Genomic DNA, 115343 nt, shown 5'->3' on the forward strand with positions numbered 1-115343 from the left:
TGAAGGGACTAACACCAAATCAAAAGCATATACAGCTGAAAGTAAGTACCATGAAAAAAGAAGGATCAACCATTACAATCAACAACCAAGTCTAACTCGCCACCCCTCTAAAAATGGGAAGCGTACAAGTGGAAGTAAGAGCTGTTGGCCTTGTCGGCCGATTGCTTGCAAAAATCCTAACTGATGGATTTGAACGACAGGCTGGCAAAGTTGTGAAGAAAACGGCTCTCAATGCAACCTCATCCAGAGCAAAACGACCTAAACGGCCGGCCTTTACTTAGGTACTTGTCGAAGTATTGCCTTGATTGGTCGAAGAATTAACTGTACTTGACGAATTTATTATTCCCTTAGTAGCATTTAACGTTGATTTGTCACATCGTCATGATGATGACTGTATCAATTAGCGTAACAAAATTTGAAAGAGTTGCCAAGATTGATCGAGGAACGGTTAACACTCAATCAAAACGCAGAACAACGGGTTGAATTCAGCTCTTCTTGAGAGGGCGTACTCGACGTAAGATTAAGATATCAGTCTCTCTTAACAATCATTCATCAAGCTTACTCTCGGCGAATGCGCCCTTTACTTCAATAAAAAACTCACCCCAGATTTTGCGGTCGCAGGATGAGTTAAATGCAGTTCAAACTATTTTTCACAATTTAAACCGTAGTAAAAGTATGAAGAAATTATTGCTATTGTTATGCGGAGGTGTTTTTTTCCTGTCGTGTGACAACAAAGAAGGTAGGATCAATCCATCTACTGACGCCGAGCGATCGGCCTCGGTCATTGACGTCGAACTTGTCGACGGAGTACTGAAATTCTCTTCGCAAGCTCATCTAAAAAATGTAATCAAGGAAATTGCCGATCAAAAAGATATGACTAACTGGTATCCTAAATCCGGCTTCACATCCTTATTAAAAAAGCAGAGTGTCATAACGACAGCACAATATGACAAAATCGCTGAAACTGGCGACTTTGGTGAACTATCTGACCTTTTGGTATTCAGAGGAAGCGGGGAAAACAAAATATTGGAGAAGATCGTTGACGATCCAAGGTTAGCAGCAGTTTTGAATGATAAAGGATACATAATAGTCTCTGACATAGCCTATCACCTTGGAGTTGACAAGGCAAGTGCAATCAAAGTTGGACGGGACTACGGTATCTTAAAGGAATTCTTGGCAAATCGTAACATGCCAGGAGTGAAGCATACTAAGATTATTAACGAACAAATAGAAAATGCGCGGGTGCAAGACTATCAGAACACTGATGGAAATCGTCGCATTATTGGTGAATTCAAGCGTCATGTAGCTCCTTTTTATAGCTCTCTCGTTGTAAAAGTAAGCTACAAAAAGAAAAATGTAATTGGATGGAGCGGTACTGCAGCTGATCATCTTAGCTTAACAACCTCAGGCACTTACGAGAAAAATGAGTCGGGCTTTATTTCCAGATTTCCTTTTTCTGGATCAAGAAGCGAAAACAATGTGGAAGAGATTAGTGTGTTCGTAAGCGAAGTCTATGGAACGGCAGGGCTGTCCTGGCTGGTCGGTACAAAGGCCAACATGTATTGCCAAGTTACACCTTCAAAATTATATAATGTCAATTTCTATCCTGATTGAGCGTAGTTTCCGCTGATTTACATACCTCGGTAATCAAGTATGTGATTAGCCATTGAAACCAAACCATATACATGCTTGATGTATATGGTTTGGTTTTGAGCATATTGATCTTAATATGAATGTTAAACAATTCCTTCTTATCACACTGATTCTCTTTGTTGGTTGCAGAGAACAAGACCTGAATATGAATGTTCCGTACTCCGGCGACAAACTCGTTTTGTGGGGTAAACTTCAAGCAAACTCTCCATTCAAATTACAAGTCACAAAAACATTCAACCCGGTTGGAGATATTCCGAAAGATGTTACGGTAAATAATGCCACCGTTGTATTATATAAAAATGGAAAAGCATATCTGACACTTTCGCATTCCGGGAAAGAGCCTGGCTTTTATACATCCGACAGTGTGATTCAGGCGGGTGCCAGCTATATTGTACAGGTTTCAGCACCTTCGTTACCTACTGCGGAGTCGGCTGTTGTCACTGTCCCGGTTGAGTCAGCAGGGATGACTGCAATACGAACACAAAATGTTGTTCCTCAAATAAACCACCAAACTCCACAAGATTTGGTTAGTTTATACTTTACGAAAGAAGATGCTTTTTCGGATAAGTATTTTAGCATCAAGCTGATGAGTTACTATGCAAACGATACACTTTCCAGCTATCCTTATGCTTCAGCAGACAATATACCCGCTAATGAAGAAGATTGCCACACGTGGGGAACTGAACCGGAGAAGCCAAAATACAATGCAGTTATAGAAGCGTTTCTGTATCCACAAAGTCGTGTTTTCTTGATGTCTAATCAATGCTTGCCAGCACCTCAGATACCGCTAAAATTCTACATAGAAACCGCAACTGGCTACGACTATACCGATCGAGTTCTCAAAGTGACTGCGCGTATTGGCGTTGTTTCAAAGGAATATTTTGAATACGCGAAAATAGAAAACAAGCAACCGGAAGGTGTAGACCATCTGGTACTTCCTCCACAGCGGGCTCTTACTAATGTCAAAAATGGCTACGGTCTTATTTTTGCATCAAATGAAAAGACAATAGAATTGCTATGAATCAGCCCTTTGTATTTCTCTTCATTCTGTTAGCTATTCTAATAAAGCACGATGCTTTCTCGCAAAAAGTTACCATAAGCGGGACGGTTCGTGATGCTGCCAGTGGCGAACTGCTTATTGGCGCTTCTGTAATAGATAGCATTTCAGGAACGGGCGTTCAAACCAATTCATATGGCTATTTCAGCTTTGAAATTCCCTCCCCGGATCATCATCTTAAAGTTAGCTATGTTGGTTATTTGCCTGGATATATTAAAAATATTTCCAAGGTTGATTTCCCAGTTGAAATAAAATTAACGCAGGGTAATCATCTCGACGAAATAAGTATCAAAGAAAACAATATTCTCACTGCTCCTATCGGGAAATTGTCAATTCCTATGGAGAGAATCAGAGCACTGCCTGCATTACTTGGTGAAGTTGATGTTTTAAAAGCATTAAGCTATACACCTGGTGTTTCCACCGGTACCGAGGGAAGTGCAGGTCTGTATATTCGCGGCGGAACGCCGGATCAAAATTTGATTTTACTGGATGAAGTACCTGTTTATAACGTCATGCATTTGGGTGGGTTTTTCTCCGTTTTTAATCCAGCTTCTTTGAAATCTGTGGATCTCTACAAAGGGGCATTCCCTGCGCGGTACGGGGGCAGACTGGCCTCTGTAATTGATCTTACTATGAAAGATGGGAACAATCAGAAGTTTGGCGGAGAAATCGGGATTGGCCTGCTCAATCAAAAGCTCACACTGGAAGGGCCTATTATTAAGAACAAGGCGTCCTTTATCATTTCCGGACGAGTTTCTACATTAGGGCTCACTTCCTTACTCAGTTTACGCAAGAAGCCCAGTTCGGGCACGGGAGAGGACCGTGTCTATCGTTTTTATGACCTGAATGCAAAATTCAATTACCAGATCAATAAAACGGATCAAATTTATGTAAGTATTTACAACGGCTTTGACCGGTTTAAGTACACCGAATGGAGTGCCAGCGGTAGTGGAAAAGAGACAGAAACAGCGGTTGGGAATAATTGGGGCAACACTACGGCGACACTCAGATTCAGCAAGGTTTTCTCTCAAAAACTTTTCGCAAGATTTGCTTTGCTCTATTCGAAATATACCAGTGAATTCACGAATGATTTCCAGGATAAGAATATAGATGAACAACCTGTAAATTTTTACCGGAACACCAACGCTGGTGTAAGTGATTGGGGGGGCAAAATTCAGTTCGACTATTTTCCTGCGAATCGATTGGGCGTTAAATTCGGCATCGACGCGACAAGGCATTCATTTAGTCCGTTTGTCACGAAAAGCAACTACAATGGTTTGTTCGACAATACCAAGGAAGGCCGATATCCTGCATTCGAAACAGACTTGTATGTTGACGGAGATATTACTGTAACATCGAGGATCCGGCTCAATACCGGGTTACGTTATAGTATTTACAAAGTTAGCGGCCGTGCATTCCACAATCCGGAACCGCGACTTGGGCTAAACTGGTCACTTTTGAACAACTGGGCGATGAAAGCGGGTTACTCGGTGATGAATCAATACCTTCATCAACTAACCAACAACGGCTTTGGATTTGGTTATGATGCCTGGGTTCCCTCAACAAATCAGGTAGTGCCTTCAAGGGCCAACCAATTATCATTCGGATTATACAAGACTTTCCCCTACTCCGGCTGGGAATTATCGCTTGAAGCATACACCAAAAGAATGAAAAACCTGATTGACTATCCTGACGGCACCAACTTCACCGGACTGCTGGCGGATTCCTGGGATGCAATTATTGCTAAAAATGGGATTGGCAGGGGAAAAGGATTGGAATTTATGGTCGCCAGAAATATTGGTAAATTAACGGGATCCTTGTCGTACACCCTGTCCAAATCTGAAAGAAAATTCATAGGAATAAACAACAATAGCTGGTTTCCAATGAAATACGACAGAAGACATAACCTGTCCCTTACAGCAGGATATGCGATTGGAAAAAGTTGGAAGCTCAATAGCACATTTGTATATCAAACAGGACATTCAGTTACACTCCCTGTTGCCGCGACACTTACAGAAAATAATACGGATCCAAAGTTTATTTACGACAATCGGAATAACGGACGAATGCCTAGCTTCCATAGATTGGATATTGGCGCTGTCAAATCTTTAACCACTGCCCGGAAACGAAATACTGAGCTGAGCATCGGGATGTACAATGTTTATAACAGAAATAATCCTTTATATCTGGATTTGAAAATTCAGCGTAGTAATAGTGATTTCAAGCCAACCGGAATTTCCATTAAGCAGGTTTCCTTTTTGCCAATACTGCCTTACATAGGTTACACATTGAAATTCTAGCTGTATTGTTTACAACATGAAAGGAACTTGCTCTCTATTTATCTAAATCAACATTCCATGAAACAACTACATTACACCCTCATTGTTTGCGCTCTATTCCTTGCATCAATTAGTCATACAAACGCACAAGGCAATTCAGCAATGAGCGAACCTGCCGAAGTTTCGGACGAATCCTTTCCTGAGATGTTAAGAAAGGGTAGCTTCATCGCAACGCTAAACGCTTCTGCTTCGGCAGCTAACGATTTTCAGTCTTTCACCAGGGCCTGGTCAATTACGCCTCAAATAGGCTATCTGGTAGCTGATCGCCTGGTAGCCGGATTACAATTTTCAATGGGAAAACGTTATCAGAAGACAAAGGATGGCAAGTCAGTTACATCCGTGCTCCCCGAATATCAATTACATTCTGCCTTACCGGAAATCTATTTGCGCTATTATATTGCGAGGTTCAGGTTAAAGCCGTTTGTGCAACTTGCTTCCGGTTATAACCTTCAATGGGGCAAAGAGTTCACTGATGGTGTTCATACCACTGTCAGTTCCCAGAATCTTACGTTGTCAGGTGCGTTTGGGCTGAACTTACGGCTTAGCAGGCGCATTGGCTTGGAGGCACTTTACAATACCCGTTTCGACAACAATTCCCGAATCATTGACGCAAATGAGGGTCTTAAATACAGGCTTGGGGTTTCTGTATCTCTCAATTGATTTGCGACGTCCGGAACCCTGCCTAGGCATTTGAAATGTACGAGCGAGAGGTGGAAAAGACTATGAATATGAAGAACAAAGGCGCAGGGCCGGAAGGGTTTTTTGAGGAGGATTTGTTTGCGGCGTTGAATGGCTTAGTATTTGGATCAAGTTGCTTTAAAAAGTCGATTGCTCCCGCCAGGAAAAAGTGTTGAATTTCATAAGTTTCCATTGCTGATGATATTTAAGGTATCGTAAAGTAGATTTCAAAGTATCTAAATACAACAACTGTGTCAAGATGAAAAAAGGCCGATTTTTGAAAATCGACCTTCAGGCTAAATGGAGCAAGAAAGATTTAGAATTTTTTTTAAGTGGCATCTTGTACCTTCGAGTTCCAGAAAAGCACTCCCGATGACAACCAAGGAACTGATCGATTACTTCGCCGAAAAAGAGCTGCCCGCGGGCCCGATAAAGTTTAATAATTACACCACCGTCAGAATCCAGCCAAGTTCGTTGCAGCTGAGCTAAATATGTTAAAGGTTAGTCCAGATTACAAGGGATCTGGCTCTACCGGCTCAGACTGATTGAATTTAAGGAATGGTTGGAGAATGGACAGCCCACATTTAAGTAACGACTAAGCAGATCGTTTTTCCGGGGCTATAAAGCTATACCCGCTTTCAAGCAGGTGACATTGGCACTTGGCACAAAAGTCGAGAAGGTTTCGAATACGATATTATTACCCACCCTTGTCGGTTATTTTTATTACTTTAATGTCGAATTTTTTCGAACGCTATTAGAATGTTATTTAATGGTAAGTGCAATTAGATTGCTTAGGGTATCTTCAACTCTCATCTAATTTTTACCATCTATGAAAAATGCTTTAACTTTATCGTATGCCTGGACTCTGTTTTTCGTCCTTGCAATTACACATTGCTTGTCAGCCTCTCCCAAGATCGACCCCATTAGATTCAAGATCGAAACAAACGTCTCAAACGTCAGCTTGAATGAGGAATTCGAAATTACTATTTCTGCCGAATACTTAAACGTGTCGCCTACTACCGCGTTTGTTCTAAAAGATGCAAACAATTTTAAGCTGAAGTTGACATTACCAGAGGGTTTTGTCAAAACAGGTGGCGATTATCACGACTACATTGGAACTGAGCTCACCCCATCTCGACCTAAGGCTTCATATAAACTCAAAGGTAAGTTTGTATCCAAAAGTAGCTTAGGTGTTTTTGAGCTACTAAGGAGCCATAAAAATGCTGACAATCAATCCACATTTGTTGCAGTTGGTGCACTAACATTCAGTCCTCAGATAGATATGCGGAGTGGAATAACGGATGAAGCACTTCGAATATCGTCAGTCGGAAATGTCCTTTATCTGACAATTGCGGAGGTTCAAGCCGGTTTAGCTGGGACTACTGAGGCAATAGTAATAACAGACAATCCGAGGCAGGGTCTATTTGTATATGACGCATCCGACACCGACACACCGGATGACGGTGCACTTGTTTTAGTAGCAACGGCAAGCGGTAGACGATACAAAAGAAATTACAATGGAGTGGTAAATGCTAAGTGGTTTGGAATCACCGCTCCTGACGGAATAACGGACGAGTTCAGTGAATGGAATGATATGTTAGCTAAGAGCAATGTTAGAACTGTGTTTTTCGAGAAAACCAAGAATCCATATCGGATAACAGGGGTAATTATCCCTACCGAAAAGTCCTTAATTTTCGAGGACGGCGCCCACGTAAAAGGCACCGGCAACCTTGGCAATAACCAAACAATGTTTACGATTTCGAATGGCAAAAACGTTAAAATTGTAGGCAAAGCAACATTCGAGGACATTAAAGCAAGCTACCCATCTGGTGAAGACGGTCAATTTAACGGCTGCATCAAAGTGTTAGGGTCTGAAAATTTGCTAATAGAGGACATTACTATTAAAAATACTGGGGGCGATGGTATATATCTTGGGAGAGGAGATGGCGGTACGACGAACATCAATGCCCGGATTGTGAACGTCAATATAGACAACACAAATAGGAACGGGATTACAATTATAACGGCGAATGGCTGCTGGATAGATCGGGTGAACATTCGGAATGCTAACGGATCGGCCCCGGCAAATGGCATAGACATTGAACCAAACAGCCAATGGGAAGTGCTGAAAGGTATTAAAATTACCAATTTATATACCGCAGGTAATCACGGAGGAGTACTTATAGCGCTTGCCCACCATTCAAACTCTCGTCAAGTGGCTGACATTGTGATAGATAATCACACTGACGAAGGCAGTATAAATGGGTTTACAATCCACCAGACAGCGGGCAATTTCCAAGGCAGTATAGTGATCAAGAATCCGGTCTGGAGGAATAATCCAAAGTCGGGATTGCTGGTTTATAATTACGCTGCAAGCGGCCCACGCGTGGACATTTATAATCCGACTGTAATCAGCGCCGGTTCTGCAACGCTCGATAATTACACTTTTCGGGCTGCCTATATGTTTTACAGGCATTCAGATGCTGTTGGAGCGGCTCTTTTAGGTAACGTCCATTTACATGAACCTTCCATTGTTGATAACCGCACTCCGCTAGAAATTGACGTAATCGGATTTTTATTCGCAGATGGACAGACGCAAACATCTAACTGGACAAACTGTTCGATATTCAATCCGAAAGTAATCCAAATTTTGTCTCCATGGAAAGCGATTGTGGGTTTGAACACTGCTCTTTTCCCAAAAGTGACTGACGCGTACGGTGTGCTAATTAAGGACCTGGGTGGTAATGACATAACCATCCGAAGCCGCTATTCTGTTGCTCCCGTAGAAACGGTGGCATACTACAGGCATTTAACAAATACTACATCAACCGGACTTCAAACTGTCACACTGCATGATCAAGTAGGGACAAATGCAGACGTTACAATAGAAGTAACGGCCGCTCAGCCGATTAGAATTAACACGATTACAGGCTGGTCACTTAGGCCGCTTGCAGGCCCTAACACCCCTATCCAGAGCAATGTGATTGGCAGTAAAATAACGTTAACCAGGGTGGGCTATTCGACGACATCCTGGACCATAAAGGAAATCTCCGGCACATGGACAGATTCGAATGGTAATGTACTTTTCGGAGCTCAGCCGTCATTTAATTCCAATTCAGCAACCTCAGCTCCTACAAAAGCCAACCTTAACGCTGCTTACGGCACTTTAAGGGCAGGAACACTCGTGTCGTACCCTTCAATCACAGGTGGTGGCAGGGATTACCGGAAGCTGACCGATTCTAGTACTTCCGATTGGAAAGTAACCGTTTGGTCTACAGGCGTAGGACAGATCGTGCCTTAGGCTGAATCTCTTGCATAAGAGCTAATTTGGATAATGTATAAAAGCGCCCAAGTCTCTTCTTGGCGCTTTTACGCATTATTCGACAAAATATTACTAGCTCGGTTTAGAAACCTTCCCGTTGAAAATGCATACCGTCAACTGATGCCTTTGACCAGTCGGCCCCGCAGATCCATCCATTCTGCCGCCACGCATGCAAAAATTCTTTGGACCAGGTTACCCTTCCTCTGAATGGATTCCAGTTCGCGTTCAGATCAATTGAGATCCCCCACGCATGGGTGGATATGCCAGAGCTGCCGCGTTTGGGACGGATGTTGAAGCATCCATCATAGGTCTTGATTTCCTTGTGAAGACCATTTGCGATCAGCTCTTTCAGAGTATCTTCCAGCGGAACAATCGCATAGTAGTTGATGTAAATCTTCCTGGGAATTACGGGTATAGCTTCGATGACCTCTTTCGGAACTTCCCAATACACCATCCATTTACGTTCAAACGCTAACTTATCCTTATACGGATCTCCAAACTTGGCAATCAGTTGCGCCTGTGTTTTCATGACACTGGTGTATTTGCTTTTTCCTCTTCCTGACCGGCAAATGATAGCAAATCCTTGTAGTCACCAGTCTGGCGGAACTTGCGGAACGGAGCACTGAACCACTTCGGCAGCAGGTTGGGCAGGATCTGATCAATCAAATCACAGCTCTTTATGAAGTAGTAGGTGAACATTACACCATACCCGGCAAATATGAAGTAGAGCGCGACACCTGGAACCGGATTGGCACCGGGTACCTGCGACGTAACGATCTTGAACACCACGGAAAGAATAATTGAAGCAATATAACCCAGCAGCACGACGGAAACCATCACCACAAACTGCAATTGTCAAACCGATAGAGGCGAGCATTGACGTAAGATTAAAATGTTCGAAAAGTTTCATTTTGTTTGAAGATTAATGGACTGAGAGCCCGGTTAAAAATCCAGCGGGGAAACCGGCGCCGAATCCATGCTTGAACCCTTTCCAATATCCCTTTCTGGTCTTCTTCCTTTCTTCACTGATAGTGGCTTCAAAGCTTTGTTTTTGCAATGCAGTTTGCAGCTCTGACATACGCAAAGCGTTTCGGAGGTCGTCGATTTCTTTTCCCCTCGATTCATAAGCGGTTTTGAGATGAAAAAATGTAGGCTTTAGAAGCTCGTAGCGGTATGCGCTGTCAAGGAGAGCGTTTGCGTAGGCTGTCTGCTTTTCGGATAGCAGCGTTCCAGATTCTTGCCCCCAAACTGTCACGGCCAGCAGGATCAGGATAGAGGTAGCGGTTATAATCTTGCTCATACTGTTGTGTGTGTTTGGAGCAAGTTGCCGAATCCTGTTGGGCGAGTTTCTTGTAATGGGCCAGACTGTCCGCAGGCTTCCAGGTTGTAGTGACAATCGGTTTATGCGCGCATGAACGGGTAAGCCAGACAGCGGTAAGGATCAACACGACTGCTGCGAAAATGAAAACAACAAGGTGAATGTGCTTTCTCATAGCCGGTGCAGTACGGGGTGAACAATTGTGCTATGAACCGGCATCGAATACACCTTGTCACGGTACCTGTACTCGACCATGTGCAGGTCGGTGTCTGCATACGGGTTCAGGTAAAACACTGCGAGCAACCCATCTTTCTCCTGAGCATAGACAATCCCGCGCTTTTCACGGAAAGCATCTACCAGCTCATTCACATTGCGTTTGTCTACCTGCCTGAAATCGCCTTTCCATCTATCCTGAAATCCAGGTATTCGGGTTTGCCGTGAATTACTTTTGCGAAAGTCTGGGTATAAAGCCTTACGCCCTCTGCGATACAATACTCGAATACACCGCCGGGAAATTGCTCTTGTTCACTCCAATAGTGGAACTGATCTATTGGCGAGTAGTCGTTAGCGGCCTTTTTTAGCCAGAGGTTTCCGGATGTGTAGTGCCAATCACGAGAAAACCGGAATTGCTCATTGGTTTTCGGCCCAGCTCCAAACGGAACAATGCCGGAACCAAAGGTTTGAGCGATGAATGAGATCGTGATCACCTCAGCCGGATTGTATTCCTGCTTTGTGGTTTTGAAGAAGGTGCCGTCTGGATAGTATACGGCCTTGAAATTGTTGGGGTGGTGCTCGTGTGTGCTTTGAGGATATAAAATCAAATCTTTATCAAGCATATTGGCCACCTTTGCGGAAAACATGAACGAGTAAGGCTCGTCACGAGTAAGATCGGCAGAGCTCAGATAGTAGGCGTGACAAAGCAGATTTGTCCCGCTCAGCGTTCCGCCCGGCATTAAATCGGATTTGGGCCACTCAGATATCGGCTTGTTGAAAAGATCTTTATTCTCTTTCCCTCCGGTCAAAGTCATTCCCTCTCCATCTACTTTGGTGAAGTAGTTGTGAGCCACATACGGCTTAATTCCTTTTGGCTCCCATTCTGCCCGGAGGCGAGGCATTAGAGCATCGTAGAATCCGCGGTAAGCGGCGAAGTGACCAGAAAATGCGTGATCCTGCTCCTTATTCTCGAAAATGATTAAAGGGTAAGCGGTAGTGTACCTCACTGCGAACTCAGTGGCTTTTACACCGTCGATAGTGATCCTGCAATTGACCGGACAGAGGCCAGATTTATTAACACTAGTTTTACGAAGGACAAACAGAGTCCGCATTTTGATAATCTTTTTCAGAAGGGTGAGCATGGTGTCATAATAGTTTTACAGAAAACTGATACGACACAGAATTAGGCTGAGCAACCCTAATTCGACCACATACTTTTGCATGTAGTCGAATTTGCGACCACATACTTTTGTCACCCCATGTTCACAAAACCATTTTAAACAAGTCAGGCGAGGTTTCCGACCTCGCCTGTGGCTTAATTCTAACTACTTTGTGGAGATGGAGGGAGTCGAACCCTCGTCCAGAACAGGGAAACCCTGCGCCTTCTACATGCTTATCCTCGATTAGATTGTCAGGCCAGACAAGGTTCGCGGCGGACCCGCGTCTAAGCCTTAGATACTAGGGTCTCGTTGGCTTTACGTATCAATATACCAACCAGCGCTGCGGTTCGACACCTCTGGATCCACCCGGCAGCACGTGGGGTGGAGAGATGATGGCATTTGGTTAATCCTCCGGATTAAGCAGCCATGGCGTAAGTAGATTCGCCATTTATTGTTTGAGAACATTATTTCCGGGAGGTATTCTCAACTCCCGACATGCTTACACACAGACTTCCAACCCGCTGTCAATTCCAGTCACCCCCAATTGGCTATCGGCTTTCGGCAATTGGCCGTCGGCTTTTACCTTTTAGCTTTTAGCTTTTAGCTTTTGAACAGAAGTTCAATTGCATTGCTATTTACACATTTAGCGCATAGAAAGTTCTATGTTTGTGATTGAAGAAAGGCGCTAATCAGGAAAGCTGTTGACTATAAGTGGTTTAAATATTGAAAATTTCTTGAATGTAACATAGTGCTCTCTGGTTCGACTGCGCTCACCATGACAAAGGTTTTGCTCATTCCTCGTTCCACGGCGGCTCATTCACTCATTTCCCGTTCCACGGCGGCTCATTCTATTATTCAGTCATTCAATCATTCAGTCATTCAAAATTAAAACTCCCACCGATAACTCACCACCGGAATCAACCCCAGCTGATTTTGAGTGATTACTTTTTGCTGCCTGCTATCAAAATAACGGTAGGCTTCGTTCTTTGTTGAGGAGACATTTTGTAGATCAATGGCAAAGGTGGTACTGTATTTTTCCCGGCTCTTCTTTCTGTAAATGCGCAGGTCGGGGCGGAAATAGTCTTTTAACTTGATCGTGTAATTACTGAACTGCTCATAAGTGGTCACACCATTTTTGGCCGATTCGGCTGCGTTAATTGGCTTATCGCGAAAGCCCCCGATCCATAATATCTTCGTATTAATCCCCCACAAAGTTTCCTTTCGGGACCTCAACTCCTTGCCGCCCGTAAAACTGAATGTATGCCCGCCGTCAAAACGGCTTTTGTGACGCTCGCCCAGGCGATCTACAAAAGTGGCGTCATATAAAGAGCCTGAAATAAGCATGTAAAAATCGTTGGTTAGCAATTTTTGAAAACTTGCTTCCAAACCGTAATTTCTGCCCGTGCCCTCATTGTAAAGCCATTCGTAAGGAATTTCCTCCACCAGGTTTATACTCGAAAAGTTATCATTTATCCCGCGTCCCACGGGCACATCAAACAAATGCTGCCAGTAAGCTTCCACCTTCAGGCTGCTGCTTTTGCCAAGTGACTTCTGATAGCCCAGCGTAATTTGCTGCGAGCGTGTCGGTTTCAGTAACATGTTTCTATAGTAACTGTAATCCGCTATGCGGGTGGCATAAATACCTGCTGTCTGCATTTGACTGTGCAGACCGTAAGATGCATAAAGCTGCGCAGATTGACTGACCTGCCATTTAACGGACGCACGAGGTTCGGGCAAGGCGCTTATTCTATGGGCCCTTCCTACAACACTTAGCATCGCATGCAAGCCAAGCTCAACAGAGAGTTTCGGAGAGATCCTGAGCGACCAGTTCACGAACGGTTGAAGGCTAACACTTGCCAACTTCTCCTTCACCGACCAAGCCCAACTTGCATAATTATTCAAAGTCCCGTAAAGCCCTGCCTGAAATCTCGTCCGGGAATTATACCGATAAGTGAGCGTGGTGTTGAATGAAACTTTACTATCAGCCAACTTCTGATCCGCCAGCAACTCCCCTCTTTCAATAGTCCGGGGATCCACCAGATAGGCAATGCGGGATGTGCTGAGCCCTGAGCCTACCAGTGCAGCTCGGAATGAAACATTATCCCTCAAAGGCTGCTCGAAAGTCAGCCCGGCGGCCATCATTCTATTTTTGTATAAAATATTCTGCTCATCCTTTGCAAACTCCCAAGCTGTTGTATCCTTATCGGGCTCAAATGTATTACTGCTAACACCTCCCGTGCCAAAAACCGTGAACTTCCCTCCTTTTGCAGTTGGGAAATTCAGGTTAAATGAAAGATCCTGAAAACGGATATCTTCGCCGCCAAAACTAACCCCCATTGCGCCGAGCAAACCCGTGAAAGAATAGCGGTAGTTAACAAGATACGAAGCTTTGGAATTTTTCGAAAATGGTCCTTCGGCCGCGAAATCCAGCCCGAGCAAGCTCGCCTGCGCTGTAAATTCGGTTTTTTCATCATTCCCTTTACGCAGGTTCATGTCCAGGATCGCGCCGGTCACATTGCCGTATTGGGCAGGGAACGGACCTGCGAGAAAATTGGAAGTCCCTAGTAATTGCGTACTCAGAATGTTCACTCCGCCGCCGGTAGATGTAGGTCGGTCGCTGAATGTACCTGCATTGGAAAGGTGATTCGGGTTGACGATCTCAACACCTTCCAGCCGCCATTGCATATTATTTGGCGAGTTGCCACGTACAACCAGCCCATTTGCCTGATCATTCGCTGCCGCCACGCCCGGAAAAGAGGTCGCCACACGCGCAGGATCCATATAAGTAGCTGCGTAACGGAAAGTTTGCTCAATCGTGATCGGCTGCACACTGTTGAATGCAACCGGGCGCGAAGCCGAAACTGTCGCTTCCTGCAATTCCCTTCCAGCTGGACTTAATCTTACCTGTACGATATTCTCCTTACCTGATTCAAGCAGAATTTCGGGAACAACAATCGTTTCATAACCCACGTAAGTCACCGTAAGCTGGTACCTCCCCACTTGCAACTGATCGAACCGGAATGTACCATCCGGGGCTGTAATCGTGCCACTCTGGCCCTGGACCAGCTGCACAGTCGCGCCGATCAGCGGCTGGCCACTATCTGCATCGCGCACCGTTCCGCGGATGGTTGAAGTATGGGTTTGGGCAAAACTGGCGGTAAAAAACAGGATAAATAGAGGTAAAAGTCTGAGCATTTCTGAAAGGATCAATTGAGAATGTAAAAGTAGTGGCTGAGTGGTTACTAACTATCCTGCCCTGAATGTTTGGCGATAATTAAATAGCCTTTTTTAAATATATTCTTGTTTTAATAAAACATTAATCTACATTTGTAGAGTAAACAATCTGAATGTAGAGCAATGAGCCTGACGAAAGCAGAAGAGCAGATCATGGAACCCCTTTGGAAGTACGAAAAGCTGTTTTTAAAAGAGCTGATTGACGCGCTTCCTGAACCCAAGCCTGCGCAGACTACCGTTATTACATTACTTAAACGAATGCAGGACAAAGGCTTTGTGGCTTACAATATGTTCGGCAATTCACGACAGTACTATCCGCTAGTCGCCAAAAGCGATTACTTCTCAAACCATGTGAATGGGTTAATTAAGAATTTCTTCAATAACTCTGCTGCGCAGTTCGGATCCTTTTTTGCGCGGGATACCAACTTGTCGACCGAGGAATTGGAACAGCTCAGGGAGATCATCAATGACGAAATAAACAGGAAGAAAAATGACTAGCTATATCATCAAGTCGGTGCTCTGCTCAGGTATCCTCATTGCGGTTTACCATCTGTTTCTGGAACGTGAAAAAATGCTCCGTTTCAACAGGGGGTACCTCCTGCTCGCGCTGCTGTTTTCATTGGGAATTCCATTGGTTTCATTTGAGATCAAACCGGAGACGCCGCTAGAACCTGTCGCGGCTGCTTTCCCGGTTATCTTGAAGCAAATGCAGGATACCGCCGCGTTGAGCCCCGTGATTTCGGCAACGGAAAACAATGCAGCGCCGGATTTTATGCAGTATGTTCTTTTCGCTTTTGAGGGGATTGGCTTGTTGCTTTTAGTCCGGTTTTTGATAAATGTCATCGCTATTCTAAAACTAAAATCGCATTGCCGGCGCATTCCTTTTTCGGGCGCGAAATTGGTTTTGGTACCGCAGGATATTGTCACCTATACTTTCCTCGATAACATCTTTATTCCTAAAAAATCCTTTGAAAACAAGCAGATAAGGAGTGAAATCCTTACTCACGAACTGGCGCATGCGCGGCAAATGCACTCCGTAGATATTCTTTTCATCGAGCTAGTCCACGCGCTGATGTGGTTCAATCCATTCTTGTTATTTTATAAAAAAGCGATCCGACTAAATCACGAATTTCTGGCCGATGAGGCTGTTTTAAAAGAGTTTTCAGATGTAAAAAGCTATCAATTGCTACTCCTGGACTCCGTACTTCAAAAGCAGTTTCCCGGACTCATAAGCAGCTTCAACTATTCCATCACCAAAAAACGACTAGCTATGATGACGAAACTCAGAAATCTGAACAGGCAGTATTTGAAGCAAGCTGTCGCAGTTTTGCTTTCTATGGTACTGACAATTGTCTTTTCAGAGAAAGTCTATGCTCAGGTAAAAGCTGGCGGTGAACAAATAGCAGCCGCTTCGCCAGAAGTAAGTCTTATTGCATTTGAAGATCCTAAACATGCTGGTGACCAGCACAAAGTAGCATTCAATATTGAGATGGTACGGAAAGTGAAGAGCGGGCCGGGCGCGTCACAAAATGAGATAACAGAATTGTATTCAACCGTTGCAAAATATACAACTTACCTCAAGACTGTAAATGGGCGCATCGACCCGGTTGTGAGAATGCCTGCGAAGCTGAGAGATAGAATGTTCGCGTTGGTCAGCAAAATGAACCAGGAGCAATTGCTGACTACACAGGATTCAGGGCTTTTTATTTACCGGGCAAACATACCCATCAAAGAATCCCCGAGCCCAGAAATGTTCGAAAAATGGAAACGTGCAGACGTTTTCGGCGTTTGGATCGACGGGAGAAAAGTGCCAAACAGCGCGCTTAACAAGTACAAGCACACGGACATTGTGGAATTCTGGTCGAGCAAATTATATGGAGGCGCATTAAAAGGGCGTAGCTATAAATACCAGCTGGATTTAACAACAGATCAAGAATTTGACAGAACTTTTAAAGCACGCGTGGAACACCGCGTTTCCATTTTACGCCTCGGCTGGGTCGGCGAGCGACCGAAAACTTTCAAGAGAATCCAAAATTTTTAGGAAAAAGGAATATGGCATAGGGGGATCAAGGGGGTAAGTTGTCATCATTAAAAGCAATGTTTAACTAACGGAAAAGAATGATGAAGACGCTTTCAATTTACCTGATGCTGATCCTGGCGGCAGTTACCGGCTGCGATAACGAAAAAGTAGTGGACGAGGCCAGCTTGCCGCCGCAGGCAAATGAATACATTGAAGCCCATTTCCCCGATGCCCGCATTTCCCGAGTCGTGCGTGATCGCTACGATCTGCTGACGAGCTACGATGTGATCCTGGATAATCAGGTCGAGCTTGAGTTTGACAACAAAGGTGAATGTTACAGTGTGGACGGTACCAACGACAAGAAGATCCCCGACAGCGTTGTTCCCTTAAAGGTACTGGAATACGTGCAAGCCAATTACGCGGAGCACTATATTACAGAATGGGAAAAGAGCAAAACCACTCAGGAAGTAAAACTTTCAAACCGGAAAGAGCTGGTATTTAACCTCAGCGGCACATTCCTGCGCATTGATGATTAAGGATTTAATGATTTAATCAAAACCAGGAAAGCGGAGCTGATACTCCGCTTTCCTGGTTTTTGGAAATAATGAAATCTCTGAACTCGATCAAACTGCCTGCGCATTGCCAGGCTTGGAGGCAGTCCAGAAATGTGTTACAACGTGAGTTTTAACCTTCTCTTCCGCTTGTCGGAGGTCATAATTTTGCTGCATGTTAAGCCACAATTGCGGAGTTGTATTGAATGCCTCCGCAAGTCTCAACGCCATGTCAGGCGTAACGGACTGATGTCCATTTATTAGTTGTGAAAGCGTTTTACGCGTCACGCCCAGCCCCTTAGCAGCACTGGTGATCGTCAATTCTAATGGTTCAAGATACAAATCTCTAAGCACCGCACCGGGATGTACCGGATTTTTCATTGGGCCTTTTACACTATGTTCTTCCATATACGCGCTTTTTAATGATAGTCCAGATAATCCACATCTGTTACATCTTTCCCTTCAAATCTGAAAATAATCCGATAGTTTGCATTGATCTTAACAGCCCAGAAATCTTTTAGTTCGCCAGACAACTTGTGTAATCCTGAACCTGGAAAATCCATATCCTCAGAAATACTTGCAGCGTCAAGAAGCGTCATAACAAGGCTGATCTTACCTAATTGCGAGGCAGGTAATTTCGAGCTGTCACCTTTTTGATAAAACAATTTGAGGGGCTTGCTGACGATGCTTCTAATCATTGACAAATGTAACATGTTACGTAACGCGTGTCAACAACTCACGTGTGATAACTGCATACACTTTCACTTTTATCGTACTTTTGCAGGCCGGATAATTAAGTGAGAAATATGAGAGTTGAAGAAATAGAAGCGTTTTTTAAAGATTTACAGGATCGCATTTGCAGCGCATTGGAAAATACCGATGGTGCTGCCAGGTTTCAGGAAGACTTGTGGGAACACCATTCCGGAGGAGGCGGAAGAACGCGGCTGATCCAGAACGGGAATGTGATTCAAAAAGGCGGTGTTAATTTTTCCAGCGTCAAAGGCGAGGTACATCCAAGGCTGCGTCAGCAAATGAACCTGAACCCCGGCGACGATTTTCATTTCACTGCAACGGGCGTTTCCATTGTAATGCACCCGCATAACCCGCACGTCCCTATTATCCACATGAATGTCCGCTATTTCGAGCTCAGCAATGGAACCTGCTGGTTTGGCGGCGGCATCGACCTTACCCCGCATTATGTAGTCGAAGAAGACGCGCGTTTCTTCCATCAAACCCTCAAAACAGCCTGTGACAAACACCACGAGGCTTTTTATCCTGAGTTCAGAAACTGGGCCGACGACTACTTTTATATTCCGCACCGATCAGAAACACGCGGTGTCGGCGGCATTTTCTTTGACTACCTGAAACCAAATGAAGCTGGAAAGGGGCAAAGCTTATCGAAAGAAGCGCTCTTCGCATTCGTCAGAGAAGTAGGTGAAAGTTTCGCCCCGGTTTATACCACATTGATGGAAAAACACCGGAATGATGCATTCACCGAAAAGGAAAAACAATGGCAGTATCTCCGTCGCGGCCGTTACGTGGAGTTCAACCTGGTTTGGGACAGGGGTACCAAGTTTGGTTTGGAAACAAATGGACGCACAGAATCGATATTAATGAGCTTACCGCCACAGGCAAATTGGGAATACAACTTCACACCCGAAAGCGGCTCGCCAGAAGCAGCGACGCTGGGCTATTTGAGGAAAGGGGTTGATTGGACCCGACCCCCTGTAAGGGGGCTAATGCAGAATTAAGTCCCCCTTACAGGGGGTTAGGGGGTCAAAACGGCAAACCCCAGCCTTTCTCACTATTGTAATGCAGGTATCCCTGCCTGACTTCCAGTGGTGAGTCGAAATTATTGAGATAAAGCTGCCCCGTACCCAATCCCTGCGGAAGCGGATTGTCAAAAGCCGCGGTATATTGTGCGATAGCATTAAGTCCGATATTGGATTCGAGCGCCGATGTAATCCACCAGCCGATTTGGAGGCGGTTCGCAATTTCTATCCACTCGCTCGTGTGCCGGAAACCTCCCAGCAGTGTTGGCTTCAAGATGATGAACGGAGGAGCGAGCTTTTTAAGCAATGCGAATTTATCGCGGTAATCAAATACACCGATCAGCTCTTCGTCGAGTGCAACAGGTACCGGCGAAGACTGGCATAATGCAGCCATCAGCTCGTGCTGCCCGGCTTTGACGGGTTGTTCGATGGAATGCAGTTCAAATGCAGCAAGTGCCTTTAATTTCTGATGCACATCGCCAGGCAGGAATGCACCGTTCGCATCCACACGCAATGTGATTTGTTCCTTGCTGTACGTACCCCTCACTTTTTCCAGAATGCGGCATTCTTTATCAAAATCAATGGCGCCTACCTTCATTTTCAATGTCGTGAAGCCCTGCTCAAGCTTTTCCTCCACTTGTTCGAGCATATTTTCATAAGAGCCCATCCAGATCAGTCCGTTCATCAGCACACCTGTTTTCCCTTCCGAAAACGTATTGTTAAATGGTTTCCGCTGCCCGCCTTTCATGATATCCAACAATGCGGTTTCAACACCAAAACGAATGGAAGGTAAGTGCTGGGGAACAACCTGGTCGAGGATAATGCCGAGGTTAAACGGAAATACATCTAAATCAAGCGCATTGAACAAGTCGCACACTGCCCGAAGCTGCGTTTCAAAGTCGGGAAGATCGTCTATGGACAGACCCGGAAGCGGGCCGCATTCTCCGTAACCAGTAAGTCCCGGCTGTTCGGAATCTGTCACTTGCAGGATCCATGAAGTCTTTTGTGTAAGAACCCCGCGAGAGGTGCCAGCTTCTTTGCGAAAATGAAGCGTACAGGGTCTGTACACAATTTTTAAGGGCATGAGAACGTGGTGTCAGGTATTATAAGGGCAACAATATTAGGCAAAAAATATGTAATTATGCAGCTTATATGAAAGATCATCAGTGGTTAAAAGCAGCATTAATCCCCTTTTCCTGGGTGTACGGGTTGGTCACCCGGCTGCGTAACCTGCTGTACGATCTGGGCTGGTTCCGGTCGAACAAAGCACCACAAATGGTGATATCAATCGGTAACCTGACGGTGGGCGGAACGGGGAAAACGCCGGTAACAGAATACCTGGCTCAAATGCTCGCCGCCTCTGCCCCACCCGCAATCCTGAGCCGCGGCTACGGTAGAAAAACCCGGGGTTTTGTGCTCGCCGGGGCTGATTCAACAGCAGCTGAAATCGGCGATGAGCCAATGCAGTTTTATCGAAAATTCAATGCGAAAGAGATTATAGTTGCTGTAAGTGAAAACCGCACAGCCGGCGCCGCCAGACTTGCCGAACTTTACCCAGAGACCCGGCTGTTATTGCTCGACGATGCTTTCCAGCACCGTGCGATCCAACGAGATATTAACATCCTGCTAAATGATTTCAACCGGCCTTTTTACAAAGATCATCCATTCCCCGCCGGAAGGCTGCGTGAAAACCGGAACGGTGCCAAACGCGCCGACATTGTTATCGTTACCAAATGCCCGGCCGAGCTGAACCAGTCTGCAAAGGATGAGATCAGAAAACGGATCGCATATTATGCCGGGACCGAAAAGCCCGTATTTTTTTCCTTCACGGATTACGCAGCACCGGTCGGCTACAATGGAGCGGCCGTGCAGTTAAAGAATGTTAAAATAGCTGCAGGAATAGCAGATCCAACCCCTTTCATCCGATATATACACGGGCATTTCACCGTTTTAGATACAGTCATCTTTCCGGATCATCATAATTACACGCTGGCCGAGGTTGAAGGCCTGATTAAGTACCTAAAAAACGATACTTTTGTATTAACAACCGAAAAAGATATGGTCAAATTGAAGCCGCTGGTCGGGCAGTTGGGATGTGCTGAGCGATTTGCCTATATTCCTGTTACTGTCAATTTCGGGACTGACAGCGCCCGCTTTGTTCAATGGTTCACCACCCGCGTCGAAGCCCTGCAAACCAGGACAGCACGATAGTTTCCTCTATGAGAATTGTTTTTTATTCCACACTGTGGTTTTTGATAGGTTTTATTGTCATTCCAAATGCTAACGCGCAGGTCAGGCTGCCGGGCGGCATGCAAATGCCAGGCGGCTCAGGCGGGGGCAGCAGGGGCGGCGGCGGTGGTCAAAGTGGGGCGCAGATCCTTGATGATAGTACCAAAAACGTCTACGGTCCGCATACAACCCTGCATTTTTACGAAAACGACATTCTGAACAACCGCGATTCGGTGCGCTATCGCGTCGATACCAGCCTTACCAATTTCCACCGCTGGCTGCCAATGGACAAAGCCTGGGGTAAGCTGGTCGACCTCGGAAATGCAGTAACCGCCACCAGGAACCTCTTTTTCCAGCCAAGAGAGGATATCGGCGCACAGCTCGGGTTAAGGGCTTACGATGCGTATGCGATCAAGCAGGAGGAAGTTCAATATGTAGATACCAGATCGCAACACACCGAGCTGGACTTTCTTTCAGGCGGCCGGAAAACTTCTATGGGGACATTCGCTTATACCCAGAATGTAAATCCCCGATTCAATTTCGGTATGCGCGGGCAGCGTTTTACTTCGAATAAGCAATACGGATTTGCGCAGACGATTAATTCGCAGGCATTGCTCGGACAAAACTGGACACTGCTTTTGCACACCAGCTATTTTTCCAAAAACAAAAAATACCTCATCCTGGCGCACTACCGGCACATGAACCAGAAAGTGCGCGAGCAGGGCGGCATTATTCCTAACCTGATTGAAGGTGTTGAACAAGAGTATTCTTACGATGGGGCGGCCAAGATCAGCGACGATGCCAATTCGTGGGAACGCCGCCATGTTTTTCACATTTACCAGCAATACAGGCTCGCAAATGGGTTCCAGCTATTCCAGCAAGCCGACTTTCAAAGTACCATCAACCGGTACACCGATTTGTCGATTCAACGCGGACTCGAAAGGAATGCTTACCCGGGTTTCAGGTTTGACTCTCTAAAAACGAGACAGGATATTTATTACAAATTATTCGACAATAAGGTCGGCATCAAAGGTTTCTATTCCGGGTTTAACTACCGCGCCTATATCCGGCAGCGCTTTTACGGGCTGCGGACTACGAGTCAGCCTCCCAACGACATTGGGGATCCTTCCACTACTTACCGCACCGGTCTTCGCTTTGACAACATCATAGGCGCGTGGCTCGGATATTACCTCAAAGATTCGAGTAATTACCTTACCGCGGAAGCAGATCTGAACCTGGCAAAAAATGTAGAATACAGGCTAAAAGGCGAGCTGAATACCAAATGGGGCAAAGCGGGATTCCAAAGCATTCAAACCGCGCCCGACCTGCTGACTGAAAGATACCTCAGCAACCATTTTGAATGGAGAAATAGCTTCGATCCCACAAAAGTGCAGACGATTTATGCTTCGCTCCCCTTGAAGACCAAGAAGATAGAGTTTGTACCGGAGATCCAGATCCACCAGATCAACGATTACATTTATTACGATACCCTTGCAATGCCCAGGCAGCTGAACTCTGGCTTCCGTTTGCTGCGGCTGGGCTTCAATTCGGGAGTTCACCTGGGCCGGTGGAACTTTGCCGCGATGAGCTACCTGACATTGAATGACAATACGGATGTACTGCGCATTCCATCTTTATTCGCGAGCGGCGAGGTTACCTTTGATTTTACTTATGCCAAAGTACTGTTTATCCAGCTTGGGCTGGCGGCGCGGTATCGTTCGGCTTACCTGGCTGATGCTTATATGCCGGTAACACAGCAATTCCATTTGCAGAACCGTGACCGGCTGAATCAGAATTCCGTCATTGATGCATTTGCCAATGTACGTATCAAGCGGGTCAGGCTGTTTTTCAAAATGGCTTACCTGAACCAGGGCGGCTCGCTGGGCTTGTTCCCGGAAGGATATTTTGTAACACCTACCTATCTGGGCCTGGCGCGGGCATTTTCATTTGGGATCAACTGGCCGATGTTTGACTAATTCGTTGTTTGATTATGGCCACTTCACTCACAACCCTCGGACTTGAACTGCCAACGGACCCGCGCTGGACAAATATCGCTGCCATGCGCATCGGCGATATCCTCATTGATCACGCTTATTGCGAGCAAAAAGCGGCTTCCAGCTGCATTTCGCTGATTGTACATTATCCCGAAAAAACGAAATTGGTAGAAACACTGACGCCCATTGTAGCCGAAGAATGGGGGCATTTTCAAAGGGTTTTGAAGGAATTAAAAAAAAGAAATATCCCGCTCGGCAGGCAGCGGAAAGATGAATATGTAGGCCAGCTCATGCAGCTGGTCCGCAGCAAAGGCGATCACGAAAAATCATTGCTCGACCGCCTGCTCATTTGCGGCCTGATCGAAGCCAGAAGCTGTGAGCGGTTCAAGCTGCTTTCCGAATCACTGGAAGACGAGTCTTTACAAAAATTCTATCGTGAGCTGATGATCTCAGAAGCGGGGCATTACCGCACCTTCATCGAGCTTGCGGAAACTTACCTTCCGGCAGCCGAAGTGAGACAGCGCTGGAAGGAATTCCTCCATGCCGAAGCGGAGATCATGAAATCACTTACGCCGAGGGGAGATCGTATTCATTGACCCTCTTCATCAACTAAAAATATGCAGTCCTTTCTGAACCTCGTCGCCAAGCGAATTCTTGACAATCATTCTTCACTCGAAAGGATACAGATCGTGGTCCCCACGCGAAGAGCGGCCTTCTTTCTGATGCAGGAGCTCGCAATCGAAACTACAATGCCGATCATGAGCCCGTCGGTGATCGCAGTCGACGATTTTGTAGAAAGTATGTGCACGCTGGAAATTGAAGATCCGGTACACCTGCTTTTCGATCTGTATGAAACTTTCAGGGAGATAGATCCCAATGTGCAGTTTGACCGGTTTATGGGATGGGCTGCGGTATTGCTGAACGATCTTGACAAAATTGACCAGTACCTCGTCAAAACGGATTATTTATTCGACTACCTGTCAGAAGCACACGCAATCAGCCGATGGCAGGATAACTTGCCCGGCGGCAAAACCCTTCAAACGGAAGGCGGGCAGAAGCAATACTTTTCTTTATTCGAAAACATCAAAACCTTATATGCGCTCTTCCGGAGCAAGCTGGAACAGAAAGGAAAAGCTTACCGGGGAATGGCGTACAGGCAACTGGCAGAATCAGTTTCGGAACTGGTAGAAAACCGAACAGATTACGAGAAGGTCTACTTTGCCGGATTCAATGCATTTACGGAATCGGAACGGGTGATTGTTACGTCCCTGGTCAAGGCTGGGAAGGCGGAGGTTTTCTGGGATACCGACAGGTACTATATGTCGGAAAACAAGGCTGTGGAAGCTGGAAAGAGCTTGCGCGAATACCAGAAAAGCGGCTCGTTCGGTGAATGGAATTGGACCGGTAACCACCTATTGTCGACTGCAAAACAGATCACTGTTTACGGGGTACCCAATGCAGCATTGCAAACAAAAGTGGCAGGAAAGCTGTACGAAAGTATGAAGGCAGAAACGGATGCCGCCCGCATTCCGACAGCCATTGTGCTGGCAGACGAAAACCTCCTGCTCCCGATGCTCTATTCGCTGGACGAGGAAGTGCATGATCTGAATGTGACAATGGGGCTTTCTATGCGGAATTCACTTTTGTATACACTGGTGGACAGTATTTTTGATTTGCAGCAGAATGTAGTTGAATTCAAAAACAAAGCCGGCCGCACCATCCGCATCCCGAAATTCGGACATAAGTCGATTGATAAGGTACTGAACCATCCATTTATCCGGCATTACGAATACGTCGCATTGCAGCCGCTCAGTGACGGGCAGACGATCATTCAGCGAACTTTATTTGAAATAACCGCAAACAACCAGGTATTCCTCAGCTCGGAAGAGCTGCTTGGCCTCGGAGAAAACCATCCATTGTTCCGTGCATTGTTTACGCATTGGCAAAAGAACAACCCGAAACAGGTATTAGATACTTTTTATCAGCTGATTGAGTTGCTTCGGGAAGTTTATAAAGATTACAAAAATGCGCTCGAAACCGAGTATCTGTATCTTTTTTATACACTGCTGAAACAATTCGAGCAAACGATTGAGGAAAAAGCAGAGCTGATCACGCTGAGAACAATGCGTTCTTTCATGTTCGAGCTGATCAGACAAACGCGCATTCCATTCAGCGGCGAGCCTGTAAGTAACTTGCAGATTATGGGAATGCTCGAAACACGCGCGCTCGATTTTGAAAGGATCATCATTCTTTCGCTCAATGAAGGCATTTTACCGCAAGCCAAACGTCAGAACTCGCTTATCCCCTTCGACGCTGCCCAGGCCGTGGGGCTGCCGACGCATTTGCACCAGGAGGCGGTCATGTCGTACCATTTTTACCGTTTGCTACAACGTGCCTCCGAAGTGCACCTGCTTTATACCAGTACCAACGATGCGCCAGGTGGCGGTGAAAAGAGCCGGTTTATCCAACAGCTGGAATTTGAGCTCGCGCAGTTCAATCCGCGCATTCAGATCACCCACAAATCGGTTGTTCTCGAAGGAAAGCAGCAGCACGATCTGGAAGAAGCTGTTAAGAAGGATGAGGCAATGCTTGCTACCATTCGCAGCTATCTGGCCAATAAAGGCATTTACCCGACGCACCTCAACGAATTCATTCGCTGCCCGATGCAGTTTTACCTTAAACACATTGTGGGTGTAAAGGAGAAAGAGGAAGTAGAAGAAGAGCTGGGAATGGACAAGATCGGTACCTGGCTGCACGCGTCGCTGGAACGAATGGACATGGAATTTTTCCTTAAATCCAAAGATCCTTCCGAAGAACAGATCAAAACTGTGTTACGGGAAGAGTTTGACCGGCTTTTCAAAGGTTACGTGACCGATTTGGGACTAAACCGAATCTACTACCAGATTGGTGAGCAGCAGATCCTGGTTTTCTTACAGAATCAAATGCAGCAAAAGCCCCGCAGAAGGATACTTGCGGCCGAGCAGCCTTTGAGTACCAAAATAGACCTGATCCTGCAAGGCTCGTACACACCTGTGCGACTTGGTGGTAAGATCGACCGTATTGAACTGGACGAAGCGGAGCGAACGCTGTATGTAATGGATTACAAAACAGGCAGCGTGGAACTCGCGGGCAAGCAAAAGCTAATGGACCCGGCGCGTAGAGAAGAAGTAATCCGGACTGACCCGGACAGGAAAATGGGATATGTGCGCCAGCTATGGATGTACGAGTACCTGATGTACCGGAAAATGCTGGATGAAAAAGGGTTAAGGCTGAAAGACAACACCTTCAACTTCGGTGAGTACGCTGTTAAATCCGGGTTTTACTCCTTCCGCGATCCGCGAAATCAGATCTCAAACCCACTCGAACTGACGGACGAGCTAGCGCCTGGCGCATTCATTGAAAAATCAGAAGTGATCCTCACAGATATCCTGAATGTAATGCTTGACCCCGATATACCTTTCCGCAAAACGGACGATCTGAACACCTGCGTCTACTGTGATTTTAATGGGATTTGCGGAAGATAAAAATCAGCCGAAAAAGCGAGTGTTATTGCAACCAAACTAGCCTAGAAACAGTCTATTCAATAAAATAAGACGGAAATGATCGTAGTTGTAAAATTAACCCTCGCCGTGTTTTGGCTGATTGCTTTTGTGCTTACCTGTGCGGTGCTGAGTGTGGCTTTTCCAATAATGATTTTGGCTGAAAAGCTACGCTCATTATAACATGAAAGCACCCTATTATCGCTGATAAGGTGCCTTTAAAGGACAGCGGCTGCTACAAAATGTGACAGCCGCTGTTTTTATTACTGCTTCTTAAATTCCAGATATTCTTCAGTGGCATTCCCGGTTGAGGCATCGGTCAGTTTCAGTGTAATGTTGATCTGCTGTTTGCCGCTTCCATTTATGATCCTGGTTCCCGTTCCTTCTACCTTCTGTCGCAAAGGCTTTTGGTTGCTTTGCTCCACATCCACGCTTTCGCTCAGTTCGATCGCGTCTCTTCCGGTAGTTTTTACATTGATCAGCTTGTAAGTCTGCAAAAGTGTAAGTGTGGTACCGGCAGCTGATATTTCGACGTTTTTGGTAAATACAATCGCCAGCTGGTTCTTCGCATTATTTGTAACCACCCATTGCATGTTGCTCACCTGTCCGGGTGCTACTGTTGTGGTTACGTAGGTGCCATTAAAATCAGGAGCAAAGTCAGTTTCTGGTTCAACCTCCTCATTCTTGTCTTTGCAAGCGCCCATCAACACAACCAGACAGCAAAAAATCAGCTTTTTCATAACTTAATGTTAGGTGTAAATAATTACTGGTTTTGTAAATCTAAAATATGAATATTTCCTCTATAACGGTCTTTTTCGCCGAAGCGCATATTGTTCTTTATGAAAATTCCTTTTTTCACAAATCTAATGCCGGCTAAAAAGGCAGTTTGCCGAGGTCTACATTTCCACCTGTTAAAATGATGCCAATGCGCTTGCCGCTCACCAGCTCCCTATTTTTCAACACCGCTGCCAGTGCTACCGCACCGGAGGGTTCCACAACCAGCTTCATTCGTTCCCACAAAAACCGCATTGCGGCAATGATTTCTTCATCCGAAACCAGCCAGATATCGCTTACATGCTGCTTGATGATCGGGAATGTTTTGTCACCTAAGTAGGTAAGCAGCCCGTCGGCAATGGTTTTCACATAAGGCGCTTTTTCGATTTGATCGCTTCTGAAAGAAAGCACCGCGTCAGCCGCGCCTTCCGGCTCTCCCGCGTACACTTTTGTTCCGGGAGAAAAGTAGTGTGCTGCCAATGCAGTTCCGCTCAACAAACCTCCCCCTCCTACCGGAGCGATGATGATATCGAGCGGGTCACCTGCCTGCTCGATCAGTTCTTTGGCCGCGGTAGCTTGTCCGGCGATCACCTCATAATTGTTAAAGGGATGAATGAATGCAGCGCCAGTACGCGTGATAATTTCATCCACCGCAGCTTGCCTCGCTTCTGGTGTATTGACGCAAAACGTGATCTCCGCACCATAACCCTCCACTGCCCTGATCTTTACCAAAGGTGAATTTTCGGGCATTACAATGTAAGCCTTTGCCCCTACCCTGGCCGCCGCAAATGCAATTGCCTGCGCATGGTTTCCTGACGAATGCGTTGTAACTCCATTTCTCAGCCGCCCAGGCGACAGCGACAGCATTGCATTCAACCCGCCTCTCGCCTTGAATGCACCTATTTTTTGCAGGTTTTCGCATTTAAAAAACAGCCTGGCCCCGCAATGTTCATCAAGAAACTGCGAGGTCATTACGGGTGTATGGTGAATGTAAGGCGCTATCAGCTGGTGCGCTGCTTCAATCGTTTCCTTACCAGGTACAGCTTGGGACATCGTTCTATTTTATTTTGGCCAATATAAATAAAAAAAGCCCGCAGGATCAATCCTGCGGGCCGCTAAAAAGCTTCTCAGACCTTATTTACCTGCATTAGGTGTGTAAAGATTGAAGAACTGATCCAATTTCGGAGTAATGATAATTTCAGTCCGACGGTTCAGGCTGCGGTTAGGCGCTGAATCATTTGCCACTTTGGGTAAATATTCGCCGCGACCACCAGCGATCATACGAACCGGCTCAACACCATATTTCTTCTGCAACGTACGTGCAACGGCAGTAGCACGCAGTACGCTCAAATCCCAGTTGTCTGCAACTTTGTCAGTTGAGATAGGTACATTGTCCGTGTGACCTTCAATCAGGATCTCGATTTCTTTGTAATCGTTCAGGATCTTAGCCACTTTGCTCAACACGCTCTCAGCCTGTGAGTTGATAACCGAGCTTCCTGAGCGGAAAAGCATTTTGTCAGAAAGAGAAACGTACACAACGCCTTTCTTAACTTCAATCTGAACATCTTCATCGCTCACGTCAGCCAATGAACGTTTCAGGTTGAGTACCAACGCCATATTCAGCGAATCCTTTTTCTGGATGCTTGAATTCAGGTCACGGATCTGTGCGCCTTGTGCGTCCATCATAGCCAGTGACTTTTTGATGCTTTCTGAACCTTCCTTGCTGATTACCGACAGATCAGACATACGATCCAGCAAGTTGTTGTTGTTCTTTTTCAAGAAATCTACTTGCTCTTCCAGCTCCTTCAATTTAGCATTTTTGCTGGTAAGCTCATCATTTTTAGCCTTCAAATCATTATTCAAACCAGCAGTTCTGCTGTCACAATCATTCAAATCAGCTCTTGCTTTATCCAGTTGGATCTGGATCTCATTAGCTTGCTTCTGTGCAGTAAGCAACTTCTTTTTGCTAGCACAGGAACCGAGTACAAAAAGCATTGCAACGGCTAAAAGCGTATTTTTCATAATCATCAAGGGTTATTAAATTAAATAAACACTGTTAAGTTAAACATGATACAACTGCACTGATAGTAAAAATATCGAGCCAGTAGACCCGGGATGCGGTTTTAAGAAGCAAAATTATAAAAAAAGGGGAAACTGTAATTTACAATTTCCCCTTTTTAATCTGTACAAAGCGAATATCGCTTAATTCTAATCCTATTCTAATATCTGAACGACCAGTAAGGATTTCGCCTAGATTTGATGCTGTCACGTATATGCGTGGTGATCAATTTTTCATACTCCGCATTAGTCAGTTTTTTACCTTTCATCTTCTTTGAGATAACCAGGTTTTCAGCTACCGGCTTCTTCTCTACTTTGGTTGCAGTCAGGATCAGCTCTCCGTCGTTAACATCAACTTCCAGGATCAGTCCCGGTAATCCGTAATATCGCTCGGGGCCGCCGTTGTAAGCAAGATCATTCGCAAACCAGGCTGCAATCTTCTGACCCTTGATCGTATCCTCGGAAACCGCCATCATGCACATATAGCCATTGATTTCCTTGATCTTGTTCATAACCTTCCATTTAGGCGCAGGTAGCGAGTCTTCTATAATGTAGTTTTTACCGGCAAACTCTTCTAGCTCTGTTTTTACGCCTTTGTCAAAATCCCGAAAGATCATGTACTCGCTCTGCCGCCACCTGTAACCTCCGTCTGCCTCCGGTTCCAGGTCAACGTACTTGCTCTGGCTGCTTGTAATGAAAAGCTGACCTTTGCTTTTATCACCGTCGTCATTCGCCCCCCAGGAGGTCTTCATCCTGCTCCTTTCTTCTTCCGATAAAAAGGTAAGTTTATCATAAAGCCTCGACCAATAAAATGTCCTTTCGTAAGTAACTGCCAATCCGTCAGTCTGGGCGAAAGCGGGTAAGCAGCTCAGGACAAGGAAGCAGGCAAGTAATTTTTTCATAACTTCTGAATATTGATTGTTGATTAGTATCCATAACCTTTTCTCCTGACAGAATGCCCAACGCCGCGCATGTTATACGTAAAGCTCAGCATAAAGTACCTCGCCAATGTGCGCACTTGCTCCTGCGACACGAAATTCTGGTAAGCCGACTGTGAGATACCCCGGTTCTTGTTGAACAAGTCGAAAGCCGATAGCCTGATCTCCCCTTTTTTGCTTTTCAGCATGGTTTTGTAAACAGACACGTTAAGGATCGGCATTTTCTGATTAAACCCAAAACGATCATTCACATAGCTGCTATACGAAAAGCGACTGTTGAAGTAAATATCCTTGGGCATTTTGAAATTCATCTCAGCACCGTAGTTCGTATTGATAATCTTCTGGTTCTGTCCTGAACTGATCGAATACCGCGTATCTGTGATATTCCAGTTTGCATTGGTATAGATCGTGAAATTGTCGCCTGGGGTATAATCCAGCCTGGCGCCCCAGTTGTATCCATTGCTTGTGGTTTCGTTCAGCTCTCCATTGATGTTGGTGAGGTTCCTGCCGAGGTTGTAAGACGCATTGATGTTGAAATTGCTTTTCGTCTTCACGATTGGAAAACCGTAGTTTCCGTATGCACTCAGGTTACTTCCGCCGCTGATATTCGTCGCCATTGTGGTTGTCACTAAATTCTCGTCGACAAACTGGCTGTAAATAACCTGATTATCATAATAATTATAGTAAGCACCAAAGAACATCTGCGTAAAGGTACCCGGATTGAAATAGTTATAGCCCAGGTTGACGGAGTGGTTTACAGTCGGGACCAGGTTCGGGTTACCTACTCGGATATAAAGCGGATTGCTGTTATCAACGATCGGCTGCAAATCGCGTATGTTCGGCTCACTTACCCCTACGCTGTACCCTCCATATAAGTATCTGTTCCTTTTCAGGTCGAAATTCAGTGAAACGTTAGGTACAACGTTGAAGAACTTGCGGTCGATCCTCGTTCTGGTCGGATCGCTCTGATCTACCGCAAACTTCCCGTCAAGGTGGATCTGCTGCGCTCCTGCGCCTGCTGAGATGTTTAATCCATTGTGTGAGTACCGCAGTGAAGTCCCGAGCCTGTTGAATGTGGACCGGTTGGTATAATAGCGGCTCAGGTTATTGTTCATTACCCTGCCGCCTTCGCTAACGTCAAAAACGTCCCGGTCAACTTCGTCGCTTTTTAAACTGTAGTTGTAAAACGATTCAAGGACAAATTTCTTGGAAAGCGGCTCAATGAACAACAAGCTGCCTTTAACCTGGTTACGCAAACTCTTCGTGAAATTTTCCTGATTGATGTTGAGGAGACTGTCCGGTGCCGAAGTTCTGAAAAATCGGTTGGTTGATCGCTGGTTGATCGCTCCATCTGAATTATTCACATTGTAGGCAGCACTTACGGCGAAGTTCCGTCCTTTTTTCTTGAATTTATGACGGAAAATAGCCGTGTTCCCCAGTGCAAATGAATTAAAATCCGAATAATTGCGCTGATCGCTCATGTTCGAAATCTGCGTTGTATCCTGTACGCCGCGATAAAACTCCTGGTGGCTTAAATAATCTGCTGTTCCGCTCCCGATCCGCATGTTGGAGAGAACGATGAGTGTATTAAGCGAGTCAATTGTTTTTTCGTAGCGAAGGCTTCCCCGGTGGTTTTCATTGAAGTTCAGCCGGCTGTTGGTATCGAGCTTGGTGAATGCGGAATTGGTCAGGAAGTTGGTTTGCCTTGAAGTTGCGTCCAGGTCCTGGGTTGTCTGGTTATAATAGTAGCTCGTGTTGAATTTGGTTTTCTTAGTATCAAAATTATAGTTTGCGCCGCCCGCCCAGTTCTTGTTAAAACCGCGGTTTTGCGCTCCCCGGCCAGCCTGGATCGTCAGACTTTCGTCATCGTCGCCGCCGAAACTAATGTAACGCACCCCGCCGCCAAAGCCAAAGTCACCGTCATCTCCCCAGTTGAAAGACTGGCTTCCTTTGAAATCCTGATAGTCGTCCCACGACATACCGCCCTGATTGGTGTTATTACCGAGACCAATTATTGAAAATTGGTTTTTCTCATTGAACCTGTTGTAGTTAACCTTCCCTTCTACCCGCTTGTCGGTACCCGCTGCGAGCGTAGCTTTTCCGAACCCGCCTTTTTTGTGACTGTCTTTTAATTGCAGGTTGAGCGTTTTTTCATGTTTACCATCGTCCACTCCTGTAATACGGGATTGTTCGGTTTTCTCATTAAATACCTGAACTTTGGAAATGGCTTCTGCGGGTAAATTCTTGGTAGCCGCCTTGGTATCATCGCCGAAAAAGCGCTTACCGTCTACCGTTACACGTTTCACAGTTTCACCTTGCGCCTTAATGGTACCATCCTGGTCTACCTGCAAACCGGGAAGCCGCCTGATCAGATCCTCGACGGAAGCGCCCGGCTGCACTTTAAATGCTTTGGGATCATATTCGATCGTGTCCCCCCGAATGCTCAGCGGAGCACGGAATGCCTTGATCACCACGTCGTAAAGTACCTGGTCCATGAAAGTCATTTTAATTTTCCCCAAGTCTGTCACTTCATCGTCCTTCGGCTTGACTTCCTCCTGATAAGGCAGGTAGCCTACGTAAGTGATTTTAAGGAGATAAGGCATGCGCTTCACGTTCTTGAATTCGAACGAGCCGTCTTTGCCCGTGCGCGCAAAGTTTACGAGGGTTGAATCTTTGGGCGCAAGCAACATCACGGTGGATTCGGGGAGCGGGACACCGGAGGTATCAACCGTGACTCCCTTCAACGTAAAACGTCCCGAGGTCTGCGCGTGCGCAACCGACATCATCAGGCACAAAAAGAACAGAAGTAAGGATTTTTTCAAGGCTAGGCGCAAGGTTAAGTGAGAGTTTGTAACTGATGAACGACAATTATGCAATTATATACAAAGCGCAATAACTTTACAACTAAAAAATTAGTTTTAACATTATTTATATTGATCCTGGAAAAATTTAACTTTTGCTAAGTTTACATACGCAATATCTGAAACAAGTTTATATATAAGTTACTTTAAGTACATAAATTTTCCTGCTTTTTATCTAATGGTTATATTCATTCTCGCATCTTTGTTTTCTAATCAATATTTCCAATTGAAAAATGAGGCGAATCGGCTTGCTGTCTGACACACACGGTTATCTGGACGAGAGAATATTTGACCATTTCTCCACCTGTGATGAAGTGTGGCATGCGGGTGACATTGGTTCGATAGATATCATCAGCAGGCTTGAAGCATTTAAGCCTACCAGGATCGTTTTTGGGAATATAGACAGCAGCGAAGTGAGGTTGCGCACTGCCGAGAATCTGCATTTTGAGCTGGAAGGATTCCGCGTCTGGATTACGCACATTGGCGGGGCGCCTCCGAGGTACAATCCGGTGGTTATGCCTGAGTTGAAAAGCAGTACGCCGGATATTTTTGTGTGCGGGCATTCACATATACTGCGGGTGATCCGGGATGAGAAGCTGAATAATATGCTTTATTTCAATCCGGGTGCAGCGGGACGGGAAGGTTTTCACAAGTTCCGCACCATACTCCGCTTCAATATGCATGAAGGTTTGATCAGTCAAATGGAAGCGATTGAACTTGGTAAGCGCGGCGCAATGGTTTAATAATCAGAACGTAACCTTTACTTTCTTGACTTCATTCCCACGCAAGAACTCGGCTTCCACCACTTGTCCTTTTTCGTGCTTGCCGAGGATTTCCATATAATCATAGATCGTCCCGATCTCTTCCCCGCCTAACTTGGTGATGATATCACCCACGAGGATACCTGCTTTTTCAGCGGGCCGGGCTTTGGAAACACCATCTATTTTCAGACCTTTTCCCGTGTAGCTGTAATCGGGCATTACACCCAGCGTAACTTTAAAATTACTCGTCGTAGCACCTGAGTGCGGATTCCCTGCGGTGAGAAACTCCGGCTCAGGTTCTTTGTCGAGGTTCATTAGCAAATCGGCGATCAGGTTCAGTATTCTTACTTCTCCCTCGTAATTGATCTTATCGGCATCATCGGAAATCTTGTGATAATCGCCGTGGCCGCCGGTAAAGAATTGGACGACAGGTATGTTTTTGAGGTAAAATGAAGTGTGGTCCGACGCGCCGACACCCGAAGAGTCAACTGTATATTTCAGATTCTGCTTCTTTGCCAGCGGCGGGATCAGCTTGCCCCAAACCGGACTGGTACCCCAGCCAGAGATGATAATGCCTCTTTCGTCCGTCAACCGACCAATCATATCCATATTGATCATACCCGAAACGGTGGTTAACGGCACAGTCGGTTTCTCAGTAAAATGCTTCGAACCGATCAGTCCGAGCTCTTCGCCGGAGAATGTGATGAAAAGATAATTGTGCTTCTCGGTAACATTGTTTTCGGCCAGATACTTCGCCAGCTCCATTACGCCGGTTGTCCCTGATGCATTATCATCGGCACCATTGTGAATTTGATTTTTGCTGTCAGGAGAAAGTGAGCTGCCCTGGAAGCCTTTTCCCAGGTGATCATAATGCGCGCCGATCACGATCGTTTTCGCGGCTCCATTGTCGAGCAATGCAACCACGTTCCTGCCTGTCATTGCATGCGCCTTTCCGTCTATTGCAAAAGTTACCTCAAAGGGCTGGAAATAGCCGCTGGTCCCCGCCGGTTTCAGGCCGAGCGTTTTGAAATAATCTGCAATGTAATTGGCGGCTCTCACCTCACCCAGGCTCGCAGTACCCCGGCCTTCCAGATCGTCGGAAGCGAGGAAGGTGATGTGTTTGCGAATGGAAGCTGATTGAAAATTTTGTGAGAATGCAGCATCTGACGCAATGAACGCCAGTAAAAACAGCAGGATAGTCTTCATTCAGGCGAGGATTAAATGGGCGGGTATCATAAGTTTTCTTTCAGCTCAACAAGAAATTTGCGCACACGCGTCAGGCGCTGAATCATCAGTTCAGACTCTTCCTTACGGCGTAATTGCTCGCGGGTACCTTTGATGGTACGCCCCTGCTTATCGCGCTGATGCATGATCTTCTTGATAATTTCTATATCCCGCTCCGTATAACGCCGCCTGTTGCGGGCATCCCTCTTCGGATCGAGCTGTGGAAACTTCTTTTCCCAAAAACGCAGTGTCGAGGCTTCAATCCCGAGGTTTTCGGCTACTTCGTTGATATCGTAATAAAGTTTTGCTCTGGGCTCCATGATGTGCTGACACGTGTAGTACAAATATAATTGTCACACCTGTTAAACCCTGTTTTCAGCCAAACTTTTGATTTTCTCCAAAGCAGAGCCGGCAAATTCTTCCGAGGTCACGTAGTAACTCTCCCCATCTTCCAGCACACCAAAGTCGCCGATTTCCAAGGTAAGCCGGGTACCCCCACTCTCTTCGGTGAGCAGATAGGTATAAGCAATGTCGTAATCAGACGCAGGAAGTTCCCATTTGAAGGCGTACAGATGGAGCACGAGTTTTTCCAGCGGGTCGCAGGTGGTGACGCTCGAACGTGAAAACCCGGTCCACTCGATTGTCCGGCCGAGTTCCAGGTAGTAATCTCCAAAATCCTGCGGCAGATCGTCCCATTGACGAATATACTTCGGGGCAATCAATACTTCCCAGACTTTGGCGACAGGCGCATCAATCTGAATCTGCTTCTTCGTAATCAGTGACTTGGTCATGTATATTGGATTTAACGCCAGATACCATATCGTTGTCTAAAATTATGCCGATTAGTAATCTGCAATAAAATTTCACAGCTGTTCGCTTTGTATGATGATAAATTACTTCATTTTTGGGTAGAAATAGGAGCCACAATTTGTCGTAGCAATACGTAATTACCAAGATGCCATGTTTGAAGAGCCTGGACAGACCCGCAACAAGCCAGCAGCAAAAATCGACAGCATACAGATGCTGAGGGCGATAGCGGCTTTGATCGTGACGGTGTACCATTCCAGGGATGTAGTAGGAAAAGACGATCCGTTTAAGCAGGAGATCAGTTTCTTCTTTGAGTCCGGTCCGGCCGGTGTGCCCTTGTTTTTCGTGATCAGCGGGTTCATTATGGTATATATTACCCGCAAAACACCTTCAACAATCCGCGAGATTTACCAGTTTATGGTTAAAAGGTTTATCAGGATCTGGCCCACTTATGCCATTATAACTGCCTGGTTTTACCTCATTCACCAAGGCTTTCAGATGAACCCTGTTTATATAAAAGCCTTGATCAAAAGCTTACTGTTTATCCCGCTCACTCACACCGACGCGCCATTCTACGGCTACGCAAGCCTTTCTGTTGGATGGAGCCTCAACTACGAGATTTACTTTTACTTTCTTATTGCATTTTCGCTGCTTTTCGCGCGCCACCGCTGGCTTGTGTTCTTTGGTCTGATTGCTGTTACATTGGTGGGAATACCTTTTTTCGCAGGTTACTTCACATGGAAGCCGGATCAGTCAGCTGATTATGGGGTCGGGTACTTCAATATGATCACCAATCCCATAATCTGGAATTTCGTGCTGGGTGTCGTGATCGGACTTATTTACATTCATCCTCCGGCCAACGCATTTTTATCAGGTATTTTCTCAAAAAGGGGGGTTACTTCCGCCGTGGTGTTGCTTGTGATCTGGCAGTACTTATCCGGCTTCTTTGGAGGTTTCGGGCCACTTCAATGGGGATTTGGCGCAGCGGCTCTGTTTCTGGCGGTTATATTTCACGAAGCCGGAGCGAAAACCAATTATCCGGCCTGGCTAATCAGAACAGGTGATATGTCGTTTTCCATTTACCTGATGCACATGCCGGTGCTCGTGTCAATCCCGATCATCTTTAACAAGTTAGGATTTCCTGTATTCGGCTCAGGTACCGCAATGCTTTTTTTAGCTATTTCAACAACACTTATTCTTTCGCAGCTCTCTTACTATTTTCTGGAAGTGAAACTTTCCAACTACATCAGGGCTCTTTTTCCGATGATGCAGGCTGGCAAACCCAAGCAGAGAACAACCGCAAATGTCTGATCACTTGATCAGCACATCTTCCACTGTTTTGAAATTCTCATTAACGATCAGGCGGCGGTTATTTGCCCAAAGCCGCTTTACGAACTGCGCGTAACGACTGGTAATATACTCTTCCGTGTAGCTGAGATGGTGGCCTTTCTCGGGCTGATAGTTGAGCTCAAAAGGTACCTTGAATTTACGCAGCTGTTCCGAAGCCGGCTTTGCGCCTTCCAAAGGCAGGTAAAAGGGACACGAAAGAAAGGTTCCCCGTTGGTAAGGCAAAACATTATCGCCGGTCCGCTGAAAAAACACGGTCGGCTTTGCATTCCGCGCGGTGATAAAACCGGATTTGAAGATACCATATCCCATCGTCGAAAGCAGTGCCCGTACCTTGAACGGAGCGCCTTGCGGATCAGGATCCAGCCTGCCCAGCGTGGCGGTAATACCTGGTAGCAATGCTTCAAAATCAGCCTCTTTCATGTAAACCAATGCGGTGATCGTGATTGCGCCTGCGCTGCTTCCTGCGAGTACCATTTGCCCGGGATCAATACCCAGTTCGTCCGCTTTTCCCGCAAAATAATGCAGCGCAGCATAGGTATCCTGCACCGCGCGGTATACCGCCTGCACAACTTCCCGGTTATTGGCGCCGCAAGCATTCTGCTCACTTCCGCCATTGAAACCAAGCCTGTAATTAATAGAAGCCGCAGCATACCCTTTCCGGGCGAGCATCCTCGCCTTTCCCATTTCATTGTCGAGTGACCCGAACAAGAATGCGCCTTCGTGGACCATTAGTACAAATGGCCGGTGCTTCATGGTATCACTCGCTGGCGCAACAAATTTGTAATCGAGGGTGACAGGCCGGCCTATAAAATCATTTGCTTTATAAAATGTCCCGTTTTTTTGTTCCAGCCCGGCTTCATCGAATGTATAAACAGCGCCGAAACGCTTCGAGAATGCCAGTAAGCTGTCGGAATTTTTTGCTCGGATCGTGTCAAGTTCGGTGGAATCCGGGCGGGTGATCGTAGTGTCAGTGTCGGTAGTGTCGCTGCCTCCCGGCTCAGGCTCGGGAAATGGGCGTACAATGGACGGGTGACCGCAATTGGTACACAGCCGGATCAGAATTAACAAAGCACACAAAACGTAAAATTTTCTAAACATGCGCTCCGCCCGTTGTTTTTAGAATTTTCAGATCAGATCGAAAAATAAAATACCACCCGAAGGTGGCAAAAATACCCTTTGCTTCGTCTCAAAGGCAACTTCTTACACGTTTTTTTCTTCCAAAAGCCGGTTATCTATTTCACTGGCCAGTGAACCGGCGAAAACGAAAAGTACTACTCCACATATAATTCCGATTGCGAGGATCTTTTTCATATTGATAGGTTTGATTTAAGTAAATAAACGGCCTTAAAGCCTGCTCCTTTATTCACAAAAACAGTACCAGCCGTTTTGACGGGTTGCTTCAACTAACCCAAATATTAGTTGACAAGGCAACCGCTGGTATGATTTTAGTTCTCTGCTTACACAAACACGCTAACTGACTGAAATCATGGACGCAATCATATTTTTAAAAGCAATCGGAAATCTGCTCTTTACTGCGATACTCTTCCTGGCAGTAATGGTGACGTTCGCATTTTCGATGCTATCATACATTCTGCGCGGCTTTGGACCTGCATTAAGTAGTTTAAGGTCGATGATGCTGACCAGAGTAGATAATCGTTCCGGCTTTTTCCAGCTAGGAAAGAAGATTTTGCCTCAAAAGAAATTCTAATTGCCCATTTACATCGAGCAACTTCTCGATTAATTCCCTGTTTTCTTCCCGCAGGTGAAAAATCTCGTAGGCATTTTTGATAATAATCCGCAACTGTTGCTCGTCCCAGGGTTTGTTGAGGTAATAATAAATGTGCCCTTTGTTAACGGCATCAATCACTGCTGTAATGTCTGTGTAGCCAGTTAACAAGATCCGCACAGGATCTGAGTAATCTTTCAATACTTCAATCAGAAAATCCACTCCCGTCATTTCCGGCATCCGCTGATCGGTAATAATAACGTGTACTACATTGTGTTTCAATAACTCCAGTCCTTCCCTGCCGGACGTAGCAATCAGGATATTGAAATCTCTTCTAAAGGCAGCTTTAAATGAATTGAGGTTATTAATCTCATCATCCACGTACAGCACACTTATTTTCCCTTTGGTTTCCATTACTTAAAAAAATAGACTACGAGGTGGTATCATAAATGGGTCGAATATCGAATCAACTTTTCTGACAATGTAAAGATAATTCTATATTGCGAAAAGTGGTGACCAGGCAGTAAGAGTTGGTGACCGCTCGATCACAACATCGGATTTATTGGGTAATCTTTCCACTGTTTTGATCCAAATATTTTGAGCCTCAATGATCCAATGATAGTTTTACAAAAATAAATTCAGCAATTTGTAGGTGTTTAGGCAATAAACGCAGCCCTTCCAACTTACCCGACATGCATTCTGAGTCTACAACAAACACAATCCATAAACCGCTATTTATCCCAAATGAGCAATATGCAGATGAACAAAGTTACGGTTCATTTAGAAACGAGTACAGGAATTCGGTTGTACTCGATCTGTATGCATCTCAGGCGAAGGAACTTATAAAAATACAAAATCCCAGATCCCGACTGACCAGTGAACAGCTCGACAACAAGTACGGAGAACTCACTGCCGGCAAAAATCCGGATTTTGAAGGCTGCTGGCTTTACTACCCCTGGTCAAACCGCCTCTTACACATTGTCAGTGAAGCCGACTTCATTGCGCTTCGCACCACTCGCAACCAGCATAAGATCACTGCTCAGGAACAAGCTTCCCTATCCCAACGTAAAATCGGCATAATCGGGCTATCCGTCGGCCACGCAGTGGCCTTAACGCTCGCTACCGAGCGCCTGTTCGGAAAACTTAAACTCGCTGATTTTGATACACTTGAACTCAGCAACCTGAACAGGATCAGGACGGGTATCCACAACATCGGTTTAAACAAAAGCATTATTACCGCACGAGAAATAGCCGAAATTGATCCATTTCTCGATGTAGAATGCCAAACCGAAGGAATTACCTCTGAAAATCTTCACGATTTTTTAACAAAAGATGGAAATCTTGATTTGCTGATCGATGAATGCGACGATCTTGAAGTAAAAATCAAGTGCCGGCAGGCAGCCAGACTACTACAAATTCCGGTTGTCATGGAAACAAGCGACCGCGGAATGCTCGATGTGGAGCGATTCGACCTCGAACCAGGCCGGGAGATACTACATGGAATGCTAAGCGGTATCCCGCCTGAAAGACTTGAAAACATCCCGCCCGCTGACCGGCTCGGACTAGTAATGCGGATTATTGACGTAAAAAATGCCTCGCGCCGCGGGCGCGCGTCCTTGCTGGAAGTGGGACAGTCGATTAGTACCTGGCCTCAGCTCGCAAGCGCGGTAACGCTGGGAGGAGGTGTGGTGACGGATGTAACGAGACGAATTTTACTTGGTCAGTTTACCGGGTCAGGCAGGTTCTACGTAGATCTTGAACAGATTATAGCCAATCAGGCGGCGTTGCCGGCTGAGTCCGTTTATACTAATCCGAACACAAAATATAACCTGGCGCATGCGCTGGAAACCGCAGCCGCATTGCCGCAAATGCAACCAGCAGTAAAGCCTGGGCGCGATGAAATCAGGCAGATTGTGGAAGCGGGTACGCAGGCGCCCTCGTGGGGAAATGACCAGCCCTGGAAATGGCTTTACCGCAACGGCAGGCTGCATTTGTTCCACGATCCGCACCGGTCACATGCATTTATTAACTACAAAAATACCGCTGCCCACTTTGCACTTGGCGCAGCATTCACGAATATCAGGCTGAAAAGCTATGCTTTGGGCTACGACATTTCTCCATTGTTCTTTCCGGCTTCGGAAAAGCCTGACCTGATTGCTGTTATTGATTTTACCGCGCGAAATGGTTTATCAGAAAGTAATGCAATTAACTCTGTGCTTGCAGAGATGATCCCGGAGCGGTCGACCAGTCGGGGCGCGGGTTTGCCTTTCGAAATGAGCGTAAACGACGTTAATTATCTGCTCGAAGCAGGAACGGGAGTAGCCAATGTTAACATTGACTTTATCCAAAATTCAACTCATATTAGCGAACTTGCAGCTATTGCAGGTGCATGCGAGCTGATCAGTATCCTTCATGATGAGGGTTACAGAGACATTTTTAAACGAAATATCAGCGCTGGCTCAACAGAAAATCCATCTGATTCCGGACATGATTTATCGCAGCTTGCAGTAGACCCTGCGCACGCAGCCGCGCTTGCAATGCTACGCGACAGGAAAATCGCCGACATTTTACAAAACATCGATGGCGGGAGTATGCTAGCCGAGCGCATTGCAGCCGCCGTAAGTGCTTCGTCAGGTATCGCGGTCATTTCAATGCCCGAGACCGGCCACCCACATTTCTATTCGGGTATGATCGCACAGGAAATGTGGCTTCGCGCAATGCAGCTGGGATTGTCGGCGCAGCCGCTTTTTACGCCGGTATCCCTGTTTAGTCGACTTCGCTCGGGTGAAGGATTGAATGAAAAGGAAATTGTAAAACTCAATGTTTTGAAATCAAGGTTTGAGCTTGCAGCGCGCGTACCTGCGGGCTACAACCCCGTGGCTCTTTTAAGAATTCATAAATCTTCAACGATAGCTACTAAATCAAAACGCCTGCCATTAGATGAAGTATTGTTTATAGTTAATGACGAAATTTGATGGTCGCTAAAATCAGAGCATTCAGGTCCACTACCGACGTGGAAACTTGCCTCAGGTACATTGACGAACACCGTAAAGTGCTTGAAGCCTACGGTGTAAAACAGGTAACTTCGGCAAACCACGACTGGCTGAATGATGAGAATACGTATGTGATTATCGTTGAATCCGAAGATGGCGGGAAGATTTACGGAGGCGCAAGGATCCAGGTTCGGCAGGAAACGCGCAAACTACCGATGGAAGATGCCATCGCCAAAAAAGACGACCGCATTTACGGGTACGTTGACGGCCTGAAACACGAGAAAATCGCCGAGTTCTGCGGTGCATTCAACAGCAAAGAAGTTGCAGGTTTCGGTATTGGGAGTATTTTTATGGGCCGGGTGGGGATCGCTGTTACCACAGAGATCGGGATCAAAAAACTGCTTGCATTATGTTCGCCGCCGACGCTGCGCCAGTGCCTGCGGCTGGGCTTCGAGGTGATCAGGACGCTGGGCAACAATGGAACTTTCTATTACCCCAAGGAAGGACTGATCGCGACGGCAATCGTGGTCACAGACCTTGACCAGCTGCCTTTGGCGCATGAAGAAGAACTGAAACATATCAGGCGGCTGAGAAATGATCCTGTTCAATTTGCCGTTGAGCAGGGTCCCAAAGGTGAAATAGCTTTACATTACGATTTGGACATGAAGTTTTGAGGTATGAAGGTGCTTAGAATCCTGCTTGTATTTCTAATAACATTAACAGCCGGCAAGCTATCCGCTGAAACAGTGGACTACAAGAGCGGCTCGCTGATCATCGGAAAATATCTTGAAATATATGAAGACACCTCAGGCAAGCTGACCCTGCCGGAAATCCGACAGGTGAAAGGTTTCGTCAAAAGCACGGACGAAGTACCCAACATCGGACTTAGCGAGTCCACATTCTGGATCCGGTTTTCGATCCGCAACAGATCGGCAAAAAACATGCTGTATCTCGAACTCGCCCACCCTTGGATACATTCCTGCGAGATGTACGAGATCGTCGGAGACAAGGTGCGGACGGAAACTTACGATGACGACGATCATTTCAGCAAGCGGCGCGTCAAGCACCAGAACCTGGTATTCGCCCTGGCGCTTCGGGCGGATCAGGAGCACTCCTACTATCTTAAAGTCAAAGGAACCAACCAGGTAATCCTGCCGCTGATCCTGCGCGATCAGGAGAACTTCTTCGAAACGGCGCAATTGAGTGAAACCATTAACGGGATTTTCTGCGGGATCATCGCGGTAATGGTACTTTACAACATGTTTATCTACTTTTCGACAAGAGATAGAAGCTACCTTTTTTATGTACTTTACGTGTTGTCCATCGGGCTGGCACAAACATCGCTTTCAGGTTATGCATTCAAATACCTTTGGCCGAATGCGCCTGATTTCAACTCCGTAGCGACCATTTACTTTTCGGGTATAGCCGGTATCTCTGCTATATTTTTTGTCAAAAACTTCCTGCAGCTCAAAGAAAAATGGCCACGTGCGATTTTTATAGTTTACATTATTGTCGCGCTTTATTCTTCCTCCATTCTGCTTAATATAGTCGGTTTTGACCTACTCAGTTTCAGGCTCGTAGATATTTCAGGCGCTTTCGGGACACTCAGCTGCCTGGTGATCGGCATCAAGCTTTCGAGAGAAAATTACCGGCCCGCCAAGCTTTTCCTTGTTGGCTGGTCAATATTTTTGCTCGGACTTTTCCTCCTGATCCTGCGCAATCTGAACGTACTGCCGTATAACATCTTTACAACTTATACAATGCAGTTCGGTTCTATTGCAGAAGTAGTTCTGCTTTCCATTGCATTGGCAGATAAAATCAATATATTCAAGAAAGAGCGGGAAGAATCACAGGCAGAAGCGCTGCGCGTTTCGCTGGAAAACGAGAAAATTATTACGGAACAAAATGCATTGCTGGAAAGGAGTGTCGACGAACGGACAGCGGAACTACAAACCGCTAACCAGGAGCTTAACCTCGCATTAACGCGCCTTAAAGACGCGCAAACGCAACTTATTGACGCTGAGAAAATGGCTTCACTGGGTCAGCTTACTGCCGGTATTGCCCACGAGATCAATAACCCGATCAACTTTGTGAGCTCAAATATCAAGCCGCTCCGGAGAGATATAGATGATGTACTTGAAATTTTGGATTCTTATAAAAATATTCAGAACATTGACTCCCTTGAGCATTTGCATACTAAAATAAACGAAATTGAGGAGCTGAAAGCGGAACTGGACCTCGACTACATTAAAACCGAGCTGGACACGCTTTTAAAAGGTATGGAAGATGGTGCGCACAGAACAGTTGAGATCGTGAAAGGATTAAAGATCTTCTCACGTGTGGATGAGCTTGATCTCAACCTCGTCAACATCAATGAAGGCATCGAATCCACGCTGATCATTCTCAATTACCAGATGGGAAATGCCATCAAACTGGTGAAAGAGCTGGGAAACATTCCAAGTATTGAATGCTACGCCGGCAAGCTGAACCAGGTTTTCATGAATATCCTGACCAATTCGATCTATGCATTGCTCAAAGAAAAACAAGAAGGAAGGACACCGACGATCTGGGTTAAGACCTGGCTGAGCGATCCCGATCATATTTCCATTTCAATGCGCGATAACGGACCGGGAATGCCGCCAGAGGTACGTGCCAAAATTTTTGAGCCATTTTTTACAACCAAACAGGTAGGGGACGGAACAGGGCTCGGACTTTCAATCGTTTTCAAAATTATAGAAGTTCACAGCGGTACAATTCACGTTAATACGGAGGTTGGTGAAGGAACAGAGTTTTTGATCACACTTCCGGTAAAAAGAAAAATACGCCCTATCCCTGATTTTCAATGAATGAGAAACCAATTACCATTCTTTACATCGACGATGAGGAGCATAATCTGCAATCGTTCAAGGCGTCTTTCCGCAAACAATATGATATCACCATTACTTCATCGGTAGTTGAGGCCGAGGAAATATTAGAGAAAAGGGATTTTTGCATTATCCTGGCCGATCAGCGGATGCCAATTATGACAGGCGTCCAGTTCTTCGAAAAGATCAGGACCAAATTCCCGAAACCGATCCGTATCCTCATTACAGGCCACACCGATATTGGCGCCGCCATTGACGCGATCAATAAAGGAGAAGTGTTCCGCTTTATCGACAAACCGTGGGACTACCAGTATGTAGATACCGCCATTGCGAGCGCTTACGATATTTACAAGACCCGGGAAGACCTGAAACAGCGCAATAGCGAATTGCAGAAAGCCAATGAAGAGCTGGATAAATTCGTGTACAGCGCCTCTCACGATCTGCGCGCGCCGCTTATGTCCGTGCTTGGTATCGTAAACCTGGCGCTGCTGGAAGAGGATGTGAAGTCGCAGAACGAGTACCTTGAACTGATCCGGCAGTCGGTCAAAAAGCTGGATACCTTCATTATCAATATCATCGATTATTACAAAAACGCGAGAGGCGTACCTGTGGTAACCGATATCAGTTTTGAAGAACTGGTTACCGAAGTGCAGGCAACGATCCAGTACCTGCCCGAGTACGGTAATCTCAAAATGACTACTGATATTGAACAGACAGGTAATTTCCAGTCTGACGTGATGAAGCTTCGGATTATTTTCAACAACCTGATCAACAATGCGATCAAGTTCCAGGATAAATCCAAGCCTGATCCTTATGTACATTTAACTGTGCGCTCCACCCCGACGCACGCGACGATCACTGTGGCCGATAATGGCTCTGGAATCAGGGAGTCGGACCAGGATAAAATCTTCAAAATGTTCTACCGCGCCGGAGCTACCAACAGTGGCTCGGGTATCGGCTTGTATATAGTCCATGAAGCGATATCGAAACTGGGCGGCAACATCAGCGTGAGCTCGCAGTTGGGTAAGGGCAGCGTTTTTGAAATCAACATTCCCTCCATAAAAAAATAAATCAGGCGGTATGAAGTCACTTCTAAACTTCTTCTTAATAGACGATAGCGCCTTTGATCTTTTCATTTACGAAAAGCTGCTGATCAAAAGCGGTATCACCGATTCAGTCAAAACCTTCAACTCTGCACGTGAAGCGCTCAAATTCCTCATGAACCAGGGTAATGCAATACCGGATACAATTATCCTGCTGGACCTGCAAATGCCTGATATGAACGGATTTGAATTTATAGACGAGTTTGAGACCTTACCAGATCACCTCCGGTCAAAAATCAGGATTTTCATGCTTTCCTCTACGATCGACACCCGCGACATTGAAAAGGTAAGAGCCAATCCGCACATCATCGACCTCCTTCCCAAGCCGCTCGAAGTAACCTTCCTGAAAAAAAAGCTCGCCATATAATTCCCGTACTCAGCCGCTCAATCTGGCAAGCTCTTTGCTATTGATTTACTAACCTTGGTTTCCGATCAACAGGTTGCCAAAACGTGCGCAGGAAACTGGGTATTTTACGGGATTTACACAATTCCCGCAATTACTCACATTGTCCTAAAATGTAACAATTCGTTAATTTTCGCATTCGCCGTTAAATTAATGTTAATGACCGTTCAGATTAATTGTATGGTACTAATAGAACTCGCCATATAATTATTTAAATATTTCAAGAAATGAACAATGTTCGGGAACACGTTTGTAGCAATGGCTCTCATTGTCTATTGTAAACCTTAACATCCCAACACTTTCAATGAAAACCGATAGCAAGACCCTGTCTGAGATTTTGAAGTTGCACGCTGAATACGTAAAAGAGGTTGAGTTCAGCGGCATCAAACCATTGTCAATGGAAATTTACAAAACGAATTCCCACAATTTTGTGCGCTGGATCAAAGATGAGTTTAACCCGGGAAGCAAACTGCGCAAGGAAGTAGCTGGCTAAGAAGAATTTATACTCAACGTCTACAATAAGGTCTTGAATTGCAAGATACTAAGCTGCCGGATCTAAAACGATCCGGCAGTTTTTTTATAGCTTATTCTTTGGTAAGTTTGATCATCACTTAATAAGCTGAATAGCAAGAATCAAAATGTTTTTAGCACTTTATAATATCCTCAAAGGCCGGTTTTCAAAAGAGTCTATTGAAGAAGCAAAGTCCAACCAGAAAGGAATGTCCCGGCAGGAAGCATTACAGCAAATGCGCAAAATTGCCAGCAAAAGAATGGACAAAAAAAATTGATTATTCCTGCCCGTAATAGGCATTTTTCCCGTGTTTTCTGAAATAATGCTTGTCGATCAGGCTTTGCTTGATAGTACCTGCCAGCGGGTTGATCTGCAAAGTCAGGTACGCCATTCTCGCAATTTCTTCCAGCACTACTGAGTTATATACGGCTTTCGCTGGATCTTTTCCCCACGTGAATGGACCGTGACAAGCTACCAGCACCATTTCCACCTCTTCATAGCTGAGCCCGCTACCGGTAAAAAGATCGAGTATCTGATTGCCGGTTTCCAATTCGTAATTCCCCTGGATCATCTCGTCCGACATCACCTCTGTAACCGGTATGGAAGCAGTCAGGTGATCAGCATGTGTGGTACCCAGGTTTGGAATCGGCTTTATAGCCTGCGCCCAGGCCACCGCGTAAGTGGAATGCGTATGGCATACCCCGCCTATTCCGGGGAAACTCTTATAAAGCAAAGTATGTGTTTTGGTATCGGAAGAAGGTCGCATACTGCCTTCTATCACCACATTGTCCAGATCTACGATCACGATATCATCCACTTTCAGCCGGTGGTAAGGTACCCCGCTGGGCTTGATAGCAACCACACCTTCGGCCCTGTCGATACCACTTACATTCCCAAAGGTCACAATCGCCAGTTCTTCCCTGGGTATCTCCATATTGGCTTCGTAAACCAGCTCTTTGAGATAGGTATATTTTGACATATTGAATTATTTATAGCTGGCTTCACTCCAGCGCAACTCGTTTTTGAGCTGCCTCAGGTTTGTATTCTTATCAATCACCACCAGCTCCACGCCGGCCATTTCCGCGAATGTTTCAATGTGATCAACAGTCAGGTTCTGGCTGTATACGGTATGGTGTGCGCCGCCGGCATAAATCCAGGCTGCACAGCCGATTTGCATATCGGGCTGCGGTTTCCACAATGCCCGTGCGACGGGTAACTTAGGAAGTGCCTCGCTCACTTCAACCGCCTCTACTTCATTCACCAGAATACGGAACCGGTTGCCCAAATCGATCAGCGATACATTGAGCGCCGGACCGGCGGGAGCATTGAAAACCAGCCGCACGGGATCTTCCTTCCCTCCTATTCCGAGTGCATGGATTTCGCATGAAACCTTACCCCCTGCAATGGTGGGGCATATTTCGAGCATGTGGGAGCCTAGTACCAGTTGGTTGGCCGGATCAAAATGATAGGTGTAATCTTCCATAAAGGAATTGCCGCCGCTCAGTCCGCTTGCCATTACTTTCAAGGCGCGTACCATTGCGGCCGTTTTCCAGTCACCCTCACCCGCATAGCCGAACCCAGCCGCCATCATCCGCTGCGAGCCAATCCCCGGCAGCTGCTTCATCCCATGCAGATCTTCGAAAGTATTGGTATAACCCTTGAAATTTCCATCCTTCAAAAAGTATTGCAACCCAAGCTCAATGCGGGCGGCGTCGCGCAATGCACTGTGCCGGGCAGCATTTAATTTCAAGGCGTCGGCCAACTCGTAAGTATCCTGGTATTCAGCGACAAGCCGATTCACTTCCTGGTCCTCAACCCGGTTGATAACCGCTACCAGATCACCGACGGCATACGTATTCACAGAAAACCCGAACGTCATTTCCGCAGCTACCTTGTCCCCGTCCGTCACAGCAACCTGGCGCATATTATCGCCGAAGCGCACAAACCTGGCTCCCTGCATGTCATGCCAAGCAGCAGCTACCCTGGCCCAGTCGCCGATGTTGTTCAAAACCTCCGGCTGCTGCCAGTGACCCACTACCACTTTCCGGTTAAGCCGCATCCGCGTCATCATGAAACCGAACTCGCGGTCACCGTGCGCCGACTGGTTGAGATTCATGAAATCCATATCAATACTTGCCCAGGGAATGTCCTGGTTGTATTGTGTGTGCAAATGCAGCAATGGTTTTTGCAGGATCTGTAACCCTCTGATCCACATCTTGGCAGGTGAAAAAGTATGCATCCACGCGACCAGCCCAATGCAGGCCGCTGTGTTGTTCGCTTCCTGCATAATCTGGTAAATCTCCTCGGGAGACTTCACTACCGGCTTGAAAACTACTCTTACGGGAACCGCAGCAGATTCATCAAAGGATTTGGCCAGGATACGGGAGTGGTCGTCGACCTGGCGGAGCGTATCTTCTCCATACAAATGCTGGCTTCCCGTGACAAACCAGATTTCGAATTGTTTTAAATCAAGCATTAAGTGGCTGGTAAAATGAGTGTAAGTTGAGTCGAGTTAACCCGCAATTGCAGGTTCTTTTTGTATGAGAAACTGATTTTCCATGAATGCACCGGCCGTGAGGTATTTTTCATAAAGTACCTGATAAACCCGCGACTCCTTTTCTCTGGGTTCGTAAACCGCGTCAAAGCCGGAGCTCATTGCTTGTTGCGCCTCTTGTAATGTGGGGTAAATGCCGGATGCGACTGCCGCAAACATTGCAGCGCCCAGCGCGCAGGCTTGCTCGGAAGCGGCTACTTTGATCGGCATGTTCAATACATCGGCCAGTGTTTGCATCACAAATGCCGATTTTTTGGCGACCCCGCCGATTGCAATCACCTGATTTATCGGAACACCTTCATTTCTGAACCGCTCCACAATGCTTTTGGATCCAAATGCAGTAGCTTCCACCAGCGCTTTGAACACCCGCGCACTGTCGCTGGCAAGATTAAGACCGAGTATTCCTCCTTTGAGTGTATGTTTGGCGTCAGGTGTTCTCCGTCCATTGAGCCAATCAATTGCAACGATGTCGGTTTCCGTAACAGGCAATTCCGCGGCAAGCTTCGAAAAATGGGGAATCAGGTTTTTTGACAACTCTGCGGCAGCTTCTTCTCCGAGCAGCTCCCGGACCGGCTGCACGATCAGCTTGGCAAACCAGGCGTAAATGTCACCAAAAGCAGACTGCCCGGCTTCCATCCCCAGCATACCAGGGATAATGGACCCATCGACCTGCCCGCAAATTCCTTTGATCAGCAAATGCCCTGCTTCTTCGCTCGGCGCGATAAGCATATCACAGGTGGAAGTACCTATTACTTTACACAAAGAATAAGGCTCGATCAATGCGCCTACCGCACCCATATGCGCGTCAAATGCACCCACTCCGATAACCGTATCGGCAGAAATACCGAATCGCTGCGCCCATTTAGCGGAAATAGTACCCATTGCTTTTTCCGAAGTTTCAGTCGTGGCAAACAGCCGGTCACGGAGTCCGTCGAGCAGCGGATCGAGTTCTTTCAAAAATGCATTGGAAGGTAATCCATCAAAATCCTGGTGCCACAATGCCTTGTGTCCGGCAGCGCAGCGGGACCTTTTTAATTGCAGCGGATCGGTAACCCCTGTAAGCTCGGCCGAAATCCAGTCGCAATGCTCCACCCACGAGAATGCGTTTTCACGCACCTGTTCATCGACCCTTAGCGTACGGAGTATTTTGGCCCAAAACCATTCTGACGAATAAATACCGCCTACATACTTCGTATAATCCTCTGGCCAGCTATGCGCAAGCCTGTTAATTTCATCCGCCTCCGCATTCGCAGTATGGTCTTTCCAGAGAATGAACATTCCATTCGGATTATCTTCCATGCCCGGAAGCATCGAGAGCGGTGTTCCTGATCTGTCCACCGCAACCGGCGTAGAACCGGTGGTATCAATGGAAATACCGCGAACAGCAGCCCGCGCGTCAGCCGGAGCTTGCTCCAATGCAGCCAGCACAGCCTTTTCCATACTTTCAATATAATCGAGCGGATGCTGCCTGAACTGCGACCGCGAAGGATCGCAATACTTGCCCTGTTTCCAGCGGCTATATTCCTGCACGGCCGTGCCCACCTGCTTTCCCGAATACGCGTCCACCACAAGCGCCCGCACCGAGTCAGTTCCAAAGTCAATTCCAATTACGTAAGCTTGTTCCATATAAACGGTTTAGGATATTTCAGAGCAATAAGACAGCTTTATTTAATTTATCAGTTAACAAATATAAATAAATTTGTTTCTAGTGTATGGATGACACAATTTCAATTTTGAATGATTGAATGATTGAATGATTGAATGATTGAATGAGCAGCCGTGGAACGGGGAATGACAGAATGAGTGAATGAGCCGCCGTGGAACGGGGAATGAGTGAATTTTGAATGACTAAATTATTGGTCGGTTTGTTTTTGCACTGAATGGGCTGCATAGCTTATCCTATTTGGAATAAATATCAAACAATTGGGACTTCCCAACTCACTCACTCTGTTCAAGCACTCCCCAGTCGCTTTAACCTGCTAATTCAGATCTAGAAAGTTTATTCACTCATTCACCGTTCCACGGCGGCTCATTCACTCATTTGAAATTGACTAATTCCCCGTTCCACAGCGGCTCATGTAAAATTGATTTATTCACTCATTCACTCATTCAATCATTCAGTCATTGAATGATTGAACTTCCCTCCTTCATCGAATCAGGCATGAAGTTCCAAAACGAGTGGAATTTGGCTTTGTATTTGTCTGTATCGAGCTTGTATAGTGTTGCTTTTTTGGTGGCGCCGTTGTTGTTCTTGTCGCCGGTATCAATGAGTAATCCGGTTGAAAGCAGCTTGCGGCTGAAATTACGGCGGTCGATCGGGATGTTGTAGATAGCCTCGTAGAGCTTTTGCAGCTGCGGGATCGTGAAACGCTCGGGCAACAGCTCAAAGCCGATCGGATGCAATGCGGCTTTGTATTTCAGGTGCTCAATGGCGCGAGCTACCATTTGTTCGTGGTCAAAAATCAGCTTCGGCCGGTTTTCCAGCACAATCCACGAAGCGTTGTGTGTTCTTACCGCTTCCGAATCGTGATCATCAATCTTAATCAATGCAAAAAACACGACCGATACAGTCCGCTCGCCCGGGTCGCGGCTCGCCTTTCCAAAAGTTGCCAGCTGTTCGACGTAGATATTTTTGAGTCCGGTCAGGTTGTAGAGAATGCGTGCTGCACCGTCTGATAAGTCCTCATCGTGATTTACGAACCCTCCCATCAGGGACCATTTCCCTTTTTCAGGTTCAAAATTCCTTTTAATCAGCAGCAGCTTGATGTCTTTTCCGTCGAAACCGAAAATAATGCAGTCAATAGCCACGAGAATGCGCGCGGCCTGGGGGTAATTTTTCATGGGCTTGATTATGGAGGTAACGCTCTTCCTGAACAGTTATAAATATTAACCGTAAAAGGACCGTATGCGCCTTACTTGTGTTAATTTTTTATTAAGAAAGTAAAAAAAAGAAAGAGATTACTTAATCTGCTCAGACAGCCCTGAATTAATTTAATTCCGAATTTTGCAAACCTTCCCAACTGAGTTATTGTCAGACTTCCCAGGCGATCTTCATTATGAACCACATTTACACGAGCTGTTCCGATGAAAATATCCTTGCGCTGATCCGCGAGCAGGACGATGAACTGGCATTTGAAACGCTTTACAGCCGCTATTTCAAGCCGCTTTTCAACTATGCTTACAGCAAGGTGAATGATCAGTTTGCCGCTCAGGAAATCATCCAGGAACTGTTTGTAAACCTCTGGCAGCAGCGCACGACCCTGCATGCAAACTGTTGTCGCTCTCTCCTTTTTACCATCGCGAAAAGGCAGGTTATTTCCTTTTACAGGAAAGAATATACCCGGCTCCACCACTACGATCAATGGAAAGCAGAACGCATTGAAGTGGATGATGCAACTGACCAGCCAGTGCTGGTCGCCGATTTGCAACACAGGTACGAAGAGGGACTGCACCTGCTTCCGGCCAAATGCCAGGAAGTATTCGTGCTCAGCCGGCAGGGCTTTGCCAACAAGCAGATCGGCGAGCAGCTCGCAATCTCTGAGAAAACCGTCGAGGCACATATCACCCGGGCGCTGCGGGTTTTAAGGTCGCATTTGAAAGAACATATAATCTCCGCTTTTCTCTTTTCTGTTTTTTTCTGAAAATTTTCACGGGCTGACTAAGGGTTGCGTCTCCGGCGCGCGACTTCCTGTTATAAACCATCAGTCCAGCAATGAAGCCAGCCGGTATCCCCCCTTCCCTACTCCAGAAATATCTGACAGACGAATGTACAGAAGCAGAAAAGGCGCAGGTGGAAGCCTGGTACGAATCGCTGCGCGGTGAAAGCGGATATCTGGACAGGCTGCCGCAGGATGACCAGCAGACATTACAGGATGCGACATTCAGCGAAATTAAAAACCGTCTGCAGCCGGAAGAGGAAGAAGCGCCCCGCAGATTCAAGCTGGGCTGGCTGATCGGAATTGCTGCGTCCATATTGCTCGCAGTGGGCATTTACTTCCAATATCCTGACAAGAAACAGGAAACACAGCCTGAGATATCAGCGGAATTTCAAGAGAAGTCGCTTCAACTGACCACCTTCACAAACGAAGAAAAACGCATTGTAATCCACCGGCTGCCCGACAACAGCTCGGTAGCCATGCACCCGGGCGCTGTCATTACCTACCCGCAGCAGTTTGAAGAAAAGCGGCGCGCGGTTACCTTCTCGGGAGAAGGTTTTTTTGACATTCAGAAAAATCCCGCCAAACCATTCTATATAGAAAGCGGCAAGCTGGTGATCCGCGTGCTGGGTACCAGCTTCAATGTCAAAGCACCTGTTTCCAGGAAGGTATTTCAGGTTGATGTAGTTACTGGTAGCGTGTCTGTTTTGGCTAAAAATACGGCTGGAACTGCTCAGCAAGTGATCCTGAAACCGCAGGAGCAGGCACTTTTTGAGCTCTCATCCGGGAAACTGACAGCCCGCCCGATTGCTATCCCATTGCGAAAACCAATTTACGAACCAGTCACAATTGTCTTTGAAGAAACCCCGATGAACCAGGTGATAGACCAGCTTGAAAAGCGCTTTAAGGTCAACATCAGTCTCACCAATCCGGGAGTTGCCCGATGCAGCGTCACTGCGAACTTTGAGTCGCAGCCGCTGAGCAGCATCCTTGAAATGCTTTGTACCACCCTGGATGCCAACTATGTACTTTCCGGAGAAAACATCACCATCAATGCAATCCCATGTGAATAGCCTGTAACAAAGACCAGCTCAAATCCACAAAAAAACCGAAGGTGTACCACCACCTCCGGTTCAAGATTCCATCCTTTTTCCTCGTACCACCGATCAAAAGGATGCATTTATCCAACAGTGCCTAACCATCAGACAATCAAAATTATGCAAAAAACAGTACGTAACAAGCCGCTCAATTGGCAAAAGATCATGCGCATTGGACTGCTTCAATGGATCCTTGTCACCATTCTTGCTGGTGGCAGCTACGCGAAAGAGACTACCGCTCAATCGCTGCTAAGTAAAGACGTGACACTGAGCCTCAAAAACGTCTCATTGAAGGAGGCGCTGAACAAGATTCAGGAAAAGGCAAATACACAATTTGTTTACAGCAGCCGCGTATCAGTGCGGGAGCACGTTACGATCGATGTGAAAAATCAGAAATTATCCCGTGTACTCCACCAGCTTTTCACCCCGCTAGGGATTGAATACAAAGTAATCAATGAGCAGATTGTTCTGGCAAAAACCCGGACATCAAAAGAAGAAGCCCACATCATTGAACTGGAAGAAAAATTGCAGGAATACGCCAAACCGCTGGATATCAATGTCAAAGGTACCGTCACAGCGTCCGACGCACAGGGTACGCTGCCGGGTGTGAGCGTGGTTTTGAAAGGCAGTACACAAGGTACCACCACCGACAATGACGGAAATTTCTCGCTGACAGTACCCAATCCCGAATCAGTGCTGGTGTTCAGTTTCGTCGGCTATATTTCGCAGGAAGTGGTGGTAGGAAACCGCTCGCAGGTGAATGTAATCTTGAAATCAGACGATAAAGCATTATCGGAAGTGGTGGTGGTAGGTTATGGTACCCAGAAACGGGTAAACCTGACCGGCGCTGTGAGCCAGGTTACTTCGAAAGACCTGGAAAACAGACCATTGAACAATATGTCCCAGATTCTGCAGGGAATGGTGCCCAACCTGAACATTACATTCAGCACGGGCCAGCCGGGATCGGGCGGTAACCTCAATGTACGCGGCGAAACTTCCATTAACGGGGGCGGGCCGCTCGTGCTGATCGACGGTATCCCGGGCGATATCAACCGGATCAACCCCGGTGATGTGGAGTCTGTTTCGGTTTTGAAAGATGCGGCAGCTTCCGCGATCTACGGGGCGCGGGGTGCATTCGGGGTAATCCTGGTGACTACCAAAACCGCCAAAAGCGGCAAAACAAGTGTGTCTTACAGCAACAACTTTGGCTGGGGGAAACCAACGGTAAGTACTGATTTCCTTACAAACGGATACGAGCACACGATGCTCAACGACGAGGCTTTCAAACGCGCGACAGGCAATACTTACACGCGCTACTCGGAAGAAGATTATGCCGAACTGGAAAAGAGGCGGTATGATAAAACCGAAAATCCCGACCGTCCGTGGACTGTAGTGAAGAATGTGAATGGAAAAGACATTTACAACTACTACGGTAACTACGACTGGTGGAATACGATCTTCGACATGCGGGAGCCTTCCATGCAGCACAACCTCAATCTTTCGGGAGGAACGGAGAAGGTCAATTATTTCCTGTCGGGTTCGGCTTTTCAAAAAGATGGAATTATGCGGATCAATACCGACCGTTTCAATTCCTATACGCTGCGTACAAAAGTCAATGCGCAGCTGACGCCCTGGCTGAAAGTGAGCAACAATACCCAGTATTTTGATTCAAGATATAAATACCCGGGACTGGAAGGCGGCGCCAATTCTAATTTCGTGGCGATTACGGTACACGCCATGCCGGCGTATGCACCACGGAATCCGGACGGAACTGCTACCTATAATACATTAAAAAACAACTACTCCATTGGTGACGGGTTGTTTGCCAATTTGTTAAAAGGCGCTGCCGGCGGTGAAAAGAAAGTACACGAGCTGACGACGATCAACACGGTGACAATGGATTTTACCAAAACATGGAACCTGGTTGCCAATCACTCCTACTCATTCTACATCGCCGACGACTGGTACCGTGCTGCGGTCGCACAATATTCCATTCAGCCAGGTGTTCTGACGAACGTTCCGAACTACAATACAGACCAGATGAAAAAGACTTTCTGGTTTGATCCGATGAATGTAACCAACGTGTATACCTCTTATAATCAGACATTCGGGAAACATTACCTGGCCGGCACGCTGGGAATGAACTATGAAAGCAAAAAGCACCAGCGACTTTATGGCGCGCGTAAAAACCTGCTTTCAGAAAGCCTGAATGACCTTAGCCTCGGGACCGGCGAGCAGCTGACGGAAGGCGGATCTTACCAGTATTCATTATTCGGTGCATTCTTCCGGGTGAATTACGATTATATGGGCAAGTACCTTTTGGAAGTAAATGGGCGCTATGATGGAACTTCGCGTTTCGGAGAAGGTCGTCGCTATGGTTTCTTTCCATCCGTTTCGGCAGGATGGCGGATCAGCGAGGAAAAGTTTTTTGAGCCAGCACGCGATTTGGTCAACAACTTGAAGATCAGAGCGTCTTACGGAACATTGGGTAACCAGCTTCCTCCTAAATTCAATGATAATCCGAGTTCGGCAAGCTTTTATCCATACATATCGGCTATGCCAACCTCATTGTCGACTTGGATGACAAATGGCCAGAAGTTGAATTACGTTAATAATCCGAACCCTATCTCACCAAATTTAACTTGGGAGACTGCTACTACTTCCAACATTGGTATCGACACAGACTTGTTCAAAAGCAAGCTGAACTTGTCTTTTGACGCATATATCCGGAAAACGAGGGATATGCTGATACCTGGAAAAGTACTGCCTTCGGTTTACGGCGCAACTGTACCTACGCAGAATGCGGGCGATCTGGAAACGCGCGGTTTTGAGCTCGCGATCAATTGGCGCGATCAGTTTAAGCTCGCAGGAAAATCGTTTTCTTATAATGCGTCATTCATTTTGTCTGACTCAAAATCCAAGATTACCAAATTCGATAACCCGAACCAGATCCTTTCCAACCGCTATGAAGGTCAGACGATCGGCGAGATGTGGGGCTATTCGATTGATGGTTTTTTCAAAACAAATGAGGAAGCACAAGCTTATACCGTCGATCAGACAATCGTGAATAAGCAGCGTCTGAGCGCGCCGGGCGAATGGAGCAAGCTGCAAGCGGGCGATCTGAAATTCATTGATGTAAATGGTGATGGTAAAATTTCAGAAGGCGCGAATACATTGGCCGATCACGGCGATTTGAAAATCATCGGTAACACCAGCGCGAGATTTCGCTACGGGATTAATTTAGGCGCTTCCTGGGGCGGGTTCGACTTCTCTGCATTGGCGCAGGGCATTCTTCGGAAGCACTGGTACCCGGGTGCAAATGCCGACAAATTCTGGGGACCTTACTCGCGTCCATACTATTCTTTCATTCCAAGAGAATTTGAAAAAGACGTTTGGACACCCGAAAACCAGGATGCTTACTTCCCTATCCTTCGTGGCTACACCGCATTAAACGGCGGCGGTGACCTGAATGCAAGAAACGACCGGTACGTGCAGAATGTAGGTTACCTGAGGTTGAAAAACGTCGTGATCGGGTATACCATTCCTGCCAGCATTACCAAAAGAGTGCGCATTCCGAATGCGCGGATTTATGTCAGCGGTGAGAACCTGCTGACTTACACGCCACTCAGAACAAAATACATCGACCCGGAACAATTTGACGGAGACAGTGTCAACGGGCGTACTTACCCGCTTGCGAAAACCTATTCTGCTGGTCTGAGTATCAATTTCTAATCCGGTCTCAAAAAATTTAAAATACTGATATGAAAAAGTTAATCGCCATTATAGTCCTCAGTATCGGGCTGGCTTCGTGTGACCTGAACGAGCTCCCTATGGATGCTATTTCTCCCGAAACTTTCTTTAAAACCGAGAACGATCTTTTGCTTTACACCAACTCATTTTACAATATGCTCCCGGGCGCAGAAGATGTGTATAATGAGGATGTGGATAATGTGGTAAAAAACAACCTGCGAGACGAGTTGCAGGGAACGCGCATTGTGCCAACGAACGGCGGCGGGTGGACCTGGACTAATTTAAGAAATATCAATTACTTCCTGGCGAATTCGGGTAAATGTCAGGACAAGAATGCAGTGATCAAATACAACGGAATCGCACGTTTCTTCCGGGCCTATTTCTATTTCAATATGGTAAAAAGGTTTGGCGATGTACCCTGGTATTCCAGCACAATTGAGGTGGAAGATCAGGAAATGCTGACCAAAGCACGCGATCCGCGAACATTGGTTATGGACTCAGTGATGGCCGACCTGGAATATGCGACACTTGCACTTGGCGCCACTACTACCCGCCAGGTAAATACGATCACCAAATGGACAGTACTTGCATTGAAATCGCGCGTTGGGCTTTATGAAGGTACTTTCAGAAAGTATCATACTGAGTTCAACCTGCCGGATGCAGAAAAATTCCTGGACGCAAGTATCGCAGCTTCACAGGACCTGATGACCAACAGCGGCTATTCCATCTACAAGGCAACTCCCGAAACAGCTTACCTGAAACTGTTTTCTGCCGACAATGCAATTGCAGACGAGATTATACTCGCCCGCGATTTCAGCGACGAGTTGCAGGTTTACCACAACCTGAATTATTACACAATGACAGCTTCCTATGGTAAGCCGGGTTTGGAGAAAAAGCTGGTCAACAGTTACCTGATGAAAGACGGATCGCGGTTTACCGATATCAAAGGTTACGAAACGATGCAGTTTTTTGAGGAAACACAAAATCGCGACCCGCGACTTTCACAGACGATCCGCACGCCGGGCTACACGCGCATTGGCGAAACTACCCAGCTTGTTCCCGAATTCGGCGCGACGGTTACGGGTTATCAATTGATCAAATTCGTTTCGGAACCCAAATGGGATACTTTCAACAAGGATATTACGGATATGCCTATTTTCAGGTACGCCGAAGTGCTGCTGAACTATGCCGAAGCGAAAGCAGAGAAAGGTACGCTGACGCAGGAGGATTTGGAGATTTCAACCAAACTCATCCGCGAACGTGTAGGAATGCCGAACATTAATATGGTCAATGCAAATGCAAAACCTGATCCTTATCAGGCGCAGATGTATACCAAGTTGAGCGGGAAGAATGCGGGCGTGATCCTGGAAATACGCCGCGAGAGAAGAGTGGAACTGGTGATGGAAAATTTCCTTAGGTGGGATGATATCATCCGCTGGAAAGAGGGACAGCTTTTGACCAAACAATTCAAAGGAATGTATTTCCCTGGTCCGGGTAACTACGATCTGGATAAAAACGGGAAAGTGGATCTTGTGATTTATGAAGGCACAAAACCGACTGTTCCCGGCGCACAACTGCTGAAACTGGGCAGCGAAATCCTGCTCGAAAACGGAAATAAAGGTGGTAACATCGTTGTGAACGGACATATCAACAAGAAGTTCGACGAGAACAGGGATTACCTCTACCCGATCCCGAAACAGGAGCGGCTGCTGAATACCAACCTGACGCAAAACCCGAACTGGGAGTAAAGTACGAAACCGACTATTCCTAAATCCTTATCTATTATGCTTTCAGACAGAAGGTCTTTTCTTGAAAAAATGTCTCAGATCGGCGCATTGAGCTTACTTCCGCTCAGTGCGTCACAAGCCGCGGCTGCATTGGATAACAATCAGGCAGCTGAGGAAAAAAAACATTTCGTAGCAGGTCCGTACCTCCAAAATATGGGTACCGATGAAGTAACAATCATGTGGATCACGCACAAGAACTGTTTCAGCTGGGTGGAGTACGGCGCGGGCACTTACACCAGCATGCGTGAATTTGGTTACACAAATGGTTTGATCGAAGCCAATAACCGCATTAACAAGATCACGCTCAGAAACCTGAAACCCGGTACTGACCACAAGTACAAGATTGTTTCGACTGAAATAGCAGGCTATAAAGGTTCAAGGGTTGAATTTGGGGAGACGATTTCTAGTGCGCTTTTGAGCTTCAAAACACCGGCCGAAAATGAAGAAGAATTCAAAATGGTCATTTTTAACGACATTCACGACAGGCCGCAGATTATCCCGCAGCTGCTGTACCGCCACGGGTACACCGGCAACACGCGCGACTATGATTTTGTGGTTTTCAACGGTGATTGCTTTGACTGGGTGAGTGAAGAACAGCAAATGATCGACCACCTCATTAAACCTTGCGTGGACATTTTCGCGACTGAACTTCCATTCATTCTGACGCAGGGTAACCACGAATGCCGCGGCAGCTTCTCGCGTCACATTCCTGACTATTATGCTTATCCTGAAAACAAATACTATTATGCATTCACGCGCGGGCCGGTGCGGTTTGTGGTACTGGATTCAGGTGAAGATAAGGCTGACGATGCGGTGGATTACGGCGGGCTGATCGCATTTGACCGCTACCGCGAAACGCAGAAGAAATGGCTCGAAAAAGAAGTGGAATCTACGGAGTTCAAAAAGGCCGATTTCAGGGTAGTACTGATCCACATTTCGCCTTACCATTCCGGTGAGTGGCATGGTACACTGCATTGCCGCCATCTTTTCGGTCCGGTGCTGAACAAAGCCAAAATTGATTTACAGATATCCGGTCACACGCACCGGTACATGACGCACGAACCAGACGCCGACCACAATTTCCCGATCGTAATTGGCGGCGGCCCATTGGAAGGGAAGCGGACATTGATCAAGCTGCACGCCACGAAAAAGCAGTTGGATTTGAAAATGATCCGTGACGATGGTGAGGTTGTAGGAAAGTTTTTAATTGCGAGAAAAGGGAAAAGTTAACACCTTTGTCGCCTCGCTAAAGCTTTGTCACCCTGAGCTCAGGGTGACAAAGGTGAGCTCAAAATGCATAGTATATAGTCATTATAAAATCCACATCATGAAACGACTAATCTTTCCTTTATTATTGTTCTTCGCTTTATCAAATGTCACCTTTGCCCAAAAAGGCACCATCAACATTGCGAGCTACAATCTCCGGTACAACACGGCCAACGATGGCGTCAATGCCTGGCCTAATAGAAAAGAAAATGTAAAAGCCCTGATCCGCTTTCATGAATTCGACATTTTTGGTGTGCAGGAAGCGTTGATCGGGCAGTTGAAAGACGTAGCTGAACTTCCTGAATTTGCATTCTATGGAAAAGGCCGCGATGATGGGAAGGAAGGCGGAGAGCATTCAGCTATTTTTTACAAAAAAGACCGTTTTAAACTTTTAAAATCAGGTGATTTCTGGTTGAGTGAAACACCGGACAAACCTGGGAAAGGCTGGGACGCTACCTGCTGCAACCGGATTTGCTCCTGGGGCAAGTTCCAGGATCTCGAAACGAAAAAGGAGTTCTTCTTTTTCAATGTGCATTTTGATCACCAGGGCGTGGAAGCGCGGAAACAGTCGGGCCAATTGATGGTGAAAAAAATCAATGAAATTGCAGGCAAATCGACCGTGATCCTGACAGGCGATTTTAACTCAACACCTGACACAGAGCAGATCAAAGCAATTCAGGGAATTCTGGGCGATGCACATGAGGTAACCAAACAGCCTCCTTACGGACCTGAAGGCACCTTCAACAGCTTCAAGTTCGACGCCAAAATGGAAAATCGCATTGACTATATTTTTGTAAGCAAGAATGTGGATGTACTGAAATACGGCGTTCTGACAGATGCCAAAGAACAACGTTACCCTTCTGATCACCAGCCCGTGGTCATTAAGGCGCTTATCAAATAGTTGATTGAAGCATGTATGAAAGTTGGGCGTGGTGACAAACTGCGCCCAACTTTTTTTCGTTAAATTGAGGACGAACGTCAGTCCACATCCATGCACAAAACTTTACTGTCTTTTCTCTTCATTCTCGCCGCTCAGATTGCTTGCTTTTCCCAGAGTGTAAAGATCAGTATCGTCTCCCCCCGCATTTTAAATGACCGCCGTGCTATCCTGCTGACGCGTGAGAAAGGATTTGCAGCCATCGTGCATTCCATTCAGCTTGGGTTCGACACGACGCACCTGAAAATGGACAAAAGTCTCCTGCCCGACTTGTACCAGCTGCAAGTCTCACAGCTGAAAGGCGCGCTCACCTTCTTCTTCGAACCGGGTACGGTCATTCGGCTGGATACCGGCAATGTTTCGAGGTCCCCGGTTACCAACTCACGCAGCAACCGGGAGTGGCAGCTTTTTAACGACAGCATCCAAAAACCTTCTGATCTGCGGGCCAATCAATGGGTTTTGGAAGAAGCCCGTGCACGGAAGAAAAATCAGCCGGATAGTGTACAGTACTGGCTTGAAAAACAACGTATCGAAAGAGCGGAATTACTTGCGGAAACTGCTGCGTTTATTCGCAGCCATCCACAGTCTTATGTAAGTCTTTACCTCCTGAAAATCAACTGGTATGCCTTCAAAAACCTGGGCTTGCTAGAACTGCTGGACAAGTCACTTTCCACACACCGCAACTACGCTTTTCTGAGGGCCAAAAAGCAGGAATATTCCGGTTCCAGGTAGCGGGTCCATTTATTAAATTTTTCGCGCTCGTTTTCACAAGACTCCTTCTGGTATGTTTTTAGTAATAGTTCGGTTACTAATATTCTGTTTTGTAAAACTAATTCTAGTATGCTATGAAACTTGAAACCGACAGGAAGCCAGTAATTACACTGAGTAATGAAAGCTTCAAACATTATCTTCTACAAAGGTACGGTGCCAATTCTGACGAGTCCTGGCGGAAGCTTTTCCACGTCTCTCAGGAGCTTATTTCACCAGATACCTGGATCAAACTATATAACCGCGCAAAAGCAGACCTTGAAAGTTCCGGCGGCTGCATTACCGGCTACGAAGTAGTTGACGATGAGCTCGTCAGCCACGAGGCAATAGGCGCTTACTGGCCCGGAAACTGTATGTGGGTAATGCAGTTCGAGCACGAACAATCGAACTAGCATGGTTTGCGCGACCAGTTTACATTTAGATTAACGGGCTGCTGTGGTTACAGCGGCCCGTTTTGTTTGATCAGCTTACAGGCACCGCCGCTTTGAGGTACTTGCTTGTAATGGATCCCTCTGCATTCAGCAGTTGCAGCGGGGTACCTTCAAACACCACTTTCCCTCCTTTCGTACCGCCGTCAGGTCCCAAGTCGATGATCCAGTCTGCATTTTTGATTACATCGAGGTTATGTTCAATTACTACCATCGTATTCCCGCCATCGACCAATCTATTCATGATCGAGAGCAAATGCGTGATGTCCGACATATGCAAGCCGGTGGTCGGTTCGTCGAGCACATATACGCCGCTGCTCTTGTGAAGCTCACTGGCAAGCTTGATCCGCTGGCATTCACCGCCGGACAATGTACTCAGCGGCTGTCCCAGAGTGAGATATCCAAGCCCTACATCGCGCATTGCGTGCAGTTTATTCAGGATCTCTTTCTGTTCAAAATAATCCAGAGACTGCTGAACGGTCAATTCCAGTACATCTGAAATCGATTTCCCGTTGAGCTTATAAGCGAGTACTTCTTCTTTGAAGCGTTTTCCTTCGCAGATCTCGCAAGGGGTCTTGATACCGTCGAGAAAGGCCAGATCAGTGTAGATCACCCCTAGTCCCTGGCAATTTTCGCAGGCGCCCTGTGAGTTGAAGCTAAACAGCGACGCACTCACCCCATTTGCTTTCGCGAATGCTTTTCTGACATCGTCCATTACGCCGGTGTAAGTGGCAGGATTCGACCGTGTGGAAGTACCTACCGCCGACTGATCGATCACGATTGCCTTGGGATGTTGTTTTAAAAAAACATGGTTGATAAGCGAACTCTTGCCCGACCCGGCTACCCCCGTGACCACAGTCAGCACACCCACCGGAATATTGACATTCACGTGGTGCAGGTTATTTACATTGGCATTAATAATCGGCAGCTGGCCCGAGGGTTTGCGGGTATTTTGTTTTAATGGCAAAGATTGTTTGATGTGGCGGCCTGTGAGCGTATCTGCCTGGGTGAGCTCGCTGAAAGTTCCTTCAAAAACAATCTCACCTCCGGCAGTACCCGCGCGCGGGCCCACGTCTACAATATGATCTGCAACTTTGATCACGTCTGGATCGTGCTCTACAACGATCACCGTATTCCCCTTATCACGGAGCTTGCCGAGGAGCTCGGTAAGCCTGTGTACGTCGCGCGGATGCAGGCCCACGCTCGGCTCGTCGAAGATGTACATCACATCAATGAGGCTGCTGCTCAGGTGCTTCACCATCTTGACACGCTGCGATTCGCCGCCGGAGAGTGTGGTTGTTTCCCGGTCGAGGCTCAGGTATTCGAGACCAATATCGACCAAGTGCCCCAGCCGCTCCGTCAATGTGGCGACCATAGAGGCGGCAAGCGGATCATTGATGGAACGGATCAATTCCAGAAGCTCAGAAACTTCCATGGACGACATTTCCGCAATATTCTTCCCTGCAATTCGGCAGCTTAGCGCCGCCTGGCTGAGACGCGCGCCTTTACAGGCCGGGCACGGGCCGAGCGCAATGTAGGGCGCCACCATCTTCTGCGTGCGTTCCGACAGGGTTTTAATATCCCTTTTGATATATGATTTCTCAAATTTCTCAATAACCCCCATGTAAGTGGCATTCATCGTGCTGCCGCCCACCTGCAACTTGTACTTCATGTTTTTCCCATAAAGCAGCAGATCCATTTCCTCCTTTGTGAAATCGGAGAGCTTCTTGTCATTATCGAAAAAGCCGGAGCTTGCATAGCTGCTTTTTTCCCAGGTAGCAAAAACAGGCACCTGCACTGCACCTTCATTCAGCGACTTATTCATGTCCAGGAAGGAGTCAGCCACCACGCCCATCTTTTTTCCCAAACCATTACACTCCGGGCACATTCCCTGCGGGTCGTTGAAAGAGAATGCATTGGAGTTGCCAATATGGGGTTCGCCGATCCTGGAAAACAGCAGGCGCAAAACGGGAGAGATATCGGTGATAGTACCCATTGTTGAATGCGAATTACCTCCCAGCCTGCGCTGGTCCACGACAATTGCCATACTCAGGTTTTCAATTGCATCGGCATGGGGCTGCGCACACTTCGGAAGGAAATTCCGGATAAACATGCTGAAATTCTCATTCAGCTGGCGCTGGGCCTCCGTGGCGATCGTATCAAAAACAATGGAGGATTTGCCTGAACCCGACACGCCTGTAAAAATGGTGATCTTCCGTTTGGGAACACGCAGCGATACATTTTTCAGATTGTTCTCACGCGCACCGCGGATCTCGATGTACTCCTGATTTCTGCTCATAGGAATGGACTGGCTGTTGATTATTCAAAATTATTTGAACCCGCGAATTTGAAGTACAACCTTTCCGATATTTTATCGCCTCTTTGATTTGGATGTGTGATCACTCCCTACACCGGACCACAACCATTCAATCTTTCAATCCGAAACAATGAGAAAGTCACTTGCCTTCCTGGCGTTTTTGTTTGCACACCTTTCGGTAAATGGCCAGGATAATATCCGTACAGAAATCTATCAGGAAGCCGATACATTGCGAAAGCAGCTTTTCATTGACCGCTATCAAAACGTTTTCATGACCAAAGTACCAACACGGCACATGTTGAAAGCTGCTGCTGTGAGTTCGGATATACAGGGTACCGGGATCAACATCGGGTATGAATACAAGCTGCTTCCCTCTTTGTCGCTCGAAGCATCTGTTTATTCCCAGCTGAGTTACGAAAATGCAAGTCTTGCTGAAAGGCTCGTGCATTTAAATCAAAACAATGTAAACATCTACGGAAATGTAAAAGCCCGCTGGTTTCACAACATGAACAAAAGGATTGCAAACGGGCTTCATGCAAACAATTTCAGCGGGACTTACTTTGGGTTCAGCTATGAACAATCCATTTACAAAACCTCTCCAAACAGCCAAAGTGTAAGCAGACTGGGGTTACTGTATGGATTTCAAAGCCGTTTTTTCAACAACGGGTACATAGACTTTGCCCTCGGGCTCTTTCAAAAGTCTCATGTCCAGTTCACGTCCTATGAATATCAAAATCAGTTTGATGTCAGAAACTTTGTATTAGGTACTCAGGCTAACATCGGCATTGCATTAGGTGATTGGAAAAGAACCTCCGCGGGTCCGATCTGCGACGTGATACTGTGCGACGAATCCGTACAAGACCAGTGGAAAGTCGAAATGCCCAACTTGTCTGTCGGCTGGTTACAGCAATCCCTCCGCGGCGGCATCGCTTATGAAAGAAGGATCGGTATTGCGCCGCTTTCGGTACAAGGCAACCTCAATGCGTACTTCTTCAATTTGCGATCACCCAACATCCATCAGGAACGCCACTCAGTTATCAGCACCAGTCTTGAAGTGCGTTATTATTTCCTGCAAAGAATGATGATGAGAAAAGGAAAAGCAGGTAACAACCTTTCTGGTCTTTACACCGCATTAAAAGGTGGATACGAAATCTTCAATGCAAAATCCAGCAATACGTTTGCCTCGCAAAGCCAATTTACAAGCCATGACCTGAGCGCCGGGCTTGCCTTGGGCTATCAGCAGCGCCTGTTCAAAAGGATTTATTTCGATGCTTCCGTTTTCTACGTAAAACCCTTTCAAACAACCCACCGCATTCCAGGCGGTCACCGACCGTACCTTGGGTCGAAAATAGCGGTTGGGTTTACCTTTTGATTCAACAGGTATCTGATATTCTTCTCCCCTACTCTGCACCTCGCTACCTTACGCAACACGAAGACTTCACCAGTCCATTCCGGGCTGGTAAGGTCTTTGCATAGACATACGCAATCCAAATTATACAACCGGCGAAAATCGTGGAAGTGTAAGTCTGTTGGTTCGGTATGTTGTGTTTAAATCGTTTCAAATGAAGAAAGTCAAGTATACCATTTCGCTCCTGAAAGAGACCTTTTCAGAGTTTTCGAATGATAATGTACTCAAACTGAGCGCCGCGTTATCTTATTACACTGTCTTTTCGCTGGCGCCGATGTTGTTGCTGATCATCTCCATTGTCAGCTTCTTCTTTGGCAGGGAGGCTTTTGAAGGTGAGCTTTATGGACAAATTCAAGGTTTGTTGGGGAAAGAAGCCGCCGTTCAGATCCAGCAACTGATCAAAAATGCCGCGATCACTGACAAGTCAACCACAGCGGCGATCATCGGTGGTGTAACCCTGTTGATAGGTGCGACCGGGGTATTCGCTGAAATACAGGATTCCATCAATTACATCTGGGCGATCAAGTCCAAGCCGAAGAAAGGCTGGCTGCAATATTTGAAAAACAGGCTTTTATCATTCTCGCTGATTGTAACCCTCGGCTTTCTGCTGGTCGTAACCCTCGGTGTAAACACCGCGGTAGATTTGTTGAGCGCACGACTGGAACGCTACTTTTCAGACGTTTCCGTTGTGTTTTTTTCAATCCTGAACGTAGGGTTGGTGCTGATGATCATTACGGCGCTTTTCTCGGTTGTGTTCAAAGTTTTACCTGACGGGCACGTGCGTTGGAAAGAGTGCCTGATCGGCGCCGCATTTACATCCGTACTTTTTGCAATCGGTAAGTTCGGGATCAGTTTTTACCTGGGCAGCTCAGATCTGGGCGCGACTTACGGCGCATCTGCATCCATTGTTATTCTGCTATCCTGGATCTATTATTCTTCGATTATCCTCTACTTTGGCGCTGAGTTCACAAAGGTTTTTGCTAGGTCCGACGGTCACGAAATCCGGCCGAACGAACATGCCGTGCTGCTGGTGCGACAGGAGATCCAGCAGCCTGTACCCGGCCAACCGGTTGAGTCGGGAGTAGCACAAAAAGAAAGTTCAGGCATTCACCTGGACCCGGTTGCCGCCAAAAACAAGCTTTTTGACACGGTTTCGAACTTTATCGATGAAAAGCTGAACGCAATACGGGCCGAAGTTTATGGCCGCGTTTCAAACATGGCATCCCCGGCTGTGTACTACCTGCTTGCCGCAGTGATCGGTCTTTGTATCACGATCACGATCCTGCTGGTAGTGGGCCAGCTGCTGAACCGCTGGCTGGATAGTGATTACTTGGGTTATTTGATTTTGCTTGGCTTTGTAATCCTGCTCCTTGCGCTGCATCTTGCATTGAAAAACAAGATCCGCGACCTGATCAGCAAGGTACTTTTCAAGCTTAGCAAGGAAAGCTGAAACGCACAGCTACGCAGCAACTATACTCCTGCACATTGAATCTCACGGGAAGCTCGACTTTAAATGCAACCGCCCGGCCATTCTGCATTGCAGGTGTCCGGGCGGGCATATTTAATAGCGCGAACAGCTTTCGCGTTTAGCTGTGTCTGATGCTGGCGCACAATGCTATCTCATCGTCAGACCACTAGCAAACCTCTTAGTAACAATCCAAACTAGTACCCAGCCGGATTCACGCTGCTAGTGTTTGTAAGTAAATTCAAGAATAGCGCCCTGCTCCGCCGACTCTTCGGGGTTCTCGCCGGAAGGACCTGATGTCACCTGAGATTTGTCCGTCACCACGTAGATTTTCGTTCCGTCGGCAGATACTGCCACATCGCGGTACCGTACCTTATTCATAAAATAATCTTTTTCTTCCTCCACTACGGTACCTGCTGCATTCAGTTTCAAACGCACGATTTTACCTTTTTTAAGCGAAGTAATCAGGAGTGAATTCTTCCATCCCGGAATGGCGTCCGAAGTGTACGCCGCAATCCCCGAAGGTGCGAGTGCAGGCCATTCCGGGCTCTTCTTTCCCGCCCGGATCGTGTCGGCGAATGCAAGAAGCTGCTTGTTATCTGTTGCGTAAAAACTTTTGATCGGCGGCTCAAAGTTTTTCAGCTTCGCGGCATTTGCCTGCTCGTTTTCGATGTATGGATAGGTGGTGTTCCATTTGCCAGGCAGCTTGTCTTTGTCGGTCACGCCGGCAGAAAGTCCGTTGTAATTTCCATCTGGCAAACCGATGATAAGCGGATGACCATAGTTTTTGCCGCCTTTGATGATATTGATCTCATCATCGGAAAACGGCCCGTGCTCTGAAGAGTAAATCACAGGCTGGCCATTGATCTCCATCGTAGCCAAACCTTGTGGATTGCGGTGGCCAAGTGACCAAACCGCATTTTGTTTGCTCTTGCGGTTGAATGGATTGTCGTTGGGGATCCAGGCTTCATCCTTTTCACTATCCTGGTCAGGTTCTGTGTTAAAGCGCAGCATTTTACCTTCGTAAATATCCTGCTCCTGTGCGTGATTGGCGCGCTCTGCATTTTTAAACTGTCCAGCCCCCATATCTCCCACAGAATAGAAAAGATACTCTTTTCCATTCACAGCCGAGATCAGCAGCCGGCCGCCATTGTGATCATTACTGCCGGGAATGACATCGCAAATTGTTTCAGGATTTTGTAGCTTCTGCCCCTGCGGGTCGTAGGTGCATCTGACGATTTTGGTCTTGTAATGATAACCGTGGTCTTTGGGATCCTGTCCGTCCCCGGGCCGGTCTTTACCCTCAAAATCATAAACAAACGCGAGGTAAACGAATGGTTTTCCTTTCAGCAGCATCGGGTGCAGCGCCATTCCCATTAAGCCACCCTGCGGCAGCGGTTTTCCGCCGTCGATGGAATCGTTCACCTTATCGTAGTTGGGGAAAGTCTTCGCGGTGCTGAGGTTAATAAGTACCTCCTTGTTCCCGCTCGCCGGATCAATCCGGAGCAAGCGGTACTCTTTGGATTCGGTTACCCAAAGATGCTGGTCGGGACCAAAAACAATCTCCCAGGGATCGGAAGTGCCTTTGGCGATAATCTTTTTCTCAAATTGCTCTTGTCCTGCTTCCTGCGCGATACTGAGCGCAGCAGGAATAAAACAGCAGGATACCAGCACATATAATCGTAAACTCTTTGAAAATAACATAGGTCAATAGCTGAAAATACAGATTGGAACAACCGATCCGTCAGCTAAGTAAAACTATGCCAAAGTTGACCTGCTATTCGGTTTTTAGAGATTTGACCGGATCTGACAGTGCGGCGCGGATTGCCTGGTAGCTCACGGTAAGCAGCGTAATCACCAATGCGCCTAATGTAGAAACTGCAAAAATCCACCAGGAGATTTCCGTCCGGTACTGATAAGAAAGCAGCCAGTTGTTCAGAAAATACCAGGCAAGCGGAATCGAGATCAGGCAGGAGACAATCACCAGCAACACGAAATCCTTTGATAAAAGAGCCCAAAGATTCGGTACAGTCGCCCCTAATACTTTCCGGATGCCAATTTCCTTGGTACGCTGCTCGGCAGTAAAGGAGGCGAGTCCAAATAATCCAAGGCAACTGATCAGTATCGCCAGTCCGGCAAATACAGATGCCAGTTTGGCAATGCGTTCTTCCGCGGAAAACTTCGCTGCGAATTGCTGGTCTGCAAACTTGAAATCGAACGGACTTCCCGGACTCAGTTTCCTGAAAACACTTTCAATTTTGTCCAGCGACTCACGTGCTGACATTGTCGGATTCAGCTTGATGTTAATCACATTTGCCCAGCCATAATTGACCATGAAAAGCGCTGGCCTGACTGGCTCGAAAGGAGAATCCATCAGCATATCTTTAATCACGCCGACGATGGTATACGTGACTCCATTCCATTTTATGTACTTTCCGACCATATCCGCAGGCTTCTTATAGCCCATATATTTCAATGCGGCTTCATTCATTACCATTCCCGTCGAATCCGTTGAAAATGATCTTGAAAAATCCCTTCCTCCGACAAACTGCCAGCCGACCGTCTTACCAAAGTCGTGCGTCACCCCGATCGTGCAGAAATTGTCCTTGAAATTCGGGTCTTTACCCTCCCATTCAAACCCACCATTATTAGAGCTGTTTTGTGTTGGTGGCGTAGATGATGTGGACATTTCCACAGCTGCGCCCGTTTCCAGCAAACTCCCTCTTAATACATTGTATTGATTGTAAAGTTCTGGTGTGTTGATATTGACAGTGATCAGCCCATTGCGGTCATAGCCGATCGGACGGTTCTTAGCATGCTGTATTTGCCGGTAAACAATGATCGTTCCGATAATCAGGGTTACTGATACCGTGAATTGCAGAACGACAAGCACCTTACGCGGAACAGCGGCAAAACGACCAAGCGAAAAGGTTCCTTTCAATACTTTGACAGGCTGAAAAGAAGAAAGGTAAAGCGCCGGGTAACTTCCGGAGATTACACCTGTGATAACACAAAAGGCGACACCGGCAAACCAGAACAATGGATTTGTCCATAAGAAAACGATCTTTTTGTCGGACAGTACATTAAATGCAGGGAGCAGCAAGACAACGAGGGCGATAGCAAGCACAAATGCACAAGCGACCACCAGCAAAGACTCGCTCAAAAACTGACCGATAAGCTGGCCGCGCAGCGAACCGATCGCCTTTCGGATACCCACTTCCTTCGCCCGCTTTTCCGACCTGGCTGTACTCAAATTCATAAAATTGATGGAAGCCAGCAGCAATACAAATGCCCCGATAATGGCAAATAACCAGACATATTGAATGCGTGCATTGATATTGCCCGATGCATCCCATCCTGAATAAAGGTGCCATCTTGCCATCGGATGCAGGAACAGCTCCGGTTTCAGGTAAGCTGTCTGCGGTGAGTGTTTGAGCTTAATATGCCTGATCTTTTTAGATACATTATCAACAGTTGATTTGGGGCTGAGCTGCGCCAATATCTGCCACGAATTATTGTCCCATTCCACATTGTCCAGTGCCGACTTCACCCAGCTTTGCGTCGCCACGTACAAGTCCCAGGGAGCAATGAAGGTCAGGTCGCGAAACTCTGTGTTATAGGGAAGATCTTCATAAACACCCGTGACTTTCAGGTTCATCGCATTGTCGAGCCTGACGATTTTACCGACCGGATTTACGCTCCCGAAAAGAACCTTCGCAACACTTTCCGACAACATGATCGAGTACGGTTCTTGCAAACCTGCCCGCGTTCCGGCGAGCATTTTCAGTGAGAATAGCTCAGGCGCTTCTTCGCTCATGTAGGTACCTTTTCTGGTAAATTTCCTTTCACCGTTCGCGACGATGTGCTCCCCGGAAAAAGAGGACATGACAATGTATTTGAAATCGGACCCATAGTGCGTACGAAGCTCATTCCCGAGTGGAGCAGGCATGTATTCGCCGTGGTATTTAGTACCGTCAGCCACCACGGTCTGCATGACCTTGGCTATCTTATCGTAATTCCGGTGGTACTTGTTAAATGAAAATTCATCGTGGATCCAGAGTCCAATCAGCATGGCGACGGCCATTCCGGCAGCAAGCCCGCCGATGTTGATAAAAGAATACCCCTTGTTTTTAGTGAGGTTTCTTAATGCGACTTTGAAGTAGTTCTGGATCATGGCTGGACTGGCTAAATAGGTTCTTGGATATTGCTGCGACTTTTTGTCCCTGGCGAAAGGCCGCAGTAGCTTAAATACATTCAGAATGTAGCGTTGCCGGGCGCGGGCTGCACCCACGGTTCGCACCCAATGCGCATACATTTCTAGTAAATCACCTTGTAGTTCCTCCGATGTGTTCGGATCAGCGAAGCGGGCCAGGAGCTTGCTGGCCCATTGCGGGGGTGTTATCTTTTTCATTTACCCTTTTGTTAATTGGAATCCGGATTGCGGAAGTGCATTCCACAAATCGTCGCGAACCTGTTTCACTTCCAACAGCACTTTTTGCCCGAGTGCCGTAACGACAAAAAAGCGCTTGCGCCGTCCGCCGCGCTCAGCCGTGGCCCCGCCCATGACAGAAGTCAGGTAACCCTTTTGCTCCATTCGCTGCAAGGTTGTATGCACGGAACTGAATCCGACCAGTCGACCCGTTTTACGTTCAAGCTCCTGCGTCACGGTAACCGCATAGGCGTTCTCGCCAAGTACTGCGACTGTCAGCAAAACTACCTCCTCAAACTCTCCCAAAAACACACGCTTCATAAATGCATTTTGATTTATTCCGATAATGTCGATTAAATAACTGTACCGGCGCAAATTTTTCCACCAACCTCCTGTATTACAGCATTGTGTGGGTTAACTCACAAACAGACGCCTGTTCGATTTCGAACGAAATTAACAAAGTGCCCGGGTAGAATACATTCAAATTCTGCTATACTGATATGAATGCAACAGCCAAAACCAACTATGAAATTAAAGGCACTTCTTCTGCTTACGCTACTATCCATGGGGATTGTACAGGGCCAAATTAAACCCGATACCCGGCAATTTGACCAGAAAGGTGAAGCCACAATCGCCACCCGTAAAGATCTGGTAGAGATCACCTGGCCTGCCGGTGAGGGGAAGTTTGGACAAGTACAGTTCGATCTCTCCGCCTCGCGGCCGCTGTTCAAACGCATTGCGCTTGGAAGCAAAGCTGCGCCTGTCACGATTTCGGAAGACCTGGATGCGGCATTTCTGCTGACTGTCGGCAAGCGCGATTTGATGTCACAGAATGGATGGAATATTTTCTTCGACAAAGTACCCTCGCGCCCTTTCGAGACTTTCCCAATTGTGCTTAAAAAATCAGGTATCTCGGTCAAAAGTATTGGAAGCCGCACGGTTGTAAGCATCGGCAGCCTGTCCGCTGACCGATTTTCAGGCGCATTGGAAGTGACATTTTACAATGGAAGCCCGCTGTTCAATATCGCAGCCGTGATGTCGACGACCGGGAAAGCGGCGGCTATTGTTTACGATGCCGGGCTCGTCAGCAAAACGGACGAATGGAAAAAGCTTTCCTGGACAAACACCGCTGATGAGATCGAAACTGCGGCGGTTCAGTTCAGTGATTCTGCGAGGAATCTTGCCGTTAAATACCGCACCATCACCGCGCAAGCCGAAAATGGATCGCTGGCTATTTTCCCGGCGCCGCACCAATACTTTTACCCGCTCGACGAAGCTTTCAATCTAAAATTCATCTGGCACGGGAAAGGTTACCGGAAAATGCTGGACGGGTACGGGATCGGAATCCGGCAGGAACTGGAAGGCGACCGCCGCTTTGTACCGTGGTTCAATGCGCCCCCCGGAACCGCGCAGCGCCTGAATTTCTTCTGCCTGCTCAGTGACGCGGGCGGCAGTGATGCGATCGGGGCTGTCAAGAAATTTACCAATGCAGACAGGTACCCTCAACTGCCGGGCTTCAAAACCATGTCCAGCCATTTTCACAATGAGTTTATCATGAATGTGGTACTCGCTGGCAAGCCCGTTCCTGAGAAGCCCGAGTTTGTGGAAGTGTTCAAAAGCCTTGGTGTGGATATGGTCCATTTGGGGGAGTTCCATTATACTGCGCACCCGAAAGGCCCGGATTCGTTACGGTTGCGGGAACTGAAAGCGCTTTTCGAGCAATGCAAAAGACTTTCAGACAACGAGTTCCTGCTGATGCCGGGTGAAGAGCCTAATGAATTCTTCGGCGGGCACTGGATGCAGCTTTTTCCTAAACCTGTGTACTGGATCATGTCACGGAAAAAGGATCAGCCTTTTGTCGAGAACAAGCCAGGATTCGGGAAAGTGTATCGCATTGGCGACAAAGAAGATATGCTGAAATTATTGCAGGAAGAGCGGGGATTAGCCTGGACTGCGCATGCGAGAACAAAAGGTTCGGTGAATACGCCCGACATTTACAACCACGAAGCATTCTTCAAATCCGACCGGTTTATGGGGGCCGCCTGGAAGGCAATGCCCGCGGACCTTTCTCAGCCAAGACTCGGAAATCGCGTGCTCGACTTACTTGATGATATGAACAACTGGGGCGAGAAAAAGACCGTGATTGCTGAGGCTGACCTTTTTACCATTACCCGGGAAAACGAAATGTACGCCCACATGAATGTCAATTACCTGATGCTCGATCAGCTGCCGAAGTATGATGAAGGCTGGCAACCTGTAACGGAGGCAATGCAAAGCGGCAAGTTTTTCAGCTCGACCGGCGAGGTATTAATGCACGAATTGAAAGTGAATGGTAAGCTGTCAGGAGAAACACTCGCGCTGAATGCCGATGGTACCGCAAATGTGAACTTGAAGCTAAGCTGGACTTTCCCGATGAACTTCGTGGAGATTATCTCGGGTGATGGCGAAAACGTGTTCCGCGAAAAAATAGATCTGTCTAAAACCAAAGCCTTCGGCGAGCAGCAGTTTCAGTTCCGGCCCAATCTGAAAGGAAGAAAGTGGATGCGGGTGGAAGCCTGGGATAGCGCCGTAAATGGTGCTTTCAGCCAAACCTTTTACCTGATCCCCAACAAGTAGCCCGATTTTACCCAACATAAAAAGGCCGGAAGACATGAATCTCCCGGCCTTTTTACACCGATACCTCTTTTTCAACAAAAATCAGAAGTTGTAAGTAATGTTCGCTAACAATGCACGCGGCATTTGCGGCGCAATCGTAGACCATCCCTTATAATATTCTTTGTTGAATGCATTGTTCAGCTTCAATCCGATGCGGTAGTTTTCCGCCTGATAAAAGAGCGATGCATTTGCTACGGTATATGCAGGGAGCATAAAGTCTCCGGTCGAAACATAGTTGATTGCAAAACGCTCGCTCGCGCCATTGATCCCCGCTCCTATTCCGAATCCAGCCAGTTTTCCGCCTGGTACCTCGTAGTTCGCCCACGCGTTATAGGTGTGTTTCGAGCCTGCGTCAAGTGGCCTTTTGTTCAGGATATCGCTATTGTCGGATTTAGTGGTTTTGCTGTCGTTATTGCTGTAACCCGCCCTGATATTCAGTCCATTCACAGGATTTGCATTCAGTTCAATCTCAAAACCTTTGCTGTATCTTTCGCCTCCCTGAATTTTGTTGAAAGGCGACGCAGGATCTGTGATCACCATGTTCTTTACCTGGATATCGTAATAGCTGATCGTCGCATTCAGCTTGTTTTTGATAATGTTGGTTTTAATACCAAACTCAATCTGGTTAGCCTGCTCCGGTCTGAATGTCTTGATCGTCTGCGGTCCGTCTTCGGGGTTCCCAACCAATGCAGGCGCCACATTGGTGAAGCCGTTTTGGTAATTAGCAAAAACAGAGACTTTATCTGCCACCGGCTGGTACAGGATACCGAACTTCGGCGAGAGTGTAGTCTGGTTGTAATCATCGTCAGAAGTTGATACACTTCCCACATTGTCAAAATGATCCACGCGCAAACCAACCATGACCGATAGCGTATTGGTAAGGTTCAGTACATCCGACGCGTAGGCGCTGTAAATGTTGTAACGCGATTTCGCATTTGAAACCGGCTGGCTCGCCAGAACAGCATCCACGGCAGCGGTAGAAAGCGGGTAGGTAGTCGTTTCCAGCGAATCCGTGAATGGATTATCCCCGTTAGCACGACCGTCAGGAGTTACATTCCCGTAGAATGCATAACCTGTTCCATTGCTTGTTGAAATCGCAGAGAAATAGTCCAGACCTACCACAACGCGGTTCCGCATGGAGCCAAGACGGAAGTCACCGATGAAGTTTTGCTGGATATCAGATGTTCCGGTATACTCATTTTGTTTGTTCAAAAACCTTGAATACGTATTGTCTCCAAGTACACCGAAGTCAAAAAGGTAAGAGTAGTATCCTCTTGTTGAAGTGGCGCTTTTGGAGATCAGCGTTTGTGATTCCCATTGATCCGACAATTTGTAGTCCATTTCCACGCGATAATTCTGCGTCGGGTTTTCCAGTGTAAGGTCATTGCTTGTGAATGAAAGCTTGTTGTTGTAGCCAAGCTCTTTCATGTTTCTGGCTGTGGTAGGCGCACTTCTGTTCAGGAACAAGAACATCGGGTTAGTTTGCTCAGCCTGCGTGATCTCTCCGTAGAACGAGAAAGACAGGTTGTTATTTACCTTATAAGAAAGGGAAGGCGCTACAAAAAATGATTTTCTGAAACCTGCATCCTGAAAGCTGCGCTCGGTTGCGTAAGAAGTATTCAGCCTGAAATACAGATTTTTTTCCTTGCTCAATGCGGTATTGAAATCGCCCGTGATCTGATTGAGGCCGTAAGAGCCCGTTGTAAATGACAGCTCGCCGCCTGTTCCCACAAATGGTTTTTTAGTAACCACATTGATGAGTCCGCCGTAAGAGCTCACCGCATTTCCAAACAAGGTAGCAGAAGGTCCTTTCAGCACTTCAATACGTTCGATGTTGGCAGGATTGATCGTACCGTTTGTAAGTCCGGGCAGACCGTTAACCAGCTTCGGCTGCACAGAAAAGCCACGCAGCGAAAAGTAACCTGCTCCATCACCGCCACGGCCGGTAGAGGTCCACAAATTTTCAACGCCAGTCGCATTCTTCAAAGCATCGTCAAAGTTAGTCACGATCTGGGATTTCAGCAGGTAGTTGGTAATGGTACTGTAAACCTGGGTATTCTCGAAATCGCGTAACGGTAACTTGGAAACGTAAGCCGTTTTGCTCCGCGAGAACTTATTTTCCCGCTCGCCTTCCACAACTACTTCGCGCAAAATCTCGTCGCCTGCATACAATGTCACAGTTTCAAGATCCACTTCATTCTGCGAAATGGTAAAGCGGATTTCCCTGGTTTTAAATCCTACTGAGGAAACGGAAAGCACATAGCTGCCGTCGTTGATGTTGGCTATCTCAAAATAACCCGATTCATTCGTCTGCGCTCCGATGCCGGTATTTTTGATAACCACGTTAACACCAGGCAGCCCGTTTTTAGAGTTGTCCATCACCGTACCTTTCAGTTTACCTGACTGGGCAAAACAGTGGAATGATAGAAGAAAGCAAATTGAGAGTGATAGAAGAGATTTCATTAACCTTATTTAGACAAATTACAAATCACAAATGTATTTTGCCAAATGCGCACTTCCAAGCTATTTCTGATAATTATCAGAGCTTGGCGCGGAGGTATACTTCATCAATGTCCTTGTAAAAGTGAGTCTCGGGCGGGACCTGGTATTAAGAAGACTAAGTCTGCTTCGTAACGCGTTCGTAAACGGAAGTGATTTTCACCTGCTTCACGCCATCTTTTGTATACAAATACCGCTTGTTTATAAAATGTAATCTGTCCAATTCGTCAATCTTCACGGATTCGGGTGCAACCCAGCGAAAGGGACGTTCATTCTCCGACGGCTCAACGATGATCTCTTTCAAATCGTCGGAAAACCTGAAACTGCGCACGCTACCCTGATGCACATAATTTACAGCCAGATTTGCATTGTACTCCAGGCCAGGCCCCCCATCCCATTGCTTGTTTCCTATCGAGATATATTGTTCCGGCCAGCCCTGGGATATAATAAGCGATGAGTTGGCCAGCATATTTGATTTCCCGTAAATGCGTACCTCTACAATATGTGGATGGTTTTCGAACTGAAATGCCGGGATTTCTTTCAGCAAATCAGTTGAAGTGAGTCCATCCATGTTTATATCCAGTTCCTGATCGGCGATTGAGCTGACAATCCTGTATTTTCCATGAAATTGCTCGTGCAACTTTACCAACCTTTGCGCCTCCTGAGTTTCGGCGTCAACTACGGGATCATTGCTTTTTTTGCAGCCCGAAATCGTCGCAATTAGCACAGTACATATGAGTAGTAAATTTTTCATCGTCAATTGTCGGCTAGTAGTTACACTAAACTAAATGTTGGCCAGCACTTTACAATGCTGGCCAACATAAATTTTTCTGACGCTCTTCTCAGATGTCCATAAACCTGGTATCCGTCAATTCTTCTGATAACTGCCACAACCGTTTCGCGGCTTGTTCGTCCAGTGAATAAGGCTTTACACCGGTTGAGAATTCTTGCCCGTGCGCCAGCTCGGCAATATCCACGTCTTCGCAGTACACGCCACCGAGGTTTCCCAGCAACGAACTGGTCGCACACCAGATCGTAGTGGCCGCCCCCTGAGGAATGCTTTTGAGCGAGGCGATTGCCTCCGGTACAGGATTGCCCTGATCATCATAAAACCCTAACTGCTGCAATGTCGCAAGCGGCGCTTCCCTGGTCAGTTCTGTTCCCCAGATATTGCCCGGGTGCACAGCATAAGCTCTGATCCAGAGAGATTTTGCGCGGTTATCCAGTTCCATTGAAAACAGGTTCAGCGCGGTTTTGGAATGACCATAAGCCTGTAAGCTATCATATTCACGTTTTTCAAAATTCGGATCTTCGAAATTGAATGGGGCAAACTGGTGTCCCAGTGAAGAGATATTTACAATCCTTGCGCCGCCGGCTTCTTTCAATGCACTCCAAAGCTTTGCAGTGAGCCGGAATGGCGCCAGATAGTTGGTCGCGAGCTGCGATTCTATCCCGAGGCTGTTCCTGCGCAACGGTACGAACATAATGCCCGCATTGTTGACCAGCAGATGCAATGGTCTGCCCGAGGCCAGAAATTTCTCCGCAAAAGCATCAATGGAACCAGGCTCCATCAGATCCATCTCTTCGATTTCTACACGCGCGATTCCTTCCAGATTCGCCTTCGCCTTTTGAATGCTCCTCGCCGGCACGATCACCGTTGCCCCGGCTGCTGCGAGGTTCTTCGTTGTTTCCAAGCCGATACCGGTATAACCTCCTGTTACAACCGCGATTTTTCCAGTCAGGTCAATTCCCGCTATAACTTCCGTGGAAGTCGAAGTGGCGCTGAAACCAGAGCCGAGCGGCCTCTGCAATGCGCCGTTATAATTGTTCAATTCCATTGTGTTGCTATTAAATACTATTACTTCATCAGACTGATGTTAGTCATTCCGCCATCTGAAAGGATCTCGGTGCCGACGATGAAAGCTGAATCGTCAGAAGCCAAAAACACGGCTGCCTTCCCGATGTCCGACGGAAGTCCCTGCCTGCCGACTGGTATGATGTCTATCCAGATTTGCTTTACTTGCTCCATTTGTTCTTCCGGCACCAGTTTACCAAACACAGGTGTGTCAATGGAGCCCGGCGAAAGTGCGTTGACCCGGATGTTCCTGGAAAGCAGATCCAGCGACAAACCCTTGGCCAGCGAAATAATGGCCGCTTTCGCCGCACTGTAGATAGCCATTCCCGGCGCAGCCCGGTGCGCAGCGCTCGACCCGATCAGAATAACCGACGCGCCGTCATTCAGGTACGGCAGCGATTTTTGCACACTGAAATATGCACTTTTGAGATTCAGGTCCATATAGCGATCGTACCCTTCCTCCGTAACATCGCTTATCGTCCCCATAGGGATCCCGTCCACAACGCCACCTGCATTGACAACAAGTATGTCAATGTTTCCAAATGTCTCAGCAGTCCGTTTGAAGATATTTTCCAGATCGTTCCCGCTGGTAACATCACCTTTGATACCGATGAAACCCGCGCCCAATGCTTCGACAGAGCTGTCGAGCGTTGACTGGTTCCTACCCGTGATCGCCCCTACTGCACCCTCACTTCTAAAAGCTTCGGCAATTCCATATCCAATTCCACTGTTTCCGCCTGTGATAACGGCGACTTTGTTTTTGAGCTTGTTCATCTTTGTTAGATCAATCCGTTGAAAACTGTACGTAAATCCCGTCAATGCCGCCGGAAGCCGAGTTTTTCTCTTCCGCAATACCGGAAATTTCGCCAAACACGGAACATCGCGGCTTGATTAAGTTTACGGATGCAAAACTAGGAACTGACTGTTTACATTGGTAACTTTGTAACAAAAAGTAACAGTAACATCGAGGTAACAAAGTAACCTATGCAGTGTGAACCGCGTCAGAACGACAGGCATAAAAAGGAAATGATGGCAGTCCAGGATTCAATGGACGTGCTGAATGGAAAATGGAAGATTGCGATCCTATCGTCCATTTGTTACTACAACAAAAGGAGATTCTCGGACATTCTGAACGATGTGGAGGGGATTTCCAACAAAATGCTGAGCAAGGAATTGAAAGAGCTGGAACTGAACCAGCTGGTAAAACGGACTGTGCTGGATACGCAGCCAATAACAGTCCAGTACGAGCTTACTGATCATGGTTTAACCCTGAGAACCATCATCAATAACCTCACCGAATGGGGAATCGCCCACCGGAAGAGGATTATAGGCGAGTAATATTCATCAATGGCGCTGCTTCTTATTTTCTGCCAAAGAATTTCGCATTGGAAGTATTCTTCCTGATCAGATCGCTGACCACCTCCGCAGCTTCAATGGGTAAGTCCGATTCCAGGATAGACGCTCCGTCCTTGACGATGGACAAGTAGGCCGTTTTCCTTTCCTCGGCAGTTTTAAGCTTGTCGTAAGATGACGCTGCTGAGATCATGCACATCGTGCCTTTTTTGTTCAGCAGACTGTACAGCTCCTGGTTTTCTGTTTTTACATGCGGGCCGATATAGGCGATCAGCTGGGTAAATGGGATGCCTGCTTTTTCGTACTCATCATACTCTTTTTTGTTTCTGATGAATGCGGAGAACATCCTGTCCTTATTGTCTTCCAGGTAGAACTTTGCTTCCGCGGCGCTGTGAACGGTCAGCATCACAAAAGCGTCTGCCTTGTGTTTGCGGATCAGATCAGCAGTCATTTTTAATGGAACATCCTTGTAATCAAGGTTCAAAATCGTTTTCCCGCGCGCCCAGTCGATTACTTCGGATAAGGTAGGAATTGGATAGTCGGTGACATTACCTTCCGCATCTTTCAGCCTGAACTGCCTCAGTTCTTCGAAAGTATAGTCTTTCAAATTCCCTTTGCCGGTGGTAGTGCGGTCGAGGGTTGCGTCGTGCATCAGTACAATCACGCTGTCTTTGGTAAGTCTCGGATCGATCTCAAAGATTGCGGGGGTATGTTTTAATGTATTTTCAAAAGTAGCAATCGAGTTTTCAGGAAAACCTTTCACCATTCCGCCCCGGTGCCCGGCTATGATCGGCCTGTCGTTTCCGGTGTACCTGAAAAACGAATGCATTTCTTTGGCACTCCCGATTTTCAGCACGTGCAGCTTATCTTGTGCATGTACCGAAATGCAGCAGGCAAGCGTGAGCATACCTGCCGCGATTAAACTGTAAATAGATGGCTTTTTCATTTTTTGGATAACAGAGTATTAGTCAAATGCAGCGTAATGTTTTCATTGAACAATGAAGTTCGCCTGCAAATAACCACCAACTATCAGTTTTTAACAAACCCGACGCGATGGTTTCTGCTTTTTGATCACACCGGCCCGGCCAATGACCATTTAATCAGTCCTTGCAGATCACACCGCAAAAGGACTAGTCACGGCGGTTTGACTGCTGTACAACTCCGGCAGAAAAAATTCAAAGTTGCCTACTTCCTCCACATTATGCTTCATCCATGCAAATCCCATTTCCCTGGTAAAAATCCAGGGGCGGATCAACCTGTTAAAGAACAGTCTTCCGAACCAACCTTCGTCGCCAACGCTCATTAACGAACGATACGAGCAGTCGGTGTCCCCTACCGGCTCAAACCAATGTTCAAGGCTGAATATCTCGATACCTAAAATCCGCTTCACCAGGCGAATGCCAGTGTGGTCAAGCTTGGTTACGAGCTCTGCACTATCAATGGTCCAGTCGGGGTTTCTCCCGAAAGCCTCCACAATGCGGAAATAGCTGCCGACGCCGACGCTTCCATCTTTGCGACCGTTTCGGTGCAGTTCCCAGCGAATGTGATCACGCGGATGCCAGACCCTGTATTTTGTACAAACGCGTCCCTGGTAGGTCATTTCGCCGCCAATGTTCTTAAACCACCATTCGAGCATCTGCGGTGTAATGCCTTTCAAAGTCTCGTGCCCGATGCTGAGATAATAAACGCCATTCGGGCTGGTGACGTACTCAGTTTCTGCTGATTTGACCGTTTTCATGTTCCAGCCAAAATCCAGCGGTTCTTCCAGTTTCATGTCGGTAAGTCTGTTTGTAAGCAAAACGCCAGTGTATATACGCCAATGCGCCCGCTAATGCCTGATAGTCCTCGCAACAATCGCTCGAACTCTGTTTTCCAGCTCTTCGAGATCGTGCAGCAGCCACTGGCCCTCATGCTTGGCCAGCTGTCCATTCAGCACAATGGAATCCGGGTGCTCATCAGACAAATAATAAAATGCAGGATTGGACATAAATGCTTCGTTCCCGAGTTGGTCGGATTTGAAAAGCGAAAAGCAAGCGCTTTTCCCTACTTCAATGCGCACGGAAGTGTTAAACCCGCTGTACGAATTGGCACTCTCCATGGAGTCGAAGAAGAAGTCGTTTGCCTTGTAAGGTATCGTCATCGGGAATTCCATTTCGTCAATCAGTCTGCCGTTTACAATTGAACGATAGTTTTGGAGCAAAAGCCGCTGCTGGAAGATCAGACTGTCGGTAGACGCCGTCGGGATATCAATGCCAACCGACCATTTCGACGCTGGAAAATCCAGGATAAATCTGGCCGCAGGATCTCCCAGTCCCATTTGCATTTCGGCCTCAGGCGTAATGGTCACCAAAGATCCAGCCTGTGCGATCATCTCAAATTCGTCTTTCGAAAGCGTGCAGCAGTGTACCAGGTTCAGTTTTTCGTTTAAAAGCCCGTGCGCTTCCAGCTGCATTACCGGCTTGCAGATCTTGCCGAGGATTGAGCTTCCAATATGCATGGACGCGGGAATACCCAGCGACCCCGCCAGCTCGATGTCCGAACGGTTGACCTCAATGGATGCAAATTCCGGCCCCCGGATGCCCATGCCGAGCTTTACCTGCGGGGAATAGCTGGTGTATTTCGCGGCGAGCCGCTCAATGTCGCGGTCGTGCGGACAGGTACTATGGTTCCAGTATTTGTCGCGCTGGGTAGCTGGCGTGGAGTGAAAAAATAGTACGTTCAATCCCGAATCGGCAGCAGCTTGCAGCGCCGCGTCGGCATGCTCGGGAGAGTTCATGATATGCGACCAGTCGAAAACCTGGCTGATACCTGCCTGGGCACACTGAATATGACCGTACAAATTGAGGTAATACAATTCCTGTGCTGTGATCCGCGCACCGATACCACCGACGACCTTTTCCAGATATTCCATCAGCATCATATCAGAGGCTAATCCCTTGAATGGCGCCTGCCAGACGTGGCGATGCGCATCTACCAGCCCCGGCACGGCGATCATACCCGTGCCGTCGATCATATTATTACCGCTCAGAGTGCCGGTGTGTTCAGTGATTTCCTGAACAATGCCCTCGTTGGAAATAAGAATGTCGGAGGTGCTTGTAAGCGGGCCTCCATTGAAAATGTGAATGTTCCTGATGATCATAGATATTGTTTTTTGGGCAAAAATCCGCTGCGGGACCTGCGCGGCCAATCGCATTCCGACTGATTGCTATTTAACTGCCCTCAACTGGAATAAACCGCGATGAATTTGGGGTAGGTGTCCCGGCTGTGACATGCAACCCGGATTTGAGCAAATAAGACACTCCTGCTCCACGGCTAACAACCGGTCCTGGAATATGCCAGCTCGTTGATGGAATATCCCATTCCGTCCGAATATGTTCTTCCTGGATGTAAGCCGACTGCAAATTTGTCTTTAAACAAAATAAACGGTATCTTACTTATCACTCGCACTTACAGCTACGCCGGCGACAGGATCACGCAGATCCACCAGACGAACAATCGTAAAAAACTGGAAATGCAGTTCCGTTTCTACTACAACCAGAACGGAAATCTGACTGAAAAACGCGAGTATGTCAAAAACCAGCTTTTTTGATACTTATTCCGGCATGAAACTCGCGAACTACGACAACAAGCGGAATGTAGAAAACCTCTGGACAATCTATCCGTTTTTGCAGGGATATCAATTTTCAAAAAACAATCCCGGCTCGATCCGGTTTTATCGATTCGACGGAAATGTAGAGAAAGAAGTGCCTGGCCGCAAGACAATCCGCTACGAATACCTGGCAAACGGGTGCCCCGCCAGACGGACAGAACAGAGCGATAATGGAAGCCTCTTAACAACTTACAACTACACAGATTAACAACAGAGAAGGTGAAACTTGATCCAGAACAGCCTGTCCGCTGGAATCCCAATTCATTCACATCTTTACCCAAGTCATCGACAAGTCTTTTTACATTATATGAAAAGATGGCATCTTTATAGCGGGAGATAAAAGCGGGTTTTGGCATAAATTGATTAAAGCAGTCTGTTGAGAGAACGTAAATGATGAAGTTGCCGAAATACATTACAAGCGAATATCCGCTGATGCTGGGCATCCTGGTCCCCTATTCGCTGCTGCTGAACTTCCTCATTTTCTCAAAAGCCCTTTTTTCGAATGCAACGTTGTTTGTGGCAACCGCCCTGATCACCTTAACCGTGAAGGTAATTGCCTGGCAGCTGCACACATGGATCGCGATGGTTATGGCGAAACGATATCACAAGGATAGCCAGACCATGCACCGGATCGGTATCTCGCTGGTGCTGTTCCTGCCGCTGACTGCGCTGGTAAACACATTCATTTTCTGGATGTATCATCAGGCAGGTCTCTACCAGTTTGACCTGATAAACTTCGGCATTGCATTGCTTTCAGGAATCGGCCTGAACCTGCTTGCGACATTTTTGCATGAAGGTGTAGCCAATTTCGAGAAATGGAAACTGGCATTGACTGAAACCGAGCAGTTGAAAACGGAATATGCCAAAAGCAGGCTCGAAGGATTGAGAACGCAGGTCAACCCCCATTTTTTGTTCAATAGTATCAATACACTTTCCAGCCTGATCAGCGAGGACCCCGAGAAGGCGGAAGTGTTCCTGGACGAAATGTGCAAAGTTTACAGGTATCTGCTCAACAGCGACAGGGGCGAATTTGTGAGCCTGCAAAAGGAACTGCAGTTTATTAAATCCTGGTCCTACATCCTCAAAGTAAGATATGGTTCCGCAATCCGGTTTGACCTGGAAGTGGCAGACAGTTCACTGCAAAAGCGCATTCCGCCGCTCACGTTGCAACTGTTGATCGAGCACATTATCAGTCGGAATATGATCAGCAAATCGCAGCCTTTGCAGATACGCATTGCCACCTCTGCTGATAACTGGCTGGAACTTTACCATACCAATGCGTTGAAGATTGATGCGCAGGAGGAGGACGATCACACCAATATGCATAGCGTGCTCAACAAGTTCCGGCTGCTTGATCTGGCCCCGGTGCGCATTACCAGGCAGCAGGAGTTTCAGCTGATAGAAATACCGCTGACCTGATTTGTTAACTATTATACCCATTCCATTATTTTAATGTGCCAATTCATCTGATAGCATTTGTTTGTAGCAAGACCGAAATTGAAATTTGCAAAACCGAAAGCAACCCCGAAATGAACCGTTACAAACCTTCCACCCTTGAATGGCTGACATTGTTTGTAATGTTCCCTGTCCTGATCACCACCGCGGGCTATCAGCTGTTTGGCAGGCGGTACTTTGACGACGCCGAGGTATATCTCGTCACAACGCTGATTATCGGTACCGTGTCGGTTTCGTTCTGGTACATTCACTTCGGACTGATCCGCAGGCTTTCAGTGATCTTTGTAACATTGCCCGAGATGTGGAAACGGGTAGTTGCTCTGATACTTCTGGATATCTGGGTGGTCAAGATCAATATGGCCGTGATATTTTACGGGTTCGACTGGCTTCATATTTTCGGGTACTCGTTTGTACAGGACGATTTTATGTTCAGCTCAATCATCGGGATCATTGTTACCGTGATCGGGATTACTATATGCGAGGCGGAGTATATTTTTCGTAAATGGAAGGAAAGTCTGGCTTTAAAAGAACGCGCTGAAATGCAGTTTCATGAACAGGAATTTGAAAACCTGATCAGGCAGATCAACCCGCATTTTCTATTCAATAACCTGAATGCATTGTCGTCGCTGATCACAAGCAACCCAGCTAAGGCCGAGTACTTTCTGGATGAGCTCAGCAAGGTTTACCGGTATCTGATGCGCAATAACCAGGAGGCACTGTCCACGCTGGGCAGCGAGGTACTCTTCATCCGGTCGTACATGGCGCTACTTCAAATCAGGTACCAGGACGCGGTGTTCTTACAGGTGGATGGCGTAAGCGAATTTGAAGACCGGCTGCTGCCCTCTTTATCCCTGCAGCTGCTGGTCGAAAATGCGGTGAAGCACAATGTGGCCCGCAGAAATCAGCCGCTTACGATCAGCATTTCAGTTGATGAGCAGCAAAGGCTCGTTGTTGAGAATAATATACAGAAGAAATCAGGGAGTGTCTCTTCCAATGGCGTGGGGTTATCCAACATTTCTGTTAAATACAAACTGCTCAACCAGCCCGAAGCTGTCATAGAAAAAGACGAACATCACTTTCGGGTGCGGCTTGCCTTGCTGGAAAAGCCACATCTCACAGCACATAGTTATCCATAATTGCATGACCGGTCTGAATTGCAAACAAAATCTAAACACCACATGAAAGTTCTTATCATTGAAGATGAAGATCTGGCAGTTGCCAAATTAAAGCGTTCACTTCGGAGCATTGAAAAAGACATTGACATAGTCGGCATTACCGACAGTATCGAATCTTCCGTCGCCTGGCTCAGCAGCAATCCGGCACCGGACATTATCCTGGCGGACATTGAGCTGGTGGACGGTCAGAGCTTTGAGATATTCAACCGCGTGCAGGTGACCAGCACTGTCATTTTCACAACCTCCTACGATGAGTACGCCCTGAAAGCATTTAAGGTAAACAGCGTCGATTACCTGTTGAAGCCGGTGCAAAAAGAGGAGCTGGAAAACGCATTGAACAAATTTTCCAGCTGGATCGACAAACCGAAAACGGCCGAGGCAGCGGAGCCGGTGGTCGTGAATGTCGAAAACCTGGCCTTACAACTGCATCAGCGGCTCAACACGCAGAATTATAGAAAGCGTTTTCTGGTAAAAAGTATCCAGAAGCTCGTGTCCGTGAACGTGGAGGATATTGCTTACTTCTATTCTGACGAGAAGCTCAACTTTTTTCGGACGTATAGTAATAAACGGTACGTGGTAGACTATACCATGGACGAGCTGGAAACGATGCTCAAACCCGAGGATTTCTACCGCATCAGCCGCTCGTTTTTCGTTGCGCCCGAATCGTTGGAGCAGATCAGCGATTATTTCGGACACCGTTTGGTGTTAAAACTGCGTCCCGACCACGAAAAAGAGGTGATCGTAAGCCGCGAAAAAGTGACTGAATTCAAGAATTGGCTGGGCAAATAACCTTCATCGGCGATTTCCCCAATTCGTCAGCAAGTATGCCCGTCCCGTCGGTTTGCGGTTGCCGCATTGCACGCTAAGCCGCAATTTTGTCTGGAAACAAGGGAGTTGAGGGTGCTGACACAATCCGAGCGTGCCGCCCCCAGCAACCATCATATCTTGATTTTTACCAAAACAAAAAAAGTGAAAGCATTGAAAATTGCCGGCAAAATCCTTGCTGGCCTGATCGCCCTGATAGCGACTGTGATGATCTATGTTAAAACAGCGCTTCCTAACACAAGCCCCGCGCCGGATATCAAAATCGAAAGAACAGCGAAACGCATTGAGCGGGGTAAATACCTGGCAAACCATGTCACTGTTTGTATGGACTGCCACAGTACACGCGACTGGTCAAAATACGCGGGTCCGATGACGAGCGAAGGATTTGGCGCTGGCGGCGAGGCGTTTACAACGGAAATGGGCTTCCCCGGGAAATTTTTCGCACCAAATATCACACCTTATGCACTGGCGGGATGGACAGACGGTGAAATTCTCCGGGCCATTACGACCGGCGTAAATAAGAATGGAAAAGCATTGTTTCCCGTAATGGCGTACCACCGTTTCGGGCGGCTGGACCAGGAGGATGTATACTCCATTATTGCTTATATCAGGGAATTGCCGGCTGTCAAAAAGGACGTTCCGCCATCAGAGCCTGACTTTCCTGTCAATTTCATTATCAACACAATGCCTCAAAAAGCGGAGTTTTCCAGAATTCCCTCTGAGCGGGACCAGGTTGCCTATGGTAAATACCTGGTGACTGCGACTGGCTGCGTGGATTGCCATAGTAAAACCAGCAAGGGCAGTGTCATACCTGGAACGGAATTCGGCGGGGGAATGGAGTTCAGCAGTCCGGGCGGTATTTTGCGCTCGCCGAATATTACCATGCATGCGCAGACCGGCATTGGAAAATGGACAAAAGAAATGTTTGTACGGCGCTTCAAAGCTTATGCCGACAGCGGCTACATTTCACCAAATCTTTCACCGGGCGAGCTCAACACACCAATGCCCTGGACGATGTATGCAGGCATGAAAGAAAAAGATCTCGAAGCCATTTTCGCCTATCTGGGATCAGTGAAGCCCATTGAACACCAGGTGGTCAGAGTTGAAAAGAAAACCAAATAGTCATTATAAAACCAGATTAGCCATGAGATACAACATTTTTAACTCAATCCATAAAGCGCTGAAAGCGATATGCTACGAGAATGCATTGGAAATTCAGCGCACAGACTTCCCTGACTTGGAGGAAGCTGAGAAAACGATCGAAAACCTTGAAAAAACCTTAGCACTGCTCGACATGCATTTCAAACACGAAAGCGATTTCATCCATCCGCTGTTAGAGAAAGTCGACATGGATATTGACCGCCGTTTTCGTGAAAAGCACATCGAAAGCAGGTTTTTGGCAGAAAAAGCAAGAATTGCCGCAAAGGACTTCGCGTTTTGTCATTCAGAAAATGACAGGATACAGAAAGGAAAGCTGATCTCCGATTGCTTCGAAGCACTACTCGCCTTTAATCTGACACTGTTTATCAAGGAGGAACAGGTGCTGAACCAAATGCTTTGGGGCAGCTACTCTGACGAAGAGATAATGGCCGTTGAACAACAGATCATTGCGAGCGTGCCTGAGGATATTCTTGAACTAGAAACCGTGTGGATGATGCGCTCGCTCAATAATTCAGAGATTAGCAAGTGGTTGCTCGGCATCAGGGAAACGGCTCCCGGACCTGTATTTGAATCGCTGCTTTCACTGGCCCGGAAAGAATTGCCTGGTGCCCGATTTGAAAAGCTGCTTACGGTTTTTTCAATGGATATACCAAATGAATACGCTCATTTTGACGAGCACACGGTCCTGAATATATTCTGAAATCTAGGCGACAACCATGAATATCACCATCGTCGGGGCCGGTATCGCAGGCCTCACAGCGTCCATTGCCTTTAAGAAGGCCGGCTATGAAACAACGATTTTCGAAGCAGCGCCGCAAATCACAGCAGCGGGTGCCGGTCTGGGGTTGGCTCCCAATGCCATCAGGGCGCTCTCTACCCTCGGAATAATGGAAGACATTGTCCCTCTGGGAAGAAAATTGCCATACTTCCGCATTTTAGATCGCTCGGGGAAGATCATTTCGGAAAACAACAGTAACGCGATCAGTGACAAATTTGGGCTGGACAATTTCACGATCCACCGTCACAAACTGCATACAGCTTTACTGAAACATGTTGATCCGGCTTCAATTTTCACGAATAAGAAAGTGACCGGTCTGGAAAAAGGAGGAAAAAAGGCGAAGCTCTACTTTGCCGACGGCTCATGCGAAAAGACGGATTACCTGGTTGTGGCAGATGGGATTAATTCTCTGTTAAGAACAAAGCTCGTCCCCGCCGCTGTGCGGCGCTATGCAGGCTACACCTGCTGGCGCGGCGTGATAGACGCCCCTGACCTGCGGATCAATGGCGCATCTGAAACCTGGGGCCAAACGGGACGTTTCGGAATAGTACCGCTTGCGGATGGGAAAGTGTACTGGTTCGCCTGTATCAAAGCCGCCGAAAATGACGCTAAATACAAGGCTTTTACAGCCGAGGATCTTTATCAGCATTTCAGCCGGTTCCATGATCCTGTTCCTCAGATTTTGCAAACAGCATACGGCAGCCCATTGATCCACAATGATATTTACGACCTTGCTCCGCTCGACCATTATGCTTTCGATAATATCCTCCTCATCGGTGATGCAGCGCACGGGGCCACTCCGAACATGGGACAAGGTGCATGCCAGGCTATCGAGGACGCGGCAACCCTATTGGTGGAGCTCAACAAGGATCAAACGCTCGAAAAAGCATTCACTGCATTTGAGGAAAAGCGGTTGAAACGGACACAGTACATCATCAACCAGTCCAGAAAAGTAGGTGAGCTTGCGCAGATCGGACATCCGTTATTTGCCGGGCTGCGGAATGCAGCCATGCGGTTTGCGCCTGCGTGGGTTACAGAAAAGCAGTTTGAGAAGCTGTATAACATCACTTTTGAAGCGCAGTGAAACCCTCCACAGCAGAACAGATCGCCGCCATTTGCTTCGGCTGCCTGATCGTCCTTTTTATAGGACTCGCCATATACAGCGAACCATTTTTCAACTGGGCTTATGCCCGGCACCAGAATCAGCTGAGCTGGTATATCCGGCCACTGTTCCTGATTCCGTACTGCTACTTTTCCTTCCGGCGCAGCCTGGCCGGCGTTTTGGGTACGGTATTCCTGCTACTGACCAGTATGTTCTGGTTTCCCAGTCCGGAGAAAGTACCTGAAAACGTAAGATTGTTCCTTGAATTTGAAAAAGAATGGCTGCGGGGAACATGGACATTCCAGAAAGCACTACTGGCAGCATTGGCGCCGGTATCGATGCTGCTATTATCCATAGCGTGCTGGCAAAGGAGCCTGGTAAGCGGAATGGCCGTACTGGTTTTAATCGCCTGCGGAAAGATCCTCTGGGCGGTCAGCGAATCCGGCGCAGCGGGCGGATCGATTATCATTCCCGCCATCACAGGGCTGCTGCTCTGTTGCCTGCTGGTCTACCTGGCTTTAAGAAGTTCGGGAGGCATTAATCTTAAACATTAGTCATGAAAAAAATATCACAACTCATCATGCTCTTAGTGAGCATGCACACGATGCTATGCGCCCAGGCGCCGACAACACCTACCCGGTCTGTGAAAACCTCCGGCATCACAGGCAACTCAATCAGGATTGACATCGAGCCAGGCAATGGTGAAAAGCGGCTGGTTTTTGTCAAAAAAGCCAGCGCAGTTGATGCATTTCCCGAAAACAACAAGAACTACCTGGCGAGAGCTGAATTTGGAACAGGTCAGGTGCTCAAAGGTTCTAACTATGTCGTGTACAATGGAACCGGTCAGAGTGTTACGGTCAGCAACTTAGAACCAAATACGACTTACCATTTTGCCTGTTTTGAATACAATCAGCCTTCCTCGCCCATTTACACACAAACCGCTGCGACAGCCAGCGCGCAGACGTTGGCAGGACCTATAGTGCCGACACAAAGCGCTATTTCCGCAGATGTGGAAGGCAACAGCCTAAAAATTATCTCTACCAGAGGGAATGGCAGCCGCCGTCTGATTATCCTCAAAAAAGGAAGTGCTCCGGTCGCAGTGCCTGAGAATGGAACGCGATACCCGGCGAACCCGGCTTTCGGTTCCGGCTTTCAGATCGCACCCGAAGAGTATATCGTGCATGATTCGGATGAGAACACCGCATCGCTGACCAATTTGCAGCCCGGGACTACTTACTATTTCCGCATTTATGAATTTGACATGGATCTGGCCGGTTATACGTATTATCTCAAAGACAAGTACCTGTCCGGGCAAACGAGTACCAGCGCGGAACCTTCGAACAATTCACAAGTAACATTAGCAGAGGTAACCGGCTCCTCGGCAACCCTTCTGTTTAGCAGTATCGCAGGTAAATACCGGCTGATCCTGATGCGCCAGGGAAGCCCGGTTTCCTCCGAACCTGTTGACCTTGTCCGCTATACCGGCGGAAGCAAGGATTACGGAGTAGGTGCGCAACTTGGTTCGGGTAATTACCTCATCGCGGGATCCACCAACGGGAACAGCTTCACGATAGGCAACCTGAAAGGCGGGCGTACCTATTATGCGGAGGTATTCGATTTCAATGGCTACTACGCCCCGGTTTACCGGACGCCGGGTACGGTTATCAAGATAGAAATCCCGAACGAGCCTACTCTTCCGCCTACTGCATTAGGCATGCAGCAGGTAGAAGGCAACAGCCTGCGCGCAGTGTGGACCAAAGGCAATGGAGCGAGAAGGCTGGTTGTGGCCAGGAAAAACCAGGCTGTTACCGCCAGGCCGGAAGATGGACTGAGTTATACTGCCAATGCGATTTACGGGCAAGGAAGTGCGCTGGCAGAGGACGAGTTTGTGGTTTACGACGGCGTAGAGGCGGGTTTTAGCTTGAAAGGTCTGGAACCACTTTCCGTTTACCATCTGGCTGTTTTTGAATACAACGTACCCGATAAGCCCGACTACCTGACCTCCTCATTTCTGTCCGGGTTCGTTTCAACTATTCCCTATCCCACGGTTCAAACTGGCCAGATTACCTTGAAGAGTGCTGAACCGACCCGCGCGACGATCGGCTTCCTGAAAGGAAATGGTGAAAGAAGAATGTTTGTTATGCGGCAGGATGGCGTGCCTGCGATAGATCCGCAGGATTTCAAAAGGCCGGATGTGAGCTCCAATTATGGCAGCGCTGAAATCGGCCCGGGCAATTTTGCCGTTTTCTCCACGACTTCCGCCACTGAATTCACCGTGAACAACTTGCGCCCGGCGACAACCTATCACGTCAATGCGTACGAGTTCAATGGCGCTCTGCAGCCTGCCTACCTCAGGCCCGCATCGACTTACAGCTTTACCACTCCTCAGCAGCAAGACCGGCCTGCTACTGATCCCGTCATTTCGGAAAGGGACGGCGACAGGTTGAGACTAAGCTGGACCAACGGCAGTGGCGATGGCCGAATGGTAATAGCCAGGGAAGGCTCGGCTCCGGATTTCCGCCCGCAAAATGGCAAAACATACATTGCAAACAGCCGTTTTGGAGAAAGTGAGGATCTGGGAAACGGTCAGTTTGCGGTTTTTACCTCCAATAGCCACTCTGTATTAGTAACTAATCTGCTGCCAGAATCCGGATACTACTTTGCAGTATATGAGTTCAAAGGATCCGGGGCGGGAACGATTTATCAAAGTGAAGATTTTCTCATCGCGACAGGCAATACTGCTCAAAAGCCAACCCACAGCAGTACAGAAATGATCGCCACATCCAGTGCAAACGCCATTAAACTGCGGTGGACCAGTGGTAATGGAGACGGGCGGATTGCGATATTAAAGGAAGGCAGCGCCGTTACAGCAATCCCGCAGAACCTGGTATCATATAATGCCAACTCCGTTTTTAAGTCAGGATCCCAGATCAGCAGCGGAGAATTTGTTGTGTATGCAGGCACGGGAAGTGAGGTAACTGTCACGGGGCTTGATGCCGACAAAGTATATTTTTATGCAGTTTTTGAAAGGAATGGACTCCATGCGCCGGTATATCAGGAAGCTGCGAGCTTGTCTGGCTCCGTAAAGACCAGCAGCCCATTGCCTGTCCGCCTGCTGTATTTCAGAGCACAGCGCACCCATGAAGGAGCTTCGCTCGAATGGGCAACTACCGAAGAGACAAACTCAGCATACTTTGTGATCGAGAGCGCATTTAATCCCTCGTCGGGCTTTGAAGCTATCGACACCGTGCGCTCTGCCGGAAACAGTAAAGAATTGCTCCGCTACCGATACGCTGCCAATGCAGGCAGCCCGCGAATGTGTTTCAGGCTTAAACAGGTTGACCTGGACGGGCAGTATGAATACAGCCGGATTGTAGCCATTTCAGAACAAAATGCATTCACCGGGCTATATCCGAATCCAGTCACAGATAAGCTTTATTTCGGGCGCGACGGTGATGCCAGCTTTGTCAGGATGAGTATTTATAACCTCTCTGGAACGCTGGTAAAAACGGCAGAGATCAGGGACAATGAACCGGCAGATGTAGCGGCCTTGCCCGCCGGCGTTTACGTGGTGGTCGCTGCGCGAGGTAACGCACAATACAGACAGCAAATAATCAAGCGATAATTTTTCATTGTAGTTTCAGTAAAGGAAGGAGCAGCTTTGCACCTTCCTTTCTTTTTTGACCGGGTACTGCTCTTAATTGACTACCCCCTGTCCCCCTGGCACTGGAATTGTAGGGCTGAATCAAATCAAACCAGCCACAATCACATTCCGACACTATGGACACCTATGTTCTTATTCTTTTAATTATCGGTGCCGCAGTTCTGGGAATGGCATGGATGCCGTCTTTTACAGCAAAAACCGGTATCTCCGACTCAGTGGTTTATGTGCTGCTGGGCGTGCTGGTTTTCAGCACGCTGGATATGCTTCCGAGCGCGGATCCATTGCTGCATCAGGATCATACGGTCCACATCACAGAGCTGGTTGTTGTTATATCGCTGATGGGTACGGGATTAAAGATTGACAAGCCGTTTTCGTTCAAAAACTGGCGGGTCCCATTTCGCCTTCTCAGCGTCACAATGTTGCTCTGTGTCGGAGCAGTCACCATACTGGCCTGGGCATTTTTGGGTTTCAGTGTGGCGTCAGCGGTTCTGCTGGCAGCTGTATTGTCCCCAACAGACCCCGTACTTGCGGCGGATGTTCAGGTTGGGCCGCCCATGGAAGGAGCGGGAGACGACGTGCGCTTTGCATTGACAGCGGAAGCCGGCATGAACGATGGTATGGCGTTCCCATTTACCTGGCTGGCGATTGCGCTGGCCGTCGCTTTACCGGGAACCCTCGGCGACGAATTAACCAAATGGGCTCTTGTCGACGTGCTTTATAAGATTGCCAGCGGCGTCATTCTCGGCTTTGTTCTGGGGCGACTTCTCGCTTACCTGGTACTAAACTTCTCCGAAAAGAGCCGCATGATCAAGCTCAATGACGGCTTCATTGCCATTGCCGGCGCGCTCGTCATCTTTGGCGGCGTAGAACTTTTACATGGCTACGGCTTCATTGCCGTTTTTGTAGCTTCGGTTACTTTCCGTAATTATGAAATCGACCACAATTTCCATAAAGACATGCATCAATTTTCGGAGCAAACCGAGCGGATACTGGTGGCTGTGGTGCTGCTTCTCTTCGGCGGCAGCTTGGTTGACGGCATACTCGACGCGCTAAGCTGGCAAATGATATTGCTTTCATTTGCATTTATCTTTATCGTCAGGCCGGTTTCCGGATTGATCGGGCTGCATGGAACTGCGCTGCATTTCAAGGAAAAACTGGGTATCAGCTTTTACGGTATCCGTGGAATCGGCTCCTTCTATTATCTGTCATTCGCATTGAAAGAAGCACATTTTCCGCATGCCAAAGAACTATGGTCAATCACTGCATTCATCGCGCTGCTGTCTGTTCTGATCCACGGCCTGACTGCTACAAAGGTCATGAGTTACCTGGAAAAGTATTTTGACAATCCGTCCAAAAAAGCCGAAGCTTAACGGCCCGATTCACAAGACCTTCACGGCATATCCCCGTTGCTGCAGCGCATTCACAATCTGCGAGGAACTTACCTGGTCACTCTTGAATGTAGCACTTACCGAGGCTCCATTCAACTTCACGGAAGCTGCTTTAATACCACGAATGGACTTGATATCTTCTTCTAACCGGCCGCCATTGAACTGGCCCGAAATGGCAAGCTCTATGCGCCGGTGGGTCTTGAACAGTTCGAACTGTCGTTGCGCCATGACCTGCTGTTCACTTCTGAAAGGTTCGAATACACCGATGATGAATCCGGCAAAAGCCACTGCAAAAGCAACATGGTAAGACCAAATTTCCAAACGGCTGTGAAATGGCGATTTGCCTGTGTAAAACCGGGTGAGTGATAGGCCCAGGTAAATCAGCATAACCAGCTGAATGCCTGAAATGAGCGGTTTATAGCGGATCAGAATGTCAAAATTTGAAGCAAATCCTGCCGCAATGCTTAAAACAGGAAAAAGGCAGCACCCAACATGCAGCAGTGATACCAGGAGAGATACAGGGAGGGAAAGAGCAGATTTACTAAGCATAAATTGGCACTAAATAGATGATTTGATAATTTTTACTGATATTTGCAACGTTGTTGCAAATAGTAAAGTTCGCTCAGATGAAAACAATCATTTATTTAGTCCCGCTGGCATTGATGCTGGGCTGTGGTGACGTCCAGCAGAAAAGTGAAGCACTCCAAAAAGCCAATCAGGTGCATATTGAATCAATGGACATTGCTACCAGCGTTGAAAAATCATTGGATAGCCTCCGCCGGGAGAATATAGTTCCGCCAGAGAAAAGCCGGCTGGATAGCATTGCCCGGCTGGTTGCCGAGTGGGAAGAAGCCGTGATTGAAGTTCCTGGTTTTGAGCATGCGCATCAGCATACGGAAGGACACCAGCATAAACCTGCTCCGCAGATGACAGACGAGTCCATGCTGGAATACCAGCTAAATGCCAGGGAAGCTATCGAGTCGATCAGAATGCAGCTCAACAATGCGCATCATCGGCAATAAATCTGTCAATATGAAAATACTGGTTATAACAGGCATATTGGCCTGCTCCATGCTGAGCTTTGCAGCTGATCCTCCGCTGTCGATCAGTTGGAAACAACTTTCGGATGTACGTTTCAGCCGCAAGTTCAACAAAGAACTTGGCATGCATTTCCTCTACCCAAACTTCGGACAAACCGTCCGGCAGCTTGAAGGAAGGCAAATCCGGATCAGAGGCTACATGATACCAGTCGACCCGGAAAGTAACATTTATGTTATTTCTGCGCAGCCTATGTCCATGTGTTTCTTTTGTGGGGGCGCGGGGCCCGAATCGATTGTCGAGTTGCAGTTTCGTGATAAAAAACAACTGTTTAAAACCGATGCGGTTAAAACAGTTAACGGAAAATTGAAATTAAACAGTCAGGACGTAGAGCATCTGAATTACATTCTTGAAGATGCTTCGATTGCAGAAAAGTGATGGTCAGCAGTGTACCATATCAATTTGAATGTCACAAAGCATTGGCACATTCCAAACAAATACCTTCGAGCAGCAGCCTTGCATCCTGGATATGACCTATTGATGAAACGCGCTTGATATACGTACTTGGAAGGGCAGGAAGTGCAGTGATGGCATCACAATGGTTGCATTTGAAATGCGGTGTGAGTATACCCTCTCCCCTGCTCTTCGGTTTCCGGTAATGAAATTGCGCGACGCCTTCTGAGTTGACAAGCCGCGTAAGCAGGCCTGCATTCACCAGATCGAGCAGCGTCCGGTACAGACTTACGCGGTCAATCTGATGATTGAGCAAGCATTGTAAACGTGCGTGCGACAATGACCTGTGCTGCTGCAGGAAGATCTCCAATACAGCAATGCGGTTCGCCGTCGGGCGAACCTTGCTTTCAATCAGAACTTGTTCTGTTTGCCCCACTCGGATGGTTGTTAGACAAGCGTTTTTAAAACATGCACAAAACCCCGTGCTATAATTATTTGATCTTGATACTAATCCCTCTGATCGTCTGCCAACCCTCTTTGTCGGTCAGCCGGATCATGAAGTGGTAATCTCCCGGGTCCACATCAGCCGGGACTTCAATCTGCTGGGAAGCCTCAAATCGCTGCTGATTATCATTGATATCAAAACTCTTGATCAACAGGAACGGATTCACCGGCTTTTTGACCGGATCAGTCTCGCAATCACTTACTTCGGTGCTGTGGGTATGATGGTCGAAGTTGTGGTGTATATCAATACTGTAAGAACCCAGCGCAATATTGTCCGAAAATGTCGCCTTGAATGTGAATGCTTTCCCGCGTTCCACAGTGCTGCATTGCACGGGAAAAGAACCTGGTGCCGCTGTGTCGATGACCGGATATTCAATATCGATGGCTGGCTTGTCTTTATCACAAGCGCCAGTCAGCAATGCAACCGATGCCGCCAGGAAGAGTTGTTTGATTTTTTTCATCAGGATCAATTAAATACGGGCCGGTGCATGGCTACACCGGCCCGGTGGTTTTTAGTTAAAGTTGATTAGCAGAGACATTGGTTTGGAAAACCGTTAGTTATAATCTATACCAAGCGGGATGCTTTTATGGAGCGTCTTGTTATAGGTGGTATTTTTATAGATCAATACCAAATTATAGTCACCCGTTTGCCAGGCCTTGTTGCCGCTGATCTGATTGGGAATGGGTGAGTTGTTATCCTTTTCAGCCCCGATAACCAGGTTGGGGATCATCCTGATTGTCTCGTAGCTCTCCTCATCGAACAGGAAGTTGCCGAAGTCAAAGACATTTTGTTCATTCTTATGTTCGAAAACATCATAAACAATGGCTTTGCTCAGATCCACTCCTTCAATCGTCTGCGGGTTGTAGTTCGCCGACTTTCTGATCAGCAGCACGTATAATTTCCCGTCCCCTTTTACAAATGAGATGTTAGCCTGTACCTGGATCGTATCGCCTTTTTTATAGCGCTCGGTAGAGTACTGGTCTTTATCGGCGTGGAAATCATAGAAATGCTGCCAGTTTTTATGAACCCAAAATCCCGAGATCATTGGCCTGACAGGCAGGTTTGCCCTTGAAAAAATCTCAAAATCCCGCCTTTCTTCCAGCTTGGAACCATTCTCATCGAATACAATCACGAAAAGGTCATACTTACCTTCCGCCGCATCTTCCGGAATGCTGAAATGCTTGTGAACAGTTGTATTCTTCAAGCCTTTGTACTGGTCCCAGGTAATCTCATGTTTCCAGGATTTGCTGTACGTTTCACCGTTTTTGGGCAAGATCTTTACTTCTACTTTGTCGATCTTATCGGCGGCGAGGATGTTGCCTTCGAAGTGAAAATCTTCGCCGATCACACCTATCCCTGCATTACCCAACCCCAGTTCCAGGTTCTCCAAAGTCGGCTTCGGCAGCTCTGGTTCCGGCGCGGGTTCATCTTTCTCGCAAGCAGAGAAGGTGATCATAATTGCCGCCAGCATAAGCGGTAAAAAGCTTTTGAAGGAGGGCTTGCCGTGCATAATTTTCATAGTTGGCAGATCAGCGATCATTTGTCAAAATGTTCTTCAAATTCATTTTCCTTTCCGGCCTGATCAGTCACTTTTAAATGCACGTGGTAATGTCCCGCGGGCGCGGCAGTGATATCAACATGCTTGTGAAAATCGAAAGCGGTCTGACCTACCATTGCAGCGTCTTTGAACTCAAACTCCTTTTCCCACTTCTCGCCGTGCACTTCCACGGTAACTGCGGCTATTTTGTTCGGCGCAGCAATTGCAGCTTCCAGGTGCAGCCCTTTTCCCGCGTCTTCAACTTCCACTGCGAAACCGGTCACAGCAGGCAGAGTTGGGTCTTTGATCACTTCCAGATCTGACTCTATCTCCGCTTTCTTACCATTTTTGTCGGTTACTGTTAAATGCAGGTGATAATTTCCCAGTGTTGCATTGGCTGGAACGTCAACATGCTCGTGCAGCTCTGCATTTTTGAGTCCGGCTAATTTGGTATACACCGTATCGAGCTTCCAGCCGCTGCCATTCTCGGGATGGATTTCCAGCTGAACCCGCTCGATATCGCCCGGAGCAACGATCTGGGCCTCAATGTGAAAGTCGCTGCCCGCCTGGGCTTTCTTGTTGTTGCCTGAGCCAATTTCGATACCCGTAATCGCAGGCGCAGCCACATCTACATCGTCATCATCATTACAGGACGCAAACAGGGCTCCCGCAAGCAGCAGGGCAAGCATTGATTTGATTTTCATTTTGTTTGGATTTATGGTGAGTAATAGAATTTAGAATGCATTAGCTGGGAGCCTTGCCCTTCAAGGCAAAAGGTATTTTGACGGCCAGGACGATATTGCGCCCCGCCTCGGGCAGTCCAATGAGCCTGTAAAAACTGGTATGGTTCAGGTAGCGCGTGTTCAGCGCATTTTGTACCTGAAGGCTTACTGACATAAGCTGCTGCCCGAGCCGCACGCTGCCACCTGCCGAAAAATCGATCACCTGATAAGCGGGTGTAGGCCGCTCGGGGGGCACAATCCGGTTTTGACGAGCCGTTAACCTGCAATCGACAGTCAGGTAAGCGTCAGGCAGCTTGTCGAAACTTGGCTGGTAAGTGAGGCTGGCAAGCGCAGAAGCCGGTGGTGAAAAGGGCAATGCATATCCCTGCTTCGCGCCAGATAGCTGCCGGGTGTACAGGTATTCCCCTGCCAGAGCGGCGCTCCAATGTTTGAAAAACTGATATTCCACCTGTAACTCGGACCCGTAGCGCAGCACGCGGCTTTGCGCGTAGTTGAAAACCTGGTTACCTGCGCCGTAGAAGTAATCGTGACGCGCGGTTGGGTTCAGGTAAATGTAATTGGGGAAATAATTCAGGAATGGGGTTACCTGCGCAGATAGGCGGGTGGTTTTACTGCCAAGTCCCAAATCGAGCTGGTAGGACTTTTCAGCTGACAAAGAAGGATCGCCTTTTTCGTAGCGGAAGTAGTGATAATTAACCCCATTTGCTGCCAGCTCCTTGGCAATCGGCATGCGGAAACCGGTGCCTGCATTCAGTTTCAGGAAAAAGACGCCGGGCACGTAATTGATCCCCGCCGACCAGTTCAAACTATTAAAAGTGCGCGTAAGCGCCTCCGCCCTGGTCAGCCGAATATGATTTCCGTTTTCAGGCTGAGAAACAAACCAGTCCTTGTATTCTTTAATTGCTATCCTGCCGCGATCAAACCGGATTGCAGCCTGAAACAGCAAGTCCTCATTCAACCTGATTTTATCAAAGACAAAAGCGCCGGCGCTGCCTTGCGTGAACGATGGAATTAGAAAGCCCCAGCCGCCGATGGTATTCTGCTGCTGCTCCCCGCTTGCGCCGATCGTTAGATTATGTTTATTCCAGGCAAACTCACTTTTAACATTGGCGGAAAAAACCGTTTTGTCATATTCCCGCTCCAAAGTCTCGGGCGCAGACTGTTCACTTGGATACAATGGTGGCATATACCCATGATTGACATACTGGCTATGCTCCTGACGGAAGTTGCGCTGGTAACCCAGCTCCAAATCCACGTGGGCGTGGCCAATGCGCAACTCGCTGCGATTGATGATTTTGGTATGCGAGACCTGCTGAAAAGGGAGCTGAATGTCCCGTGAGGACCGGTCATGCAAGTCCAGATCTACCCGCCGCGGTTCCAGTCCATGCGCATTGGCGAAAAAGCCACTTTTACTGAATGTGTGACTCAGGTAAAATACAGACTGGAATGGTTCTGTGACCCAGCCTGTGCGCAGGTGCAGGTTCCGCTCCTGCCCTGCCGTATTTCGCAGCTGGCTACGATGAAGCGGCACAGCATAATCGTAAACAAAAATGGTATCGGCAGGTACGCGGTAGTCTCCGTACTGTTGCCAGGTGACCCGCGCGTCGGCAAAAACGCGGTCTTTCCTTCCGTAAAGGTTGAATGAACCTCCATAGAGTGCATTGTTGCTTTTGGCTGCCAGGTCGAATGCGCCGCCGGCTGAATGAGGCGCTGGTACCGCCGCAGGTTTGATATCAATGGCCCCGCCAATCGCCTCTGAACCGTACAAGAACGCAGATGGTCCTTTGATCACCTCTACCCTGCCGGCTGCAAACTGGTCTATCTCCAAAGCATGATCTGCTCCCCATTGCTGGCCTTCATGACGAATACCGTTTTCCACCACCACTACCTGATTAAACCCAAGTCCGCGGATCAGCGGTTTTGAAGCGCCAGAGCCAATGCCAATGGTTTTGACGCCGGGTAATTTCTCCAAAGATTGCATTAGGCTCCCCCCCAGGTTACGCCTTAGATAGTCTGCATTGACGATATCAATATGGAGCGAAACCTGCTGCTGCCGCGACTGCGCATAATCGTCTTTAACTGTAACTTCCCGCAACTGTGCCTCATCGGCTGCCAGCAGGATATCGTCCAGCTGCAAAGCGTCGGACGACATTGTGAATGAATTGGACGAGGTCTGAAAACCCACGAATGAAACGGTAACACTATGTTTGCCCTGCTCAACCCGCTCGAAACGAAACGCGCCATTCACATCACTTAGCTGAACAATCTTTTCGGGCATCAATGTGATCGTTGCCCCTACCAGAGGCTGGTGCGTACTGCTGACCACTTTGCCAGACAACGCCTGCCCCAAAACCTTCACAGGCGACGCAGTCAGCAATGTTATCAAACAAAAAAGTACACGTATCCTCATTAATTCCGACTTTCTCAGCAAGCCACCGCCTTATGAAACAATGTTGCAAATAAAGCTTTGTTAATTTAAACGTGCAACCTTGTTGCAATAATTATTATAGCAGTGGTTACATCCGGCGGGTTTCAAGCTGGTTCCAAGTACACCGCATTTGATATCAACTCGACCAAAATGTAAAAGTTATTTTATGTTTTGCATAAAATAATTTGTGTTTTACATAACATACATTAATTTGGCAGAAAAAAAGCCGATGAACGCACTGGGGCATAGATCCATTTCTTCTTTTCTGAACAGGGCCATTACCGTGGTCTGGTACCTGGAATTCTTGTTTTTACTCACACCGGCGCTGGTCTTTTTGGAGGACAACCATCTTCGGTATTCCTGGCCGCTCACGCTGAACACAGCTGAGACCAAGCCAGCCATAACGCCGGTCGGTGATCAGATAGCCCGCTTTGCGCTGCATGACAGAAACGAGCTGGAACAGGTTACCCGTGAGCAAACACTGTCGTTTGAAGACAGTACTTTAGGCAGAAAACTGCTGCAAACGGCCCATAACCTGGTTTATATCGCTTTGATCATGTTTGTGACCTGGCAGTTAAAGCAGCTTTTCTCAGGCTTTTCAGCTAATCAGCCATTTGAGCCCAAGAATGCAGCCAGAATAAAGTGGATTGCCTTTGCTGTGTTATCCCTGGCGTTTTTTGATATACTCGAAACTTTCCTTCACTATTACTACACCCGCTCGACCATCCTGCTTTCGGGCGCGCGATTCGATTGGTACAATGATAGTTTTGATGGACGGACGTTGCTGTTCGGATTATTACTACTCGTGCTGTCCGAGGTATTTCAAAGGGGAGCCGAACACCAGGCAGACAGTGAGTCGATCTTATAACCTATGGCAATTATCATAAACCTGGATGTGGCGATGGCAAAAAAGAAGATGTCACTGACCGAATTATCCGAAAAACTGGGCATTTCTATGACAAACCTTTCGCTGCTTAAAACGGGGAAAGTCAAGGGAGTACGCTTCTCCACCCTAGAAGCCATTTGTAAGACACTGGACTGTAAACCAGGCGATATACTGGACATCGAATAACCTTTTAAGCTTCAAATTTATGAACACTACAAGAGCCATTTTCATGGCTGCAGGAATCCTATTGCTCTCTGCCAGGATAGCAGCGCAGGACAAAACCAGCAAGATCGACAGCTTAATGCACGCGCTTTATGCAGCCGGCCAGTTTCAGGGATCAGTATTGGTAGCTGAGGAGGGCCGGGTCATTTACCGGAATGGATTTGGCTATGCGGATGTGAGGGACTCGTTGCCAAACAGTTATAATATAGCCTTTTACATTGCCTCATTAAACAAACCATTTACTGCATTACTTATTATGCAGCTGGTAGAAGCGGGCAGGATGACAACCGCTCATACGCTACGTGACTATTTTCCTGAGATTAAAAACGCGAAGCTCGCCGACGTTACGATCCATCAGCTGTTATCTCACACCTCTGGTATCCCCGATTTCGTCGATCCCTCCGTCATTTCTCAAAAGAACCTGACTACTGCCTGGCTTACCGGCGAATTGAACAAGATCACGCCACCCTCAGAGCCCGGCAAAGCCTTTGTTTATGCCAATTCCACCTATGTTTTGCTGGCGAATATCATAGAACAAGTAACAGGACGGAGTTATGCGGAGCATTTGAAAATCCAGATTCTGGATAAATGCAACATGAGCAGCTCTGGCAGTCTGATAGACGGAAGTGTTCCTAAGCGGCTTGCCAGGGGGTATGTAAAGAGTGGCAGTTCCCTTGTCGAAGCCAGTTATATCAATCCCGCCGTTTTTACGGGAGCTGGATCGATGTTTTCGACTGTTGAGGATCTATATCAATTCGACCAGGCCCTGTACACCGAGCAGCTCATCTCAAATGAATTTAAAGAATTGATTTACAACAGCTCCGGCACCTACGGCTACGGATGGTTCATTCGGTCTTTCCCAGGTATCGGCAAGGTAGTATATCATGAAGGAGGTATACCATGTTTTGCAAGTATCCTATTCAGGCCCATTGAAAAGAGGTATTGCATCATCCTATTAAGCAACGACGAATCAACGAATCCATATAAACAGTCAATTGTAAAAAGCATTACAGGCATACTGCTTGCTCAGTGATTGTTTACAGTTGACCCTATTTGTACGTAGTCACCTGGATCTTATCGTTGTTAATGACCTTTCTAAGACTTTCAAAATGGCTCTTGCCCAGGCGTGGCGCATAAACATCTTTTAACATATGATCCTTATCCAGAAAAAAATATCTGGGAATGGAATATACGGTATAATACTTCACCAGTTCGGATTTGAGACCATCCTGAATGAGAAATTGATTGTCAACTATGTTGTCTTCCAACACAGCCTTTTCCCATGATTTCTGGTCTTTGTCAATTGATAGGTATACCAGACGTATTTTCTCTTCACTCAATAACGCTTTGCTTTTCTCAGATTCTTCAATATCATAACGGCAAGGCAAACACCAACTTGCCCAAAAGTCGAAATACGCGGCGCTACTTTTGTATTCCATCATAAATTCTCTAAGTGTCTTCTTTTCTTTGTCTTTAAACCGGATCAAAATAGTGCGATCCAAGACGTCGTCGGGAATCGCCTTATTTAGATAGTTGTACTCGGTAAATTTCTTCGTCAGATACTCGCCGTATATCGTATCGGTAATGGACAGCATTGCCTTTTTTAAGACAGCGTCAAAGGTATTGGAAGTATCAATCGATGATGAATTTATTACATAGAAGCCAATTAATGAAGATGTAAGAAAATCGTTGCTCTTACCTTTTGTTTTCAGATTTATGTCTTGATATAGAGCACTGAAATTGGCTCTGATATCGTCGCGCTTAGACTTGGACAGTATGAATCTGCTGCGTAAATAATCTGAAAATTGCCGATATCCGATGATCTTTTCATCAAGTACCGACAGATCACGAATATCCTTCATGTAGTCTGCAGGAAGTTGCACTTGCGGATTTGAGCGTTTGGGAGCATCTAACAAAGATTGATATTCATAAGCGAGCAGTCCAGACAGGAGTGCTTTATCAACAGGCTGATTAGAAGCAAATTCATTTAAAAAATCAATCTCTTTTTTATGAAAGCTATCAACTCTCGCTTTATATGCTGATAGGTTTTCGGTAAATGAGTATAAGGGTGTTTTTATTTTGTCGGCACGAAGATGATCATTCAAATCATTTAAAAATGCCGAGTTACCGGCATTCTGTCCGGAAAAAGAAATATTCTTATTATTGCCGTCCTTTAATATTTCAAACTTCTGATTACTGCCAGGTGACACAAACATTTCCCAACTGCGGCCCTTGACAAACAATTTGAGAATCTGAGGATGTTCAATGTTAAATTTCAGAGTGAATTCGCCACGCTCATTTTGCGTCGACTTAGATACGACAATAAGTTCATTAATATCTAGAAATGGAGGGGCATCATATAGAACAACTTCATCGATTGACTTATCATTCGTTATACCTGAAACTACAACCCGAGAATCAGTCTCTTGCGAAAATGATTCAAAAGCAACTAGCAGAAAGGAAGTCAATAATCTTTTCATGGCCGACAGTTTTAGTTTACTAATGATTATGTTTGAGAAATTTAATCAAGTAAGTACCTTTTTACAGGCCCTGTTGCTTTGATATAGTGTGAGAAACGCTGCGGAGTGATTATCAGAAAGGTATTCTTGATGTAAATTAATAAATTCTTCGCGGCTTCATCATGTAATGAATGGAACGTACAGAAAACTGCCATTATAATAGCAATGCGATTTGAGTTTATCCCCCAACCCGGCTTCGATTTTTTGAATGCTTTTTCCGAGCAGTTCAATGTGCCTCTTAGCGGCGATGAGCTGATCATTCCGAAAGAAATGGGAGAAGGCAGTATTCGCAGGGTCCAGTTCTCCGCTGGCGTAAAAATGATTGTACACCATTACATTTTAAAACAGGATTTTGAACTTACCCGCGTCGGTACTGCTGAACCGGGTGATCTGGTGAGCGTCATATTTCACAGCAACGAGACTGCCGCATCGCTGGTTGCAGGCGGCGGACCTGTGCAGCTCTCGGGATCGACAGACTTTGCTGTCCAGATTGCTTCGACAGACCTGAATTCCGATATCCGGTTTGCTGCTCATAGCGAGGTCTTCTTCACTGTGCTGGGAGTCGATCGCAGTGTACTTCGCGGGCTGCTCGCCATCGATCAGCCAAACCGTACCATAGAGACCATCCTGACCGCAGGTACTGGGTTCCTGTTCTATGAAAGAATGACGCCGGATTTTCACAAAATCCTGAAACAACTTACCCTTACAAACCAGTCACACGATCTGCGCCATTTCCGCGATTGGATCAATGTTCAGCAGCTGCTTTACCTGCTGTTTGAAGTACTTCAAAAACGAGGCACAGCGAAGCACAATATGCTCCACAAACAAGATGCGGAGCGCCTGATGCTCGTCAGGACGGCTGTGCTGTCTGACCTGAGTGTGCCTCCCCGCCTCGCGGAGCTGGCCAGGATGGCGGGGATGAGCGAAACGAAACTGAAAGACCAGTTCAAACAGGTTTTCGGGGACAGCATTTATAACTATTTCCAAAAAGCGCGAATGGAAGAAGCCGCATTTCTGCTCCGTCATAGCGGGAAATCGGTTTCCGAGATTGGCTACAGTCTGGGCTTTGTGAACCTCAGTCATTTCAGCAGGTTATTTGAAAAGATGGTTGGGTTAAAACCTAAAAAATACGCTTCCGGCGGATAGGACTGTTATTAAGGCAGATCAGGTTATTTTGTTCCTTCCAGACCGAGCACCTTTGTGTATCAAATTTAAACACGAAGGAAATGAACAAGATTTTTTCGCCCTTTTCCAAACGAGGGCTCAGCCTTAAAAACCGGCTGGTGATGGCACCGATGACCCGCAGCCGCGCCATTAACAACCTCCCGAATGAATTGATGGCGCAGTACTACGCCCAACGCGCCGGCGCCGGCCTGATCATTACCGAAGGCACAGCGCCCTCACCTGCCGGCCTGGGCTATCCGCGCATTCCGGGCATTTTCTCCGAAGAACAGGTACAAGGCTGGAAACTAGTTACGAACCAGGTACATGCAGCCGGGAGCAAAATATTTGTGCAGCTGATGCATACCGGGCGCATTGGACATCAATACAATCTGCCCGACGGAGCTGAACTGGTAGGTCCTTCCACATTGAAGGCAGCAGGTCAGATTTTTACCGACCAGGCAGGTATGCAGGACCATTCCGAGCCGGTTGCGCTTTCTGAGGAAGGCATACAGGAGGTTGTACAGGAACATGTGAAGGCAGCGCGCAATGCAATCAGCGCTGGATTTGAAGGAATCGAACTTCATGGGGCCAACGGTTACCTGATCGAGCAATTCCTTAATCCTGGCGTAAACACCCGCACAGACCAATATGGTGGCAACATCGCAGGACGAGCCAGATTAGCGATCGAGCTGGCGACTGAAATTGCGGGAGCGATCGGAAAAGAGAAAGTAGGTATCCGCTTTTCACCTTTTTCTACCTTGGGTGACCTGCCGGTATACGACGAAGTGGAAGTCCATGAAACTTACGTATGCCTGGCTGAACAATTGGAAAAAATTGGCGTTGCATACCTGCACATCGGTGTAACTGCCGCAATTCCTGAAAGTACATTGAATGCAATACGTCAATCATTCACAGGTACTATCATTCTGTGCAATGGGTTCACACCGGAAACTGCACAGACTACCCTCGACAAAGGGTCCGCGGATCTTGTCGCATTCGGAAGATCTTTTTTGGCGAATCCAGACCTTGCAGCACGCATAGAAACCGGCGCAGCACTCAATGAGGTTGATTTCGCTACCTTATATACCCCGGGCGCGGAAGGCTACACCGACTATCCCGCCTTATCCGACACTACCCGCTCCGACAAGTAGCGGGATTGATTTTCTGAACAAAAAAAGCATTACAACCGGCTGTACAGAATTACAGAAGCTCATGCTGTGGCGCGCGTCACAGACATTCATCCCGGAAGGATATGTTCCTGCCGGGATTTGGTGTTTGTGTTTTGAAGTTCTTGTGTGTATATTCCACAAGCCGGCTTGGCGATTATCATTTGATCTAATCCTTGCAGAGACATGGCGCATCAGGTTTTCAAACTAGCGATATTATTGCTTTTCGCCACAAGTTCCAGCGCTACTGCACAAGTTGCAAAACCGCGGGTGTATATAGATTCCATTGGTCGTCGGTTTACAAAAGCTCAGTTTGATAGTATCAGCGCTGCGAACAGGGGTAAGCCGATTGCGTTGAATGACCGGATAGAAAACGATCAGGAAGTCCAGTTTACATTTGAAGTTTTAACCGTTAATCCGCTTGAAGCATTTTCAAATAAATGGGTCGGCCAACCTTTCCCTGAATTTAAAGTAAAGGATATTAATGGGAGGCTATATCAAAATGGTTCTTTAAATGGAAAAGTAGTTGTGTTCAACTTTTGGTCAACTACCTGTGCCCCGTGTATCGAAGAAATGCCAAGACTTAATGAACTTGTAAACAGCTATACCAAACAACCCGTTGTATTTCTGGCACCGTCTCCGGAGCATGCCGAAAAGATTGTGAAAAGTCTGGCTAAACATCCATTTAACTACAACATTTTGCCTGACGCAAGTCCATTGTTTACATCATTAGGCATTGACGGTTATCCGTACCACATCATTGTTGATAAAACGGGAATAATCAGGGCCATTTACCGAGGATCACGTACAGACCTGGTAACAAAGCAGCCCATTCTGAATGAAGGGATTGTGAATTCAATTGAAGGGATCTTAAAAAAATAGCGTGCAATATCATTTCCACCGGAACAACAATTGATTTTGAATAACAGAAAATACATTTAAATGGCTAAACTGATTTTCATTTTTCTAAGGTTTGGTTTCTTTTGGAACAACAATATCGAACAAAGAGCCTGTCAGCAAAGCCCGATTCCGTTTGAATTTATACGCGATTTCCCAATAAAAATCGACGGCGGATGCAGCTTCTACACCTTCGATACGACCAGCTTGTCCAACAATAAATTTATCCTGGTAGTAAGTGCGCACAAAACCGCATTCTTCCAGAGCAACGAGAAATTTGTCTACCTCGATCACGTGAGCAGGAAGCCGACTACAAATGGATACGTAGACAATTTTGAGGGATCAGGCTATCGGATTACGATAGATGTAAATAAAACCAAAAGGATCATGAATACGCACACCGAAGTCGCCGGAACTTTAAGAATAACCAAAAAACAAGTCATAAAAACGCTTGCCATTCATGGCATTAATGAGGAGTTTGAGGTGAATCGATAGATGCTTGAGCAAGGCAATACATCTATGAACTTACAAGTGAGTAATTGTTTAGTAATGCCTAGAAAAAATCGGGTTTATCAAAGATTAAAATTACAGTCGGGTTCCCATTAGATTTAGCTCCTTTACTACGAAACGTGTCGGTAAACCAGGGACGGATTACCTTATTGCTACCGCTGTCCATGCCTACATATATCTTATCTTTTATAATCAGCAACGCTTCTGAAAACCCATACTTCTCATTGCCATTCCCTTCTGCATACATCTGTTTATAGGAGCCGAATGACGATGTAGTAGTACTTTTAAATGATACTTGGGCGACTATTCGGCCAGTGGAGTCGAGCTTTGATATTCTATGTTTTCGCCGTTCCAAGACATATAGATGATTTCCCAGAAACTGCAGGTCGGAAATGTCATCCGTCAGATCTCCCAAGGCAAAGAGAACTGAAAGATTTTCTTTCTGCTTCATATTTACTTTATAAATAATGGCAGAATCTCGTTCCTTGGCAAGGAACATGACTTTTCTTCTTGGATCTAACGCTATTCCCTCTAAGCCATCATTCTTTTTATAGCTTATCTTTCCGTTGTATGAATCTTGATTCAGTTTTTTTCCGTCAGCTGCAAATTGATAAACCGTTGAGTTTATGTTTTCGTCAATAACAAAAAAAGTGTTTTCGTATACTGCAATACCTTCAAAATTATAGATATTACTCTTGTTTTTTGGTGTAGTTACTATGGTATCAATTATTTGAAAGTTCCCTCTGTTTAGCTGAATTTGATAAATATCACTTCTATTATCGGATACGAAATAAATCCGGTTACCATCGTTGGCCAAACCGCTCAATTCAACCTTATCGGTTGGCTTTCCATTGTAATGAAGTACCTCCGATAAGCGCAACTCCGGCAAAATGGCTGGTAAGGCTGGTTGAGTTAGTCTGGGCTTGGGGGATGTCACCAGCGTTGAAGGCGATTTGCTACTTTGACTTTGCCCCCGGGTTGCAACATTGGTTTTTGGAATGAATTCTCCTTCACGAGACACTGTTTCCGGACCTTCTCCAGTCAGAGTGAAAGGGGTGCTGCTACCGACTTTTTTCCGTGGTATAGAATAGTCGTAATTGAGCGCGACAGAATAATACTTCTCATTGTTATAAGAGTTGGCAAAGCCGTGCCAATCCACGACGCCACTCAGGCCTTTGTATATCTTAAATTTGGCTGTTACCCGGACCGCATTGAAAAAAGCAGATTCATTGATGTATTCTTCGAAATAATGGCGGGTCTTTTTATTAAGATCATAACCAGCTCTGTAATATAATCCTTCCAGTCTGATTATTGATTTGAAATCAATTCCGCCTCCGATACCCACCTGCCACTGTTCGTACCCGTTCAGACCGTGTGCGCGGGTTCCCGTGTTTTCAATTAAAGGATAGTAGTTGATACCTGCCTTAACCGAGGCAAATAATTCAATATCCTTTTTCTGGCCGTTATCTATGTAACTTGAAACAATAAGTGTTGGTAAAAGACTTACCCGGCCCTGTTGCAAAGGTTTGAAACTGTTAAACAGGGGATCACTGCTTTTCAGTCTGCCTCCTAATGTGATTGCCGGATTTAACAATATCGATATTCTGGGCATTTTGACCCCATCCCCGTAAGAGTACAGGTGATTGTACTGAATGAATGCATAGAAATTGTTAGATTTTGTTGGAGCCAGAAGATAGTCGCCCAGGAAGACGCTGATTTGCTTGCTGCTATTCCAACTGGTGGTATCTGGTCCCGCAGCTGGCCTCTGCTGGCCACATACTGGTATTTTCGACTGACACAAGTTGAAGACAAGGACTAAAAGCAATGTTGTTTTCATGATATCTTCAATTTGAACCAGTCCTTTCTGTATTTCTTTTTTTCTGATCTTGCCCGTTGGAGCGGAGTGCATTCAAAATTCTCAAGTCCAGCGTCACGCCGACGAAAAAACCCACGTCCCAACGAAGGTTGGTTTGCTTGTTATCAAATTTCCCTGTGAAGAGGTCTTTCCCGAAATCGAACTTCTCATAGCCCTGAACAATGCGGTGCTGACCATAGTGAATACCGCCGGTGAAATTGCCTCCCTTTGAAAATTCGAAATTAAGCCCTAATAAAAATCTTTAAAGAGTTCATCACTCAACTTGGTACCAAAACTAAAGCTCCACTTCTGCCAGAAATTGAGTTCTTTATACCTGTAAAAAGGGTCCCGTGGGATTGGATAAAACAGCGCCATAATGGTTATCGCCTTCTGGCTGGTTTGGTTATCGGCATAAAGTGTTCCGTCATCAACCGTTTGGGTTATATTTTCCGGATTGTTCAGAGAAGACCCGAAAAAGCCGGCGGAAATGCTGACATGATAAGCTGCCGAACATGCGTTAAACGAAAAATTCTTGACCGGGCCCCCATCAACGCTGATGAAGAAATCAGCTCCCTGTTCGAAAGGGCCAAAGGGTTGGGAAGTGTAGTGCCTGATGCTGCCCTGTGATGCATCTTTTAAGGATTGGAACGATATTACTATCCCCTCTGCCTGCCTGGCCTCTCCACGAAAATTCACCTTTGCGTCTTCTCTTTTGGTAAAATACTCCATGACGTAAGTCACGTTGCTGCTGATACAATTTGGAAATTCCGTGCCGGGAATGCGTGTCAGGTCTTCTCCGATAAACAGGAATATCGTATTGTCTTCCTGATAAACTTTGTCTTGCTCAAATTTCGGATGCAGGGTTCTGATTGCTTCGAGATAGTCTTCTGGAGGTATTTTGGAAGCGCTTTCGGTAGTCGCCCCGACGGCTTCTGAGCCAGGATCAGCCACTTTGTTCAGGATGAACTCCCACAAAAGTGTGTCCTTTGTTACATTTTGTTCATTTACTATCTTCGTAAGCTTGCCGTGGAGCTGGATCTCCATCGGCCCTTGCTCTAGATTACCACTTAGCTCTGAAAATTTAACTTCAGCGGTATTACCGCTAATCGCAAAATCAGGAACGCTTAGTGCCGTTTTATCCCTTTGCCAAAACCGCCAGGAGCCAATATTGGCTAAATTCAGGCTATCGATATCTCCGATTTTTACAAGGATCGCTCCTGTTGAATCGGCTTCGTGTTTTGTAGGGCTGGAAGCGATGGGGAAATCCTTGAAAATATCAGCAAAGCGTTTTCAACTTGCCCGAAGCCATTGTAACAGATTATTAGCAGCAATAAGAATGAAAAAATCGAATTTCTCATGACTCTGTATGATTTAAGGTTGACCTGGCGTTAGCTGAACTGACAGTGTATTTAGAATTCTACGGATTGGGAGGACATAGCTTACGGAAACGTTATCGCCACCCACAATGATACCGACCACTTTGCCGTCGCTGGTGAATACAGGAGCCCCCGAATCCCCGGGTTGCGAAATCTTCTCGGTTTGGATGAGCTGTTTCATCACCTTCGGTTCAATGCCTTCATAATAAATACTTGGATTAGCACTCACTTTCAAAACTTTCTTGAAAGGTGACGGTTGTTTGGAGATAGCTCCCCAAGACTGCACTTTAAAGCTGCTATCTTCATCGCTTTTCTGCAGATCATAAATCTGACTCGGAGTAATCCCTCCGACGGATACGTCAATTGCGTGCTCGCTGGACAGCCTTGCGATTGCCGCATCGATGAAACTGTTCAATGTGCCGTCCTCGACCGCAGCTACAATATTGTGCGTCACATCTGGATCGAACCTCTTTGCGGGTGATACAAGGGCGCGGTTAAACGTTGTACCCCCATTTTCTATTTTGAGGATGTTTGCACTTAATTCTGGCTTGCAAAGAACATGGTAGCAGCTGAGCAGGAACGGCTGTGTATTGTTGCCAATTCTCCGAAAAACTTTTAAGCCAATGGTACCGGTTTCGTCAAGATTAATGCGCGAGACGCTGCTTCCTGGCCCCCTTGTAGCCTGAGTAACTATCGGAGCGGGCCTTTCCAGCACATCCGTAGGGATCTGATAGCCCTGGAACTCGACTCGCTCCGGTATTTTGTCCAGGTCATCTATGAGTTGCTCCTTTTTATTAACTTCGAATACAATGGCATTGGTGGCGGTCTTTTTATTCCTGATGTACTTTTTCCCGCTTCCGATGGCCTGTATATTGGGTAGCGTAGAGCGCCATTGTTCATCGTTTGCCTCAATCGCCTCAACAATCAGCTGCTGCTGCACCTCTTCATCCAGCTTCTCGAAATCTCCATCGGCCTTGCTTTGTGCAGTCTCGTTATTTCCAGCCGGCAGCACCAGATCTTTAATCCTGCCGAGAAGGTCGATTGTCCTTCCTGAAAAGAAACCCAGCACGTAGGACAAAATAATCAAGCCGTGCCTCAGGTTGTTAAGATTTACTTCCCCACTGGAAATCAATGCATTAATGCTGAGATAAACGACCAAAGTTGTGATTGG

Annotated in this window: 100 protein-coding genes, 1 other RNA gene and 1 pseudogene (1 of these 102 running past the window's edge); 57 read left to right on the forward strand and 45 right to left on the reverse strand. The window is 47.0% G+C overall.

All coding sequences use genetic code 11. The annotated features are described in order from the left end of the window. Nucleotides 1-675: 675 nt before the first annotated feature. The 7 genes and pseudogenes from Q369_RS0118210 (at nt 676) to Q369_RS0118240 (ending at nt 9028) form a co-directional block, all read left to right on the forward strand. Nucleotides 676-1614, forward strand: coding sequence for a hypothetical protein (locus Q369_RS0118210; protein ID WP_031529214.1), 939 nt, complete (start codon nt 676-678; stop codon nt 1612-1614). A 115-nt stretch (nt 1615-1729) separates the two neighbouring features. Beyond that, nucleotides 1730-2674, forward strand: coding sequence for a DUF4249 domain-containing protein (locus Q369_RS0118215; RefSeq protein ID WP_031529215.1), 945 nt, complete (start codon nt 1730-1732; stop codon nt 2672-2674). After that, a pseudogene (locus Q369_RS29910) lies at nt 2671-2934 on the forward strand (carboxypeptidase-like regulatory domain-containing protein); the annotation flags it as partial. The gene Q369_RS0118215 and the pseudogene Q369_RS29910, both read left to right, overlap by 4 nt. Nucleotides 2935-3048: 114 nt before the next feature. Beyond that, a complete protein-coding gene (locus tag Q369_RS0118220; protein ID WP_229206886.1) occupies nt 3049-5010 on the forward strand; it encodes a TonB-dependent receptor plug domain-containing protein in 1962 nt (653 codons plus the stop codon). A 57-nt stretch (nt 5011-5067) separates the two neighbouring features. After that, nucleotides 5068-5709, forward strand: a complete 642-nt coding sequence (locus Q369_RS0118225; RefSeq protein ID WP_031529217.1) for a hypothetical protein — start codon at nt 5068-5070, stop codon at nt 5707-5709. 390 nt (nt 5710-6099) lie between these two features. After that, nucleotides 6100-6216, forward strand: a complete 117-nt coding sequence (locus Q369_RS29985; RefSeq protein ID WP_445438676.1) for a DUF6965 family protein — start codon at nt 6100-6102, stop codon at nt 6214-6216. A 340-nt stretch (nt 6217-6556) separates the two neighbouring features. Beyond that, nucleotides 6557-9028, forward strand: coding sequence for a right-handed parallel beta-helix repeat-containing protein (locus Q369_RS0118240; RefSeq protein ID WP_031529219.1), 2472 nt, complete (start codon nt 6557-6559; stop codon nt 9026-9028). A gap of 103 nt (nt 9029-9131) precedes the next feature. Here the strand turns inward: Q369_RS0118240 and Q369_RS0118245 are convergent, their stop codons facing one another. The 7 genes from Q369_RS0118245 to Q369_RS0118270 all read right to left on the reverse strand — a co-directional run bounded on the left by Q369_RS0118245 (nt 9132) and on the right by Q369_RS0118270 (nt 14935). Then, on the reverse strand, nt 9132-9578 hold the full coding sequence (locus Q369_RS0118245; protein WP_031529220.1) for a M15 family metallopeptidase: 447 nt from the start codon (nt 9576-9578) through the stop codon (nt 9132-9134). Next, complete coding sequence (locus tag Q369_RS0118250) at nt 9575-9889, reverse strand: hypothetical protein (RefSeq protein ID WP_157488241.1); 315 nt, start codon at nt 9887-9889, stop codon at nt 9575-9577. Before Q369_RS0118250 ends, Q369_RS0118245 begins: the two co-directional genes overlap by 4 nt. Before the next feature lie 82 nt (nt 9890-9971). Then, complete coding sequence (locus Q369_RS0118255; RefSeq protein ID WP_031529222.1) at nt 9972-10349, reverse strand: hypothetical protein; 378 nt, start codon at nt 10347-10349, stop codon at nt 9972-9974. A gap of 189 nt (nt 10350-10538) precedes the next feature. After that, the gene (locus Q369_RS0118260; protein WP_031529223.1) at nt 10539-10736 is read right to left on the reverse strand and encodes a hypothetical protein; all 198 of its coding nucleotides are present in this window, start codon (nt 10734-10736) and stop codon (nt 10539-10541) included. An 11-nt stretch (nt 10737-10747) separates the two neighbouring features. Further along, nucleotides 10748-11722 carry a hypothetical protein gene (locus tag Q369_RS0118265; RefSeq protein WP_031529224.1) on the reverse strand — a complete coding sequence of 325 codons (975 nt, stop codon included), beginning with the start codon at nt 11720-11722 and terminating at the stop codon, nt 10748-10750. A 188-nt stretch (nt 11723-11910) separates the two neighbouring features. Next, nucleotides 11911-12282, reverse strand: a transfer-messenger RNA (tmRNA) gene (ssrA, locus tag Q369_RS28815). A 343-nt stretch (nt 12283-12625) separates the two neighbouring features. Beyond that, entirely contained in the window at nt 12626-14935 is a 2310-nt protein-coding gene (locus tag Q369_RS0118270) for a TonB-dependent receptor (protein WP_031529225.1), read from the reverse strand. 162 nt (nt 14936-15097) lie between these two features. On the opposite strand from Q369_RS0118270, the gene Q369_RS0118275 reads away from it, so the two are divergent. From Q369_RS0118275 to Q369_RS0118285, 3 genes are all read left to right on the forward strand, one after another. After that, nucleotides 15098-15472, forward strand: a complete 375-nt coding sequence (locus tag Q369_RS0118275) for a BlaI/MecI/CopY family transcriptional regulator (protein WP_031529226.1) — start codon at nt 15098-15100, stop codon at nt 15470-15472. Beyond that, on the forward strand, nt 15465-17015 hold the full coding sequence (locus tag Q369_RS28425) for a M56 family metallopeptidase (RefSeq protein ID WP_051664138.1): 1551 nt from the start codon (nt 15465-15467) through the stop codon (nt 17013-17015). Before Q369_RS0118275 ends, Q369_RS28425 begins: the two co-directional genes overlap by 8 nt. 77 nt (nt 17016-17092) lie before the next feature. After that, nucleotides 17093-17530, forward strand: a complete 438-nt coding sequence (locus tag Q369_RS0118285) for a PepSY-like domain-containing protein (protein WP_229206887.1) — start codon at nt 17093-17095, stop codon at nt 17528-17530. 87 nt (nt 17531-17617) lie between these two features. Here Q369_RS0118285 and Q369_RS0118290 read toward each other — a convergent pair whose 3' ends face one another. Both Q369_RS0118290 and Q369_RS0118295 read right to left on the reverse strand, forming a co-directional pair. Then, nucleotides 17618-17953: a HigA family addiction module antitoxin gene (locus tag Q369_RS0118290; RefSeq protein WP_084165782.1), complete on the reverse strand. Its 336-nt coding sequence runs from the start codon at nt 17951-17953 to the stop codon at nt 17618-17620. Nucleotides 17954-17964: 11 nt separating this feature from the next. Then, on the reverse strand, nt 17965-18243 hold the full coding sequence (locus tag Q369_RS0118295) for a type II toxin-antitoxin system RelE/ParE family toxin (RefSeq protein WP_031529230.1): 279 nt from the start codon (nt 18241-18243) through the stop codon (nt 17965-17967). A 108-nt stretch (nt 18244-18351) separates the two neighbouring features. Here Q369_RS0118295 and hemF point away from each other — a divergent pair, with 108 nt between their 5' ends. Beyond that, a complete protein-coding gene (hemF, locus tag Q369_RS0118300) occupies nt 18352-19296 on the forward strand; it encodes an oxygen-dependent coproporphyrinogen oxidase (protein ID WP_051664139.1) in 945 nt (314 codons plus the stop codon). Between the two features lie 25 nt (nt 19297-19321). On the opposite strand, the gene Q369_RS0118305 is transcribed toward hemF, so the two are convergent. Then, nucleotides 19322-20401 (reverse strand): o-succinylbenzoate synthase, encoded by a 1080-nt coding sequence (locus Q369_RS0118305; protein ID WP_031529232.1) that lies wholly within the window; start codon nt 20399-20401, stop codon nt 19322-19324. A 68-nt stretch (nt 20402-20469) separates the two neighbouring features. Between Q369_RS0118305 and lpxK the strand changes: the two genes are divergently transcribed. From lpxK to Q369_RS0118325, 4 genes are read left to right on the forward strand one after another with little or no spacing between them, the layout of a single operon-like run. Then, complete coding sequence (gene lpxK, locus Q369_RS0118310) at nt 20470-21528, forward strand: tetraacyldisaccharide 4'-kinase (protein WP_031529233.1); 1059 nt, start codon at nt 20470-20472, stop codon at nt 21526-21528. 8 nt (nt 21529-21536) lie between these two features. Beyond that, a complete protein-coding gene (locus tag Q369_RS0118315; protein ID WP_031529234.1) occupies nt 21537-23522 on the forward strand; it encodes a putative porin in 1986 nt (661 codons plus the stop codon). A 14-nt stretch (nt 23523-23536) separates the two neighbouring features. Then, the gene (locus tag Q369_RS0118320; RefSeq protein ID WP_031529235.1) at nt 23537-24136 is read left to right on the forward strand and encodes a MiaE family protein; all 600 of its coding nucleotides are present in this window, start codon (nt 23537-23539) and stop codon (nt 24134-24136) included. 21 nt (nt 24137-24157) lie between these two features. Beyond that, the gene (locus Q369_RS0118325; RefSeq protein ID WP_031529236.1) at nt 24158-27064 is read left to right on the forward strand and encodes a PD-(D/E)XK nuclease family protein; all 2907 of its coding nucleotides are present in this window, start codon (nt 24158-24160) and stop codon (nt 27062-27064) included. A gap of 278 nt (nt 27065-27342) precedes the next feature. Here Q369_RS0118325 and Q369_RS0118330 read toward each other — a convergent pair whose 3' ends face one another. The 5 genes from Q369_RS0118330 to Q369_RS0118350 form a co-directional block, all read right to left on the reverse strand. Beyond that, on the reverse strand, nt 27343-27819 hold the full coding sequence (locus tag Q369_RS0118330) for a hypothetical protein (protein ID WP_031529237.1): 477 nt from the start codon (nt 27817-27819) through the stop codon (nt 27343-27345). 133 nt (nt 27820-27952) lie between these two features. Continuing rightward, nucleotides 27953-28906, reverse strand: coding sequence for a threonine ammonia-lyase (locus Q369_RS0118335; RefSeq protein ID WP_031529238.1), 954 nt, complete (start codon nt 28904-28906; stop codon nt 27953-27955). Between the two features lie 81 nt (nt 28907-28987). Next, nucleotides 28988-29875, reverse strand: coding sequence for an OmpA family protein (locus Q369_RS0118340; RefSeq protein ID WP_031529239.1), 888 nt, complete (start codon nt 29873-29875; stop codon nt 28988-28990). A gap of 197 nt (nt 29876-30072) precedes the next feature. Next, a complete protein-coding gene (locus tag Q369_RS0118345) occupies nt 30073-30813 on the reverse strand; it encodes a GLPGLI family protein (RefSeq protein ID WP_031529240.1) in 741 nt (246 codons plus the stop codon). Between the two features lie 23 nt (nt 30814-30836). Next, complete coding sequence (locus Q369_RS0118350) at nt 30837-33671, reverse strand: TonB-dependent receptor domain-containing protein (protein ID WP_031529241.1); 2835 nt, start codon at nt 33669-33671, stop codon at nt 30837-30839. Between the two features lie 272 nt (nt 33672-33943). Between Q369_RS0118350 and Q369_RS0118355 the strand changes: the two genes are divergently transcribed. Then, the gene (locus tag Q369_RS0118355) at nt 33944-34453 is read left to right on the forward strand and encodes a metallophosphoesterase family protein (RefSeq protein WP_031529242.1); all 510 of its coding nucleotides are present in this window, start codon (nt 33944-33946) and stop codon (nt 34451-34453) included. A 3-nt stretch (nt 34454-34456) separates the two neighbouring features. Here the strand turns inward: Q369_RS0118355 and Q369_RS0118360 are convergent, their stop codons facing one another. From Q369_RS0118360 to Q369_RS0118370, 3 genes are read right to left on the reverse strand one after another with little or no spacing between them, the layout of a single operon-like run. Then, nucleotides 34457-35677, reverse strand: coding sequence for a M20/M25/M40 family metallo-hydrolase (locus Q369_RS0118360; protein WP_031529243.1), 1221 nt, complete (start codon nt 35675-35677; stop codon nt 34457-34459). A 26-nt stretch (nt 35678-35703) separates the two neighbouring features. After that, nucleotides 35704-36015, reverse strand: coding sequence for a MerR family transcriptional regulator (locus tag Q369_RS0118365; RefSeq protein ID WP_031529244.1), 312 nt, complete (start codon nt 36013-36015; stop codon nt 35704-35706). A gap of 42 nt (nt 36016-36057) precedes the next feature. After that, nucleotides 36058-36486: an SRPBCC family protein gene (locus Q369_RS0118370; protein ID WP_031529245.1), complete on the reverse strand. Its 429-nt coding sequence runs from the start codon at nt 36484-36486 to the stop codon at nt 36058-36060. Between the two features lie 169 nt (nt 36487-36655). Here Q369_RS0118370 and Q369_RS0118375 point away from each other — a divergent pair, with 169 nt between their 5' ends. After that, nucleotides 36656-37813, forward strand: a complete 1158-nt coding sequence (locus Q369_RS0118375; RefSeq protein WP_031529246.1) for an acyltransferase family protein — start codon at nt 36656-36658, stop codon at nt 37811-37813. Here Q369_RS0118375 and Q369_RS0118380 read toward each other — a convergent pair whose 3' ends face one another. Then, nucleotides 37814-38950 carry an alpha/beta hydrolase gene (locus Q369_RS0118380; RefSeq protein WP_031529247.1) on the reverse strand — a complete coding sequence of 379 codons (1137 nt, stop codon included), beginning with the start codon at nt 38948-38950 and terminating at the stop codon, nt 37814-37816. It abuts the gene before it with no gap. A gap of 388 nt (nt 38951-39338) precedes the next feature. On the opposite strand from Q369_RS0118380, the gene Q369_RS28820 reads away from it, so the two are divergent. Next, nucleotides 39339-39560 (forward strand): hypothetical protein, encoded by a 222-nt coding sequence (locus Q369_RS28820; RefSeq protein ID WP_084165783.1) that lies wholly within the window; start codon nt 39339-39341, stop codon nt 39558-39560. Here the strand turns inward: Q369_RS28820 and Q369_RS0118390 are convergent. After that, the gene (locus tag Q369_RS0118390) at nt 39525-39992 is read right to left on the reverse strand and encodes a response regulator (RefSeq protein WP_031529248.1); all 468 of its coding nucleotides are present in this window, start codon (nt 39990-39992) and stop codon (nt 39525-39527) included. The genes Q369_RS28820 and Q369_RS0118390 overlap by 36 nt on opposite strands. Before the next feature lie 278 nt (nt 39993-40270). On the opposite strand from Q369_RS0118390, the gene Q369_RS0118395 reads away from it, so the two are divergent. The 7 genes from Q369_RS0118395 (at nt 40271) to Q369_RS29280 (ending at nt 47729) form a co-directional block, all read left to right on the forward strand. Then, a complete protein-coding gene (locus Q369_RS0118395; protein ID WP_031529249.1) occupies nt 40271-42553 on the forward strand; it encodes an Rv1355c family protein in 2283 nt (760 codons plus the stop codon). Then, nucleotides 42553-43245 carry a hypothetical protein gene (locus tag Q369_RS0118400; protein WP_031529250.1) on the forward strand — a complete coding sequence of 231 codons (693 nt, stop codon included), beginning with the start codon at nt 42553-42555 and terminating at the stop codon, nt 43243-43245. Before Q369_RS0118395 ends, Q369_RS0118400 begins: the two co-directional genes overlap by 1 nt. Before the next feature lie 3 nt (nt 43246-43248). Further along, on the forward strand, nt 43249-45417 hold the full coding sequence (locus Q369_RS0118405) for a sensor histidine kinase (protein ID WP_031529251.1): 2169 nt from the start codon (nt 43249-43251) through the stop codon (nt 45415-45417). Continuing rightward, nucleotides 45414-46505 carry a sensor histidine kinase gene (locus tag Q369_RS0118410; protein WP_031529252.1) on the forward strand — a complete coding sequence of 364 codons (1092 nt, stop codon included), beginning with the start codon at nt 45414-45416 and terminating at the stop codon, nt 46503-46505. Before Q369_RS0118405 ends, Q369_RS0118410 begins: the two co-directional genes overlap by 4 nt. A 10-nt stretch (nt 46506-46515) precedes the next feature. Next, nucleotides 46516-46905, forward strand: a complete 390-nt coding sequence (locus Q369_RS0118415) for a response regulator (protein ID WP_031529253.1) — start codon at nt 46516-46518, stop codon at nt 46903-46905. 340 nt (nt 46906-47245) lie between these two features. Further along, nucleotides 47246-47434, forward strand: a complete 189-nt coding sequence (locus Q369_RS0118420; protein WP_031529254.1) for a hypothetical protein — start codon at nt 47246-47248, stop codon at nt 47432-47434. A gap of 145 nt (nt 47435-47579) precedes the next feature. Beyond that, a complete protein-coding gene (locus tag Q369_RS29280; protein WP_169739261.1) occupies nt 47580-47729 on the forward strand; it encodes a hypothetical protein in 150 nt (49 codons plus the stop codon). On the opposite strand, the gene Q369_RS0118430 is transcribed toward Q369_RS29280, so the two are convergent. The 4 genes from Q369_RS0118430 to Q369_RS0118445 all read right to left on the reverse strand — a co-directional run bounded on the left by Q369_RS0118430 (nt 47730) and on the right by Q369_RS0118445 (nt 52847). Beyond that, nucleotides 47730-48431 carry an L-ribulose-5-phosphate 4-epimerase gene (locus tag Q369_RS0118430; protein ID WP_031529255.1) on the reverse strand — a complete coding sequence of 234 codons (702 nt, stop codon included), beginning with the start codon at nt 48429-48431 and terminating at the stop codon, nt 47730-47732. 6 nt (nt 48432-48437) lie between these two features. Beyond that, entirely contained in the window at nt 48438-49928 is a 1491-nt protein-coding gene (araA, locus tag Q369_RS0118435; RefSeq protein ID WP_031529256.1) for an L-arabinose isomerase, read from the reverse strand. Between the two features lie 36 nt (nt 49929-49964). Further along, entirely contained in the window at nt 49965-51632 is a 1668-nt protein-coding gene (locus Q369_RS0118440) for a ribulokinase (protein ID WP_031529257.1), read from the reverse strand. 495 nt (nt 51633-52127) lie between these two features. Further along, a complete protein-coding gene (locus Q369_RS0118445; RefSeq protein ID WP_031529258.1) occupies nt 52128-52847 on the reverse strand; it encodes an NUDIX hydrolase in 720 nt (239 codons plus the stop codon). 215 nt (nt 52848-53062) lie between these two features. On the opposite strand from Q369_RS0118445, the gene Q369_RS0118450 reads away from it, so the two are divergent. The 8 genes from Q369_RS0118450 to Q369_RS0118485 all read left to right on the forward strand — a co-directional run bounded on the left by Q369_RS0118450 (nt 53063) and on the right by Q369_RS0118485 (nt 63659). After that, nucleotides 53063-53647, forward strand: a complete 585-nt coding sequence (locus Q369_RS0118450; protein ID WP_229206888.1) for an RNA polymerase sigma factor — start codon at nt 53063-53065, stop codon at nt 53645-53647. 71 nt (nt 53648-53718) lie between these two features. Beyond that, a complete protein-coding gene (locus tag Q369_RS0118455; protein ID WP_031529260.1) occupies nt 53719-54735 on the forward strand; it encodes a FecR family protein in 1017 nt (338 codons plus the stop codon). Nucleotides 54736-54879: 144 nt separating this feature from the next. After that, entirely contained in the window at nt 54880-58491 is a 3612-nt protein-coding gene (locus Q369_RS0118460) for a TonB-dependent receptor (RefSeq protein ID WP_031529261.1), read from the forward strand. A 29-nt stretch (nt 58492-58520) separates the two neighbouring features. Next, complete coding sequence (locus Q369_RS0118465) at nt 58521-60257, forward strand: RagB/SusD family nutrient uptake outer membrane protein (RefSeq protein WP_031529262.1); 1737 nt, start codon at nt 58521-58523, stop codon at nt 60255-60257. Nucleotides 60258-60293: 36 nt separating this feature from the next. Further along, nucleotides 60294-61526: a purple acid phosphatase family protein gene (locus Q369_RS0118470; protein WP_031529263.1), complete on the forward strand. Its 1233-nt coding sequence runs from the start codon at nt 60294-60296 to the stop codon at nt 61524-61526. Between the two features lie 97 nt (nt 61527-61623). Then, nucleotides 61624-62463: an endonuclease/exonuclease/phosphatase family protein gene (locus tag Q369_RS0118475; RefSeq protein ID WP_031529264.1), complete on the forward strand. Its 840-nt coding sequence runs from the start codon at nt 61624-61626 to the stop codon at nt 62461-62463. 90 nt (nt 62464-62553) lie between these two features. Next, entirely contained in the window at nt 62554-63231 is a 678-nt protein-coding gene (locus Q369_RS0118480; protein ID WP_031529265.1) for a hypothetical protein, read from the forward strand. Between the two features lie 113 nt (nt 63232-63344). Next, nucleotides 63345-63659, forward strand: coding sequence for a hypothetical protein (locus Q369_RS0118485; RefSeq protein ID WP_031529266.1), 315 nt, complete (start codon nt 63345-63347; stop codon nt 63657-63659). 70 nt (nt 63660-63729) lie between these two features. Here the strand turns inward: Q369_RS0118485 and Q369_RS0118490 are convergent, their stop codons facing one another. Further along, a complete protein-coding gene (locus Q369_RS0118490) occupies nt 63730-65994 on the reverse strand; it encodes an ATP-binding cassette domain-containing protein (RefSeq protein ID WP_031529267.1) in 2265 nt (754 codons plus the stop codon). Between the two features lie 148 nt (nt 65995-66142). On the opposite strand from Q369_RS0118490, the gene Q369_RS0118495 reads away from it, so the two are divergent. Both Q369_RS0118495 and Q369_RS0118500 read left to right on the forward strand, forming a co-directional pair. Further along, entirely contained in the window at nt 66143-67384 is a 1242-nt protein-coding gene (locus Q369_RS0118495; protein ID WP_031529268.1) for a DUF3575 domain-containing protein, read from the forward strand. Between the two features lie 190 nt (nt 67385-67574). Then, on the forward strand, nt 67575-68870 hold the full coding sequence (locus tag Q369_RS0118500) for a YihY/virulence factor BrkB family protein (RefSeq protein WP_031529269.1): 1296 nt from the start codon (nt 67575-67577) through the stop codon (nt 68868-68870). 237 nt (nt 68871-69107) lie between these two features. Here the strand turns inward: Q369_RS0118500 and Q369_RS0118505 are convergent, their stop codons facing one another. From Q369_RS0118505 to Q369_RS0118515, 3 genes are all read right to left on the reverse strand, one after another. After that, the gene (locus Q369_RS0118505) at nt 69108-70589 is read right to left on the reverse strand and encodes a PQQ-dependent sugar dehydrogenase (protein ID WP_084165784.1); all 1482 of its coding nucleotides are present in this window, start codon (nt 70587-70589) and stop codon (nt 69108-69110) included. A 73-nt stretch (nt 70590-70662) separates the two neighbouring features. Further along, nucleotides 70663-73296 carry an ABC transporter permease gene (locus Q369_RS0118510; RefSeq protein WP_169739262.1) on the reverse strand — a complete coding sequence of 878 codons (2634 nt, stop codon included), beginning with the start codon at nt 73294-73296 and terminating at the stop codon, nt 70663-70665. Continuing rightward, entirely contained in the window at nt 73297-73635 is a 339-nt protein-coding gene (locus Q369_RS0118515; protein ID WP_031529272.1) for a PadR family transcriptional regulator, read from the reverse strand. Nucleotides 73636-73839: 204 nt separating this feature from the next. Between Q369_RS0118515 and Q369_RS0118520 the strand changes: the two genes are divergently transcribed. After that, a complete protein-coding gene (locus Q369_RS0118520; RefSeq protein WP_035333695.1) occupies nt 73840-75930 on the forward strand; it encodes a CehA/McbA family metallohydrolase domain-containing protein in 2091 nt (696 codons plus the stop codon). An 81-nt stretch (nt 75931-76011) separates the two neighbouring features. Here Q369_RS0118520 and Q369_RS0118525 read toward each other — a convergent pair whose 3' ends face one another. From Q369_RS0118525 to Q369_RS0118540, 4 genes are all read right to left on the reverse strand, one after another. Next, on the reverse strand, nt 76012-78432 hold the full coding sequence (locus Q369_RS0118525; protein WP_031529274.1) for a TonB-dependent siderophore receptor: 2421 nt from the start codon (nt 78430-78432) through the stop codon (nt 76012-76014). Nucleotides 78433-78586: 154 nt separating this feature from the next. Beyond that, a complete protein-coding gene (locus Q369_RS0118530) occupies nt 78587-79222 on the reverse strand; it encodes a hypothetical protein (RefSeq protein WP_031529275.1) in 636 nt (211 codons plus the stop codon). An 88-nt stretch (nt 79223-79310) separates the two neighbouring features. Next, nucleotides 79311-80306 (reverse strand): SDR family NAD(P)-dependent oxidoreductase, encoded by a 996-nt coding sequence (locus Q369_RS0118535; protein WP_031529276.1) that lies wholly within the window; start codon nt 80304-80306, stop codon nt 79311-79313. Between the two features lie 20 nt (nt 80307-80326). After that, nucleotides 80327-81097 (reverse strand): SDR family oxidoreductase, encoded by a 771-nt coding sequence (locus tag Q369_RS0118540; RefSeq protein WP_031529277.1) that lies wholly within the window; start codon nt 81095-81097, stop codon nt 80327-80329. 210 nt (nt 81098-81307) lie between these two features. Between Q369_RS0118540 and Q369_RS0118550 the strand changes: the two genes are divergently transcribed. Then, nucleotides 81308-81661 carry a winged helix-turn-helix transcriptional regulator gene (locus Q369_RS0118550; RefSeq protein ID WP_031529278.1) on the forward strand — a complete coding sequence of 118 codons (354 nt, stop codon included), beginning with the start codon at nt 81308-81310 and terminating at the stop codon, nt 81659-81661. A 22-nt stretch (nt 81662-81683) separates the two neighbouring features. Here Q369_RS0118550 and Q369_RS0118555 read toward each other — a convergent pair whose 3' ends face one another. The 3 genes from Q369_RS0118555 to Q369_RS0118565 form a co-directional block, all read right to left on the reverse strand. Next, nucleotides 81684-82622, reverse strand: coding sequence for a glycerophosphodiester phosphodiesterase family protein (locus tag Q369_RS0118555; protein WP_051664141.1), 939 nt, complete (start codon nt 82620-82622; stop codon nt 81684-81686). Nucleotides 82623-82790: 168 nt separating this feature from the next. After that, complete coding sequence (locus tag Q369_RS0118560; protein ID WP_031529280.1) at nt 82791-83450, reverse strand: DAPG hydrolase family protein; 660 nt, start codon at nt 83448-83450, stop codon at nt 82791-82793. A 54-nt stretch (nt 83451-83504) separates the two neighbouring features. After that, nucleotides 83505-84815 carry an amidohydrolase family protein gene (locus Q369_RS0118565; protein WP_051664142.1) on the reverse strand — a complete coding sequence of 437 codons (1311 nt, stop codon included), beginning with the start codon at nt 84813-84815 and terminating at the stop codon, nt 83505-83507. A gap of 264 nt (nt 84816-85079) precedes the next feature. Here Q369_RS0118565 and Q369_RS27830 point away from each other — a divergent pair, with 264 nt between their 5' ends. The 11 genes from Q369_RS27830 to Q369_RS0118620 all read left to right on the forward strand — a co-directional run bounded on the left by Q369_RS27830 (nt 85080) and on the right by Q369_RS0118620 (nt 96855). Then, complete coding sequence (locus tag Q369_RS27830) at nt 85080-85265, forward strand: hypothetical protein (RefSeq protein ID WP_031529282.1); 186 nt, start codon at nt 85080-85082, stop codon at nt 85263-85265. Further along, nucleotides 85243-85533, forward strand: coding sequence for a hypothetical protein (locus Q369_RS0118575; protein ID WP_035333690.1), 291 nt, complete (start codon nt 85243-85245; stop codon nt 85531-85533). Before Q369_RS27830 ends, Q369_RS0118575 begins: the two co-directional genes overlap by 23 nt. Nucleotides 85534-85715: 182 nt before the next feature. Then, on the forward strand, nt 85716-86744 hold the full coding sequence (locus tag Q369_RS0118580; protein WP_031529284.1) for a sensor histidine kinase: 1029 nt from the start codon (nt 85716-85718) through the stop codon (nt 86742-86744). 110 nt (nt 86745-86854) lie between these two features. Further along, on the forward strand, nt 86855-87916 hold the full coding sequence (locus tag Q369_RS0118585) for a sensor histidine kinase (protein ID WP_157488243.1): 1062 nt from the start codon (nt 86855-86857) through the stop codon (nt 87914-87916). Between the two features lie 42 nt (nt 87917-87958). Next, nucleotides 87959-88744 carry a LytR/AlgR family response regulator transcription factor gene (locus Q369_RS0118590; protein ID WP_031529286.1) on the forward strand — a complete coding sequence of 262 codons (786 nt, stop codon included), beginning with the start codon at nt 87959-87961 and terminating at the stop codon, nt 88742-88744. 180 nt (nt 88745-88924) lie between these two features. Beyond that, complete coding sequence (locus tag Q369_RS0118595; RefSeq protein ID WP_031529287.1) at nt 88925-89902, forward strand: c-type cytochrome; 978 nt, start codon at nt 88925-88927, stop codon at nt 89900-89902. A 22-nt stretch (nt 89903-89924) separates the two neighbouring features. Continuing rightward, entirely contained in the window at nt 89925-90641 is a 717-nt protein-coding gene (locus tag Q369_RS28430; protein ID WP_031529288.1) for a hemerythrin domain-containing protein, read from the forward strand. A 16-nt stretch (nt 90642-90657) separates the two neighbouring features. Further along, nucleotides 90658-91803: an FAD-dependent monooxygenase gene (locus Q369_RS0118605; RefSeq protein ID WP_031529289.1), complete on the forward strand. Its 1146-nt coding sequence runs from the start codon at nt 90658-90660 to the stop codon at nt 91801-91803. Then, entirely contained in the window at nt 91800-92375 is a 576-nt protein-coding gene (locus tag Q369_RS0118610) for a hypothetical protein (RefSeq protein ID WP_031529290.1), read from the forward strand. The genes Q369_RS0118605 and Q369_RS0118610 overlap by 4 nt, the downstream gene beginning before the upstream one ends. Before the next feature lie 2 nt (nt 92376-92377). Continuing rightward, entirely contained in the window at nt 92378-95446 is a 3069-nt protein-coding gene (locus Q369_RS0118615) for a T9SS type A sorting domain-containing protein (protein ID WP_031529291.1), read from the forward strand. 155 nt (nt 95447-95601) lie between these two features. Next, nucleotides 95602-96855, forward strand: a complete 1254-nt coding sequence (locus tag Q369_RS0118620) for a cation:proton antiporter (protein ID WP_035333691.1) — start codon at nt 95602-95604, stop codon at nt 96853-96855. Nucleotides 96856-96864: 9 nt separating this feature from the next. On the opposite strand, the gene Q369_RS0118625 is transcribed toward Q369_RS0118620, so the two are convergent. After that, complete coding sequence (locus Q369_RS0118625) at nt 96865-97422, reverse strand: heavy-metal-associated domain-containing protein (RefSeq protein WP_031529293.1); 558 nt, start codon at nt 97420-97422, stop codon at nt 96865-96867. Between the two features lie 77 nt (nt 97423-97499). On the opposite strand from Q369_RS0118625, the gene Q369_RS0118630 reads away from it, so the two are divergent. After that, nucleotides 97500-97895: a hypothetical protein gene (locus Q369_RS0118630; protein ID WP_031529294.1), complete on the forward strand. Its 396-nt coding sequence runs from the start codon at nt 97500-97502 to the stop codon at nt 97893-97895. 10 nt (nt 97896-97905) lie between these two features. Next, the gene (locus Q369_RS0118635; protein WP_031529295.1) at nt 97906-98349 is read left to right on the forward strand and encodes a hypothetical protein; all 444 of its coding nucleotides are present in this window, start codon (nt 97906-97908) and stop codon (nt 98347-98349) included. Between the two features lie 31 nt (nt 98350-98380). Here the strand turns inward: Q369_RS0118635 and Q369_RS28435 are convergent, their stop codons facing one another. The 5 genes from Q369_RS28435 to Q369_RS0118660 form a co-directional block, all read right to left on the reverse strand. Beyond that, on the reverse strand, nt 98381-98800 hold the full coding sequence (locus tag Q369_RS28435; protein WP_051664144.1) for a Fur family transcriptional regulator: 420 nt from the start codon (nt 98798-98800) through the stop codon (nt 98381-98383). Between the two features lie 55 nt (nt 98801-98855). After that, on the reverse strand, nt 98856-99329 hold the full coding sequence (locus Q369_RS0118645) for a DUF4625 domain-containing protein (RefSeq protein ID WP_031529297.1): 474 nt from the start codon (nt 99327-99329) through the stop codon (nt 98856-98858). 93 nt (nt 99330-99422) lie between these two features. Further along, nucleotides 99423-100388, reverse strand: a complete 966-nt coding sequence (locus Q369_RS0118650) for a DUF4625 domain-containing protein (RefSeq protein WP_031529298.1) — start codon at nt 100386-100388, stop codon at nt 99423-99425. A gap of 17 nt (nt 100389-100405) precedes the next feature. After that, a complete protein-coding gene (locus tag Q369_RS0118655) occupies nt 100406-101110 on the reverse strand; it encodes a DUF4625 domain-containing protein (RefSeq protein ID WP_031529299.1) in 705 nt (234 codons plus the stop codon). Nucleotides 101111-101150: 40 nt separating this feature from the next. Then, complete coding sequence (locus tag Q369_RS0118660) at nt 101151-103559, reverse strand: TonB-dependent receptor (RefSeq protein ID WP_084165785.1); 2409 nt, start codon at nt 103557-103559, stop codon at nt 101151-101153. Between the two features lie 229 nt (nt 103560-103788). Here Q369_RS0118660 and Q369_RS0118665 point away from each other — a divergent pair, with 229 nt between their 5' ends. Genes Q369_RS0118665 through Q369_RS0118675 form a run of 3 tightly spaced genes read left to right on the forward strand, consistent with a single transcriptional unit; the run spans nt 103789 to nt 105718 of the window. After that, nucleotides 103789-104445, forward strand: a complete 657-nt coding sequence (locus tag Q369_RS0118665; RefSeq protein WP_157488245.1) for a DUF2975 domain-containing protein — start codon at nt 103789-103791, stop codon at nt 104443-104445. Nucleotides 104446-104448: 3 nt separating this feature from the next. Beyond that, on the forward strand, nt 104449-104649 hold the full coding sequence (locus tag Q369_RS0118670; protein WP_031529302.1) for a helix-turn-helix domain-containing protein: 201 nt from the start codon (nt 104449-104451) through the stop codon (nt 104647-104649). 19 nt (nt 104650-104668) lie between these two features. Further along, entirely contained in the window at nt 104669-105718 is a 1050-nt protein-coding gene (locus tag Q369_RS0118675; protein WP_031529303.1) for a serine hydrolase domain-containing protein, read from the forward strand. Nucleotides 105719-105734: 16 nt separating this feature from the next. On the opposite strand, the gene Q369_RS0118680 is transcribed toward Q369_RS0118675, so the two are convergent. After that, nucleotides 105735-107165 carry a TlpA family protein disulfide reductase gene (locus tag Q369_RS0118680; RefSeq protein WP_031529304.1) on the reverse strand — a complete coding sequence of 477 codons (1431 nt, stop codon included), beginning with the start codon at nt 107163-107165 and terminating at the stop codon, nt 105735-105737. Nucleotides 107166-107369: 204 nt separating this feature from the next. Between Q369_RS0118680 and Q369_RS0118685 the strand changes: the two genes are divergently transcribed. From Q369_RS0118685 to Q369_RS0118700, 4 genes are all read left to right on the forward strand, one after another. After that, nucleotides 107370-108350 (forward strand): helix-turn-helix domain-containing protein, encoded by a 981-nt coding sequence (locus Q369_RS0118685; RefSeq protein WP_031529305.1) that lies wholly within the window; start codon nt 107370-107372, stop codon nt 108348-108350. An 80-nt stretch (nt 108351-108430) separates the two neighbouring features. After that, on the forward strand, nt 108431-109519 hold the full coding sequence (locus tag Q369_RS0118690) for an alkene reductase (RefSeq protein WP_031529306.1): 1089 nt from the start codon (nt 108431-108433) through the stop codon (nt 109517-109519). A 201-nt stretch (nt 109520-109720) separates the two neighbouring features. Continuing rightward, nucleotides 109721-110416, forward strand: coding sequence for a TlpA family protein disulfide reductase (locus Q369_RS28440; protein WP_051664146.1), 696 nt, complete (start codon nt 109721-109723; stop codon nt 110414-110416). Between the two features lie 60 nt (nt 110417-110476). Then, nucleotides 110477-110926 (forward strand): hypothetical protein, encoded by a 450-nt coding sequence (locus Q369_RS0118700; RefSeq protein ID WP_031529308.1) that lies wholly within the window; start codon nt 110477-110479, stop codon nt 110924-110926. Between the two features lie 58 nt (nt 110927-110984). Here Q369_RS0118700 and Q369_RS0118705 read toward each other — a convergent pair whose 3' ends face one another. The 3 genes from Q369_RS0118705 to Q369_RS0118720 form a co-directional block, all read right to left on the reverse strand. Further along, entirely contained in the window at nt 110985-112778 is a 1794-nt protein-coding gene (locus tag Q369_RS0118705) for an esterase-like activity of phytase family protein (protein ID WP_169739263.1), read from the reverse strand. Between the two features lie 267 nt (nt 112779-113045). After that, the gene (locus tag Q369_RS0118715) at nt 113046-113840 is read right to left on the reverse strand and encodes a hypothetical protein (protein WP_031529311.1); all 795 of its coding nucleotides are present in this window, start codon (nt 113838-113840) and stop codon (nt 113046-113048) included. Between the two features lie 327 nt (nt 113841-114167). Continuing rightward, nucleotides 114168-115343, reverse strand: partial view of a trypsin-like serine protease gene (locus tag Q369_RS0118720; RefSeq protein ID WP_031529312.1) — the 3' portion only. It continues 543 nt past the right edge of the window; only the last 1176 of its 1719 coding nucleotides appear in the window; its start codon lies off the right edge, out of view; its stop codon occupies nt 114168-114170.

This window comes from Dyadobacter crusticola DSM 16708 (assembly GCF_000701505.1).
Classification (GTDB): domain Bacteria; phylum Bacteroidota; class Bacteroidia; order Cytophagales; family Spirosomataceae; genus Dyadobacter; species Dyadobacter crusticola.

Bases quoted from the DNA above. Each gene is read 5' to 3' on its own strand.
- Q369_RS28440 (WP_051664146.1), top strand. From the start codon at position 109,721: ATGGCGCATCAGGTTTTCAAACTAGCGATATTATTGCTTTTCGCCACA.
- Q369_RS0118220 (WP_229206886.1), top strand. From the start codon at position 3,049: ATGGAGAGAATCAGAGCACTGCCTGCATTACTTGGTGAAGTTGATGTT.
- Q369_RS28430 (WP_031529288.1), top strand. From the start codon at position 89,925: ATGAGATACAACATTTTTAACTCAATCCATAAAGCGCTGAAAGCGATA.
- Q369_RS0118275 (WP_031529226.1), top strand. From the start codon at position 15,098: ATGAGCCTGACGAAAGCAGAAGAGCAGATCATGGAACCCCTTTGGAAG.
- Q369_RS0118670 (WP_031529302.1), top strand. From the start codon at position 104,449: ATGGCAATTATCATAAACCTGGATGTGGCGATGGCAAAAAAGAAGATG.
- Q369_RS0118240 (WP_031529219.1), top strand. From the start codon at position 6,557: ATGAAAAATGCTTTAACTTTATCGTATGCCTGGACTCTGTTTTTCGTC.
- Q369_RS0118565 (WP_051664142.1), bottom strand. From the start codon at position 84,815: ATGATCATCAGGAACATTCACATTTTCAATGGAGGCCCGCTTACAAGC.
- lpxK (WP_031529233.1), top strand. From the start codon at position 20,470: ATGAAAGATCATCAGTGGTTAAAAGCAGCATTAATCCCCTTTTCCTGG.
- Q369_RS0118675 (WP_031529303.1), top strand. From the start codon at position 104,669: ATGAACACTACAAGAGCCATTTTCATGGCTGCAGGAATCCTATTGCTC.
- Q369_RS0118460 (WP_031529261.1), top strand. From the start codon at position 54,880: ATGCAAAAAACAGTACGTAACAAGCCGCTCAATTGGCAAAAGATCATG.
- Q369_RS0118525 (WP_031529274.1), bottom strand. From the start codon at position 78,432: ATGAAATCTCTTCTATCACTCTCAATTTGCTTTCTTCTATCATTCCAC.
- Q369_RS0118365 (WP_031529244.1), bottom strand. From the start codon at position 36,015: ATGGAGCCCAGAGCAAAACTTTATTACGATATCAACGAAGTAGCCGAA.
- Q369_RS0118325 (WP_031529236.1), top strand. From the start codon at position 24,158: ATGCAGTCCTTTCTGAACCTCGTCGCCAAGCGAATTCTTGACAATCAT.
- Q369_RS0118690 (WP_031529306.1), top strand. From the start codon at position 108,431: ATGAACAAGATTTTTTCGCCCTTTTCCAAACGAGGGCTCAGCCTTAAA.
- Q369_RS0118245 (WP_031529220.1), bottom strand. From the start codon at position 9,578: ATGAAAACACAGGCGCAACTGATTGCCAAGTTTGGAGATCCGTATAAG.
- Q369_RS0118410 (WP_031529252.1), top strand. From the start codon at position 45,414: ATGAATGAGAAACCAATTACCATTCTTTACATCGACGATGAGGAGCAT.
- Q369_RS0118705 (WP_169739263.1), bottom strand. From the start codon at position 112,778: ATGAAAACAACATTGCTTTTAGTCCTTGTCTTCAACTTGTGTCAGTCG.
- Q369_RS0118340 (WP_031529239.1), bottom strand. From the start codon at position 29,875: ATGAAAAATACGCTTTTAGCCGTTGCAATGCTTTTTGTACTCGGTTCC.
- Q369_RS0118380 (WP_031529247.1), bottom strand. From the start codon at position 38,950: ATGTTTAGAAAATTTTACGTTTTGTGTGCTTTGTTAATTCTGATCCGG.
- Q369_RS0118700 (WP_031529308.1), top strand. From the start codon at position 110,477: ATGGCTAAACTGATTTTCATTTTTCTAAGGTTTGGTTTCTTTTGGAAC.
- Q369_RS0118480 (WP_031529265.1), top strand. From the start codon at position 62,554: ATGCACAAAACTTTACTGTCTTTTCTCTTCATTCTCGCCGCTCAGATT.
- Q369_RS0118515 (WP_031529272.1), bottom strand. From the start codon at position 73,635: ATGAAGCGTGTGTTTTTGGGAGAGTTTGAGGAGGTAGTTTTGCTGACA.
- Q369_RS0118405 (WP_031529251.1), top strand. From the start codon at position 43,249: ATGAAGGTGCTTAGAATCCTGCTTGTATTTCTAATAACATTAACAGCC.
- Q369_RS0118520 (WP_035333695.1), top strand. From the start codon at position 73,840: ATGAAATTAAAGGCACTTCTTCTGCTTACGCTACTATCCATGGGGATT.
- Q369_RS0118295 (WP_031529230.1), bottom strand. From the start codon at position 18,243: ATGATTAGAAGCATCGTCAGCAAGCCCCTCAAATTGTTTTATCAAAAA.
- Q369_RS0118605 (WP_031529289.1), top strand. From the start codon at position 90,658: ATGAATATCACCATCGTCGGGGCCGGTATCGCAGGCCTCACAGCGTCC.
- Q369_RS0118560 (WP_031529280.1), bottom strand. From the start codon at position 83,450: ATGAAACTGGAAGAACCGCTGGATTTTGGCTGGAACATGAAAACGGTC.
- Q369_RS0118715 (WP_031529311.1), bottom strand. From the start codon at position 113,840: ATGGAGATCCAGCTCCACGGCAAGCTTACGAAGATAGTAAATGAACAA.
- Q369_RS0118485 (WP_031529266.1), top strand. From the start codon at position 63,345: ATGAAACTTGAAACCGACAGGAAGCCAGTAATTACACTGAGTAATGAA.
- Q369_RS0118355 (WP_031529242.1), top strand. From the start codon at position 33,944: ATGAGGCGAATCGGCTTGCTGTCTGACACACACGGTTATCTGGACGAG.
- Q369_RS0118625 (WP_031529293.1), bottom strand. From the start codon at position 97,422: ATGCTTAGTAAATCTGCTCTTTCCCTCCCTGTATCTCTCCTGGTATCA.
- Q369_RS0118445 (WP_031529258.1), bottom strand. From the start codon at position 52,847: ATGAAAAATTACCCCCAGGCCGCGCGCATTCTCGTGGCTATTGACTGC.
- Q369_RS0118470 (WP_031529263.1), top strand. From the start codon at position 60,294: ATGCTTTCAGACAGAAGGTCTTTTCTTGAAAAAATGTCTCAGATCGGC.
- Q369_RS0118290 (WP_084165782.1), bottom strand. From the start codon at position 17,953: ATGGAAGAACATAGTGTAAAAGGCCCAATGAAAAATCCGGTACATCCC.
- Q369_RS0118580 (WP_031529284.1), top strand. From the start codon at position 85,716: ATGATGAAGTTGCCGAAATACATTACAAGCGAATATCCGCTGATGCTG.
- Q369_RS29280 (WP_169739261.1), top strand. From the start codon at position 47,580: ATGTTTTTAGCACTTTATAATATCCTCAAAGGCCGGTTTTCAAAAGAG.
- Q369_RS0118620 (WP_035333691.1), top strand. From the start codon at position 95,602: ATGGACACCTATGTTCTTATTCTTTTAATTATCGGTGCCGCAGTTCTG.
- Q369_RS0118390 (WP_031529248.1), bottom strand. From the start codon at position 39,992: ATGGAAACCAAAGGGAAAATAAGTGTGCTGTACGTGGATGATGAGATT.
- Q369_RS0118585 (WP_157488243.1), top strand. From the start codon at position 86,855: ATGAACCGTTACAAACCTTCCACCCTTGAATGGCTGACATTGTTTGTA.
- Q369_RS0118415 (WP_031529253.1), top strand. From the start codon at position 46,516: ATGAAGTCACTTCTAAACTTCTTCTTAATAGACGATAGCGCCTTTGAT.
- Q369_RS0118420 (WP_031529254.1), top strand. From the start codon at position 47,246: ATGAAAACCGATAGCAAGACCCTGTCTGAGATTTTGAAGTTGCACGCT.
- Q369_RS0118305 (WP_031529232.1), bottom strand. From the start codon at position 20,401: ATGCCCTTAAAAATTGTGTACAGACCCTGTACGCTTCATTTTCGCAAA.
- Q369_RS0118395 (WP_031529249.1), top strand. From the start codon at position 40,271: ATGCATTCTGAGTCTACAACAAACACAATCCATAAACCGCTATTTATC.
- Q369_RS0118685 (WP_031529305.1), top strand. From the start codon at position 107,370: ATGCGATTTGAGTTTATCCCCCAACCCGGCTTCGATTTTTTGAATGCT.
- Q369_RS0118265 (WP_031529224.1), bottom strand. From the start codon at position 11,722: ATGCTCACCCTTCTGAAAAAGATTATCAAAATGCGGACTCTGTTTGTC.
- Q369_RS0118270 (WP_031529225.1), bottom strand. From the start codon at position 14,935: ATGCTCAGACTTTTACCTCTATTTATCCTGTTTTTTACCGCCAGTTTT.
- Q369_RS29985 (WP_445438676.1), top strand. From the start codon at position 6,100: ATGACAACCAAGGAACTGATCGATTACTTCGCCGAAAAAGAGCTGCCC.
- Q369_RS0118465 (WP_031529262.1), top strand. From the start codon at position 58,521: ATGAAAAAGTTAATCGCCATTATAGTCCTCAGTATCGGGCTGGCTTCG.
- Q369_RS0118655 (WP_031529299.1), bottom strand. From the start codon at position 101,110: ATGAAAATCAAATCAATGCTTGCCCTGCTGCTTGCGGGAGCCCTGTTT.
- Q369_RS0118400 (WP_031529250.1), top strand. From the start codon at position 42,553: ATGGTCGCTAAAATCAGAGCATTCAGGTCCACTACCGACGTGGAAACT.
- Q369_RS0118575 (WP_035333690.1), top strand. From the start codon at position 85,243: ATGTCAAAAACCAGCTTTTTTGATACTTATTCCGGCATGAAACTCGCG.
- Q369_RS0118370 (WP_031529245.1), bottom strand. From the start codon at position 36,486: ATGACCAAGTCACTGATTACGAAGAAGCAGATTCAGATTGATGCGCCT.
- Q369_RS0118615 (WP_031529291.1), top strand. From the start codon at position 92,378: ATGAAAAAAATATCACAACTCATCATGCTCTTAGTGAGCATGCACACG.
- Q369_RS0118510 (WP_169739262.1), bottom strand. From the start codon at position 73,296: ATGAAAAAGATAACACCCCCGCAATGGGCCAGCAAGCTCCTGGCCCGC.
- Q369_RS0118635 (WP_031529295.1), top strand. From the start codon at position 97,906: ATGAAAATACTGGTTATAACAGGCATATTGGCCTGCTCCATGCTGAGC.
- Q369_RS0118345 (WP_031529240.1), bottom strand. From the start codon at position 30,813: ATGAAAAAATTACTTGCCTGCTTCCTTGTCCTGAGCTGCTTACCCGCT.
- Q369_RS0118475 (WP_031529264.1), top strand. From the start codon at position 61,624: ATGAAACGACTAATCTTTCCTTTATTATTGTTCTTCGCTTTATCAAAT.
- hemF (WP_051664139.1), top strand. From the start codon at position 18,352: ATGAGAGTTGAAGAAATAGAAGCGTTTTTTAAAGATTTACAGGATCGC.
- Q369_RS0118285 (WP_229206887.1), top strand. From the start codon at position 17,093: ATGATGAAGACGCTTTCAATTTACCTGATGCTGATCCTGGCGGCAGTT.
- Q369_RS0118225 (WP_031529217.1), top strand. From the start codon at position 5,068: ATGAAACAACTACATTACACCCTCATTGTTTGCGCTCTATTCCTTGCA.
- Q369_RS0118530 (WP_031529275.1), bottom strand. From the start codon at position 79,222: ATGAAAAATTTACTACTCATATGTACTGTGCTAATTGCGACGATTTCG.
- Q369_RS0118650 (WP_031529298.1), bottom strand. From the start codon at position 100,388: ATGAAAATTATGCACGGCAAGCCCTCCTTCAAAAGCTTTTTACCGCTT.
- Q369_RS0118630 (WP_031529294.1), top strand. From the start codon at position 97,500: ATGAAAACAATCATTTATTTAGTCCCGCTGGCATTGATGCTGGGCTGT.
- Q369_RS0118320 (WP_031529235.1), top strand. From the start codon at position 23,537: ATGGCCACTTCACTCACAACCCTCGGACTTGAACTGCCAACGGACCCG.
- Q369_RS28820 (WP_084165783.1), top strand. From the start codon at position 39,339: ATGGACGCAATCATATTTTTAAAAGCAATCGGAAATCTGCTCTTTACT.
- Q369_RS0118555 (WP_051664141.1), bottom strand. From the start codon at position 82,622: ATGAAAAAGCCATCTATTTACAGTTTAATCGCGGCAGGTATGCTCACG.
- Q369_RS0118210 (WP_031529214.1), top strand. From the start codon at position 676: ATGAAGAAATTATTGCTATTGTTATGCGGAGGTGTTTTTTTCCTGTCG.
- Q369_RS0118335 (WP_031529238.1), bottom strand. From the start codon at position 28,906: ATGTCCCAAGCTGTACCTGGTAAGGAAACGATTGAAGCAGCGCACCAG.
- Q369_RS0118500 (WP_031529269.1), top strand. From the start codon at position 67,575: ATGAAGAAAGTCAAGTATACCATTTCGCTCCTGAAAGAGACCTTTTCA.
- Q369_RS0118375 (WP_031529246.1), top strand. From the start codon at position 36,656: ATGTTTGAAGAGCCTGGACAGACCCGCAACAAGCCAGCAGCAAAAATC.
- Q369_RS0118540 (WP_031529277.1), bottom strand. From the start codon at position 81,097: ATGAACAAGCTCAAAAACAAAGTCGCCGTTATCACAGGCGGAAACAGT.
- Q369_RS0118255 (WP_031529222.1), bottom strand. From the start codon at position 10,349: ATGAGCAAGATTATAACCGCTACCTCTATCCTGATCCTGCTGGCCGTG.
- Q369_RS0118330 (WP_031529237.1), bottom strand. From the start codon at position 27,819: ATGAAAAAGCTGATTTTTTGCTGTCTGGTTGTGTTGATGGGCGCTTGC.
- Q369_RS0118315 (WP_031529234.1), top strand. From the start codon at position 21,537: ATGAGAATTGTTTTTTATTCCACACTGTGGTTTTTGATAGGTTTTATT.
- Q369_RS0118495 (WP_031529268.1), top strand. From the start codon at position 66,143: ATGAGAAAGTCACTTGCCTTCCTGGCGTTTTTGTTTGCACACCTTTCG.
- Q369_RS0118505 (WP_084165784.1), bottom strand. From the start codon at position 70,589: ATGTTATTTTCAAAGAGTTTACGATTATATGTGCTGGTATCCTGCTGT.
- Q369_RS0118455 (WP_031529260.1), top strand. From the start codon at position 53,719: ATGAAGCCAGCCGGTATCCCCCCTTCCCTACTCCAGAAATATCTGACA.
- Q369_RS0118645 (WP_031529297.1), bottom strand. From the start codon at position 99,329: ATGAAAAAAATCAAACAACTCTTCCTGGCGGCATCGGTTGCATTGCTG.
- Q369_RS0118450 (WP_229206888.1), top strand. From the start codon at position 53,063: ATGAACCACATTTACACGAGCTGTTCCGATGAAAATATCCTTGCGCTG.
- Q369_RS0118215 (WP_031529215.1), top strand. From the start codon at position 1,730: ATGAATGTTAAACAATTCCTTCTTATCACACTGATTCTCTTTGTTGGT.
- Q369_RS0118440 (WP_031529257.1), bottom strand. From the start codon at position 51,632: ATGGAACAAGCTTACGTAATTGGAATTGACTTTGGAACTGACTCGGTG.
- Q369_RS0118590 (WP_031529286.1), top strand. From the start codon at position 87,959: ATGAAAGTTCTTATCATTGAAGATGAAGATCTGGCAGTTGCCAAATTA.
- Q369_RS0118550 (WP_031529278.1), top strand. From the start codon at position 81,308: ATGCAGTGTGAACCGCGTCAGAACGACAGGCATAAAAAGGAAATGATG.
- Q369_RS0118490 (WP_031529267.1), bottom strand. From the start codon at position 65,994: ATGAGCAGAAATCAGGAGTACATCGAGATCCGCGGTGCGCGTGAGAAC.
- Q369_RS0118660 (WP_084165785.1), bottom strand. From the start codon at position 103,559: ATGAGGATACGTGTACTTTTTTGTTTGATAACATTGCTGACTGCGTCG.
- Q369_RS0118430 (WP_031529255.1), bottom strand. From the start codon at position 48,431: ATGTCAAAATATACCTATCTCAAAGAGCTGGTTTACGAAGCCAATATG.
- araA (WP_031529256.1), bottom strand. From the start codon at position 49,928: ATGCTTGATTTAAAACAATTCGAAATCTGGTTTGTCACGGGAAGCCAG.
- Q369_RS28425 (WP_051664138.1), top strand. From the start codon at position 15,465: ATGACTAGCTATATCATCAAGTCGGTGCTCTGCTCAGGTATCCTCATT.
- Q369_RS0118360 (WP_031529243.1), bottom strand. From the start codon at position 35,677: ATGAAGACTATCCTGCTGTTTTTACTGGCGTTCATTGCGTCAGATGCT.
- Q369_RS0118535 (WP_031529276.1), bottom strand. From the start codon at position 80,306: ATGGAATTGAACAATTATAACGGCGCATTGCAGAGGCCGCTCGGCTCT.
- Q369_RS0118680 (WP_031529304.1), bottom strand. From the start codon at position 107,165: ATGAAAAGATTATTGACTTCCTTTCTGCTAGTTGCTTTTGAATCATTT.